The following is a 112,303-nucleotide window of genomic DNA, read 5'->3' as shown; positions in this document are numbered from 1 at the left end:
CGGCGTGAGTAGCGGCGTCGCCATCGATACGGCGAGTGATTCTCCGGACCGCGAAATAAGTGTAGGTGGCCAGATATCAGAATTGGATCGAAAGCGAACGCGGCCGCTGACTGCTCCGTCGTCGCGCTCGCGTTATCAGGAGCGCCGATTGGCGACCGCGGTCCAGGCGCCGATCGCACCCAGGAACAGCGCGGGCACGAACGGCAGGACGAGGTAGGCGTCGCGCCACCCGAGCGGGAGCGATTCGAGGACGGTATCGGCCGCCGGGAGCGCGACGATGGTCACCGGGATCACGATCAGCGTGACGACGAGCGCGAGGACCAGCCCCCACCCCCGGAGGCCGAACTCCTTGTCGGACGGGTCGGGGACGTCGTACCCCGCCGTGTCCGGGTTCGCGGCGCCGTCGGTCTCGTGAGTGTCACTCATCGAGTTCACTGTCGGGGACGACGACGACTTTTCCGAACCCCTCGCGGTCTTCCAGGAGTTCGTGCGCGCGGGCGGTCTCGCTCATCGGGAGTCGGTCGCGGACGCGCACCTCGAAGGTGCCGTCCCACACCTTCGCCAGGACGTCGTCGACCTCCCCGGGGGTCGCCATCGTCGACCCCAGGATCGAGAGCTGGTTCCAGAACACGCGGTTGATGTTCGTCTCCGGCGTGGCGCCCGCTGTCGCGCCGCAGGTCACGAGGCGGCCGCCCTTTGCGAGGCTCTTGAGAGAGTCGTCCCAGGTCTCGCCGCCGACGTGGTCGACGACGACGTCGACGCCGCGGCCGTCTGTCAGCTCGTACAGCTCGGACGCGAAGTCGGTCTCCTCGTAGTTGACGACGTGGTCGGCGCCGATCTCGCGGGCGTACTCGAGCTTCTCGTCGGTGCTCGCGGTGGCGAACACCTCGGCACCCGCGAAGTCGGCGATCTGGACGGCGGCGTGACCCACGCCGCCGGACGCGCCGAGGACGAGGACGGACTCGCCGGCGCGGAGTTCGGCGCGGGTCATCAGCATGCGCCAGGCGGTCTGGAAGACCAGCGGGGCGGCCGCGGCAGTCTCCCAGTCGACGCCCACGGGGACGGCGACGAGGTTGTCCTCCGGGACGGCGGCGTACTCGGCGTGTACGCCGGGGACGTGCTCGCCGATGAGGTGGTAGTTCACGCACTGTGACTCCTCGCCGTCGCGGCAGAACTCGCACTCGCCGCAGCTGACGCCGGCCGTGAGCGCGACGCGGTCGCCCGGTTCGAAGCGCGTGACGCCGTCGCCCACCGACTCGACGACCCCGGCCATGTCGCTCCCGGGAACGTGGGGCATCTCGAGGTCGATTCCCGGAAGCCCGCGCCGCGTCCACACGTCGAGGTGGTTCAGCGCGCCCGCCTTCACGTCGACGAGCACCTCGCCGCGCCCCGCGGAGGGGTCGGGGCGTTGGGCGTACTCGATCACGTCGCGGTCGCCGTGGTCCGCGAACTGGACTGCGTGCATACGCCCATACACTCGCGCAGCGGGCAAAACTGTGGCGACCGGACGCTCGTCGGTTCACCCCTCCCGCTCCGCCCGACGCCGTCCGGGCATGCTGGGCTTTTTGGTCCGCTGTCGGGTATCGATCCCATGGTCGATTTCCAGTCCCGCGACACCAGCAGGGGGTACGGTGACGACGAGGACGACGAAGACGACGAGGCGGAGTCGACGCCGGACGAATCCGCCGGGGAGACCGACGAGCAGGAAGGGGACGCCGCCGGATCACAGGAGTCGACGGCCGACTCGGGGGGCGATTCCGTCTCGGCCGAATCGCCGACGGACCCGGAGTCGGGGGGCTCCGGTTCGGCATCATCGAGTTCGGACCCGCTGGCACCGTCGGGATCGGACGGCGACACGCCAGACGCCGATCCGCTCGCGGAATCCGCGGACAGCGATCCCGAGCCATCGGGCGAAGCCGGCGATCACGCCGAACCGACGAATGCGGAATCCATCGAGACTGGTGACGAGAGCCACGGAGACGGGGGCGCCCAGGGGCAGAACGAACGACAGCGTCCCGACGATGAGCGCGGGCACGACGACCATCGTCACGGCGAAGACCACGGTGACAGTCGCGATCAAGGCGACGGTCGCGATCACGACAGTCACGGCGGAGACAGCGGTCACGACCACGGCGACCACCGCCACGGCGACGGTCACGCACACGCAGGAGGACACGACCACGGACACACGCACGCGGCGGACGTCGACCTGCTCGGCGTCGCGGTGGTGACCGTCTCGTCCACGCGCACGGCCGACGACGACCCGAGCGGCGACGTGATCGCGGAGGTCGTCGAGGCGGCGGACCACGAGGTCGTCACCAGGGAGATCCTCCGGGACGACCTCGACGGCGTCCAGACCTCCCTGCTGCGCCTGACCGGCCGGGACGACGTGGACGTGGTCGTCACGACCGGCGGGACCGGCGTCACGCCCGACGACGTGACCGTCGAGGCCGCCCGGCCGCTGTTCGACCGCGAACTCCCCGGCTTCGGCGAACTGTTTCGGATCCTCTCCTACGAGGAGATCGGAACCCGGGCGATGGCCTCCCGGGCGACGGCGGGGATGGTCGAGGGCGTCGCCGTGTTCTGTCTCCCCGGCAGCGAGGCCGCCGTCAGACTCGGCACCGAGGAACTCGTCGTCAAAGAGATGGGGCACCTCGTCTCGCTCGCGCGCCGCGACGACTGACCGCTGGCGTCGTGCGGTCTCTCGGTCAGAACCGCGCGTACATGATCGACTGCGCGGTGACCGCGACCGCGGTGATCGGCGACAGCAAGACGGCGAGGCCGCCGAAGAGAAACGTCCGTCCGCTCGCGGTCAGCCGGAGCACCTCCGCGGGACCGACGTAGAAGATCGCGCCGACGACCGCGATGCTCGGGCACGCTCGCCAGCGCGCGCCACTGCTACCGTTCACTCTACAGACTGTACTGAGCATCCGCCGAGCGAAGCGAGGCTTCGAATGCGAGCGGGGAACGCAGTGACCCGCGATCGAGCGGAGCGCGCGAGGATACCGGTCCGGAGAAACGTGGTGGGGGAATCATTAAGTCGGTTCTGACTGAACGTTCAGTCAATGACTTCAGACGCTGTGGAACGGCTCGTATCGGATCTCACGCTCGAAGAGAAGGTACAGCTCACGCACGGCGCGGCGGACACCGACGGGACGTCGACTGGCTTCGTGCCCGGGGTCGAGCGGCTCGGGGTCCCCGGCGTCCGATTCACCGACGGACCGCTCGGCGTCCGGACGGACGAACCGGCGACGGCGTTCCCGGCGTCGATGGCCCTCGCCGCGAGCTTCGACCCCGACCTCGCCCGCGAGTTCGGCGAAGCACTGGGTCGCGAGGCGAAAGCCCGCGACCAGGACGTCCTGCTCGGTCCCGGACTCAACCTCGTCCGGGTGCCCCACTGCGGCCGGAACTTCGAGTACTTCTCCGAAGACCCGGTCGTGACCGGGCGGTTCGCGGCGGGCGTCGTCGAGGGGATCGAGTCCGAAGACGTGGTGGCGACGCCGAAGCACTTCGTCGCGAACAACCAGGAGACCGCCCGGGCATCGGTCAGCGCCGAAGTCGACGAGCGCGTGCTGCGGGAGCTGTACCTGCCGGGCTTTCGCGACGCCGTCGACGCGGGGGCGGGCGCGGTGATGTCGTCGTACAATCGCGTCAACGGGACCTACATGAGCGAACACGAGCGCCTCCTGGGAGCGGTGCTCAAAGACGAGTGGGGGTTCGACGGGATGGTCATGTCGGACTGGTTCGGCACCGAGAGCGTGGTGGACGCCGCCAGCGGCGGACTGGACCTGCAGATGCCGGGCATCTCCGCCGAGGACCTGTTCGAGTCGATGGGGATGCCCGCCGACGAGTTCGACCCCGGCGGCTTCGACTACGCCGACGGGATGCCCGACCCCCGGACGGGCGGCCTCTTCCGGGAGCGACTCGCCGACGCCGTCGAGGCCGGCGAGGTGCCCGAATCGCGCCTCGACGACATGGTCGCGCGGTATCTGACGCAACTCGAACGGCACGGCCTGCTCGGCGAGCGCGGTGCCAGCGGAGCCAACGGCGAAGGCGGAGGCGACGGTCGCGAGGGCGCCATCGACACGCCGGAACACCGGGATCTGGCCGAACGTATCGCCGTCCGCGGGACGGTGCTGCTAGAGAACGACGGCGTCCTGCCGCTCGCAGACGACGCGGACGTCGCAGTGATCGGGCCGAACGTCGAGGAGGCGATCCTGGGCGGCGGCGGTTCCTCGGAGACGACGCCGTTCACCGAGACCAGCCCGGTCGAGGGGGTCGAGGCCCGCGCCGGAGGCGACGTCTCGGTCGCTCGCGGTATCCCGCGGATCGAGGACGTGTCGCTGTTCGACGGGTTCGGCCCCGACGACGCGGATGACGAGGACGATTCCCCGGACGTGTCAATCGACGATGCGGTCGCGGCCGCCGAGGACGTGGACGTGGCGGTCGTGTTCGTCCGCGATCAGGCGACGGAAGCGGCCGACCGCGAGACGCTCGCGCTCCCCGGCGAGCAGGACGAACTCGTCGAGGCGGTCGCGGCCGCGAACGACCGGACGGTCGTCGTCCTCAACACGAGCGGCCCGGTCGAGATGCCCTGGCGCGAGGACCTGGCGGCGGTGCTCGCGAGCTGGTACCCCGGGCAGGCCCACGGCGACGCCGCCGCGACGGTCCTCTACGGCGATAGCGACCCCGGTGGGCGACTCCCGGTGACGTTCGCGCCCGAGGGCGAGTACCCCGCGAACACGGAACGGCGGTTCCCCGGCGTCGACGGCGAGGTCCACTACGAGGAAGGGCTGCTCGTCGGCTATCGCCACTTCGACGCGACCGACGCCGATGCCACCTATCCGTTCGGACACGGCCGCTCCTACGCAACGTTCGAGTACAGCGACGCGGAGGCGGTGGACGACGCCACCGTCGAAGTCACCGTCGAGAACACCGGTGACCGGGCAGGCCGGGAAGTCGTCCAGGCCTATGTCGACTCGCCGGACGCGACCGACGAATTGGAGCGACCCCCGCGGGAACTCGGCGGTTTCGTCGCGCTCTCGCTCGACCCAGGTGAGTCCCGCCGCGTCGCCGTCGACCTCGACGAACGGGCGTTCGGCCGATACGACGAGAGTGACGGCTGGACCGTGGACGCCGGCGAGCACGTCGTCTCTCTCGGGCGTTCCGCACGGGACCTGCGGCTCGACGTATCCATCGACCGCTAACGCTCCCCGCGCCACTCGGCCTCGAACCGCTCGACGAACGCCTCGAGGAACGCCGCCCGGTCGGCGGCGAGTTCGCGACCGGCTTCCGTCTCCATCGCGTCGGGCAGGCGCAGCAGTTTCTCACGGGCGTGCTGGATCACGGTGTTGTCCCGGTCGCTCCGGTCGTAGACCTCGCGCACATCGCGGTCCGGATCGTACATCCCCTGGCCGTGGTGGGCGCCGAAGGTGAACGCCCGGCCGATACCGACGGCGCCGAGCGCGTCGAGGTTGTCGGCGTCCCGGAGGACTCGCTCCTCCGCGGTCGGCACGTGGTCGAGGTCGGTCGTCTCGGCGAAGTCGTACTCCTCGTGGTGGGCGACGCAGTGACAGACCGCGTCGCGCCCGTCCGCAGGGAAGTCGGCCGCGGCCAGTATCTCCCGGACCTCGGGGACGGTCTCGCGCGGATGCGTGAACCCGTCGCCGCGCAGCCTGTGCAGGTCGTGGACCAGCGCCGCGGCACCGACGACGTCGAAGTTCGCGTTCTCGTGCTCGGCCAGGCGACGGCCCAGCCGATAGACGCGCCAGGCGTGAGCGATGTCGTGGCCGGTATTGTCGCCGTCGAAGTGCTCGCGGACCACGTCGGCGATTCGCTCGTGGACCGGCGGCACGTCGTCCGCTCGCATGGGAAAGCAGGCACACCCGGCGAGCAAAAACGTGCTGGTGCCCCGGCAGGGGCGATAGTTTGGAGGCGGTGGTTCGGGGACAGCGGTCCGGTGGCAGCGGTTCGATGACCCTGGCCCGGCGACATCGGTCCGGAGACGGTTCGGCCTGTCGGCCGCACGACGCTTTATCACGGCTCCGGGCGAACGAGACGACATGGTGACGCAACTGCGCGACGGCATCTGGTGGATCGGCCTGCGTGGCGTCAACGCCTACCTCGTCGACGACGGCGGCGATCTGACACTGGTCGACGCGGGGATGCCGTGGCAGGGGGGCGACGTGGTCGACGCCATCGTCGAGGCCGGCTTCGTCCTCGGCGATCTAGACAGGGTCCTGATCACCCACTACGACGTCGACCACGTCGGCGGCCTCTCCCGCCTGGACGGTCTCGACATCACGATCTACGCGGGACGGCGCGACGCGCCGCTGGTCACTGGTCGGGGGGCGCCGCCGTTCTCGATCCCGAAGGGCGCCTTTCAGCGGTTACTCGGCCCGCTGTACTCTCCGCCGAACAACGAAGTCGTCCCGCTCGCCGACGGCGACGAGATCGGTTCGTTCACCGTCTACGAGACGCCGGGGCACACACGCGGTCACGTCGCGTACGTGAGCGAGGCCCTGGGCGTCGCGCTCCTTGGCGATCTCGTCCGCGAGTCCGACGGCCACCTCGAATCCATGCCCTGGATCGTGACCGACGATACCGAACAGGTCCGCGAGAGCGTCCGTCGTCTCGCCGTCGACGCGCCCGAGTTCGACGTGGCCGCCGTCGGCCACGGCGTTCCGTTCGAGCAGGGCGGACGGGAACGGTTCGACGAACTCGCGGCACGCTTCGGCTACGACCGCGAACCCGCGCGGATTCACCGCTAACGAGCGCCCGCCGATGGCGACCGAGTGAGGGTCACATATAGTCGCCGTCGATCGAGTCGTCGCTGCCGACGTTGCTCTCGGCGCCGCGGTCGTTGGAGGCGTGGCCCGGCGAGTGCTGGGCGGACCCGCCCGTGAAATCGGCGTCTCCGCCGCCACCGCCCCCGGTGTAGTTCCCGTTCTGGAAGTCCGTTGCGGTGACCGACGACGGGCGGGAATCGCTGCTGCGGGTCACCTCGGGGCGTTCGGGCGGTTCCGAAGCCGCGTACGCCGCCACCAGGTCGCCGTCGGTCACGACCGCCGAGCGGGGGAGCGGTTCGCCGTTCGGCCAGCGTCGCCAGGCGACGCGTTCCCGCTGGAGCGCCGTCCGGACCGCCTCGTCGTCGGCCGCCTCGACCCGCTCGTGCGGGCCCGGGATTCGCCCGTCGAGGGCGCGCTCCACTCCGTCGGTGTCGCCGACGTGGTGGAGCCTGACCGTCGGCTTTCCCGAACGGATGAGGTCGTAACTCCCGGCCCCCAGCAGTCGGTCGAGCCGCCCGTCGCGACGGAAGACGAGGTCGACCTCCTCGTACGCGACTGTCTTCGGGCCGCGGAGGAGGCCGCTGAATCCGCCGGGATCGTACTCCAACCGGTCGCGGAAGACCCGTACCTCGGACCGGACCCCCGGGACGGCCCCGGCGAACCGCTCGCTCGGGATCGGATCGGTCATCGTGACAACTATTCGACGGTCGGGTATACGTTTTCGGGGACGGGTCGGCCGACGGCGACCCGGATTCGGTGTCCCGGGCGTGACCCGCCGGTAACGGCCTCATCTGCGGTTTCCTGCTGGAGCCGTCGGCGTCGCTGGCGTGTTCGTTGCGAGTGAGTCGGTCGAGCGTACGCGGTCGGGGTGGTCGCCGCGGTCAGTCCGGGTGTTAGTCGTCCGCGTCGTGCTCGGTCGTCAGTTCCTCGGCGACGGTCTCGGCGTCGAACAGCGCGGGATCCATCCCGAGGACCTGCTGGCCGCTGACGAACTCCGGGAGGGAGTCGTTCGTGTAGGTGACGACCCGGACGTCGGGGTTGAGGTCTCTGGCGACGACGATGGAGGTCGCCTGGCCGACGTCGGTGAGGACGTATACGTCGGCGTCGACGACGCCTGCCTCTTCGAGCGCCGGCCGGTTGACGACGCCGTCGACGACGGCCACCGTCGCTCCCCGGTCGCGCAACTCGTCGGCCAGGCCTTCCGTGTCGCTCCCTGCGAAAACTGCTTTCATACCGGCACCGATGGCGCCCGGGGGCTTGTGTCTCACGTTTCGGACGGCAGAACGGGGCGGCTCGAAAGCGGGCGCTTCGACTCCGCTATTCGTACTCGATAGTCGCCGGCGGCTTGTGGGTCACGTCGTACAGGACCCGCGCGACGTTCTCGTTCTCGCCGGTGATGCGCGACTGGATGCGCTGGAGGGTGTCCCAGTCGACGTCTTGCGCGCGGGCAGTCATGCCGTCGCGGCTCTCCACGGAGCGGACGGCGACGACCCAGCCGTGGACGCGGTTGTCGCCCTTGACGCCCGTCGCCTTGCCGAGTACGGCCGCGAGCGCCTGCCACGGGTCGTGGTCTTCGAGTTCCTCCTCGACGACGTGGTTGGCCTCGCGGGCGACTTCGAGTTTCTCCTCGGTGACCTCGCCGATGATGCGGACGGCGAGGCCGGGGCCGGGGAACGGCATCCGCTCGGAGATGATCTCCTCCAGGTCGAGTTCGCGGGCGACCTCGCGAACCTCGTCCTTGTAGAGGTCGCGCATCGGTTCGACGATACCCTCGAAGTCGATGCGCTCGGGAAGACCGCCGACGTTGTGGTGGGACTTGATCGTCCCCTCGCTCTCGATGCGGTCGGGGTAGATGGTCCCCTGGACGAGGTAGTCCGCCTCGACTTCGCGGGCGACCTCCTCGAACTCCCGGATGAACTGCTCGCCGATGATGTGCCGTTTCTCCTCGGGGTCCGTCTCGCCTTCGAGCGCGTCGACGAAGCGGTCCTGCGCCTCGACGATGCGGAGCGAGTCCATGTAGTCGAAGGTCTCGCGGATCTGGTCGGTCTCGCCCTTGCGCATGAGGCCGGTGTCGACGTAGACGGCGGTGAGCTGGTCGCCGATCGCCTCGTAGGCCAGCGCGGCCGCCGTCGAGGAGTCGACGCCGCCCGAGAGGCCGATGACGGCGTTGGCGTCGCCCACTTCGTTAGCGATCTCCTCGATCTTCTCGTCGATGAAGGAGTCGACGTCGACCATCAGGCCTCCACCTCCTCGGAGTCGCGGACGTCGTCAGTTGTCTGCTCGCCCTCGCCCACCTGGTCCTGCAGGTCGAGCGCGGCGCCGAGCAGCCCGACGAACGGCGGGCTGGCCCGACCGGGGCGCGACCGGAACTCGGGGTGGAACTGCGTCCCGAAGAAGTAGGGGTGCTCCGGGAGTTCGAGGATCTCCATCCGGCGGCCGGACTTGCCCGAGAAGCGCAGGCCGGCGGCCTCGATGTCGTCGATGTACTCGGGATTCACCTCGTAGCGGTGGCGGTGGCGCTCGGTGCAGGTGTCGTCGCCGTACACCTCGTAAGCGACAGTGCCCTCGTCGATCTCGGTGACGTGCGCCCCGAGGCGCATCGTCCCGCCCATGTCGTCGACGCCTTCCTGTTCGGGGAGGATGTCGATGACCGGATGTGGCGTCTCCTCGTCGAGTTCCGCGGAGTGAGCGCCAGCCAGCCCGAGGACGTTGCGGGCGTACTCGACGACCGCGAGCTGGAAGCCGAGACAGAGGCCGAGGTAGGGCACGCCGTTCTCGCGGGCGTAGCGGATGGCCTCCATCTTGCCCTCGGTGCCCCGGGAGCCGAAGCCGCCGGGGACGACGACCGCGTCCATGCCGTCGAGCTGACCGTCGTGGCCGTCGGCGAGCTTCTCGGCGTGGATCCACTCTGTGTTCACGTTGACGTTGTGGGCGAGCCCGGCGTGTTTCAGCGACTCGTAGATAGAGAGGTAGGCGTCTTCGAGGCCGTACTTGCCCACGAGGGCGACGTCGACGGAGCCGGTCTGTTCCTGCGTGACCAGATCGCGCCACTCGTTGTGACGGTCGCTCTCGGGCAGGGCGCGGTCGGAGAGGTCGAGTCGGTCCATGACGTACTCGTCGAGGCCTTCGTCCTCGACGACGAGCGGGACCTGGTAGATGTCCGCGACGTCCGGGTTCGAGAAGACGGCGTCGGTCGGCACGTCGCAAAACAGCGCGATCTTCTCCTTGGTCTGCGGGTCGAGCGGATCGTCGGCGCGGCCGACGAGAATGTCCGGCTGGAGGCCGATCGAGCGCAGTTCCTTGACGCTGTGCTGGGTCGGTTTGGTCTTCTGCTCGCCGTTTTTCGAGTAGGGGACGAGCGTGACGTGGACGAAGAGGATGTCCTCTTCGTCCTCCTCGTGAGCGAACTGGCGGAGCGCTTCGAGATAGGGCATGCCCTCGATGTCACCCACCGTTCCGCCGACCTCGATGAGGCAGACGTCGCTCCCTTCGGCGACCTCGCGGATGCGCCGCTTGATGTCGTTGGTGACGTGCGGGATGACCTGGACGGTCTTCCCGAGGTAGTCGCCGGCGCGCTCTTTCTCGATGACGGACTGGTAGACCTTGCCCGTGGTCACGTTGTGCTTCGAGGTCATGTCGATGTCGAGGAACCGCTCGTAGTTCCCCAGGTCGAGGTCGACCTCGCCGCCGTCCTTGAGGACGTACACTTCCCCGTGCTGGAAGGGGTTCATCGTGCCCGCGTCGACGTTGAGGTACGGGTCCACCTTGACGGCGGTCACGTCGAACCCGGCGTTCGATAGTAGTCGGCCAGTACTCGCGGCGGTGATGCCCTTGCCCAGGCCGGACATCACGCCCCCTGTGACGAAAACGAACTTGTTCCCCAGAGTTTCGTCGTACTCTGTCTCTGGCTCCGTCGGCATACTGACCGTCGGCGGTGCCCGCCCAAAACCGTTTCGGGAGACACCGCAGATCTGCCCAGTTGTGAACGGTTGACGCCCGCGCCGACGATTCCACAAACTGCTCCCGCGCCCGCGGCGCTCGCACCGACCCTCACAGTTCGTCGGCGAGAAAATCCGCGACGACCGACCCGACCGTTTCGGACTGACCGACGAAGTGGTGGTCCGTGGCCAACTTGGTCACCGCGAAGCCGCGCTCCTCGGCGCGGGCGACGACCGGTCGCGAGTCGACCGTGTCGTCGCGCTCTCCGTAGACGACCTGACAGGGGGAGTCGATCTCCTCGACGGCCGCGGCGGCGTCGATATCCTCGCCGATCCGCGGCGCGGGAGCCAGCGCGGAGACGGCCGCGAGATCCGACTCGGCGGCTGCGGCGACGAGGGCGAGACAGCCGCCGAAGCTGTAGCCGAACAGGCCGACGGCGTGGTATCGCTCGCGGGCCCACTCCAGACTGTTGCGCGCGTCCCGCAACTCGCCGGGCCCCTCGTCCCAGGGGCCGTAGTCGAACCGGAGGCAACCGATCCCGCGCTCGGTCAGCGCGTCGGCGACTGCCGTCAGGCGACGGTCCGAACGCGAGCCGCCCAGTTGTGGATGAGGCGGGCACGCGACGACGCAGGCCTGCGAGTCGGCGCTCGCGGACTCCTGGTCGGGTGCGTCGAGCGACCCGCGCACGTCGCGGGCGCCCGGGATCACGACCGCTTCGCTCATGACCCAACGGAGGCGCGTCACTCCCTCAAAGCTATCGTCGGGCTATCGTCAGACAGTCGCTGGACAATCGTCGAACGATTGCGGGGATGTTCCGGACCGTCGTGCGAACATCCCCGCGATCAGTCGCCGCCGCGGGCTCGCGGTGCGGTTTCGACGCCGGTGATCTCGAAGCGGGCGCCGCCGCTCTCGCTCTCGGTCACGCCGACCTCCCAGCCGTGGGCCTCGACGATCCGTTCGACGATCGCGAGGCCGAACCCGGTGTTGTCCGGTGAAGTCGAGAACCCGGACTCGAACACGCGGTCGGCGACGTCCCCCGAGATGCCGGGGCCGTCGTCGGCGACGTAGAATCCGTCCGCCAGGTCGCCGACGGTGATCGTCACGTCGGCGCCGCCGTGTTCCAGCGCGTTCCGGAACAGGTTCTCCAGCAGTTGCGGGAACCGGTCCCTGTCGGCGACGATGGTCTGCTCGGTCTCGACGGCGAGCCGGTCGCCGCCGCCGGACTCGACGTTCCCCCAGCTCTCGGTCGCGATCCGCCCCAGGTCCACTGGCTCGGGCTCGGAGATCGTCTCACCCTGCCGGGACAGCGCCAGGAGGTCCTCGATCAGGTTCTCCATGCGTTCGACGGACCGGCGACAGCGCTCGAAGTGCTCGCGTTCGCCCGTGTCCTCGGCCATCTCGATCGCGCCGTTCAGGACTGTCAGCGGGTTCCGGAGGTCGTGCGAGACGACGCTGGTGAACTCCTCCAGCCGTTCGTTCTTTCGTTCGAGCGCGTCCCGTTGCTGTCTGAGTTCGGACTCTTGGTCGGCGCGTTCGAACGCCGCGTTCGCCGCGGTCGCCAGGATGCGCCCGAGGAAGACGTCCGTCTCGTCGAACGTGGCGGGCTCGGTCGACCCGGCCGACAGCGTTCCGAACTCACCGATCGGGAATATCAGGAGGCTCTGCAGCGGTGTGTCGGCGTCGATGGCGCTTTCGTACCGGCTGATGTCGTCGAAGACCCGGGGCTCGCCGGACTCGAACACGTCCCAGTTGAAACTCCCCGACTCCGGCGTGAACGTCGGGCGCTCGTCGAACACCTCGTCGACCTGGTCGCTGGACGCGACGGGGACGAGCCCGCGTTCGTCCGCGTCGTACGAGCGCACCATCACGAGCGGGAAGCCGAGGATGTCCTCGGCCTCCTCGACGACGAGGTCGGCGATCGCCTGGCGGCCCTCGGTCTGCATGAGGTCCAGCGTCACGTTCTGGAGTCGTTCGAGGCGCTGTTCGCGCTCCCGGCGGCGCCGCGCCTGCTCCACCCGGTCCAGCGCCGTCTTGAGCGTCGTCGACAGGATCTCCACCAGCGTCTCGTCCGTCTCGGTGATCGCGTCCACCTCGTCCGACGAGACGATGAACACGCCGTGGTCGTCCATCGGGTAGAGGATGACGCTCCGGGCCGGCGTGTCCTCGGACAGTCCTTCGTATTCGGACACGTCGTCGATGCGGAGGGGCTCGCCGCTCTCGAAGACGTCCCAGACGAGGGCGGCTCGCGTCCCCGCAGGCGCGTCCCGCGGATAGGTCGGGATCTCGTCGAACACGTCGCGGACCGAGTCGACGACGGCGGCCGGCCGGAGGTGGTCGCCGGCGTCGTCGACGAGGTGGACGGAGCTCAGTCGGGCGTCGATGACCTCGTCGGCCGCGTCGGTCGCGACGCGGGCGGTCTCCACCTTCGTCCGCGTGTGCATCAGCGCACGCGTCCGCTCCTGGAGGTGATTCAGCTTCAGTTCGCGCGCCTTCTGGGCGGTGACGTCGCGATACACCCAGAGGTGACCGTCGCCGTCAGCGAGTTCGATCGGCCGGTAGCTCCGGGCGACGGTCCGGCCGTCCAGGAGCGACAGCGCCTCGTCCCGGACGCGCTCGCGCTCGGCGACGAGTTCGTTGATACGGTCGACGAACCCGTCCGGGTCCACGAACGACTCGGCGACTGCCTCGGCCAGCCGCTCGCAGTCCGACCCGACGATGTCCGCCGGCGTCCCCGACAGCTCGAACAGCTCGAACAGCTGTGCGTTCGCCGTCAGGACGTTCCGCGACTCGTCTTCGGCGAGGACGCCGACGGGGAGCGTGTCGAACAGCGTCGAGAGCAGCGCGTTCGTGCGTTCGAGTTCCCGCTCGCGCTCCCTGCGCTCGGTCACGTCGAAGGAGATCCCCAGGACGGCGTCCGTCTCGGTGTCTGCGAAGTCATACGGGAGCAGTTGCGGTTCGAAGACGCGCGTCTCACCAGTGGAGTCCGTCATCTGGGCCTCGTGGAGCCGTTTGGGGGCGTCGGATTCGATCACCTCGGCGACGGCCGCATTGAACGGTTCAGCGATGTCGGGGTCCATAATGTCCGCGGCCGTCGCGCCTTCGAGGTCCCCGACGGACGTGTCGTAGAAGGCCGCGAGGGACTCGTTCGCGAGCAGGACGGTTCCGTCCTCGTCGACCACGTAGAGGTGCTCGGGGAGCGAGTCGACGATCTCGCGGAGGCGATTCTCGCTCCGCTCGGCTAGCCGGCGCGTCCGGTAGTGCTCGACGGCGTTTGCGATGCGGTTGGCCAGCACCGTGTACTGGTCCGTTCCGCCCTCCTTCTGGAGGTAGTCCGTCACGCCGGCGGAGATCGCGTCGCTGGCGACCGCCTCCGATCCCTTCCCGGTGAACAGGACGAACGGCAGGTCGGGGTACTCCGCTCGCACCGCTTCGAGGAACTCGATCCCGTTCCGGCCCGGCATGTCGTAGTCCGACACCACGCAGTCGAACGTCCCGGACGCGAGTCTGTCCAGCCCGTCGCTCGCGTCGCTCGCCGTGTCGACGGTGAAGCGGTCGTCCTCGCGTTCGAGGAACGTCGCGGTCAGGTCCGCGACGTCCGGGTCGTCGTCGACGTGGAGAACTCGGATGTCGTCCGTGGCCGCCGAACTCATTGACTCGAATGTTCGGGAGACCGGCAATAACGGTTTGGGCGCGAGTCTCGGTCGTGAGACCGGCGTCGCCGCCACTTCAGTACCCGCCGGCGTTCATGCGGCCGGAACCGCTAGCGTGGTGCCCAGCCGTCGACTTCCGGCGCGTGCAGGCCGGTTGCCGGGCCCGAACGAGGGGCTCGCGGCCGGCGGCTGGGACTCCTCGCGGGCCGGCGTTCGTGCGTCGACGCACCAAATTCGGCCTGAAAAACAATTAAAGGCTCGGGCACAAAGCGGGGGGTATGGGAATACTCTCGCGCGCCTCCTACGTCGTCCGGTCGAAGATCAACGCTATCCTGAACCGGGCGGAGGACCCCTCCGAGACGCTCGATTACTCCTACGAACAGCTCCGCGACCAGCTCCAGGACGTCAAACAGGGCATCGCGGACCTGACGACCCAGAAGAAGCGTCTGGAGATCCAGAAACGGCGCCTCGAGGAGAACGTCGAGAAGCACAACGAGCAGGCCCGCGAGGCGGTCAGACAGGACCGCGACGACCTCGCCCGGAAGGCCCTCGAGAAGAAAAAACAGAAGATGAACCAGATCGAGGGGCTGGAGAGCCAGATCGCCGAACTGCAGGGCCAGCAGGACAAGCTGGTCGAGCAGAAGAACAAGCTCCAGAGCCGCATCGAGGAGTTCCGCACCAAGAAGGAGACGATGAAGGCCCGCTACGAGGCGGCCGAGGCCAGTACCAAGGTCTCTGAGGCCATGACCGGCGCCGGCGACGAGTTCGAGGACGTCGGCCGCGCCATCGAGCGCGCCGAGGAGCGCACCGAGGACATGGAAGCGCGCTCGCAGGCGATGGACGAACTGCAGGAGAGCGGCGCGTTCGACGACGCGCTCTCGGACAAGGACTCGATAGACCGCGAACTCGAACAGCTCAGCACCGACAGCTCCGTCGACGCCGAGCTGAACACGCTGAAAGGCGAGATGGGCAAAGGGACGACGGAGACCGAAAGCGAGAGCGCCGACGCCAGCGGTTCCGGCGGGAGCGACCGCGACGAAGCGGAGACCGAATCGGCCGACGTCGACGCAGCGGACGTGGAGACCCCCGACGTCGACGCCAACGGCGAGGGCGGCGACGAGGTATCGGTCGACGAGTCCGAGGTCGAGGCGGAACTGGAAGAGCTCAAAGAGGACGAGCAGTAGTCGCGCGGTCGGGCGACGGTCGGTCCACGCGGATTCGACTTTTCAGGGCGGCCACAGGGCCGCAATCGACAGCGTCGTGACGACGGTGAGCAGTAGCTGGAGCGGTCCGCCCACGCGGAGGTAGTCGGTGAATCTGTAGCCGCCGGGGCCGTAGACCATGAGGTTCGTCTGGTACCCGATGGGCGTCACGAACGCGTTCGCGGCGGCGAACGTGACCGCGATCAGGAAGGGGAAGCCGTCGAGGCCGAGCTGCTGAGCCGTGCTGACCGCGATCGGGATCATCAGGACGACCGTGGCGACGGGCGTGATGATCGCGGCGACGACGGCGGTGAGGAGGTAGAGCAACCCGAGCAGGACGACCGGAGGGATCGCCTCGCCGGCGCCCACGAGGGCCGTCGCGATCGCGTCGGCGCCCCCGGTCGCCTGCATCGCGACGCCCAGGGGCAGGAGGCCGGCGAGCAGGAAGACGACGCTCCAGTTGATCGCGTCGTAGGCCTGGTTCGCGGTGATCGTCCCGGTGGCGACGAGCGCGAACACGCCGCCCAGCGCGCCGATGGTGATCGGCACGAGGTCGGTCGCGGCCAGTGTGATGACCGTCGCGAGCACGCCGATAGCGACCGGCGCCCGGGGGCCGAGACCCGGCCCCTCCGTTCGCGCGTCCACCAGTTCGGTCTCCTCGGCCGGCCCGTCCGCCGTCTCGTCGCTCGGGGCGCTCGACCCGGTAGCTCCGTCCGGGGGGACGGCGCGTTCGGTGACAACGACGTAGTTCGCCTCCTGGAAGTAGTCGACGGCAGTGGCCGTCGTCTGGAGGAGGAGCGTGTCGCCGAGTTCGAGTTCGACGGCGCCGAGGCCCTCGCGTCGGAGGTCGTCGCCGCGCCGGAGTGCCAGGACCGTCGTGTCGAACCGCTCGCGGAACTGCAGGTCGTCGATGGTCCGTCCGGCGATCCGCGATTCGGGGTGGACGACCGCCTCGACGAGCGTCGCGTCGTGGGGCGCGGAGGCGAGGCGCTCCTCGGTGACGTCTTCGCGGGAGCGCTGGCCGAGTCCGTATCGGTCCGCGAATCCGTTGACCGCCTGGAGACTCCCGCGGACGGTGAGGAGGTCGCCGGCGGCGAGTTCCCGGTCGCTCCCGCTCGCGACGTAGGCCTCGCCGTCGCGTTCGACCTGGAGCACGTCCACGTCGTGGTCTGCGGGGCCGTCCCCGGGGCCGGCGTCGACTCCGTCGACAGCGGCCACGCCGGCCGCGTCGGCCGGCGGATGCCCCGGGTCGGCCGGAGAGCGTGGGGTCGCGGGGGGCGTTTCGTCCGTTTCGGTCATCGCGTCCGGTGGGGCAGTCGCGTCGGCGGTCTCGACGACACCGCCGTCTTCGAGCGCTTCCGCGACGGTGTGGCCGACCAGCGGCGAGTCCTCGCGGACGACCAGCACGCTGAGGTGGCGGTCGAGGTCGAACTCGTCGGTGAAGTCGGCGTCCGCCGGGATGCGCTCGGGGACGAGCCAGCGACCGACGGTCATCAGGTACGCGAGGCCGACCGCGAGGACGACGACGCCGACGGGCGTGATCTCGAACATCGAGATGGGATGGTCGAGCAGGTCCCTGGAGAGGTCGCTGGCGAGGAGCGTCGTCGACGTGCCGATGAGCGTCAGCGTGCCGCCGAGCATCGCCGCGAACGACAGCGGCAGCAGCAGCTTCGACGGCGAGATCCCCGCGCGCTCGGAGAGGCCGGTGATCATCGGGATGAACACCGCGACGACGGGCGTGTTGTTGACGATGCCCGCCGAGAGGCCGGTCACGCCCACTGTCGCGCCGAGCAGGCGCGTCTCGTCGCCCCCGGTCATCGCCTCGAGGACGGCGCCGAGATAGTCGACGACGCCGGTGTACTCGACGCCGGCGCTGAGGACGTACATCGCGAGGATCGTCACCGTCGCGCGGCTGGCGAAGCCCTGGATCGCCTCGCCTGCCGTGACGCCGGTGTAGGGTTCGAGGACGGCCAGGGCGACGAGAACACCGATGGCGGTGATGTCGGGCGGCAACCGCTCGCTGACGAACAGGGCGAGCGCGACGGCGATCAGCGCGAAGACGACGACTGCCCCCGTCGACAGCCCGAATATCATATCGTTGGGACGTTCGCCTGCCGCCATAAAACGATGGGTCCGGCGACGGCTCTCTGTTCGCGGGGCGGACCCGACCTGACGGGGCCGGCGGCACACTTTTCCTCGCGCGTCGACACCTCCGAGTATGCGACTCCTGTTCATCCACTCGGACCACCTGGAGTTCGAGGCGCGCGAACAGGCCGGCCCGGACGACCTCGCCGAGCGGGAGGGCGTCCCGATGGACGGCCGGATGGAGGACTGCGTGACAGCCTTCATCAGCGTCGAGTCCGACGACGAGGCCGACCTCGACGGCGTCGTCGCGAACGCGACGGACGAACTCCGGGACGTGACAGGGCAACTCAACACGAACCGAGTGGTGCTGTACCCCTACGCCCACCTCAGCGAGGACCTGGCGAACCCCGACGCCGCCAAGCAGGTCATGCGGAACCTGGAGTCCGAACTCGAAGCCGACGGGTACGAGGTTCTCCGGGCGCCGTTCGGCTGGTACAAGTCCTTCGAGGTGTCCTGCAAGGGCCACCCGCTCTCGGAGCTCTCGCGCCACGTCTCCGCCCACCGCGACGACCGAGCGGGCGAGGGAGCGGAGGCCGGCGAGCCCGAGCGCGAGCCCAGCGAGTGGCTCGTGATGTGGCCCGACGGCTCGACCGAGTCTGCGGTCGCCGCGAAGGACGAAGTACGCGGGGACATGCGGGCGTTCATCGAGGACGAGGTCGAGGACGTGGTCGCCTCGCCCGGCGAGGAGCCGCCCCACGTCGAACTCATGCAGGAGAAGTCCCTCGTGGGCTACGACGACCTCTCGGACGTGGGGAACCTGCGGTGGTACCCCCGCGGGAAACTCGTCCGCGACTCGCTGATGGAGTACGTGAACGACCTCGTCGTCGACTACGGCGGGATGCCCGTCGAGACGCCGATCATGTACGACCTCGGCGCGCGGCCCATCGACGAACACGCCGGCAAGTTCGGCGAGCGCCAGTACCGCTTCGAGTCGGGCGACCGTCGGATGATGCTCCGCTTCGCCGCCTGTTTCGGCCAGTTCTCCATCATGCGGGACATGCACATCGCCGCCAGCGACCTCCCGCTGCGGATCTACGAGATGTCGACCTACTCGTTCCGCCGCGAGCAGAAGGGCGAGGTCACGGGGCTGAAGCGACTGCGCTCGTTCACGATGCCGGACATGCACACCGCGACGGCGGACATGGCGGGCGCCCGCGAGGAACTGATGCGCCAGGCGAAGCTCTCCCTGCGGACGAGCGACGACCTCGGGCTGGACTACCAGCCCGCCCTGCGGACGACCCGCGAGTTCTACGAGGACAACGGCGAGTGGGTCGCCGAGGTGGTCGCCGAACTCGACAAACCCTCGCTGGTCGAGATCATCCCGGAGCGCCACCACTACTGGTCGGCGAAGATCGACTTCGCCGCCATCGACGGACTCGGTCGCCCCATCGAGAACCCGACCGTCCAGATCGACGTCGAGAGCGCCGAGCGGTTCGACATTACCTACACCGACGCAGAGGGCAGCCATCACCCGCCCATCTTGCACTACTCGCCGTCGGGCGGGATCGAACGCGTGGTGGCGGCGCTGCTGGAGGAGACGGCGACCATGGACACCCCGCGGTTGCCCACCTGGCTCTCGCCGACGCAGGTCCGCTTTGTCCCCGTCGGCGAGGAACACGTCGAGTACTGCGACGACCTCGTCGCGGACCTCGCGACGGCCGACGTGCGCGCGGACGTGGACGAGCGCTCCGAGACGGTGGGGAAGCGCATCGCCCGCGCGGAGACCGACTGGGTGCCGTACTACGCCGTCGTCGGCGACCGCGAGGTCGACAGCGGGACCCTGGACGTCAACGTCCGCGCGGACGACGAGGAGATCGAGATGACGCCCGAGGAACTTCGCGACCGCGTCCTCGCGGAGACCGAGGGGCTCCCGCGGAAGAAACGGTACCTCCCGAAACACGTCAGCGACCACCCCAGTTTCACCGGTCGCTGACGTCGGAAGGAGCGTCGACGGCGGGCCCGCCGGCGTCCGGTCGGCCACCTACCACTATTTACCCGGGTCCCGAACTGTCGCGTATGTACGACGACATCCTGTTGCCGACGGACGGGAGCAAGGGGACGACGGAGACGGTAGAGCACGCGATTTCGATCGCCCGGGACAACGACGCGACGGTGCACGTGCTGTACGTCGTCGACAGCAGGCGCTACCGCGCTGCCGAATCGGACACGAAAGACGAGATCGTCAAATCCCTGGAAGTCGAGGGCGAGCGGGCGATCGAGGATCTCCGTGTCGACCTCGAAGACGCGGGGCTGGTCGTCGAGACCGAGATGCGCGACGGGATCCCCCACCGCGAGATCGTCGACTACGTCGAGGCGGCGGGCATCGACCTGGTGACGATGGGGACCCACGGGCGGACCGGCCGCGACCGCGTCCAGAACCTCGGAAGCGTCACCGACCGCGTCCTCGAGGACGTGAGCGCTCCCGTTCTCGTCGTCGACATCGGGGACTGAGCGGCCGGCGATGCTCGTACGGGACCTGATGTCGACCGACGTGGTGACCGTCGATATCGACGCCACGCTCCACGACGCCGTCGGAAAGATCCTCGCGGAGCGCGTCGGGAGCGTGGTCGTCGTCGACGACGGGACCCCGGTCGGGGTCGTCACCGAGTCCGACGCGCTCGACGCGGCGCACGACCGCGGCCAACGCCTGGGAGCGATCGCGGTCCGCGACCTGGCGCATCCACCGCTCGTGACGACTGACCCCGACCGGACGGTCCAGGGCGTCGCGCGCACGATGGGGGACGAGGGCGTGAAGAAGGTGATCGTCACCGAAGACCTCTCCGTGGTCGGCATCGTGACGCTGACCGACGTCGTCTATCACCTCGCGGACCTCCGCAAGGAGGCCACAGCGGCCGCGACTGACATCGCCGAACGAGACTGGCGGACGGACGACTGAGAGGCGGCGGGACGACCGCTTATTCGCCGTCGTCGGGACCGCGACCGGTCTCCAGGCTCCCCTGGCGACCTTTCGTCTGGCGGTAGTCGGTGCCGAGCAGGTCGGCGAAGTGCTCGACGAACGCTTCGGTCTCCGCGGGCGACTGGTCCGCGGGGTCGAGCATGGGCACGAGTTCGAACCCGCGGCCGCGCATCGTCGTCGCGTGCAGTTCCTCCACGTCGAGTTCGTCCTCGCTCCTGGTGGTGTACTGGAACGCGAGCGCCTCGATGGCCCGCTGGCCGACCGGGACGATGATCTCCGGGTTGATCATCCGAAGCTCGCTGGAGCGGTAGGCCTCGCAGTTGCGGACCTCCTCGTCGGTCGCCGGGCGGTCGGGGTGGCGACACCGCGTGACGTAGGTCAGGTACACCTCGTCGGGAACGGGTTCCTCCGCGCCGGGGTCGCCTTCGACGAGGCCGACGCGGTCGAGAATGTCCCAGACGAGCGACTGGTCGCCCGCGAAGGGGACGCCGGTCTCGTCGGCGGCGGCGCTGGGCTGGTCGCCGATGACGACGAAGTCGGCGCCTACGTCGCCGTAGCCGTGGACGATACGCTCGCGCGTCTCGACCAGCTCCGGGCAGTTCGTACACTCTTCGTCCATCCCGAAGGGGTTGGACAGCTCGTCTTGGCGTGCGTCCATCAGTTTGCACCCCGTATGGTCTGCACGCCCATCAGTCCTCGTCGACCGTCTCGGTCATCGTGTCCGCGTCGTCGGGGTCGTTCTGCGGACTCTCCGGGTGGTAGGCGGTGTCGTACTCGCCGGGGCGGTCGTCGATGCGGTCGGGGTTGATGCGCCCCGAGAGGAGCATGAAGTCCAGGATCGTCACCCGGAGCATCGCTTCGAGGACGGGGACGGCGCGGGGCGGCAGGCTCGGGTCGTGGCGCCCGACGACCTTCGCTTCTTTCTTCTCGCCGGTCTCCCAGTCGACCGTGGTCTGGGTCTTCGGGATGGAGACCGGCGCGTGGAAGGTCACCTCGCCGTAGATCGGCTCGCCGGTGGTGATCCCGCCCTGGAGGCCGCCGTGGTCGTTGCCCACGGGGACGGGGTCGCCCTCCTCGCTGACCACGTCGTCGCGGCTGCCGTCGTCGAACTCCCAGTCCTCGTTGCGGTCGATGCCGCGGGTCTCCCGGGCGTCGCGGCCCTGGCCGTACTCGACGGCGGTCGTCGCGGGCACGGAGAACATCGCCTGCCCCAGGCGGGCGGCGAACGAGTCGAAGCGGGGCGCGCCCAGTCCGCGAGGGACGCCGCGACATTCGAAGTAGACCGCGCCACCGATGGAGTCGCCCTCCTGCTGGTAGCGGTCGATGGCGTCGCGCATCTCCTCGGCCTTCTCGGGGTCGGCACAGCGGACCTCGTTCTCCTCGGTGTGTTCGAGCATGTCCTCCCAGGTCACGTCGTTCGCTTCGATGTCGCCGATCTGGTTGACGTGGGCCTTCACGCGCACGTCGTGGTCGGACTGGCGGAGGACCTGCTTGGCGACGGCGCCCGCCGCCACCCAGTTGACTGTCTCTCGCGCCGAGGAACGGCCGCCACCGCCCCAGTTGCGCGTGCCGAACTTCGCGGAGTAGGTGTAGTCGCCGTGGGAGGGTCGCGGTGCGGTGATGAACGGTTCGTACTTGCCCGAGCGGGCATCCTTGTTCTGGATGACCATCCCGATGGGCGTGCCGGTCGTGTACCCCTCCAGCGTGCCGGACTTGATGGACACCTCGTCGGGCTCGCCGCGGGAGGTGGTGATCATCGACTGGCCGGGCTTGCGGCGGTCGAGCTCTTTCTGGATCTCCTCCTCGGAGATCTCGACCCCCGCCGGACACCCGGACACTGTACAGCCCATCGCCTCCCCGTGACTCTCGCCGAACGTCGTGAACCGGAAGAGACGCCCGAACTCGTTGCCGTTCATTACCACGGGGTCGGTGGGCCGGGCTTATAGTTCTGAAGATGTGGGCGAACGTGGCCGCGCCGCGACGGATCTGCGACGTCGACGATCCACGACACTCGTCGCTCAGCAGCCGAATCGAAACACCCGATGCTCAGCCGCCGACCCGCGAGACCCGATACACAACCGCCGACCCGCACCACCCGCAGGTATTTGTCGACGCCGCGATTCGTTCTGGTGACAGATGTCGACGGACCAGCGGACCGGGACAGGTGAGGGCGGTATGGACGGGTTCACTGTCTTCGCTGCGGGTGCGATGGTTCTGTGGGTCGTCGTCGAAATCGCGTTGCGGTGGGAACTGGTCGCGCTCCTGGCCGGCCCGATCGGGAGTCCGCGGGGCGCCGACATGCTCCTCGTCGGGATCGGGTTTCCGCTCCTGGCCGGTGCCATCGCCTACCTGGGCCGCCGCCGCGGGATCGAACCCGCGGACTGGGACTACGAGGTGTCGCTCCGGTCGATCGCCGCCGGCATCGGCGGCGTCGTCGCGTTCTTCGTCGCACTTCTGGCCGTCGTCCTGGCGATCACCGCGATTCAGGGAATGCCCGACCCCGGTACCGCGACGCCCGTCGTCGAACCGGGCGCGGCGACGTGGGTCCTCGCCGCGCTCTTGATCGTCAACGGGATCGTCGTTCCGCTCGCCGAGGAACTCGCGTGGCGCGGCGTGATCCAGACCGCGCTGATGGATTCGTACGGCGTGCTCGCCGGGAGCGTCGTCGCCGCCACGGGGTTCGTCCTCAAACACGTCGTCGTCGACGGGGGAGCCGACCCGATCAGACTGGCGTCGCTCGTGATCCTCGCGGCGATATTCAGCGCCCTCCGTGTGCGGTGGGGGACCGCCTCTAGCACCGTCGCCCACCTCGGCGCGAACCTGCTCTCGACTGGTATCGCCCTCGCGGCGCTGTGATCGCTGCGTTCCGGTCCCCGCGGACCCTACTGGGCGACGATTCGATACCAGTTCTGCGCGTACTCTCGGTCGTCTTCGCGTAGTAGCACGTTCTCTCTGGCGTACCGCTCGGCCTCCGACCGCGTCAGCTCTTCCGACCAGGACACTCGCTCGTCGGCGTCTACCGCGCCGGGGCCGCCGTTGTCGTATTCGGCGTACGTGACGGTCTCCTCTACGTCCGGGCGCGACCAGTTGTGCCACCCGGCGGGATGGACGTGCTCGCCTAGCTCCGAGCGGAGGAAGGCGACGTGGGCGTGGTCTCGCCACGGTCGACCGAGGTAGACTTCGGACACGTCCGGGTCGGCGGTCAGCGTACAGTCGTCGAACACGTACCCGAACGGCTCTCTCGGCGGCGTCGAGGCCGCCGTGACGTACGAATCGGCCTTCGAGTGGATATCGCAGTCTTCGAAGACGGCGGTGGCACCTCCGAAGACGAAGTCGGTCGTGCCTTCGACGTAGCAGTCGTCGAAGTACTGCCGCGATCCCTCGCCAGCGGCGTAGACCGTGTCCTGATCGCCGAGGAACCGGCAGTTCTCGAACGCGGTGCGGTCGGCCTCGACGTGGAGTGCGACGGCCTGCCCGACGTCCGGGCCGGCGGTGTTCCGCACGGTCAGGTTCCGCGCGGTGAAGTCGTTTCCGCAGACCTTCATCGTATACGTGAAGAACGTGCTGTTGCGTCCCCGGTCGACCCTGTCGAAGTGGTCGTCGTACGTGACGATCGTGTTCTCGACGCTCTCCCCGACCAGATCGACCTCCGTGTTCCAGGCGTGAACCGTCACTTTCTCGTCGTACACGCCGTCCGCCACGAAGATGGAGACCCGATCTCGTGGGAACGATTTCGCCCCGTCGATCGCCGCCTGCAGACTCTCGTAGTCGCCGCTCCCGTCCGCGTCGACGACGTAGTCGTATTCCTCGCGTGCACCCGGAGCCATCGATACCCTACTTCGCTCTCCATCTTCTTGTATACTCTTCGGCTCCGCGTTCTCGGGCAAGAGGAACGACGCGACCTGAATGGGGAGCGCCTTCCGTCCGTCGCTGGGTTCAAACGGCTCGGTCCCTAACTCAGAGCAATGACAGAGACAGCGAACGCGACGCTCGCGGGCGGGTGCTTCTGGTGTATCGAAGCGGCGTTCGAGGAACTCGACGGCGTCGAGGACGTAACATCGGGCTACGCCGGCGGACACAAGGAGAACCCGACCTATCGGCAGGTTTGCTCCGGGTCCACGGGCCACGCCGAGGTCGTCCAGGTCGAGTACGACCCCGACGTCATCGCCTACGAGGACCTGCTGGAAGTGTTCTTCCGGATCCACGACCCGACGACGAAGGACAAGCAGGGCCCCGACGTCGGGTCGCAGTACCGGTCGGCGGTCTACTACCACGACGACGAGCAGAAAGAGACCGTCGAGCGGTTCGTCCACAACCTCCAGCAGGGCGGCGACTTCGACAGCTACGAGAACGACGAGATCGTCACCGAAATCGCGCCGCTCGACACCTTCTGGCGAGCCGAAGAGAAACATCAGAACTACTACGACAAGAACCCGAACGACCGCTACTGCCAGTTCCACGCCGAGCCCAAGGTGAAGAAGGTGCGCGAGCAGTTCGCCGATCGCGCGGCGTCGCAGTAAGCCCGACGCGCTCGCCGATCGCTCGCGAAGATATATCAGTGGACCGAGCGAACCGCCGGATATGGTACGGCTCCCGTCGCTGCGCGGCGTCATCGACCGGCGCATCCTCGTCAACTTCCGGATAGAAGCGGACGCGCTGGACGCCGCCCTCCCGGATCCGTTCGAGCCGCGAACGGTCGACGGGTACGCCATCGGCGGGATCTGTCTGCTCAGGCTGACCGACGTCCGACCGCGTGGCTTCCCCGCGCTCGTCGGGCATCGCTCGGAGAACGCGGCACATCGCATGGGCGTCGAGTGGGACGAGGACGGCGAGCGGCAGGTCGGCGTGTTCGTCCCGCGTCGCGACACGTCCTCGCGGCTCACCGCGGCCGTCGGGAACCGAACGATGGGCCGCTACCACCGCGCCGACTTCGACGTCGACGAGGGGGAGGGCCACTACGCCGTCGCGATGGCGAGCCGCGACGGCGAGACGCGCATGGCGGTGAGCGCCCGGGAAGCCGACGGGGTCCCCGACTCGAGCGTCTTCGACTCGCTCGCCGACGCGTCGGCGTACCACCGGCGCGGCGCAGTCGGCTACTCGCCGGCCGCGGACGGCGACGGGTTCGACGGCGTGAAACTGACGACCGACAGCTGGTCGGTCACGCCGCTGTCGGTCGAGGAGGTGTCGGCGAGCTACTTCGACCACGAGATGCGATTCCCGACCGGTTCCGTCGCGTTCGACAGCGCGCTGTTGATGCGGAACGTCGGCCACGAGACGCGCGACGTCGGACGGCTCTGTCCCGCGACGGAGTCGCCGACCGACGGATCCGGCGGGGCGGCGAACTCGTCGACGGACGAGGTCCCGGTCTCGCCCTGAGCGGCCCAGTGAGGTCCACCGTTCTCTGACCGTTCGACTTCCGTATCGGTCTCCGGCCCCGGAGTCGCGACAGTTCACGGACCGGGACAGTGCGCTCGCGACCGGGCTGTGGGTCACCGCTACCGTCGCACGAAGTCACCGCTACCGCCGCGCGCCCACACCACTTCTAGAATCTTGTTGAACTCATTCGTAACTTATTTCATGAGTCCATCTGACATAGGGACGAAGCCACACGAGAGAGCGTGGCACCGTGCGCCCAGGTGCCAGGGTGGTGGGTTCCGGCCCCTAGCAGGCCGTTTAGCCCGCGATCTGTCCGACGCTCCCTCGTCGAGACGCCAGTCTGTTCTCGGCCGAGGATCTCTTGATGAAAATTTTCCACATCTTTATTAGACAAGGACCTATCACGATTGATCAGCCATGAAGCGGCGGCAGTATCTCGCCGGACTGGCGGGAATCGGTGCGGTGGCAGGTGTATCGGGTGTCGATGGGTACGAGACCGACGTCGAACCGATGGCGTTCTCGGCGCCGGCTGGGGCGGACAGTCACCATCCGGGTCCGCCGCGGATCTGCGCCGTCGGGACGAAGTTCGTCGATCCGATCTTCGTCGACGCCTCCCACGGGATGGACCGGGACAACCTCGCTCCACGGATCCGGGGGACGCTCGAACGGGACCCCGCCAACTACAGCGGGACCGACTTCTCGTGGTCGGTGGCGTCGAAACCGGCCGAGAGTTCGGCCGAGATCCGCTACGCCGCCGAACCGTGGGAGAACAGCGGCGGCGACGACCCCTACGAGGTCGAACCCGGCGAGGACGGGATCCAGCGCTACGACCCGGGCTCTCACAACGTCGCGGAGTTCGTCCCCGACGTCCCCGGGACGTACGTGCTGGCGCTCGACGCGCCCGACGGGACCCACGAACAGACCATCCGGGCGTTCCCGGAACCGCCGAGCGACGCCGGGGGCCCCCCGCGGATCGAACTCGACGCCTCGTACGACGGCGCGGCCGACGAGTTCGTCGTCGAATCGAACCCGGCGCTCGCCCCGAACAGCAACGCGTCGAGCGATGACCTCATCGTCGAGTTCCTGGCGGACGACAGGGACGCGCTGTCGACGGGCGACATCTCCGTCGAGGGGACGACCGCGCGGATCCCGGGCAGTGCGGTCGGCGACGAGACGGCTCGCCTCCACGCGGCGGCATTCGACGGCGAGGTCCACAGCGTCACGGACACAATCACGCTCGACGGCGCGAACGGGGCCGTCGACTACCCCAACCGGCCGCCGGCCTGGATCGAAGACGGCGTGATGTACGAGATATTCACGCGCTCGTTCGAGGGATCCAGGGGCGGGACGACATTCCAGTTCGTGCGGGACAAGGTCTCGTACCTCTCCGAACTGGGGGTCGACGTCGTCTGGCTGACGCCGGTCGTCCCGGCCGAGAGTTCCAACTGGAAGCCGAACAACGGCTACGAGTACGTGGGCGGCGGCCCGCACGGGTACGACGCGCTCTCGTACTTCCACGTCGCGCCCGACCTCAGCACGGAGGGGACCCGCGAGGCCGCGATGCAGGAGTACGAGGCGTTCGTCGACGAGTGCCACGACCAGGGCATCAAGGTCTGTTTCGACTTCGTCATCAACCACGGCGGCCGCCACCACCCGCTGTTCCAGGACACCATCGAGACGACGTCCGACACCGAACCGAGCGGGTGGACCTACGACGCGGTGGACGAGTGGAACACGGATTCGAAGTACTTCGACTGGTTCGACCGGCGCGCCGGGCCGATCACGGACTCCGACGGGAACGTGGTCGACGCCGCGCCGGCCGCGACCGGCTTCTGGGGCCTGCGCGTGATGCCGCAGTGGGACTTCGGCAACCTCGCCTGGCGCGAGCACGTGCTCGCTGCGGCGGCGTTCTGGGCCGAGGTCGGCGTCGACGCGTTCCGGTGTGACATCGCGTGGGGCGTGCCTCACAGCCTCTGGAAGGAGGTCCGCGAGGTCGTCAGGTCCTACGACTCGGAGTTCATGCTGCTCGACGAGGCGATCCCGAACGACCCGTCGTTCGCCGAGAACGAGTTCGACATGCACTTCGACACGGCGGACTTCATGAACACCGCCCACGCCGCCGCGAAGGGCGACGTGAACGGGCAGGCGCTGTACGACGCCGTCGCCAAACGGAAGAAAGAGGGGTGGCCGGACTACTCGCTGCTGGTCAACTCGACCGAGAACCACGACGAGCAGCGCTGTCTGAAACTCGCCAAGCAAGGGAGCCGGTCGAACCCGGAGAAGGCCCAGCGGGCCGCGTGGGCGGCCGGCGTCACGCTCCCGGGCGTCCCCTTCGTCTACTACGGCCAGGAGCGACAGATCACCAACTACGGCGAGAACCGACATCGGGGCGCGTCTGACCCACGCGACGGCGACATCTCGGCCGACGGATACAAGCGGGCGTTCATGAACTGGGACGATTATCCGGCCGACCACCTCCAGTTCTACCGGGACGCCCTGGCGCTGTACCACCAGAACGACGTCCTGAAACCCGACGCCGACCTCACGACGGCGTGGTTCCGCTCGGACGACGACGTGCTCGTGTTCGGCCGCGACGCCAGCGAGACGGACCGCGATTCCGTCAGCGGGCCCGAGAAAGCCGTCGTGATCGTCAACTTCCAGGACGGCCCGGCGACGGTCGACCTCCGACCCGCCGTGAGCTCGACGGATCTGTTCACGGGCGCGGACGTCGCCACCTCTACCGGCGAGGTCATGACGGTCGAGGTCGACGAACTGGCGGTCCTGGAGACGCCGAGGCTCTTCTCGGTCGGCGAGCGGATCGCCAGTTTCGACGACCCGGCCGGCGACGACGACGGCCCCGGGTCGTACACGTACCCGACCGCCGACGCGTTCCTCGACGGCGCGTTCGACTTCACTGGGGTGGAGGTCCGCGAGACGGCCTCGACCTACCAGTTCCGCGCGACTGTCGACGGGCCGCTCACGAACCCGTGGGACCTGCCCGGCGGGTTCTCCGTCCAGCACTTCCAGTATTACCTGCGCGACCCGGAGGCGTCCGGTGGCACGACGACTGCGCGCGAGGGCGTCGGTGCGGACCTCGAACTCCCCTACCAGTACCGCGTCGTCGCGGACGGCGAGAACGGCGTCCGCGTCGAGGCAGCCGACGGCAGTCGACTCGTGAGCGGCACGCTGACCACCAACGAAGCCGACGACGCCGTCGTCGCCGAGTTCCCGAAGACCGCGCTCGACGGCGACCTCTCGTCGATGCTCGTCGCACCGCTCCTGCTCGGGTACGACGGCTACGGGCCCGGCGGCGTCCGAACGGTCGGCAGCGAGGCCGGCGAGTACCAGTTCGGCGGCGCACCCGGTGACGGAACGGGGACGAACGTCATCGACGCCATCCTGCCGGAGAACGCGAGCCAGTCCGACGCGCTGGCCGCGGGCGACGGTGGGGCGACCGTCCCGTACACGAGTATCGGGTCCGGCCTCGTGAGTGGAGAGGAGATCGCCCGCTGGTCCGACGAGATCGGTGACGACGTGGGTCCCGGCTCGTACACCTACCCGACCGCCGACGCGTTCTACGACGGCGCGTTCGACCTCGACGAGTTCGCCGTCTACGACGACGGGGACCGCTACCGCTTCCTCGCGCAACTTTCGACACCGGTCGAGAACCCCTGGAACCTCCCGGACGGCTTCTCTCACCAGTTCTTCCAGGTGTACCTGCGTGATCCCGAAGCTTCCGGCGGGTCGACGACGGCCCGGGCCGGCGTCAACGTCGAGTTCGCCGAACCGTATCACTATCGCGTCGTCGTCAACGGTCAGCACGACAAGCGCGTCGAGACTCCGGACGCTGACGAGCCTGTCACCGAGGACGTGACCGTCTCCGTCGTCCCGTCGCTAAACGCCGTTACCTTCGCTGCACCTAAAGATGCCTTCGACGGAACTATTGAGCGGATGGACCTCGCCCCGCTCATCGTCCCGTTCGACGGCTACGGTGAGGGCAACGTCCGTGCGGTCCAACCGGAGGCGGGCGAGTACGCCGTCGGCGGTGGAACCGATGGCGACGACCCTGCGGTCATGGATCTGATCACGCCCGACGGCGTCACCCAGCACGAAGCGCTCGCGGGCGAGGACGGCGCGAACGTCCCGTATCTCGCCTTCCGTTCGGGCGTGCTCGGTGACCGGCTCCTCTCCCGCGACGACGAGGTCGGCGACGACGACGGACCGGGCTCGTACACGTACCCGACGAACGAGAGCTTCAACGACGGCGCGTTCGACATCGACACGTTCGCCGTCCACGAGACGGACGATAGCTACCAGTTCGCCTATCAGATCGCGGGCGATCTGAGAGTCCTGGACGACTGGGGACCGACCTACGACTTCACGTTCCAGACGCTGCAGGTCTATCTCCGCGACCCGACGGCGTCGGACGGGACGAGTGCTGCCCGCGAGGGCGTCAACGCGACCTTCGAGGCGCCGTACCAGTACCGCGTGGTCGCGGAACCGTTCCAGTCGCCGCGAATCGAAGACGCGACGGGCGGGACGGTGTCCGACGACGTGGGCATCAGCGTCCACTCGCCGTCGCGGACGATCGCCGTCGAAGTGCCGAAAGACGCCGTCGGCGACGTGTCGACCCTCGAGGCAGCACCGCTGCTGTTCGGCTTCGACGGCTACGGCCCGGGTCGGATCCGCCCGGTCACCGACGAGGGCGGAAAGTGGCAGTTCGGCGGCGGCCGCGACGACGACCAGAACCCGAACGTCGTCGACATGGTGACGCCGGTGGACGTGACCCAGTCCGACGCGCTCGACTACTCGGCCGACCGACAGGCCGAGATCCCGTTCGCCAGCCTCACTCGCGCGACGGCCGCCCAGCGCATTGCCGACGTGTGGACGCTGTTCGAGGACGTGCCGTCGGCCGGGTTCGGGAAGAACGAGCGCGGGATGCGCAACAGCGTCGGGAACCAGCTAGACACCGTCGAACGACATCTCGACGGCGGCCGGTACGAACCGGCACACAACGTCCTCTCGTCGGTTCGGAAGAAACTCGCGAAACACCTCGACGCCGACTACCCGCGACACACGCCGGACGAACCGACCAAGGACGACCTACTCGGTGCGGTCGACGACGCGCTCGGGCTGATCGATAGCCTCTGAGCGGTTGCAGGGTCGTCCGGAACCGACCGCATCTACGGGGTCTCAGTCCCCGTCTTTCCTGACGTTCGCACCGAGGTCCGCGAGCGTGTCGAAGAAGCCGGGGAACGACACGTCGACGTCCTCGGCCTCGGTGATCGTCGTCTCGCCGTCGGCGACGAGGCCGGCGACCGCCAGGGACATGATGATGCGGTGGTCGTCGCGGCCGGGGAGGGTCGCGCCGCGCAGGCCCGTCTCGCCGCCCCGGATGGAGAGTCGGTCCTGTTCCTCGACGACGGCGGCGCCCATCTCCGTGAGCGACTCGGCCATCACGCTCACGCGGTCGGTCTCCTTGTAGCGGACGTGCTCGCAGTCGACGATGGAGGTGGTGCCGTCGGCGGCCGCGCCGAGGACGGCGATAGTGGGGAGCAGATCCGGCGTGTTAGCGACGCTCACCTCGACGCCCGTCAGGTCTGACTGGCTGACGGTTATCTCGCCGGCGTCGCGGTCCCACTCGATGTCGGCGCCCATCCGCTCCAGCACGTCGACGATGGCCGAGTCGCCCTGCGCGCTGGGGTAGGCGCCCTCGACGACGAGGCCGTCGGGGGCCGCGAGCGCGCCCGCGGCGAGGAGATAGGACATCGACGAGAAGTCGCCAGGGACGTGGTACTCGCCGCCCTCGGGCGCGTAGGACTGCCCGCCGTCGACGCGGTAGCCCCCGTCGATTTCTTCGGCCTCGACGCCGAACGCCTCCAGCACCTCGATCGTGATGTCGACGTACGGGGCGGACTTGAGCTCCGTTTCGAGGTCGACCGTGATCCCGTCGTCGGAGACGGCGCCGGCCATCAGGAGCGCGGTGACGAACTGCGAGGACACGTCGCCGGGGATCGAGGCCGTGCCGCCGTCGACGGGGCCGCCGACGACCAGCGGCGCCTGGCCGTTGGCACGGGTGCTCTCGGCGCGGCCGCCGAGCTGCTCGATGGCGTCGAGAAGCGGTCCCTGCGGGCGCGATCGAAGCGATCCGTCGCCGGTCAGGACCGTCAGGCCGTCCGCGAGGGCGGCGGTCGCGGTGGTGAGCCGCATCGTCGTCCCGCTGTTGGCGCAGTCGATCACGTCCGCGGGCACGTCGGGGCGGCCGTCGAAGCCCTCGACGGTGAGCGCGCTCCGGTCGTCGGAGAGGTCGGTCTCGCCGCCGTAGGCCTCGACGGCGCGCCGGGTCGCCTGCGTGTCGGCGCTGATCAGCGGGTCGCGGACCGTCGCCTCGCTCCCGTAGCCGGCCGCGAGTATCGCCCGATGCGTGTAACTCTTCGACGGCGGGGCGCGCGCCCGACCCCGTAGCGTCGACCGCTCGATGGTCGCATCCATGTGCGGCCCGACGCGGCGGTCAGGTATGTCAGTACCGGACGCGGCATCCGTGACGGCGTCTCTCCGGTTTCGCCGACACCGAGGGTGTCGTTCGCGGCGTCATCCGGGGTCGTGCTTCGTCGTTCGACATCGTACAGCGGCCGCTCGCCAGCACCTCCCGTCGGTGGTCTCGTTCATTGAATGAACGTTCAATCAAAGCGCTTATGACGTTGAATAAACGTTCAATCAACTATGTCCCCGGGCGACCTCTTCGATCCGGACTCCGACGACACGGAGGACCTGCTGATGGCCGCGACGTATCGGGCTCTCTGCGAACACGGATACACCGACCTCACTATCGAGCGGATCGGCGCGGAGTTCGAGAAGTCGAACTCGCTGCTGTACCACCACTACGACGGGAAGGACGACCTCCTCGTCGGATTCCTCGAATACGTCCTGGAGCGATTCGAGGCCGACGTGCCGTCGGAGCGCACGGGCGATCCGTGGGCGGACATGCTCGGCCTCCTCGACCACGGGCTGGCTCCGGGTATCGAGGCGGAGCGCCGGGAGTTCGTCAGCGCGATGATCGAACTCCGGGCGCAAGCGGCCCACGACCCGGCGTACCGCGAGGCGTTCACCCGCCACGACCGCTTCTTCCGGGAGCGCCTCGCGAGCGACATCCGGGAGGGGGTCGAGTCGGGCGACTTCCGGGACGTCGACGCCGACGGCGTCGCCAGACTGGTCCACACGATGTTCACGGGGGCGATGACCCGGCGCGTCACCGCCGACCCCGACGACGAGGTCAGCCCGCTCGAGGGCGTCCGCGAGGAGTTCGAGGCGATGCTCGCGGCCCGCCTGCTCCCGGAGGACGAGGATGAGTAGCGCAGGCGACCGCGCGGTGAACCTCACGGACGGGAAACTGCTCAAGCCCTTGCTCGTGCTGTCGCTGCCGATCATCGCGACGAACCTGCTGCAGGTCGGCTACAACCTCGCGGACACGTTCTGGGTCGGCCGCCTCGGGCAGGCTGCCGTGACCGCCCTCTCCTTCTCGTGGGCGATCGTCTTCCTGCTCATCAGCTTCTCCGGCGGGTTCGCCGTCGCCGGGAACGTCCTCGTCGCCCAGAACAAGGGCGCGGAGAACGACGACCGGGTCGACCACGTCGCCGGGCAGACCCTGGCGTTCGTCGCCCTGCTCTCGGCGGCGTTCGCCGGCGTCGGCTACCTGCTCGCGCCGCAGTTGCTCGAACTGATCGGCGCCGTCCCCGGGACCGCGGAGCACCGGCTCTCAGTGGAGTACACGCGGACGATGTTCCTCGGCATCCCCTTCGTCTTCGGCTTCTTCATCTTCCAGGGGCTGCTCCAGGGGTGGGGCGACACCCGGACGCCGATGTACCTGATGGCGCTGGGCGTCGCCATGAACGTCGCCATCGACCCGATCTTCATCCTCGGGTTCCAGGACAACGTCCTCTTTGAGGCGCTCGGGCTCGACGGGCTCCAGCGGTCGCTGTACGCCGCGACCGGGTTCTCCGGCTTCGGCGTCCAGGGAGCGGCGCTGGCGACGATCCTCTCGCGCGGGATCGGGACGGTGATCGCGATGGGCTTGCTCCTGAGCGGTCGGGTCGGCATCACCCCCGCGCCACGCGACTTCGTGCCGAAGCGCGAGACGGTCGCGAAGATCGTCCGCATCGGCGCGCCGGCGAGCATCGAGCAGTCCACCCGCGCCGTCGGGGTCACCGTCCTGACCGCGCTCGTCGCGCTGGCCAGCCAGGAGGCCGTCGCCGCGTACGGCATCGGGAATCGGTTGACCTCGCTCGTCTTCCTGCCCGCGATGGGACTGGCCCGCGGGACGGAGACGGTGGTCGGGCAGAACCTCGGGGCCGACCAGGTCGAGCGCGCGAGGCGCGCGGTGGTCGCGTCGGTCGGACTGATAGCCGTCGTCCTCGGCGTCGTGAGCGCGGTCGTCATCACGTTCGCGCGACCGATCACTGCCGTCTTCATCACCGGCGAGAACGCGGACCTGGTGATCTCGATCGGCGCCGACTACCTCCGGATCGTCGGGATCACGTTCCTGTTTCTCGGCGCGTTCCGGGTCGTGCAGGGCGCGTTCCGCGGGAGCGGGAGCACGCGGACGGCGATGGCCTTCTCCGTGCTCGCGCTCGTCGTCTTCCGCGTCCCGCCGGCGTACGCGCTCGTCGAGTGGTTCGACATGGGCGCGACCGGCGTCTGGTACGGCATCGCCTTCTCGAACGTCGCCATCTTCCTGGTCGCCGGCGCGTGGTTCCTCCGGGGAACCTGGACCGACGCCGTCATCGAACACGAACCCGCAGCGCCGGATCTGGGACCGGACGCGGACGGGCCGATCCCCGCCGGCGACGACGTGGTCGCGGAAGACGATTGATGCCCGACTCTCGCCGCGGCCGCCGCGTCCCCGGTGCCCACCGCTTCGGTACCGGCGCGAACCACCGGGCGGCCGCCGAGGGCTATCATATTTAGTCGGGGCGCTTGTGAACGCCAGTATGGATCCGGACCTCTCGGCGCTGGACGCGTTTCTCGACGAACAGGACTTCGACGGCTACCTCGTCCACGCGGACTCGGACGACTCGAACCAGTACTACCTCTCCGGGTTCGACGCGCCGGACCCCTTCGTCACGCTCTACGACGGCGAGGTCCGCCTGCTCTTCCACCGGAGTCTGGAGTTCGGCCGAGCGAAGCGCGAAGCCCGCGCCGCCACCGTCGAACGGTCGATCGATCACGGGTACAGCGAGTACAGCGAGGAGTACGACCCCCACGAGGCCTCTTACCACGTCCTCGCGGACTTCCTCGACGCGTACGGCGTGGACTCGGTCGCCGTGCCGCCGCGATTCCCCCTCCACACCGCCGACGGGCTGCGCGACCTCGGGGTGAGCGTCGCGGCCGACCGCGACGACACCGTCTCGACCATTCGCGCGGTCAAGACCGAGGAGGAGATCGACCACGTCCGCGAGGCCCAGCGGGCCAACGAGGCCGCGATGCACGCGGCCGAGGACCTGATCGCGAACGCGGACGTACGGGACGGGACGCTCTACCACGAGGGCGAACCGCTGACGAGCGAGGCCGTCAAGACGGAGATCGAGGTGACGCTGCTGCGTCACGGCTGCGCGCTCGACGAGACGATCGTCGCCTGCGGCGCGGACGCGGCCGACCCCCACGAGCGCGGGAGCGGCCCGCTCGCCGCGGACGAGCCGATCATCGTCGACATCTTCCCGCAGAACAAGGCCACGAAGTACCACGCGGACATGACTCGCACCTTCTGCAAGGGCGAACCCACGGAGACGGTCCGCGAGTGGTACGACCTGACCGAGGAAGCCTACCGCGCGGCGCTCGAGGCGGTCGAGCCCGGTGCGACCGGCGCCGACGTCCACGACGCCGCCTGCGACGTGTACGAGGGGGCGGGCGAGCCGACGCTCCGCAGCGACGAGAGCACCGAGACGGGCTTCATCCACTCGACCGGCCACGGCGTCGGGCTGGACGTCCACGAGGGGCCGCGGATCGCCCCCGGTGGCGAGGCACTCGAACCCGGTCACGTCATCACCATCGAGCCCGGCCTCTACGACCCCGAGGTTGGCGGCATCCGCATCGAAGACCTCGTCGTCGTCACCGAGGACGGCTACGAGAACCTCACCGACTATCGCGTCGAACTCACGCTCTGAGGCGTGGTCGCCGATTCACGGCGTCCGGCCGGCGAACCGGTGGAACGCGACCCGACTGGCGAGGGCGCCGAAGAGGAGACCCACGACGACTCCGGCCCCCACCGCGACCGTCTCGGTCGCGGCAAACGCGGCCGCGAGCGCGACGACGACAGTTGCGACGACCGCGATGGCGAGCGACAGCGCCAGACCGACCGTCGCGGCGGTCCGGTAGTCGACCTCGATCCGCAGGCCGCGCCAGTACCCGAACGTGGGGCCGACGGCGCTCGCGAACCAGACCGCGTAGAGCGCTCCCGGTTCGACGAGTGCCGCTGCGATAACGCCAGCCGGGAGCGCGACGGCGACCGCGACGAGCGCGACGACCGTGTCGGAGGAGAACAGTTCGTCTTTCCAGCGACGGACGATGTCCGCGCGCAGGCTGGAGTCGTCTCTGGAGGGCATCGATCCGGGATTCACACGGTCGCTGCGTAGGTCTTGTGCCGGTGTCAGGTGCGACCCGTGGCGACCCGATGAGACCGCAGTCACGGGCACTCCGCGACACCGGCAACGCCGCTGTCGCGGGGACTCCGCGCAGTCACAACGACTAACCGCGACCACGCCTATCCCGTGGGTATGACCGACTACACCACCGTCTCGATCCCGAAGGACCTCGCCGACCGCGTCGAGGAGACCATCGAGGGCACGAGCTTCTCGAGCACGAGCGACCTCGTCCGCTTTCTCCTCCGCAGCATCGTCATCCAGCACGAACAGCAGGGCGAACTCACCGAGGCAGAGTTCTCGGAGATCGCCGACCAGCTCGAAGACCTGGGCTACCTGGACTGACGGGCGGCGAGCGGGGCGATCCCGCGGTCGCGCTCACTCGGGGAACTCCTCGGGCGGTTCGACGTCGAGCAGTTCGAGGGGCTGTTCCTCGCCGCGGCGGTCGAAAACGGCGACCGACTCGTCGTCCCAGGGCGGGACGGCGACGAAGATGACCTGGTGGAAGTCGTCGCGCTGGCGGACGCGCAACTCCCCGTTCGGGTGCGAGACGAACCGGCCCTGCGTCTGTCCGGCGGGCGTCCCCAGGTCGACGCCGAAGACGAAGTTGACCGAGCCCGCCGAGTCCGGGTAGTAGAAGTGCGTGAAAACCGGCGTCTCCGGCGGCAGGTCCACCTCGGGCAGATCCGCGGCCGGCGTCACCGAGAGCGAGATCGTCACCGTGTCGGGGTCGGACTCGCTGGCGAAGCGCAGGCACGACTCGACCAGTCCGCGCGTCGCGTACACCACACCGTCTCCTTTCGAGGGAATCGGCAAAACTCCGTCGCTCGTCGGGCCCTCGCGACCTACCGGACGAACTCGCGAACGGCCTCGGCGTAGAGCCGAGGCGTGCGCCAGCGCGAACTGTCGAGCGCCTCCGCCAGCGCACCGGCCGCGTCCTCGGTCACGCCGTGGCCGTGGCCGACGAGGATCCGTTCGGGCGCGAACCGGCCGAGCGACCGCGGCGGCGTCAGGCGCAGCGCTGGATGGACGCCCAGCCGTTCGCGACCCGCCCGGAAGTACGAGGTCGTCCCGACCGCTTCGGCGACGACGAGTGTCTTCGAGTCCTCGTCGTAGAGGAACCCCTCCTTCCAGAGCGGGTTGTCGACCAGTTTGTGCAGGTCGTAATTCGAGTCGGGGAGGCCCCGCCTGATCGGTTCCACGGGCGCGTCGATGTCCGCGGGCACGTCGTCCATCCACTCGGGGACGAAGACGGGGACGTCGTGACGGCGCGCGATGGCCGCCGAGTCGCGCTTGTGTCGGTCCAGGAGAACGACGGCGCCGCGGACCGTTCCGAGCTCGGACAGCCGCTCGTCTAGGCCGTCGACGTCGACCGGGTCGACGAGCCACACGTCGTCGCCGTCGACGAGCGCGTGACTGGCCCGCTGCATCGTCTCGTCGGGATACGCGATCCAGCTCGTCCCGCCCTCCCACTCGTCGATCTCTCGCCACGACGACGCCCTCCCGGAGGCTTTCATCGGCATGGACGAGTGTTGGTGCGCCGGCCTCATAAGCGGCCAGACTGGCAGCGTCGTGGACGCGCGGCTCGTTCACTGCGGTGGTCGTTTCAACCTCGCTCAATCGAGGCGGCTAGTGTCAGTCGAGGCGGCTAGCGTCAGTCGAGGCGGCTGGTGTCGATGCTGACGCCGGGCGGCGTCACGACGAGAAAGCCCCGGAAGTGCATGAGTTCGCCGTCGGCGTCGCGGACGTCGCGGGCGAAGCCGGCGGCGAGTTCGTTCACGTCCCCCTCGACCGAGAGGACGAGCGTCTGGCCGTCTTCGATCGCCGCGAGCCACTCCTCTTCGGGCGTCGACCCGTCGAGTACACCGAGGACCACTCGGCCGCTCGCGTCGTCGCCACCGTCTCCGTCTCCCTCGTCGGTCAGTTCCTCCTCGACCGTCTGGAGGTCGAGGTCGATCTCGCTCATACCCCCATCTCACCGTCGACCGAGAAAAAGGTGTGCGCCCGAGCGGGGGAGTGCTCAGTTCGTGTGCGTCTTCGGCACGAAGTCTCGCTCAGATCGCGAAGGGAGTGGCCGCTCGGATCAGGCCCAAGACGTATCGCTCCGATCGAATCACTCACCCGTCTTCGGCGCCGTTCTCACCCACTCGACCGCTTCCGTAGTGTCCTTCAGCGCAACCCCGATCTGCTCTATCTCTCTCAATCCTCGCTCGTAGACGCCGGACGTCGCGTCGGGAACGAGGACGACTCGATAATCGCGTTCGCTCGCCTCGTAGACGGTCGTCCGCGGGCAGTTCGGAAAGTTACAGCCACAGACGACGACGGTGTCTATCGTCCGAGCGTCGAGAAATTCGCTCAAATCCGTCCGGTAGAACGCGCCCCACCGTGGTTTGTACATCACCCACTCTCGCGGGCCGATATCCTGGAACTCGCCGCGTACCAATCGCGCTGCGTCGAGGTGTACGTCCGGCGCCGGTTTCAGTTCCTCGACCAACTCGGCGCCGTCCGTTCCGGGTCGAACGATTTCCGCCCCCGATTCGATCGACGCTCTTCGACATCGGTCGACGTTCGAACCGTCTGCCTTGTACAACCGAACGACGTGGACGATCGGCGCGTCCGCGGAACGAAACGCCTCGACCAGACGCTGCATCTGCGGGACCGCGTCCGCCGTCCCGTCGATTTCGGCGGGGGAACCGGGCACTGTGAAGTCGTTTTGCGTGTCGATCGTGAGTAACACCGCCCGATCCGGGTTGGGGCGAACGTACTCGCTCATGGGCTCTCGTCGTCTCGTCTGCTAATGAATCATCGGTGCGCTCGGTGAGCGTCCGCACTGAGCAGTTGCCGTACGGATATCGGCGGGAAAGTAACGGCGCCCGATCGCTGCATCCGTCCGCTACGTCGGTCACAGTTTCCGGACAACCGCCGGACTCAAACCACCGCGGAAGCAATCCATGCCTATGAGCGACACCGACGACTGGGCCGAGCGGCTCCGGGCCAACAGGACAGAGAAAGACGAGTTCTTCGCCGAGCATCCCCAGTCGCCGATTCCACCGGAGGAGCGCGACGGCTTCGACGGGCTGGACTACTTCGAGCCCGACCCCGACTACCGCGTCGACGCGACCGCGACCGTCCACGACGAACCCGACCCCGTCGAGATGGAGACGAGCGACGGCCGGACCGTCCGCTACGAGCGCATCGTCACCTTCGCGTTCGACCTCGACGGCGAGTCGTACGAACTCCACGGGTATCGGCAGGGCCCCGGGGACGACACCATCTTCGTCCCGTTCCGCGACAAGACGACCGGCCAGCAGACCTACGAGGGCGGCCGGTACATGGAACTCGAACCCGAGGGCGAACTCGCCGACGGCGACGAGGTGACGGTCGACTTCAACCTCGCGTACTCGCCGTTCTGCGCGTTCAGCGAGACGTTCGCCTGTCCCTACCCGCCCGAGGAGAACTGGCTTGAGACGGTCGTTCCCGCCGGCGAACGGACCGAGTGACTGCGTTCGCTCGGGGGCGCTGACTGCCGGCGGTCGCCCCCGCAGTCGCTACCACGCTTTTCCCCGCTCGGTCCGTAGCTCCGCCAGTGCTCTCGGACGTACTCGGCGTGCATCACGTCTCGGTGGTCGCGGGCGGCCCGGTCGCGAACCGCCGGTTCTACGAGGACATCCTCGGTCTCCGGTTCGTCCTCCGCACGGTGAACTTCGAGGAACCGTTCGTCTATCACCTCTACTACGGCGACGAGCGCGGGACGCCGGGATCCGTGCTGACCTTCTTCACCTACCCGCGGGAGGAGCCGGGCCGGATCGGCAAACCGGACATCACGACCGCCGCGTTCCGGGTGCCCGCGGACTCGCTCCCCTACTGGCGAGACCGCCTCACCGACGAGGGGGTCGACTGCGGCCCGGTCGAGGAGCGGTTCGGCGACCGGGTTCTCCCGTTCCGGGACCCCGACGGGACGCCGCTCGAACTCGTGGACGTGGCCGACACCGACGCGCCGTCGAGCGGGCTCGACGCGGGCGAGGCTCGACCGTGGACCGGCGGGGACGTTCCCGCGGAGTACGCGATCAGGGGAATCCGCGGCGTGTCGATGCGGTCGGCGGACCCCTACGTGACGGCCGGCCTCTTCGACACCTTCGGGTTCGAACTCGTGGCCGAGCGGGAGGACGCGGTCCGCTACCGCCTGCCCGGCGGCCGCGAGTCAGTCGTCGACCTGCGGACCGACGACGCGCCATACGGCCGGGAGGGCCGGGGCTCGATCCACCACGTCGCGCTCGGCGTCGAGAGCGGGGCGCAACTCCGCGAGTGGCGCGAGCTCTTCGTCGAGCGCGACCTCGACCCCTCGCGGGTGAAGGACCGGCACTTCTTCGAGTCGCTGTACGTCCGCGACGGCGCGGGTATCCTGTTCGAACTTGCGACCGAACGGCCGGGGCTGGGCGTCGGCGACCGCGAACCCGACCCCGCTGGCTCGCTCGTGTTACCGCCGTGGCTCGAAGCCGACCGCGAGATGATCGAGGGACAGCTTCCGCCGTTCGACGGCTGAACCGCGGTAGCACGACATGTTCACTGCGAGCGGGGCGCGACGGTCAGTTCCGGGAGATTGGCCTCGATCTCCTCGCGGCGGTCTTCGAGCCACTCGGGAAGGACGAGGTGCTCCCCGAGTTCGTCGACGTCCTCGTCGGCGGTGTATCCGGGGCCCTTCGTGGCGAACTCGAAGAGGACGCCCCCGTCGGTGCGGGCGTAGATGGACTTGAACCACTTCCGGTCGATGATCTGGGTCGGCCGCAGGCCGCGGTCGACGAGCGCGTCGTGCCACTGGGCCTGTTCGGCGTCCGATACCTGGAACGCGACGTGGTGGACGGTTCCCGCGCCGGGTTCGCCGCGGGGCGCTTCCGGGTCTTCGAGCAGGTCGACGACGTACCCCAGTTCGCCGTTCGCCTCGAATCGCTGTCTGCGGCGCTCGCTCCGCGTGGGCTGAAAGCCCATCGTCTTGAGCAGGCTGGCAGTCTGGCTGCACGTCGCGAGCGAGAGCGTGACGCCGAAGAAGCCCCGGATCGCGTACTCCTGAGGAACGGGCCCCTCCGGAGGGTCACCGGCGGGCGCGTCGGCGCTCGCGACGAGTTCGAGGGGGAGCCCGTCGGGGTCGTGGAACCGGATCACGGTGTCGCCGTAGCGGTCGTGCGGTTCCTCCACGTCGACGCCTTCCGATTCGAGCCTGTCGAGCCAGAAGTCGACGGCCGCCCCCGGGACGAGGAACTGGACGGCCGCGACCTGCCCGGTCCCGACGCGGCCGGAGGTGGCGTCGGTGTAGGGGAAGAAGGTCATGCTCGTGCCCGGCGAGCCGTCTCGGTCGCCGTAGAAGAGGTGATAGACGGACACGTCGTCCTGGTTGACGCTCCGCTTGACCAGTCGTAACCCGAGCGTCTCCGTGTAGAACTCGTAGTTGCGCCCCGGGTCGCTCGCGATCGCCGTCACGTGGTGGATTCCGGGAATGTCGGCTGGCATGGCTTCCCGATAGGACTTCGACGCCGATAACCCCTTTGTCGACGCACTCAAACCCTCGATATCGACCGTTTCTGCCCGTCTCAGAGACGGCCGTTCACTCCCGCGAATCGCCGGCGGAGCGACCGTCTCCGTCGCCGACGAGTTCGGCGGCGAGTTGACCCACTGCGGCGAGTTCTGCGTCGGTGATCCCGTGGCCCGTACCCTCGTGGATCCGTTCGGTCACGTCGCCGTCGAGCGCGGCGAACACCGCCGCGGTCTCGCGGACGCGCTCGACCGGGACCCGGTCGTCGTCCTCGTGGCCGCCGACGAGCACCGGCGTCGCGTCGAGCGTTCCGTCGTACTCGTCCACGGTCGGTCCCATCAGACCGCCGCTCGACAGGGTGACGCCGCCGTAGCGCCGCGGCGCGCGGGCGACGAACTCGCTCAGGACGCAGGCCCCCTGCGAGATACCGAGGAGGAGCGTCCGGTCGACCGGGACGCCGGCCGCGGTGACCGTCTCGACGGCGGCGCCGATCGCGTCGAGCGCCGACGAAACGTCCGGTTCGTTCGATTCGGTCGGCGCGCGGAACGACCCGGGGTACCAGCGATTGCGGTGGGCCTGCGGCGCGACCAGCGCGAGGCCGTGGCGGTAGAACTCGTCGGCGAGCGCGACGATGCCCTCGGCGGTCCCGCCGCGGCCGTGGACGAGCACCGCGGCGGCGTCGGCGACCGACAGCGGGGCGCCCGCGGTGACCAGCGGCTGGTTCTGGTGGGGACCGGTCATCTGGTGTCGGCCCTCGGTCTCGGTCGGAGTTCGGTATCGGCGCTCGACGGGTGCATCCGGTTCGACGGTGTGGGCCCGGCGACTTGTACGTCCGTCGACCGCTCGGAGGCTGTCCGCGGTCCGAAGCGACGGGCCCCGATCCGGACGCCGTACGCCGCACCTGCCGGCCGGCGGCTTTTCCGTGTGAATCGCTTACGTGGCCCACTCGTGCCAGACAGCTACGCAATCGACGCCGATTGGACGGCGTTGTACGTCGACGGCGAGTGGACGGAGGCCGCGGGCGGAGAGACGATCCCGGTGGAAGACCCCTCGACGCGCGAGACGGTCGCGGAGGTGCCCGCGGGGACCGAGGAAGACGTCGATGCCGCGTACGAGGCCGCCGCCGCGGCCCAGGAGGAGTGGGCGGACGAGCCGCCCGCTCGACGCGAAGGCGTCGTCCAGGACGCGCTCCAGGCGCTCCAGGAACACCGCGAGGAGATCATCGACCTGCTCGCCTACGAGGCCGGTGGAGGGCAGATCATGGGCGAGACGTCGGTCCAGATCGCCAGCGACCAGCTGGCAGAGGCGGCGACCATGCCCCGTCGGATGAAAGGCGAGTTCGCGGACTCCAACGTCGGGGGCAAGGAGAACATCGTCAGGCGGGTCCCCCGCGGCGTCGTGACTGCCATCTCGCCGTGGAACTTCCCGCTGAACCTCTCGATGCGGGCGGTCGCGCCGGCGATCGCGACGGGTAACGCCGTCGTGCTCAAGCCCGCGACGAACGCGCCGATCACCGGCGGGCTGGTCTTCGCGAAGATCTTCGAGGACGCCGGGATCCCAGACGGGCTGCTCAACGTGGTCACCGGCAGCGGGTCGGATATCGGCGACGCCGTCGTCGGCCATCCCGAGAGCGACATGGTCGCGTTCACGGGTTCGACGCCGGTCGGGCGGCAGGTCGCCGCGACGGCCGCCGAGAACCTCGCCGCGCAGGCGATGGAACTCGGCGGGAACAACGCCCACGTCGTGACTGGCGACGCCGACCTGGAGCAGGCCATCGACAGCGCCACGTTCGGCTCGTTCGTCCACCAGGGCCAGGTCTGCATCTCCATCAACCGCCACGTCGTCCACGAGTCGATCTACGACGACTACGTCGCGGCGCTGACCGACCGGGCCGAGTCGCTCCCCGTCGGGAGCGCCCACGAGGAGGAGACGATCGTCGGCCCGATCATCGACGAGTCACAGCGCGACCAGATGCTGGAGTACGTCCAGGAGACCGTCGACGCCGGCGCGACGCTGGAGACCGGCGGCGAGACCGCCGAGATAGAGGGTGTCGACGACTCGCTCGTGGTGAAGCCGACGGTGCTGTCGGACGTGACCAACGACATGTCCGCGGCGTGTTTCGAGCACTTCGGGCCCATCGCGCCGGTGATCCCCTTCTCGGACGTCGACGAGGCCGTCGCGATCGCCAACGACACCGAGTACGGGCTGTCGGGGTCGGTCCACGCCGGCGACCTCGGGACCGGCCTGGACATCGCGGATCGGATGAAGACCGGCCACGTCCACGTGAACGACCAGCCGATCAACGACGAGGCCCACGTCACGTTCAGCGGGACCCGCGCGTCGGGGATGGGCGGGTACAACGACGGGACGATCCTGGACGAGGTGACCGAGACGAAGTGGATCTCGCTCCAGCGGGAACCGCGGGAGTACCCGTTCTAGCGAGTTCCGGGGACCGCGTTCTCCTCGGGTCCGTCGACCAATCTGTCGCCTGCGAGCCGTCGCTCAGTCGGCCGCCTGGCCGCCGTCGACCGGGATCGTGGCGCCCGTGATGTACGAGGCGTCGGTCGAGCAGAGGAAGGCGACGGCGCCGGCCATCTCCTCCGGGTCGGCGATCCGCCCCATCGGCACGTCCCGCATCGCCGACGTGTCGAAATCGGCCCGGGACGTCCGGATCATCATCCGAATCAGACGGACCGCCGACCGGATCCGGTCGAGTATCGACGACGACTCGCCGGTCTCGCCCAGCATCCCGGACTGGATGTTCGTCTTCGTCGGCCCGGGTGCGATCGCGTTGACCCGGACGCCGCGCCCGGCGTACTCCAGCGCGACCGACTTCGTCAGGCCGACCACGCCGTGTTTGCTGGCCGAGTAACTGGAGAGTCCGCCCATCCCGACGAGGCCGGCCTCCGAGGCGGTGTTGACGATCGCGCCGCCTCCCTGGCGCTCCATGACCGGGAGTTCGGCTTTCATGCACGCCCAGATCCCCTTCATGTTGATGTCGACGATCCGGTCCCAGTTATCCTCCGAGATCCCGGTCGTCTCCACGAAGTCGGTGAGGATGCCCGCGTTGTTGTGGGCGAAATCGAGGCCCCCGTAGGCCTCGACCGCGACCTCGACCATTCGCTCGATCGACTCGGTGTCGGACACGTCGACCTCCACGAAGGTCGCGTCCCCGCCGGCGTCCTCGATCAGGTCGACCGTCTCACGGCCCGACCCGACGGCGACGTCGGCGACGACGACGTTCGCTCCCTCTGCTGCGAATCGCTATGCGGACGCGCGGCCGATACCCGACCCGGCTCTCGTCACGAGCGCCGTCTTTCCGGCTACTCCGTTCATATCCCTATTCTCCGTCGAGCAGCCACTCAAATGTACCCCAGGCAGTGATCGAAACGGAGCCGAGCCCGATCTGCTCCGGTGTATCGAACCCCCTGCCGTTCCTGTCGTTCTCGCACAGACTGTGCGTAGCGTAATCGCTCGATATAGGAGAACTACGAAGCAACCGGTCCTGCAAGAGAGGTCAATACTGACTGTCCAGCAGTAATATTAAATCTACACGATAATCAATCACTATACATGGAGGTTCAGCGACGATCTGTTCTGCGTCTGGGTATCTGTCTCGTGGGTTTGGGATGTGCTGGGTGCTCAAACCGTGATGCTTGTAACGCAGAAATCGCTTGTTTTTCATTCGATCACGACGGCTACGACGACAATCCAGACATACTGACGATTGAGCATACTGGTGGGGACGATCTCCCTGCAAGCGAAGTGTACATTACAAACGTGGCTGTCGACTACCGAGAAGATCAGATTGAGACGGTTCGATGGCACGAGTACGACGATGGATCTGACCGGGACGATGGTATCGCCGGGAAGTCGGTACAAGTTCCGATAGCATTTCCTGACGTTGTGAGGGTACTCTGGCGTCACGATGATGATGAGAAGGTGATCGGTGAAACGCGAGCGTTCCGGTGACTGATTGTAGATTGAACGCGACGCGTACGAGTTGTCACCTTGTCTTCGTACTGAGACACACCAAAATACCGGGTATCTACGCAGGCTGCAGTGAACGGAGATCCCGTCACGTAGCTGGCTGAAATTGGGGTCCGGTTCCTCAGAGTCAGCCAGTCCCAAACGCAAAGGACGGTGAATCTGGAGACGACGATGCGGAGACAGATCGAGTGCGATTCGTACAGACGGTCCTGTTCGCGAACTGGCCGCGAGAACCGCAGCCGGCCGGCTACGACGGCTGTCACAACTGCGGGGGGCCGGATGATCGTGTCTCGCTCGGACGACCGTGTCTCGCTCGGGACGGTCACATACGTCGGTTCTCGGCCGCGATATGGGCACCGCCCCTCGACGAGGTCCGTGCCACGCGTTACCGCGGGACCGCACCGAGCGGTGACTTTATATATGACGAAGGAACAGGTTACAGGTACAATGTCCAACACTGAGGGCACGTCGGCTTCGCCGGCGGATCGAGTTCTTCCGGGGTACTCTAAATAGTACCTCTGAAGTAGACGAGGCACGCATTTTCGACACGACGCTCCGCGACGGAGAACAGTCACCACGCACGTCGTTCTCGTACGAAGACAAACGCGAGATAGCGGCTGTGCTGGACGACATGGGCACCCACGTCATCGAGGCGGGGTTCCCGGTCAACTCCGACGCGGAATTCGAGGCCGTCCGCGACATCGCGGAAGCGACCTCGACGACGACCTGCGGGCTGGCCCGGGTCGTCGAGAAAGACGTCGAAGCGGCACTGGACTCGGGCGTCGAACTGGTCCACGTGTTCGTCTCGACGAGCGACGTACAGCTGGAAGACTCCATGCACGCGACCCGCGAGCAGGCCGTCGAGCGCGCCGTCCAGTCGGTCGAGCGCGTCAAGGACGCGGGCGTCGAGTGCATGTTCTCCCCGATGGACGCCACCCGGACGGACGAGGCGTTCCTGATGGATGTCGTCGACGCCGTCAGCGAGGCGGGCACCGACTGGATCAACATCCCCGACACCTGCGGGGTCGCGACGCCCGGCCGCTTCCGCGACATGATCGCGAAAGTGGTCGACCGCACGGACGCCCAGATCGACGTGCACACGCACGACGACTTCGGGCTGGCGGCCGCCAACGCGCTGTCGGGCTACGAGGCGGGCGCCGCGCAGGCGCAGGTGTCGGTCAACGGCATCGGCGAGCGGGCGGGCAACGCGGCCTACGAGGAGGTCGTGATGGCCCTGGAGTCGCTGTACGACGTCGACACCGGGATCGACACGACGCGGATCACCGAGATCTCCCGGACCATCGAGGGCAAGAGCGACATTCCGGTGCCGGCGAACAAGCCGGTCGTCGGCCGCAACGCCTTCTCCCACGAGAGCGGGATCCACGCGGCCGGCGTCATCGAGAACTCCGACACGTTCGAGCCGGGGGTCATGACCCCGGAGATGGTCGGGGCCGAGCGCGAACTCGTCCTGGGCAAGCACACCGGCCAGCACTCGGTACGAGAGCGGCTGGTCGACGCGGGCTACGCGCCCACCGACGAGGAAGTGCGCGCGGTCACCCGGCGCGTCAAGGAGTACGGCGCGGAGAAGAACCGCGTCACCATGCAGGTCCTGGAGGAGTTCGCCCAGGACGTCGGCGTCGACCGCGAGGTCGAGGAAGAGGAGGTCCGGGCGTAGGACGATGCCCGCCTCCACGGTCGCCGAGTACACCCAGCGAGAGCCAGATCCAGCCCCGGCAGCCGTGCGGCCGTCGGCTGGTCGGACTCGGAAAATTTATTGCCGCCGGTGTGCAGAGAGTCGTAGTGATGACAGAATCCGCTGGGACCGGCGAGGCGGCAGTCGCCCTCAGCGGTGCTATTCGCGTTCGTATTGTAGGGGCGCCCTAGCCCCACCAGTCGCACATCCATTCTCGGCGGACGCATCGATTCGACGCGGAGCGGATTCGACGACCAGACCCACCCAGACATGAGTGAACAAACACCGGTGTCGCCACCCGACGGCGAGACCACAGACGCGGACGAACAGGCGACGGAGACAGCGCAGGAACCGGAGACGGCGCGGGCGACCGACGAGGGGAGCCCGACGACGAACGACACCGTGACGACGGGCGCGGAGTCGGTCGTCGCGGCGCTCGAACAGGCCGGCGCGGAGACGCTGTTCGGCGTCCAGGGCGGGGCGATCATGCCCGTCTACGACGCGCTGTACGACTCCGAGGAGCTGACCCACATCACGATGGCCCACGAGCAGGGGGCCTCGCACGCCGCCGACGCCTACGGCATCGTCTCCGGGAAGCCGGGCGTCTGCCTGGCGACCTCGGGCCCCGGCGCGACCAACCTCGTGACGGGTATCGCCGACGCGTCGATGGACTCGGACCCGATGATCGCGCTGACGGGGCAGGTCCCGACGAACTTCGTCGGCAACGACGCCTTCCAGGAGACCGACACCGTCGGCGTGACCCAGCCGGTCACCAAGCACAGCTACTTCGCCGACGACGCCGACACCGTCGGGACGGACGTCGGCGAGGCGTTCGCGCTCGCCGACGAGGGTCGACAGGGGCCGACGCTGGTCGACCTGCCCAAGGACGTCACCCAGGGCGAGACCGACCGGTTCCCCGGCCAGCCCGAGACGCCAGACACGTACAACCCGCCGACGACGGCCGACGAGAGCGCCGTCGACTCGGCGGCCGCCGCGCTGGCAGAAGCCGAGCGACCGGTCATCCTCGCGGGCGGTGGCGTCATCAAGGCCGAGGCCAGCGACGAGCTCCGGCAGTTCGCCAGAGAGTACGAGATCCCGGTCATCACGACGATGCCGGGCATCGGCTCGTTCCCGGAAGACCACGAGCTGTCGCTGGAGTGGGCCGGGATGCACGGCACCGGCTACGCCAACATGGCGATCACGAACACCGACTGCATGCTCGCCATCGGGACGCGCTTCGACGACCGCCTGACCGGCGGCGTCGAGACGTTCGCGCCGGACGCCGAGCTCATCCACGTCGACATCGACCCCGCGGAGATCAGCAAGAACGTCGAGGCCGACCACCCGCTGATCGGCGACGCGAGGCAAGTCCTGCGCCAGCTGGACGACGCGATGCCCGTCGCCTACGAGGCGATGGACACCTCGCCCGAGGCTTACGCCGAGTGGCGCGAGCAGTGCCAGACCTGGAAAGACGAGTACGCGATGACCTACGACATGCCGGAGGACGAGCCGCTCAAGCCACAGTACGTGGTCGAGCGGTTCTCCGAGCTGGCCGACGACGACGCCATCGTCACGACCGGCGTCGGGCAGCACCAGATGTGGGCCAGCCAGTTCTGGACGTTCACGGAGCCCCGGACGTGGGTCTCCAGTCACGGCCTGGGGACGATGGGCTACGGCGTCCCGTCGGCCATCGGCGCGAAGATCGCCGCACCGGACAAGGAGGTCGTCTGCTTCGACGGCGACGGATCCTTCCTGATGACGGTGCAGGAACTCTCCGTCGCAGTCCGGGAGGACCTGGACATCACGTACGTCGTCCTGAACAACGAGGCGGTCGGGATGGTCCGCCAGTGGCAGGACGGCTTCTACGAGGGCCGGCGGATGGCCTCGGAGTACCCGTGGATCCCGCAGTTCGACATGCTCGCCGAGGCCTTCGGCGCCCGGGGCTTCCGCCTGGAGGACTACGAGTCGGTCGACGAGGTCATCGAGGCCGCGCGCGAGTACGACGGCCCGGCGGTCGTCGACGCGATCATCGACCCGGCGGAGAACGTCTACCCGATGGTCCCCAGCGGCGGGGACAACGGGCTGTTCGCACTGAACGGCGACCAACTGGGAGACATCTGAGATGGCGACAACGGAGGACCACCAATGACACAAGGAATGGACGGCCCGCACCCGGACGAGCGGATGCGGCCGGAGGGCCGACGGAACTCGCAGGGGATTCGCATCGACCCGGAAGCCGAAGCCACGCACCTGCCGCGCAAGGCGGTGCTGTCGACGCTGGTGAAACACGAGCCGGGCGTGCTCGCCGAGGTTTCCGGCCTCTTCAGCCGCCGGCAGTTCAACATCGAGAGCCTGACCGTCGGCGCCACCGACGACGACGAGGTCGCGCGGATGACCATCGTCATCGAGGAGCCCGAACCGGGCGTCGACCAGGCGAAGAAGCAACTGAAGAAGCTCGTGCCGGTCATCTCGGTCGAGGAACTCCAGCCCGAGGCGGTCCAGCGCGAGCTGATCCTCGTAAAGGTCAGCGGCGAGGAGCCCGACGACGTGAACGCGGTCGCGGACATGTACGACGGGAACGTCGTCGACGCCTCGCCGGAGGCCATCACGGTGGAGATCACCGGCAGCCAGCAGAAGATCGAGGCGGCCGTCGCGGCGTTCGACCAGTTCGACGTGCAGGAAGTCGTCCGCACGGGCGCGGCGGCGGTCGAGCGCGGTGCGGACGTGCTGGAGGACGAGCGACGGAAAACGACGAAGGTATCAGACACCCCCGAGACTGCGGAGACAGCTACAGATGACTGACGAATTCACCACGCCCGTCTACGACGACGGCGACGCCGACGAATCGTACATCGAAGACAAGACCGTGGCCGTGCTGGGATACGGCAGCCAGGGCCACGCGCAGGCCCAGAACCTCGCCGACAGCGGCGTCGACGTGGTCGTCGGCCTCCGCGAGGATTCGAGTTCGCGCCAGGAAGCCGAGGCCGACGGCATTCGCGTCGCGGTGCCCGACGAGGCCGTCGCCGAGGCGGACATCACCGTGATGCTCGTCCCGGACACCGTCCAGCCGGCCGTCTTCGAGGCCGTCAAGGACGGCCTCGACGAGGGCGACACGCTGCAGTTCGCACACGGGTTCAACATCCACTACGGCCAGATCGAGCCCCCGGAGGGCGTCGACGTGACGATGGTCGCGCCGAAGAGCCCCGGGCACCTCGTCCGCCGCACGTACAAGCGCGGCGAGGGGACGCCGGGCCTCATCGCCATCGAGCAGGACGCGACCGGCGCCGCCAGGGAGGAGGCGCTGGCCTACGCGCAGGCCATCGGTTGCGCCCGTGCGGGCGTCATCGAGACGAACTTCCAGGAAGAGGTCGAGACCGACCTGTTCGGCGAGCAGGCCGTCCTCTGCGGCGGCGTCACCGAGATGGTCAAGGCCGGCTTCGAGACGCTGGTCGACGCGGGCTACGCCCCCGAGATGGCTTACTTCGAGTGTCTGAACGAGCTGAAGCTCATTGTCGACCTCATGTACGAGGGCGGCCACATGGGCATGTGGAACTCCGTCTCGGACACCGCGGAGTACGGCGGGCTCACGCGCGGCGAGGAGATCATCGACCGCGACGGGTTCGACGAGATCCTGGAGGGCGTCCAGACCGGCGAGTTCGCCCGCGAGTGGATCAACGAGAACCAGGCGCACCGACCGGCGTACAAGCAGTACCGCGACGCCGAAGCGAACCACCAGATCGAGGAAGTCGGCGAGCGCCTGCGCGGCCTGTTCGCGTGGGACGAAGCCGACGAGTGACAGGAACGACCGGATCAGACAGATGACAGACGACACGACACACGCGACAGAGACCACGACCGAGACCGTTGGCGACGCGGCCCCGAAGGCGACGATGGGCGAGTTCAGCCACACCAACCCCCACACCGGGAAGGCGTTCGGCGACGACTTCGCCTTCCAGCGCGGGCCAGCGGTGGCGGCCGACGGAGGTCGCGCGGGCGCGGAGGACGAAGAGACGATGAAAGACGTCGACCACGAACACCCCGAGGCGGAAGCGGAAGACGCCAATCGCGTCTTCCAGCGGGGTAACGAGGAGCCAGTAGATTCAGAATGAGCGAGGGAACTCTCTACGACAAGGTCTGGGATCGACACAAGGTAACGACGCTCCCGAACGGGCAGGATCAGCTGTTCGTCGGACTGCACCTCATCCACGAGGTCACCAGCCCGCAGGCGTTCGGGATGCTCCAGGAGCGCGGCCTCGAGGTCGCGCGCCCGGACCTCACCCACGCGACGGTCGACCACATCGTCCCGACGGCGAACCAGGACCGGCCGTACGCCGACGACGCGGCCGAGCGGATGATGGCCGAACTGGAGGAGAACGTCCGCGACGCGGGCATCCAGTTCTCGGACCCGACGACGGGCGACCAGGGCATCGTCCACGTCATCGGCCCGGAGCAGGGGATCACCCAGCCCGGCAAGACCATCGTCTGCGGCGACTCCCACACCTCCACGCACGGCGCGTTCGGCGCGCTCGCGTTCGGGATCGGGACCAGCCAGATCCGCGACGTGCTGGCCACCCAGACCATCGCGATGGAGAAACAGAAGGTCCGCAAGATCCAGGTCGACGGCGAACTCGGTGAGGGTGTCGAGGCGAAAGACATAATCCTGGAGATCATCCGCCGACTGGGGACCGAGGGCGGCGTCGGCTACGTCTACGAGTACGCCGGCGAGGCCATCGAGAACCTCGACATGGAGGGGCGGATGTCCATCTGCAACATGTCCATCGAGGGCGGCGCTCGCGCGGGGTACGTCAACCCCGACGAGACCACCTACGAGTGGCTGGAGCAGACCGATTACTTCCAGGAACACCCCGAGAAGTTCGACGAGCTGAAACCCTACTGGGAGTCCATCCGCAGCGACGAGGACGCCGAGTACGACGACGTGGTCCGCATCGACGCGAGCGAGCTGGACCCGGTCGTCACGTGGGGGACCACGCCCGGGCAGGGCATCGGTATCCACGACCCGATCCCCGCCCCCGAGGACCTGGCCGAGGACAAGCAGGACACGGCCCGGCGCGCCCAGGACCACATGCGCGTCGAGCCGGGTGAGACCATGGAGGGCTACGACATCGACGTCGCCTTCCTGGGCTCGTGTACGAACGCGCGCCTGCCCGACCTGCGCCGCGCGGCCCGCATCGTGAAGGGCCGCGAGGTCGACGACGACGTCCGCGCGATGGTGGTTCCCGGCAGTCAGCGCGTCCAGCGCCAGGCCGAGGAAGAGGGCCTCAAGGACGTCTTCGAGGAGGCCGGCTTCGACTGGCGCAACGCCGGCTGCTCGATGTGCCTCGGGATGAACGAGGACCAGCTGGAGGGCGACGAGGCCTGTGCGTCCTCGTCGAACCGGAACTTCGTCGGCCGGCAGGGGAGCAAGGACGGCCGCACCGTCCTGATGAACCCGCGAATGGTCGCCGCCGCTGCCATCACCGGCGAGGTCTCTGACGTGCGCGACCTGGAGGAGGTGCAAGTCGCATGACCGACGCCACCGAGGACATCCCGTCGGTCGACTACGTGGAGGGCACGGGCATCCCGATCCGCGGTAACGACATCGACACCGACCAGATCATCCCGGCGCGGTTCATGAAGGTCGTCACCTTCGACGGCCTGGGCGAGTTCGCCTTCTTCGACCTGCGCTTCGACGACGAGGACGAACAGAAAGAGCACCCGTTCAACGAGGAGCGCTTCCAGGACGCGAACGTCATGGTCGTCAACGCCAACTTCGGCTGCGGCTCCTCGCGCGAACACGCCCCCCAGGCGCTCATGCGCTGGGGCATCGACGCGATCATCGGCGAGTCCTTCGCCGAGATCTTCGCGGGCAACTGCCTCGCACTCGGTATCCCGACGGTGACCGCCGACCACGAGACGATCAACGCGCTCCAGCAGTGGGTCGACGACAACCCCGACGGCGAGATCGAGGTCGACGTGCGGGAGGAGACGGTGACCTACGGAGGCAACGAGATCAACGTCAGCGTCGACCGCGCCCAGCGCGAGGCCCTCGTCGAGGGCAACTGGGACACGACTGCGCTGATGAAGGCCAACAAGAACGCGATCGACGAGACCGCCGCGTCGCTGCCGTACGTCGAGTCCGCGGACTGACCACCGATCCGTCGCCTCGGATCCGCTTCGCCGTCACTGTCCCTTCTTCGAACTCCGTACGAACGACCCGTTCAGTCGTCGACTGCAACAGGATCGCGTGCGGCCTCGGAGGTCTGGTCCGAGGAGCCGGCCAGTAGCGCGTCGGCGTCTCCGTCGATGGCGGGCGGGAGTTCGCCGTCGGTCGCGTATCGGTACAGCGCCGTCTTGACGACGCCGTCGACGGTGAACTGCACGGAGAGGGCAACGACCAGCCCGACGACCGGCAGGACGACCGAGAGGGTGTATCCGCCGAGCGGCGGGATCTCGACGGCGAACACGCCAAGCGCCGCCGCTATCGCCAGAGCGATCGACGAGATCATCGTCGACCAGAAGACGACGACGCCGATTGCGCTGGTCCCGACCGTCGCGACGAGCGCCGACCCCCACTGGCGTTCGGCCGTCGTCTGGATCTCGGCGACGGTCTCCCGGAGCGACCCGTCCGTGGTCGCGATCGCGGGGAACGCGAACACGCTCGCGACCCTGATTCCCCATCTCGACGTGGCGCCGATCCACTCGCCGAACGGCACGGAGTCGAACCCGGACTCGGCGAGCATCCCTACGACGCTGATGGCGACGCCACCGAGCAGAACTATCCTGGCCCGTCCGAACGCCCTGCGGAGGCCGGATCCCGGGGCCGGTGACCGGCCGGAGAACAGCGCGTCCAGTTCGTAGCAGTAGGCGACCATCAGGGCGGCGTAGACGGCGCCGAAACCGACGATGTACCCCGGAGCGGCGAGCCACACGAGTCGGATGTCGATCAGGAACAAGGTGCCGCCGAGAACGAACGGCATCACGAGCCCGATCAGGGCCGCGACGACCGGGTACGCGAGCACCTGCGGCGCCGAGAGTACGACCCGGGCCGCGCGGAGCGCGACCGGTCCCTGCGTCCGGAGTTCGCTCAGACGTTCCATCGCGGACCTCCCCTGACGACCATTTCGCGGACGACACCCTGGGCGAACGGGTGATCGGAAGCAGCGACCCCGGCGTCGGTGCGATCGAACTGTCGCGTGTGCATCACGGCGGGCGTGCCGCCCGATGCCTTTTGAATCTTCGTCTGCTCGTACTCGGCCACCGGATCCACTGGAATCGGGGCGGGACGGCCGGGCGACGGGATTATGCCGTCCGCGGGGAAAGCCAGCGGTGTGCAACCGCTCGACCTCTCGCATCCGCTGGCGACCGGGATGCCGGTCTACCCGGGGACGGAACCCGTCGCCGTCGAACCGCGAGCCACCAGGGAGTCCGACGGCTACCGAACGACCCGTCTCGACCTGGATTCGCACGCCGGCACGCACGTCGACGCGCCGGCCCACCTCACAGACGGTCCGTCACTCGACGAGTTCTCGCCCGAGCGGTTCCGGTTCTCGGCCGCCCGTGTCGACCTCCGGCCGCTCGACCCGAGAGAGTCGGTCGGCGTCGACGCGCTCCGCGGGGGACTCGCTGTCGACCCCGCCGCGGTGGATCTGGTCGTGGCCGTCACAGGCTGGGATCGGCACTGGGGCGACGAACGGTACTTCGACCACCCGTATCTCACCGCGGAGGCGGCGACCTGGCTGGCAGAGCGCGAGTGCGACCTCGGCGTCGATACGATCAATCCCGACCTGACGCCGACCGAGAACGCCGATGCCGACGAACCCGAGGGGTTCCCGGTCCACGAGACGCTGCTCGGTGCCGACCGACTGATAGTCGAGAACCTCCGCCGCCTCGACAGGCTCCCCGACCGCTTCGAACTCCACGCCTATCCCCTCCGGTTCGAGGGGGCCGACGCCTCGCCGGTGCGGGCGGTAGCGTACGCGGGCGACGAACGGCGATAGGTTGCGGGCTGCCGTCGCGTCGGCCTGCCGCACATCGACACCCTCTTTTCGGCACCGGCGGGAGATACCGTCATGACTCACGAGATCGCCGTAATCCCCGGCGACGGGATCGGACAGGAAGTGACGCCGGCCGCGGTGGACGTGCTCGAGGCCATCGACGTCGACTTCGACTTCGTCGAGGGCGAGGCGGGCGACGCCGTGAAAGAGGAGACGGGCGAGGCACTGCCCGCGGAGACGCGCGACCTCGCCGCCGACGCCGACGCGACGCTGTTCGGCGCCGCGGGCGAGACTGCCGCCGACGTGATCCTCCCGCTCCGCGACGTCGTCGGCTCGTTCGCCAACGTCCGCCCCGCCCGCTCGTACCCCGGACTGGACGCCGTCCAGCCGGACACGGACCTCGTCTTCGTCCGGGAGAACACCGAGGGCGTCTACTCCGGGATCGAGGCCGAGATCGACGACGGCGTCCGGACGTTGACCCGCGTGATCACCGAGGACGCCTCCCGGGAGATCGCGGAGTTCGGCTTCCGCTACGCGAAGCAGAACGGCTTCGACGACGTGACCATCGCGCACAAGGCCAACGTCATGCGACAGACCGACGGACTGTTCCTCGAAACCGCGCAGGAAGTCGGGGACTCCTTCGACGTGGACTACGACACGGCGCTGATGGACGCGCTCGCGATGCACCTCGTCATGCACCCCGAGGACTACGGTGTCGTCATCTGTCCCAATCTCGCGGGCGACATGCTCTCTGACCTGGCCGCCGGTCTCGTCGGCGGGCTGGGGCTGCTCCCGAGCGCGAACGTCGGCGAGGAGAACGCCCTGTTCGAGCCGGTCCACGGCTCCGCGCCCGACATCGCCGGCGAGGGTATCGCCAACCCCTCCGCGATGATCCTCTCGGCCGCGATGCTGCTGGACCACCTGGGCTACGGTGACGAGGCGACTGCCGTCCGCGAGGCCGTCGAGGACGTCCTCGACTCCGGGCCGCGGACGCCAGACCTCGGCGGCGACGCCTCGACGGACGAGGTTACCGAGGCCGTCGTCGACCGCCTCTGAATCGCCGGCGCCCACCGCTGGTCGAACGCGGAGACCACCGGGACCCGTTCCGTCCCGGAAACGTATGTTTCTCAGCCGTCTCGGTGCCGACCGTATGCCGTCAGTCGAACTCGACGAGGAGACGAGCGGCTGGACGCGCTCAGGGTCGACGCCGAGTCCTACGACGAGGTCGTCACCGAGCTCATCAACATCTACGAGGCGGAAGGACTGACGCTGTACACGAACGAATGATACGACCGGAGGTCGTCGCCGACTGCGGGCCGCCCAGACGGCGGTCCACGGCCCGCGTTACTCCTGGGCGAGGACGCAGACTTCTTCCCACTTGCCCCGCGACTCCAGTTTCTCCTGCAGGTCGCCGGCGTACATCTGGGCCATCTCCTCGGCGGCCGCCAGTTGCTCCCTGTCCACGCCGCCGCTGTCGCCGCCCAGCCCGAGCGCGTCCTTGACGCCGTCGAGCAGGCCGCCACCGGAGTCGTCGGCCGGTCGACCGCCGCCCGCGGCCATCCCGCCCGCGCGGTCGACTCGTTCGAGTTCGGGGACGATGCTCTCGACCTTGCTCGTGTTCGCCACGAGGCGTGCCGTCTCCGGGTCCTCCGGGTCTTCGATCTCGAACTCGACGGCGGTCATGATGAGACCCCACTGCTGGCGGGAGAAGTTCGAGGCCGCGACCTTCTCGGAGAACTCCTGGTCGACCTGCATCCGTTCGCCGACGATCCGGTCGCTCCAGTCGCGTTCGCTCATGCGTGGGAGTTCGACCCTCTCCTGTATGTATCTCCCGCTCGCATGACGGTCGCTTCGAGAAAACGGACCGCGAGCCGTCTCAACTGCCGTTGCTCTCGCCGCTGGACTCGACGCCCAGCGCGTCGAAGAGCTTCTTCCGGACGGCCTCTTCGGTGAGCTGGAGGAGCGTCTCGCGGTTGTCTTCGTTGGTCTCGATGCCGGTGAAGATGCCGAGCGGGATCTCGACGGCGGCGTCGGTGGAGTGGCCCTTCGCTTCGCCCATCTCGCCGAAGGCGTCGTCTAAGACCTTGCCGATGTTCATCCGGATGTCCTTCGAGCGCGCGGCGAGATAGATGGTGTCGTCGGCGATGGCGAAGACGGCGGTGGTCGTGATCCCTTCCAGGTTGAGGAGGTGCTGGGCGGCCTGGGCGAGCGCGTCGCGGTCGCGGATGAACCCCGCGTTCGAGACGAGGTGGCTCCCGCTGACCTCGCGGTTGCGGATGGCCTCGGCGAGCACGTCCAGCGTTTCGGGGGACATCGACGGCGACTCGACCTGTTCGAGCGTGTCGTGGTCGGCGAAGGGGTAGAGGTACGCGGCGGCCGTCAGGTCGGCCGGCGTCGTGTCGCGCTTGAAGTCCAGCGTCTCGGCGCGGATGCCGTAGAGGAGCGCGGTGGCGACCTCCTGACTGAGATTGAGGTCGAGTTCCTGGATGTACTTGGTGAGGATGGTCGAGGTTGCCGAGACGTTCGAGCGGACGTCCTCGAAGCGGGCGTCGAGGTCCTCGTTCTCGTGTTCGTAGTGGTCGACGAGTATGTCGATGCCCTCGGCCGCTGGCGCGCCGCCCTTGGCGTAATCGACGAGGGCGACGGTGTCGTACTCGTCCATGTCGACGTCGTCGCGCGAGACGAGGTCGATGCCGAGCAGGTTGACGAACGCCCGGTTCTCCTGGTGGCCGACCTCGCCCTCGTAGATGATGTCGGCCTCCACGTCGCGGCTGGCGGCGATGTCCCGCAGCGCGGCCGCGCTCGCGATGGAGTCGGGGTCGGGGCTGCGGTGGACGAGGATCGCCATCCGGCCGTCGGTGTCGTCGATGACCTCGGCGAGGTTGCGGGCCTTGTACTCGAGTTCGCCGGTCTCCAGCGCCCGCAGGGCGGAGTCGGCGATGACGGCCGAGGGGTTGATCACCACGTCAGCGCCGAGTTCGGTGAGTTCGTCGGCGGAGACCGGGTCGGAGGCGCGAGCGACGATAAAGTGGTCGCCGCCGCGGCCGCGGATGTTCGCGACCGCGGCGGAGTTGGCCTCGACGTCGGAGGACATGATCAGGACGACGTCGCAGTCGGCGACTTCGTCGGCGACCGACTCGTCGCGGATGTCCGCGACGTTGGCGTCGAGGTCCTGGTCGCGGAGCGCTTCCACGCGGCCCTCGTCGCGGTCGATGATCTCGACCTCCTTGCCCTCGCTGACGAGTTCCTCGGCGACGGCGTGACCCACGCTTCCACACCCGAGGATGGCGTAGCGAGACATGGACGCCATCGTGATGCCGGTGCTCATCGTGTCACCGTACATGGCCACGAGACATATAATTCCCCACATTTCGCCGCGTCCTCGTCCCCGAACAGTAACGTATATCAATCAACCTCCGTAAGTCGAATTCGAGGGCCGGTAGCTCAGTCCGGCAGAGCGTCTGACTCTTAATCAGACGGTCGAGGGTTCAAATCCCTTCCGGCCCGCTTCATCTGGCGCTCGCAACTCGCGAGCGCCTGCTGTGCGTCACGGAGGGATTTGAATTAGGAAAGTCGCAGTCGCCGACCGAAGCGAGGCGGACCGTCTTTCCGTGGTTCAAATCCCTTCCGGCCCGCTTCATCTGGCGCTCGCAAACCGCGAGCGCCTGCTGTGCGTCACGGAGGGATTTGAACGAGACGAGTCACAGCCCGGGAAGCGAGCGGAGCGAGCGACCCGGAATGTCTCGGTGTGGTTCAAATCCCGGGAGACGCATCGCGTCTCCCGACCGTCGCGAAACCGGCGGTTTCGCTCAGTCCCTTCCGGCCCGTTTCTGACGTGAACTACCCGCGAGCACCGCGTAGCGTGTGCTCGCAATCCGTGAACGTCGAACGGGGGTCGAAGGATTTGAAGTAGACCAGACGCGCGCAGCGTAGCGGGCACGTCTCGGTGTGGTTCAAATCCCGGGAGACGCATAGCGTCTCCCGACCGTCGCGAAACCGGCGGTTTCGCTCAGTCCCTTCCGGCCCGTTTCTGCCGTGAACTACCCGCGAGTAACGCGTAACGTATGCCCACGGCTCGAAAATCGGAGGAGTGTGCGCAGGACACGGTCGTCATGGGAGAGAAACAGTCCGTGAACGTCGTGTCGGCACCGTCTGCGGTCGTTATCGCCACTCGTCGAGGTGGTACGCCTTGGACGCGGAGGCCGATACCCACGCCTCGTCCCGGGCGATGTCGGCGACGACGAACCGGGGGCTCCCGTCCGCCTCGTCGACCGTCGCGACGATCTCGGGCCCGTCCGCCGCCCAGCTGCAGGACCGCGCATCGGTGCTCATAGACGGATACCCTCAGCGGGATGTCTTGAATATTTTGGTTCTGGACTCTATAGTGTCCCGTATATCCATCATCTCGCCGGTTAACTAATCCAGTGTCTGTAAATACGGGTAAATTGTGTACGCCACCGATCAATAATGTAGTATAGCGGCCGATGACGAAACGACTGTCCGATTCGTCGAGATGTGCCCGGAAATTCCACACTACGCGCAGTCGAACTGGCGAAACGGGGCGAACGGTGTGCTTTACTGATTGATGCCGTAGACGTCGCCTGACCAGTCGCGGGCGGGGTGGTCGTAGACGGGGTGGTCGCGGTCGCGGTCGTCCAGCGCCGCGAGGTCCTCGTCGTCGATCGACCAGTCGAAGAGATCGAAGTTCGACCGGATGTGCTCGGGCGAGGAGGACTTCGGGAGCGCGACGATGTCGCGTTCGATCGCCCACTTGAGCGCGATCTGCGCGGGGTTCTTGTCGTACTGGTCGGCCAGGTCCTGGACGACGTCGTCCTCGAAGACCTCCGTCCTGCCGAGCGGTGCCGCCGCCTCGACGACGGTGTCGGTCTCGCGGCAGTACTCCACGAGGTCGGGGCGCTGGAACCAGGGGTGGAACTCGATCTGGTTGACGGCGATCGGGACGTCGGAAATATGGTGTGCGCAACTCAGCTGGTAGGCGCTGAAGTTCGAGACCCCGACGTTCTTGACGAGGCCCTCGTCGTGGAGCGTCGCCATCGCGTCCAGCGACTCCCGGAGCGAGACGGCGGGGTTGGGCCAGTGGATGAGGTACAGGTCGAGGTAGTCGGTGCCGAGCCGTTCGAGGGAGTCCCGACAGGACTCGATCAGCGAATCGTAGTTCAGGTTCTTCGAGAGGACCTTCGACGTGAGGAATATCTCGTCGCGGTCGTACTCCGCGAGCACGTCGCCGATCTCCGCTTCGTTCTTGTACCCCTCCGCCGTGTCGACGTGCGTGTATCCGGCGTCGAGGGCCGTGCGGACCCCCTCTTTGACCGTCTCGCCGCCGATGTCCCACGTGCCGAAACCGAGCCGGGGGAGTTCGTCGCCGCTCGGGAGCGTCTTCGTCGGTACGTCCGTCATAGAACTATCACCGACTCGCCGTTGGACGGGTACCGGGTTCAAATTACTGGTACCCCGCGTTCTCTCCGGATAGTTCTCGGTGACGTCGATACGACGCCGGTCACTGGTACTCGTCCGGCCCGATCGGTCACGGTTCGCGTCCGCGCTCTGCGATGACCGTATCCCAACGATTATGGGCGATGATCGGTCTCTCTGTGAGGTATGGACGATCGGGTGTCGCGACGCGAGGCGTTAGTGGGTCTATCGGCCGTGTCTGCCGGGCTGTGCGGATGCTCCGTCCTGGGGAACTCCGAGGACGACTCGATCCGGGACAGCGACGGCGACGGCGTCGTCGACAGCGAGGACTACGCTCCCGACGACGCCTCGGTCCAGGAGAAGTCCGATCTCACCGGTGGGACGGCGAGACCCGGGGTCACTCCGGCCCGGAGCTCCGACGCGGACGACGGATCTGCGGGCACCGCGACGTCCGAGGACTCGTCGGAGTCACCGACGCCGACGCGTTCGCCGACGCCAACTCCCTCGCCGACACCGAGCCCGACTCGGTCTCCGACGCCCACGGCCTCCCCGACGCCGACGCCGACCGACCCGTCGTCGGATCCGACCTACTCTTTCGCCGTCACCGACGACTACTGGGATGGTATCTCGTCGATCACCGCCTACGGCGTCGACGAGGTCTCCGCCGAGGTCTACGAGTCCGACGTCGACGTCGAATACACCGGGGCCAGACTCCGGGTTACGGTCTCGGAGTTTCCCCGCAATCGGACCGTCGCCCAGAACACCAGCACCGGGTTCACGCTGGCCGAGGAGGGGACGGACGTTACGGTCTCGCTCGACCGGGACGACCTCCCGACTGAGACACGGCTGGAAGTCTCCGCTTTCGTGGTCCCGGACAGGCCGGACGAGGAGACATCCATCGACGAGGTGGCCTATCTCATGTCCACCGACCCGTTCGAGCTCCGGGAACCCGACCGGGGGATGGTGCGATCGCCACACCCCGACGGGCTCGACGCCGACTCCGGAGACGCTTTCGAGCGCACCCTCGTCGAAGGTGCCTACGAACTCGAACTATCGGGGCGGACGAACGGCACCGACTGGACCTCCGGGCTGATCATCTGGAAGGCCGCCTACGCCGACGCCGTCGAACGCTCGCGCGGCAGGTCTCGGCCGGAGTACGTCGACTACGAACTCACGGAGGGGATCGGCAGTGAGCTGGCGACGATCCTCGACTCCGACGCCGAGGACATCGGATTCACGGGGAGCCGGGAGAAGGTGGACTTCGTCGTCGACTTCGTCCAGCGCCTCCCGTACGTCACCGACGACGTGAGCAAGGGCTTCGACGACTACACGAAGTTCGTCGTCGAGACGGTCTCCGAAGCGGAGGGCGACTGTGAAGACACGGCGATCATGCTCGCGGCCGTCCTCGAAGCGGACCCGTTCAACTACGACACGATCCTCATCCAGCCGCCGGGCCACATGGCCTGCGGCATCTACCAGGAGGAGCCCGAGGGCTGGTACTGGGAACTCGACGGACGGACGTACTCGTACGTCGAACCGACCGGCGAAGGGTGGGACATCGGCGACTGCCCAGAGGAGTACCAGGGCGTCGACGCAGTGCTCCACCAGGTGTAGGTCGACCGTCGGGCGCTGTCGGCGAACGGCGGCCGCTCACACCGCCGAGGGGGAGAAGTCCGGGTAGACCAGCAGCACGATTCCCGGGAGGAGGATCACGAGCGGGTCGTACGGCACTGCCAGCGGGCCTTCGACCATCGTCGAGAGACCGACGAGTGTGAGCGGAAGGCCGACAGCGGTCGTCGCTCGCCGCTCCCACACCGGGACTAACTGGTCGTGCGCCTCGTCGGGATCAGCGAGAAGCTGTCCGCTCGCACGACCGACGAAGCCCACGACGACGACCACCGCGAACAGGTGGAGAATCGCGTTCACGAGCGTCACACAGGCACAGATCTGCCTGACCGCGTGAATTTTTCGCAGGGGCGGCCGTCCGATTCCGGTTCTCGTCGACGTCTGGAACCCCAGAACACGTCGCCGAGAACCGGGTGGGGACTGGGTTCGACGACTCGGCGAGGCTCGTTCCAGTTTGACCTGCCGACCGTCGGGGGAATGCCTGCTCGACGGTCAGTCGGATCCCCAGTCGGAAATCCCCAGCACCGAGTCGCAGTCGGGACAGGTCCACACCTTCGGCGTGTTCGCTGCCGGGGCCTTCTCGAGCCGGTTCGCCCAGTCCGAAATGTCTGAATCGCAGTGCGGGCAGATGGCCATGACAGATGATAGCACGAAACCGCACTTATGATTTTGGCTTGAAAAGACGCCGGAGTGTCGCTGCCGGGGATCTGACCTGCTGTGCCGGTCCGTCCCGAACTTGCGCGGGTTCGACTCCGACTCCCCGAGAGAGAACACCCGCTCGATCCTAACCATCCACTGGTTCGGAGCCGATGGAAATCGTCGCTCGGTCTCCCTCAACGGGGGCTCTGCGTTACTTCTCCTCGAGCATCTCCGTCGTCCCGGGTTCAACGGGAATCCCGATCTGCCGACCGACCCCGAACGCCGCATCCTGATACAGTCCACGGACGTGCTCGCCGGGGTCGTACAGGAACGTGAAGATCAGACTTCCTCCGTAGCAAGCGGTGTTGGAGAACGCGAGATCGCCGTAGACGTGTTGCTCTCTGTCGTCGGGGTGCTCCGGCAGGTCGACCATCACGGCGATGGTTTCGAGCACGTCCTTCTCCAGGGCTTCGTAGTCCTCGCCCAGCGCCCCGAGCGTCGAGAGTGGGTTCCCCTGCGCGTGGTGGACGCAATCGACTACGTCGTCGGTCACCAGCGTCACCTCGTCCGGATGCTCCACGAATAGTTCGAACCCGAGCGTGCCGTCGACGTAGTAGGTGATGTTGAACTGCGTCACTGCGAACGGGAGTCCGTCGGTGATCTCTACGAGCTCGCCGTCCGCGTCCTTGGTGGCCAACAGCATCCGGAGTGCCCCCTGTATCTGCTGCTGGGTATCTTCCGACAGTACTCGGTCTCCCGACCACGATTCTCCCAGTTCTACCTGTCTGTTGGTCGCCATCGCTATCGAAGCCACGACGGGGTACTGAAAAGAGGCCAGCCTAGTGCGGAGTGGAAGTGAAAGTGGAATATTCCGTTCTCGGTTGCGAACACGATGTCTGAATTCTCTCCCTTGGGTCATCGAGACGGCTTTCAATCGAAGAGATCTGCTAACCTCATCGCCAATCGCGCCAGAGATGCTCGTTCCGAGGCCAAATCTCAGCTGAGTATGCCCGAAGGCGGATCTCGCTCGTGTGCATATCGCGGCGAGCGTTCCTCTCGACGTGCGACCACACGCACGAACGTCAAAGAGGTCCACCTAGCGAGATCATCGGACAATTCACGGCGATGTCGGAGCAGTAATACCTAGCTGGGTGCGATTGAACCAGAAGAGACGTCCGAAAGCGGACTGAGAACCGGACACTACTTTCAGCCCCCGACAGAACGAATTTTCCGTTCACTGCAGCCTGCGTATCTTGCAACGTATTCCGTCCTGGATATTCGGTTGGTGGTAAAACCGCTATTAATTTCACCTGTAGTGAACTTAGATAACGGTCATGATGCGAGTAGATCGTCCGATAGATGAGACTGAACGCCTCGTCACAGATGCGATGCGTGCCGCCGGTATCCCGGATCGGAAGATCGGACGCGACGCCCGCGGGCGGATTGAGGGCGTAAAGACGGCGATCTCGGCGACTGGAACCGTCCTGGCTGACATTGCGACATTGCCCGAACGGAACGACAGTTGCTACGTCTGCATCGTTGGTCGGTACAATTCGCGGTCACAGATCCCCTCCCTGCTGGGACGGCAGTCACCGAAGGTAACCCAGGAAGTGAGATCTATCCTACGCGGGAAAGCCGGGGATGATCTTACAGTTCTGTAGTGGTGGAGCTGTCATACTATCTGCCGCTCCCTCGAGGCCTCTTAGATACTGTCGTTGCTAGAACTGCCTGTGCGAGATGTACCCTCTGTACTGGGCAGATCTGATTCTAGGGGAAGAACCGGACACTACTTTCAGCGGACTACCTGCTGAATTTCCTGTTCAGTCCGTCTGTGAATTGACCGGTGAACTATCCCAAGGAGTGCTGAAAGTAGCTACTCAGGAGCATCATCAGTCCAAAGCCTCCGAAGCTCATAATCGCGAGAAACGCTTGTCCGCCGCCCATAGCTCTCGGCGACGTACCGCTCGGCAAACGCGCCCTGGCGCTCGTTCGGGTAGCGGCGGGTAGTCATCGCTTCACTCCGTCACCGTCCGTCGCGGCGTCGGTCGCCCGGATCTCCGCGGGCGCGACACCCAGCCGCTTGGCGAGCCACGCCACGAACACCCGCGAGACCGCAACGGCGTCCGTCGCGGCCAGCCCGACCGCGGCGACGACCACCTCGAATCCACCGGAACAATATGCGACAGCCGGACTCCTCACTACGCCCGTCGTCTCGCCGTCGCAAAATGGGTTCGGGCGGATTGTGAACCGAAGGAAGACGTGCTCACTCCGTTGCGCGCGCCTTCCAGGGTTCAAATCGCCCTCACGAACGGTCCTGTCGCTCACGGATTGTTCGCGACAGGTCAGTGGGTTCGGGCGGATTTGAACCACCGATCTCGGCCTTGTAAAGGCCGCGTCATAACCAACTAGACCACGAACCCTCGCCCGAACGTTTCCACCGCCTCGGAATAACGCTTTCTCTCTCGGTCGAACCCGTACGCTTACGCCGGGGCCGTTCCTGGCCTACTGCATGGTCGACAGCCGCATCGTCTGGGGGTTCGCGGTCTTTCTGCTCTTCTTCCTCGGGGGCGTCTACGTCAGCCAGTCGGGGCTGATCTATCAGATAAACCCGCCAGATCCCGACGGCTACGAGCGAGTCACCGTCACCGCGTACGACGAGAACGGGACGGAACTCGCGACGGTCGAGGTGCGCGTCGCCGACACGCGGGCGAAGCGCTATCTCGGGCTCAGCAACACCTCGGCGCTCGCGATGGACGAGGGGATGCTGTTCGTCCACGCGGAGGAGGGCACCCACGGCTACGTCATGCGGGACATGGCGTTCCCGCTGGACATCGTCTTCGTCGGCGCGGACGAGCGGGTGAACGAGATACATCACGCGGGCGTGCCCGAGGAGAGTCCGGAGACGGCCTACCGGGGGGAAGCCCGGTGGGTGCTGGAAGTCCCGCGCGGGTGGGCGAACGAGACGGGCGTCGACGCTGGCGACCGGATCGCGATTCCGCCCGCGGCGCACAACGTCAGCGGCTGATCGCGATCGGGAATGGTCCTCCGCGCAGGCGAGCTTCAGGTTTCGGTACGGGAACGTTTCGCAGGGCTTCGGTGCCCTTTTGCGGGTCGACACCTTGAGCGTAGTCGATGAGTGTAGACCTCGACGAGGAGGAGGTCTTCGAGGACGTCCGCGAGCGCGTGGACGACCCGATGCGTCGCCTGTTCGCCGAATACGGTCGCGAGAACGCGTTTCAGTTCGTGGTCGGATTCATCAGCAGTATCGGCGCACGTGTCTTAGACCTGGTCCCTCCGCTGCTTCTGAGCATCGCCGTCGACGCGATCTTTCTCGACAACAAGCCGTACAGCCTGTGGCTGGTCCCCGACGCGTGGCTCCCGTCGGATCGGGGGGCCCAGTTGTGGTTGACAGTGGGCATCATCGCAGGGGCCTTCATCGTCGGCGCCGCCTTCCACTGGACGCGCAACTGGGGCTGGAATTCGTTCGCCCAGAACATCCAGCACGACGTCCGAACCGACACGTACGACAAGATGCAGCGGCTGAACATGGAGTTCTTCGCCGACAAGCAGACTGGAGAACTGATGTCCATCCTGTCGAACGACGTCAACCGGCTGGAGCGGTTCCTCAACGACGGGATGAACTCCTTCTTCCGGCTGTCGATCATGGTGATCGCGATCGCGGTCATCCTCCTGTACACGAACTGGCAGCTGGCGCTGGTGGCGCTGGGCGTCGTACCGCTGATCGCCATCTTCACGAAGAAGTTCATCGACGTGATCCAGCCGAAGTACGCCGAGGTCCGCTCGTCGGTCGGCCAGCTCAACTCCCGGTTGGAGAACAATCTCGGCGGCATCCAGGTGATCAAGGCGGCCAACACGGAGAGCTTCGAGTCCGACCGCGTCGACGACGTGAGCGAGGACTACTTCGACGCCAACTGGGACGCCATCGACACGCGGATCAAGTTCTTCCCCGGCCTGCGCCTGCTCTCGGGAATCGGTTTCGTCGTCACGTTCGTCATCGGCGGCCTCTGGGTGATCGGCGAACCGCTCGGGCCGCTCTCCGGCGAACTCGAGGCGGGTGAGTTCGTCCTGTTCATCCTGCTGACCCAGCGGTTCATCTGGCCCATGGCGCAATTCGGACAGATCATCAACATGTATCAGCGCGCCCACGCGTCCAGCGAGCGCATCTTCGGGCTGATGGACACGCCGAGTCGCATCCGCGAGGAGCCCGACGCGGACCCGCTCGTCGTCGGCGAGGGCAACGTCGAGTTCGACGACGTCTCCTTCGGCTACGACGACAGCGAGAACATCGTCGAGGACATCACCTTCGACGTGGACGGCGGCGACACCGTCGCGCTCGTGGGGCCGACCGGCGCCGGCAAGTCGACGGTGATGAAGCTCCTGCTCCGGATGTACGACGTCGACGAGGGCGCCATCCGCATCGACGGCACGGACCTGCGCGAGGCGACCATTCCGAGCCTGCGACAGGCGCTGGGCTACGTCAGCCAGGAGACGTTCCTCTTCTACGGGACGGTCCAGGAGAACATCGAGTACGGGACCTTCGGGGCCGAGACAGCCGATGTCGTCGAGGCGGCGAAGATGGCCGAAGCCCACCAGTTCATCCAGAACCTCCCCGAGGGCTACGACACGAAGGTCGGCGAGCGCGGCGTGAAACTCTCCGGGGGGCAGCGCCAGCGCATCGCGCTCGCGCGGGCCATCCTCAAGGACCCGGACATCCTCGTCCTCGACGAGGCGACCTCGGACGTCGACACGGAGACGGAGATGCTGATCCAGCGCTCGCTTGACAAACTGACCGCGGACCGGACGACGTTCGCTATCGCCCACCGCCTCTCGACCATCAAGGACGCCGACAAGATCGTCGTCCTCGAAGACGGGAAGATTGTCGAGCGCGGGTCGCACGATGACCTCCTGGAGGCGGACGGCCTGTACGCCAAACTCTGGGCCGTACAGGCCGGGGAGATCGACGAACTCCCCGAGGAGTTCGTCGAGCGAGCGGCGCGACGCCGAGCGCAGACCGAAGCGACCGACGACGACTGACCGGGCCCGTTCGGTGCGAGCGGGCAAGCCCGGGCGGGATCCGCCGACAGTGGGGTCGGGTACCACGCCACGCTCTGCGGTGCAGGCGGGAAGCTTTTTGCGTCCGGGCGTGAGACCCTCGGACATGAAAGTCCTCCTGGGCATGGGCGGGAGCCCGGACGGGTTCGACGCGCTGGAGGAGACGCTGGCTCGCGCCAGCGAGGCCGGAGACGACCTCACGGTCGCCGTGCTCGACACGTCCGAAGACTACGACGTCGACGACGTCGAATCGCGCATCCGCGACCGTATCGCCGACGCCGGCGTCGACGCCGACGTCCACCAGCTCTCGGGCCATCCCGGGAGCGAACTCTCGGAGTTGGCCGCGCGGGAGGGGTTCGACCGCATCGTCATCGGGGGCGGCCAGCGCAGCCCCATGGGAAAGATCGAACTCGGTGAAGTCGCCGAGTTCGTCCTCTTGAACGCCGACAGAACGGTGACTCTCGTTCGATGACCGGACGCACGTACCCCGACGAGCCGGTCGACTCGTTCCCGGAGCCGCCGCTCTCGTTCACGGACGGCGACGGACGGGAGATCCGGATCGAGGGCAGCGGGATCGACGACTTCGAGGCGCTCGTTGAGATGTACGACGCGTTCGATCCCGCCGACCGCGCACAGGGGATCCCGCCCGTCAAGGAGGAGGCCATCCGTGACTGGCTGGACACGCTGCTCTCCGAGGAGTCGCTGAACGTCGTCGCCGTCCACGACGGCGCGCCGATCGGCCACGCTATCCTCGTTCCCGACCGCGAGGACTCGTTCGAACTCGCCGTGTTCGTCCTCGGCGACTACCAGAGCGCGGGCATCGGGACGAAGCTCCTGGAGTCGCTGCTGGGTCACGGCCAGGCCGAGGGCGTCGAGCAGGTGTGGCTCACCGTCGAGCGCTGGAACGAGCCGGCCATCGCGCTCTACGAGAAACTCGGTTTCGAGACGAGCAACGCCGAGAGCTTCGAGCTAGAGATGTCGATCCGCCTGGGCTGAGCGGGCGGTCGCCGGCACGGTCCGACCGTTCCGCCATTTTGACGCCGACCGATTCCGAACGGTGGTCTCTCAGACGGAGAGGACCGGTTGGCTGGCGTATTCGACGACGTACTGTGCCGATTTGCCGAGCGTCTCGTCCGGTTCGGTCCCGTGCTCGCGAGGGACGACGATGAAGTCGACGGCCAACTCCTCGGCCACGTCGAGGATGGCGCTGCCGGGGTGCTGGCGGAGTCGCGAGCGGGAGAACCCGACGACCGTCGAGTGGGTGATAGACACGTCGTCGGCGAGTTCGTTCGTCTCGTCGGCGAAGGTCACCTGCTCGTCCGCGACCGTCTCGGCGTCGACGTCGCCGGTCTCTATCCCGCGTTTGACCGGTTCGTCGATCACGTGCAGGACGTGGACAGCGGCGTCGTACCGCTCGGCGATCGCGAGCCCGTAGTCGACGGCCCGCTCGGCCTGGTCGGTGGCGTCGACGGGCACGAGGACCTGCTCGATGTCGAGACTCATTGTCAACAGGTCTGTCAGGCGAGGGCAAAAAGTCACCGAGGTTCGCCTGCCCGGTCGGCCGCCCCGGAAAGCCGCTCTCCGCCCACGGCCCGCTCCGGAAAGCCGCTCTCCGCCCACGGCACGCCCCGGAAAGCAGGTAACGGCGCGCTGGCGGACGACGGGACGGTGCCGTCTCGCGTGGTTTATAGGCCTGGGCCGGGATATGCCGACCATGTTCGACACGGTGGTCATCGCGACGGACGGCTCCGAGAGCGCGTCGCGCGCCGTCGACGTCGCGCTGGACGTCGCAACGAAGTTCGACGCGGACGTCCACGCGCTCTACGTGGTCGACCGGGGAGACGTGGCGGCCTCGCCCGACGAGTTGCGGAAGGACCTGGTCGACGCGCTCGAATCGGCCGCCGAGGACGCGCTCGAGGACGTGAGCGAGCGCTCGGGCCGGTCGGTCACCACCGCCGTCCGGAACGGTCGCCCCGGCGCCGAGATCACCCAGTACGTCACGGAGGTCGACGCCGACGTCGTCGCGCTCGGGACGCGCGGGCGCCACGGCGACCACGGGTTCGTGCTCGGAAGCGTGGCCGAGGCCGTCGTCCGCCGCTGCGACCGTCCCGTGCTGACCGTCCGCCAGCTCGACGCGGCAGAGACCGAAGCACAGTCCGTCTGAACGGGACCGGTCGATCAGCCGTCGCCCCGTCGCGCTTCGGAGTCCCCCTCGCTGATTCTCGCGTAACCGGGGCCTTCATTGCCTCGCGGGCGCTCCGCCCCGTATGGACGACTGGATCATCGACGGCGACCGACTCCCGCTCGAACGGAAGTCGGTGCTGCCGGGCGAGGGATTCTTCTACCCGGATTCGCTGCAGGAGACCAAAAAGGAAAGTGAGGCGGTCGACGCGCTGTCGGGCGCGGAGACGGTCGTCGTCGCCGACACCGACGCGGACGGACTGGGCTGTGTCGCCCTGGTCCGCGAGGTCCACGGCGACGACGCGGCCATGGTCCCCTCGGGCCCGCACGAACTCCGCCAGAGCATCGAGTGGGCCGTCGAGTACGCCGCCGACGACGCGACGGTCTTCATCTGCGACCTCTGTCCCGACAGCCCCGACGACGTCGAGGGCCTCGACGCGCTGGCCGAGCGGACGACCGTCCGCTGGTTCGACCACCACCAGTGGGACGACGACCTCGCCGCGGCCGTCGAGGAGGCGGGCGTCGACCTCACCGTCGGCGACTCCGAGGAGGTCTGCACGACCGACGTGGCTCTCGCCGAACTCGACGCCGACTTCCCGGCGAAGTTCGAGGACCTCGCGAGGGTCACGCGCGACCACGACCTGTGGATCAAAGAAGACGAGCGCAGCGACGACCTGGCCGACTACGCGATGTGGGCCGAACCGGAGGAGTACGTCCGGGTGATCCGCCGCTACGGCGTCGACTTCCCGCCGGAGGTCGAGGAGTACCTCGCCGACGAGCGCGTCGAGAAAGAGGCCCTCATCGAGAAGGCCGTCGAGCGCGCGGAACTGCGCGAGGTCGGCGAGTGGACAGTCGGCGTCACGTACGGTCGCTGTTCGCAGAACGAGGTCGCAGAGGCGCTCCGCCAGCAGGGCGCCGACGCCTCGGTCATCGTCAAACCCGCCGGCAGTGCCTCGATCCGGGGCTCCGAGGGCTTCGAGCGCGCCCACGAGGTCGCCGAGCAGGTCAGCGGCGGCGGCCACCCCCGCGCCGCGGGCTGCAAGCCCCACATCTACGACGACATGCTCGACTACGCCCACCACTGGACGACCCGCGGCGCCGTCGCGAAACAGGCCATCCTCGACGCGTTCCGCGCGCTCCCGCCGGAAGAGCCCGAGGAAGGCGTCGACACCGAGCGATAGCGGGGCGACCCGGGCGCGGTCGAGCCGGTCACAGCAGCGCTTCGACGTTCTCGCGCAGTTGCGCGGCTCGCGCTTCCTTGGTCGACTCGTCCGCGCCGGCCCACCAGTACCCGAACCACTGCAACTCGCAGATCCAGGTGACCGACTGGTAGAACCGCTGTCGGCGCTCGAAGGCCTCGTCGCGGTCGAAGGCGACGCCGCCCTCGCGCTCGTAGGCGTCGAAGAGCGTCTCGCGGACCCGTTCACGGACCGGCGAGTCGAGCGGCGCCTGTTTCGAAAACTCGCGGACGACCCACGCGAGTTCGTAGCGCCGGTCGCCCGCCTGCGAGGCACCCCAGTCGAGGATCGCCGTCACCTCGCCGGTGTCGGGGTCCGCGAGCAGGTTTCCGGGGCGGTAGTCACCGTGTAGTAGGACGGGTTCGGCGTCGAAGGTGAGATTATCCAGACGATCGTCGACGTACACCCGCAAATCCCCTTCGAGGTCCGCGAATCGCGTCCCGTCGAGGTCGTCGAGCGCGAACGCGACGATGTCCCGGAGTCGGTCGACCCAGTCGTCGCGTCCTCCCTGGACCACCGGCTCGTCCGGCCCAGGGCCGTCGTTGGGGTCGGCAGAACCGGTTACGAGGTCTCCGAACTCCTCGAACGTCCGCAGGTCGTGGATTCTGGCGAGATATCGTCCCGACTCGCGGACGAGTCGGTCCACGACTGCCTGATTGTCGCCGACGGGGACGCCGGAGACCGACTCGCCGGGCAGGCGCTCCATCAGGAAGGCGGGCGCCGGGAGTTCGTCGTGGGATTCGCAGACGCCGTACACTTCGGGGACGGGGAGGTCGGTCTCGCGCCCGGCGAGTTCGAGGAGGTCGACCTCGACGAGAAACCGCTCGTGGGTCCGGAAGGAGAGCGCGTCGGACGTGCGGAAGCACTTGAGCACGGCCTCGCGTTCGGACTGGGTAGATTCTCCGCTGCCGGTCGCCACCGTGACGCCGTAGACGATGTCGCTCCCCTCGGGCATGGGCTCGGCGTCGAGCAGTCGCCAGTCGGGCCGAACCGCCGAGACGATGGCCGCGAGCGTGTCGCGCGACAGCGGGTCGTCGGGCCCGAAACTCGGATAGCTCATCGTCGGCCGCCCGTCGTTACCGCTCGCCGGCGAGCCACTTCTGGGAGTACGGGGTCCCGCAGGCGCACTGGACGTAGGCGTGGATCACGTCGCCCTCGGCGTAGATGCCGTCGACCTCCTCGTTCTGTTCCTCGGCGAAGGCGAAGACGAACCGGGCGACGTGGGGGCCCTCGGTCTCGTCGGTGTCGGGGCACGTGCCGCCCGTGCAGTCGGGGTCGACGGTACCCTCGTTGGCCATCGCCTGCTTCGCGAACGCCATCGGGTCGGTGTCGGTGGCGCGCTGGAAGGCACTGCGGCCGCTGTCGCCCTCGACGACGAGGACGACGCCGTCGTCGACCCGTTCGCCGTGGCCGGCCAGCGCGTCGATACCGGACACCGCGTGGTCGGCGAAGTACATGAACACGTCTTCCGGCCGGTCACCGGCCAGGAACTCCTCGCGGTCGCTCATGCCCACAGAGAGTCGGTCCCCGGTGAAAAAGGGCACGTCATCTGTTTCGCCGTGTCGCGTGCCGGCCCCACCAGAACCTGCCTCGTCGGTTCGTGACGCCGCCACCCGGCGGGACGCGCTCAAACAGGGCGGTGTGCTAATAAATGCCATGATATCGCAGGGGGAATCGTGACACGACTCCGCCGTGAACTCCACGTAAAGGGATGCAGAGAGCGTCCACAGAAGACCGTTCGCTCGAAGACTACGAGTCGTATATCGACGACCAGCAACGCCGGGCGATCCACGAGCACGCCGATTCGCTCTCGGACCTGCGGGTGGCCCACGTCAACTCGACGGCGAGTGGTGGTGGGGTTGCGGAGATCCTCCGTGCACTCGTGCCGCTCTCGAACGACGTCGGGGTCGACACCGACTGGCTCGTCATGGACGCCCCGGACGAGTTCTTCGACGTCACGAAAGCCGTCCACAACGGCCTCCAGGGCGACGAGATCGAGTTCACGGACGCCATGCGCGACACGTATCGGCGTGTGACGGAGAAAAACGTCGCCGCCCTCGACGGCAGCTACGACGGTATCGTGCTTCACGACCCCCAGTCGCTTGGGATGGCCAGTACACTGGCCACGCGATCTCCCGAGACGACGCTCGTCTGGCGCTGTCACATCGATCTGACAGCGGCGAACCCGGCGTTTCTCGCGTTCGTCCGGTCGAATCTCGACCCGATCGATCGCGTGATATTCAGTCGTACGGCGTACGGCCGGGAGATAACGGGCATCGAGAAGGGCGTCATTCACCCGGCTATCGACCCACTGACCCCGAAGAACCGCCCGCTCAGTGCGCTCTCCGACGGGGGAACCGAGGCCTCCGACCTCGAAGAGTATCCGTTCGACCCGAATCGGCCGCTTCTCGTGCAGGTCTCGCGGTTCGACCCCTGGAAGGACCCGTTGGGAGTGGTCGAGGCGTATCGGGCGGTCGAGCGGTCGATCCCGGGCGTCCAACTCGTGCTCGCGGGTGCGATGCCCGACGACGACCCAGAAGGGATCGAGATATATCGAGAGGTCGCGGCCGAAACGGCCGACGATCCGGACATCCACCTCTTGACGGACCTCCCCGACGCGGGCATCAACGCTATTCAGCGAGGCGCCGACGTCGTCCTCCAGAAGTCGTTACGCGAGGGATTCGCGCTCACCGTCTCGGAAGCGCTCTGGAAAGAGACGCCCGTCGTCGGAACTGACGTCGGGGGTATCCCGCTCCAGGTCGAGGACGGGGCGAACGGATACCTCGTCGAGCCGAGAGATCTGACCACAGTGGCAGACCGCCTGGCGTTGCTGCTCGAGAACGACGAACAGAGACGCCGGTTCGGTGAACGTGGCCGCGAGACGGTGCGAGAGCGATTTCTGATTCCTCGATTGGTTCGCGATCATCTGACGTTGCTTTCAGACGTCGGGACAGAGTTCCCACGGCGAGAGTAGCGTCGCACGGCTCACCTCGCACCTACTCGCTGAGGCCGACCAGTGACGACCCGCCGAGCAGATTGAGAACGACGAGCGCGCCCGAGGCCACAGCGACGAGGACCACGGCGACCGGGACGGCCGCGTCGAGGCCGCGACCCTGGAAGGTCGCCCAGATCTGGACCGGGAGCGTCCGGGGGTAGTACGCGAGCATGAGCGTCGCGCCGAACTCGCCGGCCGCGCGGGCGAACGCCAGCGTCGCGCCGGCGAGGACCCCCCGTCTGGCGAGCGGGAGCGTTACCCGGCGGACGGTCCGCCAGCGCGAGACGCCCTCGGTCCAGGCGACCTCTTCGAGGCGGCGGTCGACGCGCTCGAACGCGCTCCGTGCCGAGAGGACGACGAACGGCGAGGCGACGAACGTCTGCGCGAGGACGACGCCGGCGAGCGTCCCGTCGACCGAGAGGCCGACGCCGCCGAGTCCGTTCGACCCGAACACGCTCAACAGCACCATCCCGCTGACGACCGGCGGCAGGACCAGCGGGAAGGCGACGACGGCGGTCACGAGCGTCTGCCCGCGGAACTCGGTACGGGCGAGCCAGTACGCGAGCGGGAGACCGAACCCGAGCGCGAGCGCCGTGCTCGCGCTCGCCGAGACGAGCGTGTTCCGCGCCGCGTCGACGACGAACGGCTCGCTCAGGGAGTCGAGGACGCTCGCCGGCGGTCGGGCGACGAGCAGCCACGCGATGGGGAGCGCGTAGAGGGCGAGGAGCGCCGCGCCGACCAGCGGGGCGGCCGTCTCCCAGCCGGGGCGGTCACGGGCGGAGGCCACGCGGGACATCACCACTGTACTCGGGGTAGTTCTCGGGGCTGGCGAAGCCGTGGTCGGTGAGGTAGTCGCCGGCGACGAGGGCGTCGAACGCCTCCGTCACGCGGTCGTCGTCGCGCCGGGCGACCGCGCCGTACTCGACCGGTGCGCCGCGGACCGTCTCGCCGCTCGGCAGGTCGTATCGCACAGCCCCGTACTCGTCGGCGCGGTCGGGGTCGCCGAGGTCGACGGCGTCGGGGAGGTCGACGTAGTCGTAGCCGCGGTCGACGGCCATGCTCCGGTAGACGACCGCCGCGTCGAGGTCGCCGGTCTCGAACCTGGAGAGCAGGGATGTCTCGGGGTAGACCTGTCGCGGTTCGACGAGTGCCTCGCGCAAGTCGGGGCGGTCGTAGTACTCGCCCGCCAGGTCGAGCGCGAACAGCGTCCGGTAGCCCAGCGGGTCCAGATCCGGATCGGTCCGCCCGAGCGACGCCTCGCCGGCGAGGACCGGGTCGAACCAGCGGTCGGCCGCGCCGACGCGGCGGCCCGCGGCGGACTCGCCGTCGTAGGCCACCACGAGCGCGTTGGTCGCGAAGGTGGCGTGCCAGTCAGTCGCGAGCGGTCCGTCGAACAGCGCCGTATCGGCCAGGGCGACGATGTCGGGGTCGCGCCGCCCCTCGGCGACCAGTCGCGCGGCCGTGACCGACCCGTGGGCCTCGACCTGTATCGGCTCGTCGACCGACGTGCGGAGCCCCTCCGAGAACGCCAGCTGGAGGCTCCCCGCGGCGAGGACGGAGACCGGGTCACCGGACCCGTCGCCCGCGCCGGCGACGCTCCCGACGCTCCCGACGCATCCGCTGAGAGCGGCCGAGACGCCCGTCGCCCCCGTGGCACCGACCGCGCCCGCGCCACCGACGGCCCGGAGGAATCCACGTCGGGAGATCCCCGAGTCTCCGACGCCGGCGTGGAGCCGGTCGTTCTCCGGCCGTCCGTCCGGCCGTCGGCTCCCGGACCGTTGTGTCGGCATAGACATATCGACGTTGTGTCGGTCGAGACATAACGATTTTGGTCGCGCCGGTCGACGCTCGCGTATGGACGCGGGGTTCGAGGCGCACTTGCGGGTCGGCGAGGAGACCTTCGACAGGCGCGACGCGGCGCTGTTGCGCGCCGTCGCCGAGCACGGGTCGCTCAACGCGGCGGCGTCGGCGCTCGGCCGGTCGTACTCCCGCGCTCACGCTCGCATCGGCGACCTCGAAGACGCGGCAGGCCCGCTCGTCGAACGCGAGCGCGGTGGGAGCGAGGGCGGCGGGAGTCGACTAACCGACGACGCCCGGGAGTTGCTCGCCCAGTTCGAGCGGCTCCAGGCCGCGCTGGAGGGGACCGCAACCACCGAGCGGCTCGTGCTCGACGGCCGCGTCACCGAGCGCGACGGCGACCTGGCGACCGTCGAGACCGCGGCCGGGACCGTCCGGGCGCTCGCGCTGACCGACGCCGACAGCGTGCAGGTCTCCTTCCGCTCGGACGCGGTGACGCTCCACGATCCCGAGAGCGCGCCCGAAGGAGCGGAGACGAGCGCTCGCAACCGGTTCGTCGGCGAGGTCGTCGGCGTCGAGGACGGCGACGGGACCGCGCTCGTTCGCATCGACGTCGGCGCGTCCGACCCGCTCGCGGTCCGCGTGACGGAGACGAGTCTGGACGCACTGGGTTTGAAGCCCGGAAAACCGGTCGTCGCGTCGTTCAAGGCGACCGCGACGCGCGCGACGGCCGCGCCGGGCGTCGCCGACGAGGAGTAACGCTATCCCGGCGGTTCGATCAGAGCACTTTCTCCATCTCGACGTGGTCGATGCCGGCCTCCTCGAACACGTCGCTGGTCGTCTCGTAGTCGAGATTCCGGTAGAACGCCTTGACGTGGGTCTGGGCGTGCATGACGAGTCGGTCGATACCCTGATCCGCGGCCGTGGATTCGAGCGTCGCCATGAGTTCGCGGCCGATGCCCTCGCCGCGCCTGTCGGCGACGACGGCGACGCGCTCGACCTTGCCGACCCCCGGTTCGACCTCGCGGAGTCGGGCCGCCCCGACCGGTTCGTCGTCGTCGGTCGCGACGAAGTGGACAGCGTCGTCGTCCTCGCCGTCCATCTCGACGTCCTCGGGGACGCCCTGTTCCTCGATGAAGACCTCGCGCCGGACCGCGAGCGCGTTCTCGCGGTCCGCCGCGGACTCGGCGACGCGCACGTCGACACTCATGGCCGTACCGTCGTGCTCGGACGCCCCTGAGGATTTCGGTCCGCTCGGTGGCGTTTACGAGCCGTCGGGGCTGTAGTTGGGTGCCTCGTCCGTGATGACGACGTCGTGGGGGTGGCCCTCCTGCTGGCCCGCCTGCGAGACCTTCACGAACTCCGCGCGCTCTTTGAACTCGGGGATGGTCTCGGCGCCGACGTAGCCCATGCCCGACTTCATGCCACCGACGAGCTGGTGGAGTTCGCTCGCGAGCGTCCCCTTGTATGGGGTCGCCGCCTCGACGCCCTCGGGGATCATCTCGTCTTCCTCGTCCTCGTCGACGTCCTTGAGGTAGCGGTCGCCGCCACCCGACTGCATCGCGCCGACCGAGCCCATGCCGCGGTACTGCTTGTACTTCTTGCCGTTCATCGTGACGACGCGGCCGGGCGCCTCGTCGGTGCCGGCGAAGTACGAGCCGAGCATGACCGCGTCCGCGCCGGCCGCGATGGCCTTGATTGCGTCGCCGGAGTAGCGGATGCCGCCGTCGGCGATGACGGGCACGTCGTGCTGGCTCGCCACGTCGGCGACCTGGGCGACGGCGGTGATCTGGGGCATCCCGGCGCCGGTGACGACGCGAGTCGTACAGATGGAGCCGGGGCCGATGCCGACCTTGATGCCGTCGGCGAAGTCGACGACCTCCTCGGCGGCCTCCCGCGTGCCGACGTTGCCGACGACGACGTCGGCGTCGACAGACTCCTTGATCTCGCGGGCGCCCTCGATGACGTTGAGATTGTGCGCGTGAGCCGTGTCGATAAACAGGACGTCGGCGCCGGCCTCGTCGGCGGCCTCGGCGCGCTCGGCCTCGAACGGGCTGACGGCGACGCCCGCCCGGAGGGCACCGTCCTCGTCACGGGCGGCCGCGTCGTACTCGCGCCGCTGGAGGATGCCTTGCATCGTGATGAGCCCGATGAGACGGTCGCCGTCGTCGACGATGGGGACGCGCTCGATCTTGTGCTCGTACATGAGTTCGAGCGCTTCCCGGGGGGTGACGTCCTCGGGGGCGGTGATGACCTCGTCGGTCATCGCCTCGCGCACCTCGTCGGACTCGCCGACTTCGAGGTACGGGCGGATGTCGGTGCCCGAGATGATGCCCAGGACCTCGTCGTCGTCGCTGACGACGGGCGCGCCGGAGACGCCGGCGCGGGCCATCATCTCGTCGACCTCGCGCACCGTCTGGTCCGGCTCGGCCGTCACGACGTCGCGGATGATGAGCTCGTCGGCGCGCTTGACGCGCTCGATCTCGACGACCATCTCGTCGACGTCCATGTTCCGGTGCATGACGCCCAGGCCGCCCTCACGGGCCATCGCGATCGCCATCTCGCTCTCGGTGACGGTGTCCATCGCCGCCGTGAGCACCGGCACCTGCAACTGCACGTTCTTCGACACGTGTGTCGCCGTGTCCGCGTCGTCCGGTTCGACCCGACTCTCCTTGGGGCGGAGGAGCACGTCGTCGAACGTCAGCGCCTCCGGCACGCGGAGTTTCTCCGAGAAAGGTTCGGGATCGTTCGCCATGTAAACCGTCGCCGCCGACCGCCCAAAAACGTTGCGAGACCGTCGCTCCGTGCCAGCCCCTCCCGAGATCGCGAATCGGTGGTCACGCCGCCTTCTGGCCCCTCCGCGGCGCATGTGGCCGTCTCTCACGCAATTCTTATACTCGATAGGATAATAATGATAGATATGCACTCCGCCAGTCCCGCCGCTGCTGGCATCGGTCAGAAGACTGCCCGCGACGCCGCGAGCGTCGCGTTTACACCTTCTGCCGACTTCTTCAAACGGGACTTCGCGGAGAAACCGGCCTCGAATTTCGGCGCGAACCGGCGGCAGGACGCCGCCCGCCGGAGACCGCATCGAGGATCGGGACACCCCCTGGCCACGGGAGACGGCCACTGCTGAGTGCATGAGTAGCTCCCAGCACCCGGTCGCACTCACCGTCGAGCGGCAGGTCGGCGGTGCGACGACGCTCCTCGCGACCATCATGTGTCTCCCGCTGGTCGACGGCATCTTCCCCGCGCTCGTCCTCGCGGGCGCGCTCGACGACCCTATCGGCATCCTCGAAGTCGGTCTGCTCATCTTCGGCGGTAGCGCGACCGTCGCCGTCATCCTCGCCGAGATGGACGGCACCCGCCGCGAACAGGCGACGGCTATCCTCGCCGTCGGCGCGGTGTTGCTCCCCGTCGCCGCCGTCGAGGCTGCGCTCGCGCCGACCATCCGCGACATGCTCTCGATGGTCGTCTTCGAGCGCTTCGCCGGCCTCGTCATCCTCGCGGTCGCCGCCAAGACCGCGAGCGCCCGCATCGGCGAGTACCTCCCCCGGCCAGCGGTCATCATCGGCCTCGGACTCGTGGCGAGTTTCGAGCCCAGCGGCGTCGCGCTGACGGTGACGACCGACCTCGAACTGGTCGCGCGCGCCGTCGCCGCGGCCGGCGTCGGCGTCGCCTTCGCGCTCGCCGTCGCCCTGCTCGGCCCGCAGCTGCGAGCGGTAGTGGACATCGACCGCTTCCGCTTCGGCAGTGCGGTCGCCCTCGGCGTGCTCCCGCTGTCCATCTTCGGGTTGGTTCCGGGGGACGCTCCCCTGGCGCTCGCTGTGTTAGGTGTGACCGCGCTGTTCGCCTTCGACCCGTCCGGCGACCGCGAGTACGACGTCGTCCCGGACGAGGCATCCGGCGATGCCGCGGTCGCCGACGGTGGTGACCCCGAGCGCGTCGAAGACGATGATGAAGACAGCGAGGACGACGGCGACGAGTCCGTGCCCGGCCGCGTCTCCAACTACGTCACCGCCGACAACGAACGCGCGCCCTGGCTCTGAGTGTTCGAGTCCGGTTGCTATTTTGTTGGAATTATGGCTGCCGGTGAGAGCGAGGTGAGAGATTCACACAGAGATTGAGTCAACGGCATCGCGAACAGGTGAAAGCCCTCGCTCTCTCCGGTCGAGGGGCTCGCTGCGCGCTTCGGTCGCTTCGCTCCCTGCAGTGCTTACGTCGCCCGTCTTCCCGGAGAGAGCGACCCCTTTCATTCCCGCCCGATCCGGCTTGTCGATCCGTCTGTGTGGGTGGGAATGAAAGGGGCGCCCGATTCGACGAAGCACGGGGACGCAAGCACCGTGGTTCGAGAGAGCGAAGCTCTCTCGTCATCACGAAAGAGCGCTGCGCGCTCTTTCGAACGACAGGAAAGCGAGGAGCGCAGCGACCCGCGCGAGTCGAATCGGCCGGGGCTTTCACCCTGTTCGCGGTGCTGTGAGACTCGCTCTCTGGTGCAGTGCAGTCGCTGTCCGCGATGCTGTGCGCGTCCGCTCTCGTGGCGAACCAGAATCCGACACCAGCAACTCCTAGCAGCGAGTGGAAGGGCTTACGGACAGGCGCGGCTATGCAACGGTATGGCAGACAATCGCGTCGTGCAGGGGCGGATGGTCACGCCCAAGCGCCTGGCGGAACTCATCGAGGGCGAATCGGTCATGGACGCCGAGGCCATCGAGGACGCCGATCGAGAGTGCCCCGACTGCGGCGGCAACGTCCTGTCGGTCGGCTACATGCCCGGCGTCACGTCGTTCGTGACCGGGTACAAGTGCCAGGACTGCGACTGGGCGGAGATCGACGACGAGGACTGATCGGGGGAGACCGAAACCCCTTTAGTGGGATTGGGCATACCGAATGATGCAGGCGGGGTCGTGGCCAAGTCCGGCATGGCGACTGACTCCAGAGGCAACGGCGCCCGGGACGACACTCCAGCTGATATACTGAACGGGTCGGCTGATCACTGACCCTGTGATGACCCTCTGGAGTTCCGAGGCGCTACCGGAGATATCAGTCGATCGGGGGTTCAAATCCCTCCGACCCCATACTAACCTTTAATTTTTCTTTAGCTCAGGTTAGTGAGCGGCGCGTTTTCGGCGTTTCTGAAACGCCCCAAAATCATGCTCAAGAAGTTGATAACTCGGGGTGGTGGCCGTGATATTCGGCCCCCGAATCGAGTTCGATCCAGACCACTATCCGCGCATCCGAGTCTGGGATTCTGCGGCCGGTCACGACCGCTACCTCTACCTCCACCGGCTGACCGCGTACGCGCACGGCGAGATCGACGACCTCTGGACTGATCTGGAGGTCCACCACGAGGATCACGATCGTTGGAACAACCGGCCTGAAAACCTCGAAGCCCGCGAACCGGAGCCACACGCGGACTACCACCTGAACGGGGGTGCGCTCCCGTGACGGGAGATCGTCGAGGCGCACCTTCCCGTGAGGACTGGCCGTTCCCTCCCGACGAGTTCGTCCGGGCTTCGCGTCTCCTCCTGGAAGAGGCGACGGACGACGATGTTCGTCGAGCTGTCCAGCGCGTCGAGGACGGTGGTCAGTCGTGACCGACTGGGAAGCCTACCGGCAGTACCAGTGCCATCTCTGCAAGGACAACTGCATCAACCGGATCGGCGACCCGGTGACAGAGGCCAGAGAGTGCCGCACCTGTTATCAGGTAACTGCACCCGACGACCCTCCCGCCACAAGCGAGGACCCACAGCGGATGGCCCCCTCCCATGGGGGCCGAAGCGAGGACCCGCAGCGCACCGCGCGCCGTAGGCGCGCGAATCTTGATGCGGTGCGGTCGCGGGGCGGTCTCGACGACGACTGGCTCACTGTCGATTCTGACTCCCTGTAGATGGCGACTGAGGAACCAACCGACACCGGCGGCTCTCGGCAAACCAACTCGAAAGACTCTGTAACCCCGGCTCAACCCGGTAACCCGCCCGATTCTGAACGCGAGTTACCGACGACTGCTGAAAGGGTCTCAGAGTCCTACGCCAAGTACCCCGATCGGACCCAGTTGCCGCTGACCGAGCGCGACGGCGTTTCACTCCGCCGCGACTACACTCGCGAACACTACGAACCGTATCACAGCGAGGCGATTCGGGAGATCGACGATGACGTGACCGGCCAGCAACTGGTAGCCCGAACTCCCTACGACTGGGGCGAAGCCGTCGAAAAGATGCTCGAAGATCACGAGGACACCCGCCGGACGACGATTAATCTCGAAAAAGGACGCCCCAGCGACCCGGAATATGCTGAGTTCTCTATCGAGGCCGTCACTCGCTGGTTCGCCTCCTATCAGATGAAGTACTACGCTCAGATGGAAGGCTGGCTCCGTGAACTAACCGGCGGTGATCGTCCGTCTGGTGGTACGTCCACAGCTAACTTTGATGATCCGCATATCTGTCTCCTCACCCTGAGCGCGTCCTCGATGCCGGACGGCGAGCGAGTCGCGCCGGTCGATCACATCTCCGTCCGTCGGAGTAGCTGGAACAGTTGTTACGATACACTTCGGAATACAATGCGTTCTCTCGGATATGATTGGCAGTATGAACGCCGTTCAGAGCCGCATACGGGAAAACGCGGCGAGTACGGGATTAACCGCTGTTACGGCCACGACCACGTTGTCCTGGTCGTCGACGGCCCGGTCACGCCGAACGACCTTCGCCCGGTGATCGAGAAACACGTCGAAGAGTGTGAGTGGGCTGGTGCGGACGCCCACGATCTCGACATTCAGGATTGGGACGCGAACGCCGACGATGTGGGAACGGTCGAAATCAAGGAACCCGAGGAATTAGAGAGTACCGCCCAGTATATCGCAGATTACGCTTCCATCGACCCGCTCGACCTTCACGAACGCTCGGAAGAATACATCATGTGGGCCGCCGCAGTGACCGCGGCGAACGCGAAGACTCAGAGCCGGTCGGACGCTGCCGGTTGGGCGTCGACCGCCGACGCCTGCAAACAGCGGTACGAGTCCGACCAGTCTGACCAGTCCGTCGACCACGGCGAGAGCGTCGTTCGATCGTCGACTCGCGGTGTCGACCTCGAATGCGCGAAGTGCGGGAGTCCCCACGGGATCGACCAGGACCAGACGCTGACCGCTGCCCGAGTCGGCGACCAGTCGACCGCAACTGCCGACGGCGGCCTCGACCGCGAGGGTGAGCTGCGCGACCGGTGGCCGTCCGCTCGTGCTGCTGCAACCGTCGGACAGACTCCGTCGGAGAAACGCCAGCGGGAACAGATCGAGCAATACTTAGAACGCTACCCGGACGCGACACCGACCCAAATTATGGGTGCGCTCGGGTTACCGCCCGATGCTCGACGGCTGATCGAAGAGGTCGACTACGGTGTCGACCCATCCGAACCCGTCACGTTCGACCGCCCACCCGAGTGGCAGGTCAAGAGTGTCACCGTAGGCGAAGAGGAATATCCTGCATCAGCCGGTACAGGCGTTGAGATGGTAGAAACTATCGATCACATCGATAGACTGCTTCAAAATACGAAACTTGGGCACGAAGATTCTGACTCGATCTACTGGCGCTGCGACCGGACTGGTACGGCGATATGGGGTGGAGAATCGATGGCAGGGTATCTCTTGAAACTTGGCATTAAACACCCTGAAGTAGCTGATTCCGTGATTACTGCTGAACGGGTCCCAATACCAGACGGCAATGGTACTGTTTTTTCGGATTCAGTGTAGGTATAATTTTGAACTAGTTCGATATCCCAACCAGTAAGGTCTGCAGGATGTCGTACTGGTTTTACAACTAATTTGTTGACAACTATTGAAGTGCCTCAGGCGGTTTTGGAGATCGTTGGTATTCGTCAATAGTACCATTCACAATTGTACCCATTTCAAATATATCCTTTATTTCTTTAACATCTTTAATATTGAAATCAATTGTACACAAGTGGATTATCTGATCTGATCCATTGATATCGTCATAGATTAGAGTAAACCAAATTCGATGCATGGAAATATAAGTATCATCCACTACTTCTAAGAATTCTTTGAATGTGCCATTCTTATGCATTCCATCCATATCTGCACTTGGGTGTACAAAACTAAGTGTAACATCGGTGTAATATCTAGTATTCTCGCTGATTCCTGGTCCAATCATTGAGCGACCATCACTATTTACTAGAGGAGATCTAGGGGTTGACCTTAACCGTGGCACCCACATTGGATCATCCTCGTCCCATTCTTTGGGAGAGATACAAATCATTGTATTCAGATTCTTTATAGGACTGCCTCCAATATTCGCCATATCAAAATAGAGTCTGTTATCTTCTGTAGCACCCCACTCCCCAACTTCTAGCCAAGGTTTCTTATCCGCTTCATCCCATCTTATTTGCTGATTCATTAGTCTATTTTGCTCTCTCTGGATGTCAGTTTGGCGAGAGAGGACTGATTGCTGTTTGGAATATAGGTAAAGGAGTCCGGCAGTCATTATGACTGATATTACACTTCCTGCACTAGTGATCCACGGATATAGCCAGGATAGCGCGACAAGCAGCACTTCAACAATTAATGGAATGATGAGATAACTTATTAGAGCACCCCCTGTTGCAATTAAGAGTATCTTTACAATTTCCCTACTATTCCCTCTCTTTTCAATAATAGAATCATCCTGTATGTAGAAATATATTATTGCAGTTACTAATATAATGGGCGATATTCTCTTTACTAACGGAACCCACTTAGATAGCCATTGGATAGTAGATAGTAGGTGTCCTGATATTAAATTTGCGACAGTGTACCCGACAAGAGCTACTACTATTGCGATAAGCAGCCTAATAATCCTTCTCGGATTTTTTATATCCATTATTATGTTATTGACTTATGGAATCCGATCGTGGATTAAGCTTTATAAATGTTTGGCAGCGTTTGGGAGCGAATTATTCAACAAATGCCTTTAATCGATTAAGTCAATATATTTCTGTTTCCGTGCCTCAGCTGGTGAATTCTACTTTCACAAGGGTGGGGAGCCGCTTTTACTAGTAGAACTAGATGTTCCGAGTGTAGCATGGCTACCAACAACGAAACATCGTCGTTCGAGGACTTCCCTGAGCCGGAGACCTCGGACGACGATGGTGGTTCCGATTGGATCGACCTCGAACCCGGCGACGAAGTGACTGGCCGCATCACGGGCTTCAGCCCGAACGCCGGCCGGAACGGTGTCGTGGAGATCGACGGCCGACCCACGTACATCACCGCAAGCATCCGCCGTCAACTTATCGCCGAGCTGGTCGAGGGCTCGCAGATGGCCCTCCGCGTCTCGGAGGAAGAGGAATCCTTCGAGGACGACGACGGCGAGGAGGTGACCTACAACCCGAAGGAAGCGAGGTTCAAGCGATGAGCCACCGGCGGAAAGGCAGTGCGCTCGAAGCGTACAAGCAGCTGAACATCGGCACCGCGCTGGCGCTGATGCTGTTCGCTGTCGTCGGTCTGATCCAGACCGGCCTGATGCTCGACATCGTGGAGCTGCTGACCAAGTACAAGTTCCTGCCTCTCGCGGCGTCGTACGCTGCGTATGCCGTCGTGTTCGCATCCAGCGGGACGCGTAACCCGGCGAACTATCATCCTGTCGAGTGGGTGATAGTGACGCTGACCGCTGTCATCATGACGGCGAACGCGTTCATGGTCGAGGTACAGAGTGCTGTGCAGAGCCTCAACCCGTGGGCCAGTGTCATCATCATGGCGCTGATGGTGGTCACTGGTGCAATCTTCGGGAAGTGACAATGCGACGAGTTACTCAACGGATCGTCGCTGTCGCTGCTGTCCTGATGCTGGTGTCTGCCGCCTACGGTGCGGCGGTCCACACCGGCGCCATAGAGGAGGACGGACCCGTCGGAGAGGCCGAAGCGATCGCCTGCGGCGGCCTGTGCCTGGTCGGTGCCGGTACTGCTGTCGGCATAGCTGCCGGCGCCGGTATCGGTTACATGACGAGTGAATACTTCCACGACAGCGAAGTTAACAAGACGAAAATCGAGAGCTTGGCGAGCGAGGACAAGGAGATTAGTATCTACGAATCCGCTTCCTCTGAGCGTCAGAACGACGCGATTTACGCGGATTCGCTCGATAACTATCTCCAAGATACTCGCTCCATCGCGACGATGGAAGCCAAGAACACCTACATCAGGGAACTGAACAATCAGTCGTCCGAGGCTGTCGCTCGCTCTGAGGCGAAACAGACGGCTTCGGACTACTACGCCAAGAAACAGGCGCAACTGATTGCGCAGTGGAACACGTCTGCGATCCGATGGATGTCGTACAAAGAGACCATCATGAACGACTCGAACATCAACGCACACTTCGTTGAGTTCGAGTATGCGTCCGCTTCGGGTAGCATGGACGTTAGCATGACCAAGACGGTCGTCCGAACCGTGACGCTTGCGAACGGGACGGACATGAACGTGCTCGCGTTCCGTAACACTGCGGCAACCAGTAGCCCGGAGTTCGGTATCACTGAGAACGATGTGAACTACGACACTAGCAGTTACGAAATCAACTACGCGACTGTTAGTGCTCCTAACAGCAACTACGACAAAGCTGAGTTCATGAACGTCTCGCAGTACAACGAGCTTTGGGCTGAAATCGGTAACCAGAACAGCCAGATCCAGACCCGTGTTGATACATTCGTGGACAACACGTACTCGTCGTATCAGCGAGGGTCGATCACTACGGACGACCTGATTGATCCGTACCTCGCTGCTCGGGAGTATTCGCCCGAAGGCGAATACGGATCGTACACCCTGCGGTCGTTCGTCTCGATGGGCAAACAGCCGCCTGCGAACATGTCGGGCGTCGGGACGATGAAGATCGTCAACGAGGACACCGACGAGACGTACAACGGCCTGCTGATGTCCGACGGTCTCCCAGCTGGTGGAGAGTTCACTATCGGGACGCAGACGTACGATGCTGCTGACCTGGAAGGTCGGCAGTTCGTCGTCAACACGACCGACGGGACCACGACCACGCTGAACGGTAACTTCACGGTACAGAACGTGACGAAGCCGTCCGGCGAAAACCTGAATCAAACGTCAATCAAGTATCGCGAAATCAACTACACCCACACCAGTACCGACGAGTACCAGCAGACGATGGAAGACCTCCGAAAGACCACCGCTGAGTTAGAAGCTCGGCAGCAAAAGCTGCTCGACCAGGGCGGCGGCGTCGGCTTCCTCCCCGGTGGCTTCGGTGGTAGCACTGCGATAGCCGTGATCGCTACCGTGCTGCTGGCAGTGCTTCTCATCCCCGTGGTGTACCGCACGTAAACCTACCCCGTACCTCACCAAATTTATCGAAACCATGAAACGAATAGCTGTAACTGTAGCGTTCCTCGCGCTGCTGACGCTGGTGCCTACTGGCGTGGTCGCACAGGCCGAGAACGGGACGCAGAGCGGTCCCGGTGTCGAGATGCCCAAGGAGTCGGGAACGCAGATTCAGGACGGTCTCGTCATCGTCTCCTCGTCGTACACCGCCGTGGATGAGATGCGAGGCTTCGAGACTGGAGAGGCGACAATCGTCCTCCGGTCCGATTCCCCGGTCGCTGTGACGTTGGCTGACGCTGGCGCGTTCTTCACGGACCAAGACCGAGAGATCAACCGACGGACGACCGTCGTCGACGGGCGCGCCGAGCTGAAGTTTGCCGTCACCGAGCGGAATGGTCGTGTCGGTGTCTCCATCTCAACGGACGAGACGCTGTACGGTCACACGATACGGAAAGGCGGTAGTACGGACTTCGTGCCCGGCGGTCCGTCACCCGAGGACACCTGGCTTGCTGGCGCGACCGTCTTCAGCCTCTTCGCCATGGCGCTGCCCGGAGCGTTCTACGCCAATCGCAAACTGCGAGGGAAAGAGCATGACCAACACTGAGCCACCGAATCCGCAGGCTCCCCCGGCCCCGTCGAACAAGCGGCTGATGCTGGAAGTGCTGAAAGCGACCGGCATCCCGTTGATGTTCGGCCTGCTGTGCCTCGTCGGGCTGGCGCTCATCTGGTGGTACGGTCTCCCGGCCCGGCCGATCTCCATCGTCGCGCTGTCCGCACTGATTGCCGGGCCGTTCATCGTCTCGTACGCGTTCCTGTTCGCATACATCTACCAGAAGCGCCTCGACGTTCCCATCGTCCTGAACGACCCCGACGGCCAGGAGTGGGGTCTGAAATACCTCCATCCAAAGGAGTTCGGAGAGGCCGAAATCGAAGGCGACAGGCTCGCCACTCGGCACGCCCGATCCACTGGTGAGACGGTCTACTTCGCGGAAGGTCAGAAGATCGAGCAGCGCGAAGAGGTCAATCCTGAGACTGGCGAAACGGAGATCGTCCCGCGGCGAGTCCTGGTGTCGACGTGGGAAGGCGAAGTATCTCATCAAGAGTTCATGGAGTCGAAAGCGGCGCTGAGCAAGCAGCGCGAGAAGTTGGTTCCGCTGGCGTTCTCGGGCCTTCAGGCCCGCGCTGGCGCGGACATGAAGGTCCTCGAAAACACGGACCGACTCGGTCACGCGCTGCTGCTCGGAGCTGAAGAAGGGAACTTCCTCGCCGATGGGGACAACCCGATGAACTTCGACCTCGACGTCGACCTCGACGAAACGCTCGGCGGTCTCCTTCCCCACCGGGAAGAGGCCGACGACCAGGAAGAGCGCGCGGCCGCCGATCGTCCCGGCTCGGCGGACATCCAGGAGTCCGACGACTCGCTCGAAGAGCGTGCTGCCAGTCGAGAAGCGAAGTCGAACGGCGATACCGGAGCTGTGCGAGGGTCGATCGATGAGTGACTTCAGCGGGAACTCCCTCGGGATCGGCGCTGCCGAGTTCCGAGAGGTCGCCGAAGGCCGGTTGACCGAGAACAACCGCGTTTACCCCCTCGCTCCGTTCCTCGAAGGCCGTCCCCTCGCCGAGTACGTCCACCACAAGCGGCGATACAGTCGGTATCTGGAGATTGACGAGCAGGTCGATAGCGAGACGGACCTTCCGCCGACGTTCGAACAGACCCAGAAGTGCCGGGACCTGATAGCCGCTCACGGCTCCCCAATAGCGGCCCGTGCTGTCCAGAACGGGAACCTCGCGTTGCTCTCCTGGCTTTCCGGCCTCACTCGGCGTGAGTCGGACTTTTCGAGCGCACAGGTATTCTCTCACCTCGTCCGTGACCTCCGTCGTGCGGGCTATCTCGGCGTGTTCCTCGGCATGACTGACGGCGGAAAGACGAACTCCGCGCTCGTCGGTGCCGGGCTGCATCTCCGAGACCAGCCCGACGCCATCCTAGCCACGAACGTAACGACGCTCGAATGGGAAGAGCCTGGTCTGAACGACCGGACGTACACCGTCGAGACGAGAACCGAACTCGAGGAGCTGTGTCACGAGTTCCCAGACGTGGTCGCCGTCCTCGACGAGATGAGTACGCAGGCAAACGCGCAGACCCACAGCCACGAGGTCAACAGCGAGTTCTACCCGCTAGTGACGTTCAAGAGCAAGCTGGGCCTGCGGCTGTTCGTCATCGGTCACCGCGAAGACGGGTACGACATCGCCCCACCGATTCGAGAACACGCAGACCACATCATCGTCCAGAATGCCGAAGAGCTAGATCTGGACGACACCAGGTACTCCGCCGAGTTCTACCGGGATCTCGTCGACGGCGAGCCCGACGACCAGGCGTACACGCTTGACCCGGTGCCGCCGATCGCCGGCTCGTACGAACCCGACGAACAAGCAGAATTCGACATTTCTTCGTAGCGAGCGAGCCAGCGAGCGCCCCCCTTAATGGGGGGCCGAGCGGGATTTAATTTTCAATATTCGGTTCTTGCTGATAACTATCTATCTGCATATCTACCGTCTTGGATTTTTCCCCATAATCATGTGAAACAGTTACGTCAATCTCCCTGAATAATTTCTCAGCGTGCTCAAGATTGTGCCTAAATTCTATATCCCAAATCGACTGACGGTCTGGAATTATCTCTGCACTTTCCGAGATCTCATCTCTATTTTCAGATCTTTCCCCCGCTTCTCTCCAAAGAACGGATTCCGGAAGATTGCTTTCTAAGTTGACTGAAATCGTCTCCTCCGAATGATTTCTGACGGTGATAGATAGAGGTCGTGAATCTTCAAATGTAGAACGTACATAGACTTCATCAGGCACAATAGAAATATCAATATTGTTTGAGACAGTCATGTTCTTTCTAATTTTCCCCCAGTAGTACCCAAATGCTATCGCAGGGAGAATTGCTGTTAAAATCAGTTGGATTCCTGTGTGCACGTGGTCCGAATTGTTTGTAATTACCTGAGCTGTATGATTTATGGCTCGACTAACCTCGTCACCAATAATAGCACTTAGGATTGAATTTACAAATAGGTTCGACACGAACACGATCGCGCCAAACGTCGTTACCCACAGTGTGGCAGTACTAGCTCGCTCTACAATTGTTATACTGGAAATACTGTAATCTGTACCCCTCTTAGTCGAATAAACTACGGTTAATAAGACAATGTGGGATATTGCCACGAAAACTATAGAATACGTCACCCAGGTATTTATAAAGGGTTTGAATGTTGAAAGTGCTGAAGCTCCTCCGACCGCGGCTATGACGCCTATGAGGAACTCCATCTCGAATTCGTAATTACGTTCCATCAGTCAGACATCGATGAAATGCTTCTCGAATATTTCTTCAATGAATTCGAATGCATCTTCCCGAATACCTACGTCACCTGTTCTGCGGCCCTGCTTTCTCACGGACAAGTGGCCCATATCAACCGCCGATTCCCTTGCGTAACTTAAACTGAAATCAAATAGTACCTCATCGTACCTAAACTCTCCCTCGATCTTCTGAATTTTCCCATCTCTTTCTTCGACATATCTTTCTACTTCAGGGTGATTGAAAATATCTGTCCTTCCATTTACACTAATGCCTTCGATATCACCACCTCTGAGAAGGATTTTGACGGAGTCAATTACAAGGTGTGCATCACTCATTATTTACTTCCTCCAGTTTTTCTTCCATTTCATCAACAAACGATTCAACTTGTTCCTTCGCAGACTCTGGAGTAAGAGTCTTGTGACCAACTTCCTCTAATTCAAATCCCTCGTCTTTCAGGAAACCTCTAATCGATTTCGCCTTGAGATAATTTTTCGTATTCATGTACACTCGCCCCTCCTCGGCGTCAATTCTCACACTAGTCATCGAAATATCAGTATAGTACCTTGGTGTGCCCGTAATTCGGTTGAATTCGCTCTTTTCCTGAACTTTCCAGTTTCGGTAAGTAAGCTCCTTCTCAGAGACCTCATCGATATCATATCCCGATTCCACTGGTTCTCCATCATCATTAAACTCAGCTGGATTGCGAGTTTCAAGTGAATCAGCAAATTCCTCGAGATCGGGCCCGTCACTTATCTCGCAGATGTAGAAACCCATTGGTTCATTCTCTTCTAAGACCCTATTTAACCGACCAACGAGGTTTTGTAATCCCTCGTTCGTCCAAGAATCTCTCTTGATTGATTCAATGTAATCTTCTACTTTCGTGCTATCTACTTCGATGTCTCGTTCGGACGCGATTTTTTTCAATTCTTGTCGAGGAAACTCAGTGAGAATTACTTCAAGGTCATCCCGGTTAACAGACATACAGGCCTAATTGATCTTGATTCGTATAATAATTGCTACTGCTAATTAATGAGATGGTTGCCATCTTAGATTTCAGCGGTGAGATCAGGTTCAGTTATCTACACCTCCGCAAATTCCAGTACTGAGGGTTCATAACTATACGTTGAAATCCCATTTTCGTCGCAGTGATCTCTTAGATTTGCTGGCTCAACTTTGCTTCCCACCTGCCGCTTGAAAATAACGGTCACCTCTTCCCCGGTTTCAACTACGACTGCGATGTCTGGGTCGTCATGCGATGGTTTGACCACGTAATCTCCCGGTGTAAACGGGTTTTCTGCAAATTTCAGATTCTTGTGTTTGTAGGTATATAGACTCACATCCTGATCGTCACAGTAGGAGGAGAGAAGTGCCGAATTGTATTCTCGCCAGTTTCCAGCGCCTTCGTCGAGAGAACTAGGGAACGCGACTCGCACGCCTTCTCCGTTTAATTCCTGCCCGTATAATTCGATCTGCGTTTCTGGTGGCAGTACCTCGACGACAACCCCGACAGATGGGTCCTTTTCGCCTCTCTTCACTACTCGGTCGCCGGGCTGGAACGGGTTCTCGGGTTTTTGGTTCATGTTCGCCATGTTCGGTCCAAGGTCCTGGAGATCGTTCATCGGCCTCGACGCTAGATGTTTCAGTTTCTCCGGCTCGTCCCCGGAGAATTCCTCTTGCGTCTGAACCTTCGACTGCAGCGTCTGGACATGTTCCCACCCGAGCAGAATCAGAGAGTCCTCGTTGTCTCTGTGCCACGCCATCACGATAATATCGTCCTCTGAGTCATTCTCGACCATCTTCTTCGGCAGAAATGCAGACACGTCCCGAGACGTTTTCACGTCCACCTCGTATCCGAAGACCTCGAAATCGTGCCCTGAGAAACTCTCGGGATTACAGCGTCGGATCGCGTCCTCGTTTTCCCATTCCCACATCTCCGCAGGCAGATACTCACGACAGAACTGCTCGAAGGCCAGCTCCCCTAAGTTTCCAACTCGCTTCGCATCTTTGTCCTCTGCTCCCTGCTTCTCTGCTTGATAGTCTGCCCGTACTTTGTCGATCTCATCCGGAATATATTGATACACATCACTTTGACAAGCGGCGTTTGAGTTATACTTTCACTTTCACTCTACTGTAGGCTGGCTATCTTTTACTTCCCCTCCGTATTGGTCACGGTGCATGATGTTGGACGAGTGGATCAGTTGCCCTGATGGGTGTGAAGCCCCGGTTCGGAAAGTGACCCTCCCAGAGAGTAGAATTGGACTTCAGTGCGTGGCGTGCGGCAGGAAGATCGAGGAGCCCGTCGAGAGAGTCTCACCCGAGTACAGGCCCGTCTAAAATTAGGTCACTGCTCTTCAAGCGCAGATCGAACTGCTTCGAAAACGAATTCTCGGCGTTCTTCCTCTGTCATTTCCACTTCATTTTCCTCCATCTCCTCAAGAATTCCCAGCTTCAGCTTGATCGCGTCCCTCACCCATTCAGACCGGGAATCACCGTAGCTGAGTGTACTATCGAGTTCGTCTAACAACTCCTGTTCCATACTGAAGCTGGGCTGTGCCATCTTGCTAAATTGGTTACCTGCCAGCCAGTTAATTCCTGAGTTGCTTCGTTGCTAACAAGCTAATATGCTAAAGATTTATTAGCACCAAGCTAAATTAGCAACACTGTATGGCAAGTACCCCGCAAGGCTCGGTCTCAAGATGGCCAGATGAACAGTCAAAACTCCGCTGTCCCGACTGCGGACACACGGAGAACTGCAACAGTTACACCGCAGCGGCGTCCCTCCAGACCTCGAAGCCCTGCCCGAACTGTAACCGGATGATGGCGCTGTCGGAGGGATCGATGTGACTCCGGAGACCGCGCCCGCGCCGGGTTCCCCAGCGGACCTCTCCGTGTGGGAAGCCCGCGATCGCTTCCTGGACGAATGCCGGATGGACTCGACCGACGCAACGGTCCGCAGCTACGCAAACCGACTCGCTCGATTCTGCGAGTGGTGCGACGAGCGCGGCATCGAGCGCGTCGGTGACCTCTCCGGCTGGCTCCTGGACGAGTACCGCCGGAGCCTCACCGAGGACGCGCCGGTCACAGTGAAGGGCAAGATGATGTCGGTGAAGCAGCTGCTCGGCTACCTCGAACGGATCGGTGCGGTCGACGACGATCTCGAAGACAAGGTTCCCATCCCGGAACTCTCCGAGGCAGACGAACAGAGCGAAAAGAAACTCGCCCCCGAGGACGGCACTCGACTGATCGACTTCTACCGCGATTCGATGGAGTTCCGGGCCAGCCCGCAGCACGCGCTCCTGGAAGTCCTCTGGTTCACCGGCTGTCGGATGAGCGGTGCGCTCGCGCTCGACCTTGACGACTACGAGAGCGACACCGGGACGCTCCGGTTCGTTAACCGCCCCGACTCCGGTACCCGGCTGAAGAACGGGAACAACGGTGAGCGTCCGGTCGGCATCCCGGCGGCGGTTAGTGTCGTCCTCGACGAGTACATTGCCCGCGAACGGGTCGACAAGCGCGACGACCACGGTCGGAAACCGCTGTTCTCCTGTCGGCAGGGCCGTCCGTCCGATACGACCATCCGGGCGTGGTCGTACCTCGGGACACAGCCCTGCCTGTATCAGAGGTGCCCGCACGACCGCAACCGCGAGACGTGCAAATACCGCCGCCGGAACTACGCGAGTCAGTGCCCTTCGTCGCGGTCGCCTCACCAGATACGCACCGGCTCGATCACGTGGCAGCTGAACTGCGGCATCCCTATTGAGGAAGTGGCCGAGCGGGTGAACTCCTCCCCCGACGTGATCCGCCGCCACTACGACGTGGCGACGGGTGACCAGCGACTCGAAGAACGCCGCCGGAAGTACCTCGGAAACCTTTCACTTTCTACTGGGGGTAACGATGAAAACTGATGCCTCACGCCCTACCGTATGGCGAAATCGCCGGAAGACTGGTCCCTCCGACCCCATCTTTCTGCGCCGAACCACGACGGCGAGCACCTCGTGTGCTCGTCACTCGTGAGGCGTGACGGACGTCTCGGCGGGATTCGAACCAGGGAAGGCACAGCGCGAGCGAAGCGAGCGACCGGATCAAATCGGGTGCACATCACCACCGTCTCCAGATCACCGCTACATCGTTCCCGGAGTTACGTCCGTGTTTCGTCGGCGCACGTCCCGCTCAGCCGGTAAACTCTTCGAGAACCGTTCTGATCGACTGGTCTACCTCAGAGAATTCGTCGAGTTTGAGCGGATCCGTCGTCACGAACACGCCGAGGTCGCCGACGATCGTCCTCGTGATCGTTCCCCACTCGAAGACGCGGATGTTGAACTTGTACTCGCCGAGTTCCGTCTCCTCGTAGGTCTGTTGAGAGGTGAACCCCAGTCGTTCGTTGGCGACGAACGGTTCCAGGTTCGCGTCCTGTTCGAGGTCGCTCCGGAGATAGAGCTGTTCGTAGTCGTCGACGGTGAAGTACGTGATGCTACGGATGTCGTCGCCGATCGCGGTCCGGCAGACGCTGACGAGTTCGGATTCGAGTTCGGTCAACTCTTCGGACGAGAGCATGGCCGACGGTACGGAACATGGCTGTAAATCATCACTTGCCAGTGGCTTCCCAGTCGCATACGTGACGTGTCCGGGTCGGCGAGACTCGAGATCCCCGGCACCGGTTCGACACGTCGTCTACTGCGGCGCTGGAACACGAGAGATTATGTGCGTAGACCAGAGTGGCATAGCAAGTAGATGGCCAGTAACTCGTGGCGGCGGTTCCGGCGGAACTTCTTCAGCGTGCTGTGGATAGTCCTCGTCCTCACTCTCACGCGTGTGAAGAACGTCCTCACCGTGGTCGGACTCGGAGTCGCCGCGTTCTCTCTCTGGCAGTTCGCGGGTGTCCTCGTCCAGTGGAACCTCGTTTCGGCCGGTTCGCATCTCGCCATCACGGCCGGGGCGCTGCTCGGCAGTGCGCTCAGTTTTCTCGGGAGTCCCGGTCGCGGAGTCGTCGCGTTCGTGCTCGTCGTCGCGGCTGTCGGCGGCGCTGGCGCCGTTCTCGAATCCGGTGACACTCTCCCCACGCACGTCGAGAATCCGCTCGGAACCGAGACGGCCGAGGCCCCTCCGGAGCCCACGGAGACGGGCCGTTCCGAGCCGTCCGGCGGGTCGTCCGAATACAGCGGTGACTACGACTGCGACGACTTCTCGTCGCAGCGGGCCGCACAGGAGGTCCACGAGGAGTCGAACGGGGCACACGGGCTGGACGGTGACGGCGACGGCGTCGCCTGCGAACACCTCCCGTAACCGACCGACGGATTCGACAGTCTGGCGTCACGCTCACCCCAGCCACACGCTCGCGAACGAGTCGAAATACTCGTCGCCGGTATCGACGAGCACGTGGTCGGCCCCTAACGACGTCACCCGATTTTTCACTTCGTCGACGTGGGCGTCCAGGCGAGACTGATACGACTCGACCAGCGACTGACTGAAGTACGACCGCCGGGTCGTGTCGGTCTCCGGGTCCGCAAACAGCGCGTCCCCGACGACGTCGGGATCGCGCTCGTCCGGGGCCACGACCCGGACCACCAGCACGTCCACGTCGTTTCGCGCCAGCGCCGAAACTCCCGATTCGATCGCCTCGGGGTCGGCCAGGCAGTCCGTGACGACCACCACGAGCGACCGCGACCGGATCTGGTCGGCGTAGGTCGACAGCACCGTCTCGAAGTCGACCTCTCCCTCTAGATCCAGCTCGTTGATCTGGTCGATGAGCGCCAGCACCTCGCCGCGGTTGGACCGCCCGGTGTCCAGGCGGTCGGCGCGCTCGCCTATCGTGGAAAACCGGAAGTCGTTGTGCTCTTCGGCGGTGAGGTAGCAGAATCCCAGGCCGATCTTGGCGGCGTACTCGAACTTGTGGGCCGGCCCCTCGCCGTAGTCCATCGACGCGCTGGCGTCGAGCAGGACGTGGACGGTGAGGTTGCGCTCCTCCTCGAACTGCTTGATGTAGTACTCCTCGGTGCGGGCGAAGAGCTTCCAGTCGACGAGGCGTGTGTCGTCGCCGGGGGAGTACCGGCGGTAGTCGCTGAAGGTCAGCCCCTCGCCGACGCGCGGCGACTCCTGCTCGCCCTGGCGGAGCGCGGCGGTCTCGCGGTCCAGCGCCGCGTCGAAGCGGTCGAGTTCGTCGAGGAAGTCGGGATCTATCGTCACGGCTCACTCCAGCAGCGACTCGATGACGTCGTCGGGCGTCTGGCCGTCGCGCTCGGCGCGGAAGTCGAGGATGATGCGGTGGCGCAACACCGGCGCGGCGAGCGCCTCGATGTCTTCGGCGGAGACGTGGTTGCGCCCGTGGAGGAACGCACGGGCCTTCGACGCGACGACCAGCGCCATGCTCGCCCGCGGGCTCGCGCCGAACTCCACCTCCTCGGTCTCGCGGGTCGCGCGGACGAGTTCGATGGCCCGGTCGCGCAGGTCCTCGGCGATGGGGATCTCCCGGACGAGGTCCTGGACCTCGCGGATCTCCGCGCGGGTGAGCACCTGCTCGACGGGCACCTGCCGGCTCCCGCTGGTGTAGAGGTCGACGATGTCGCGCTCCTCGTCCCCTTCGGGGTAGTCGACGAGGAGTTTCAGCATGAAGCGGTCGGTCTGGGCTTCGGGGAGGGCGTAGGTCCCCCCCTGGTCGATTGGGTTCTGCGTGGCGAGGACGAAGAAGGGCTCGGGCAGCGAGTAGGTCTCGCCGCCAGCGGTGACCTGGCGCTCCTGCATCGCTTCCAGCAAGGCGGCCTGGGTCTTCGGCGTCGCGCGGTTGATCTCGTCGGCGAGGACGACGTTCGCGAAGATCGGTCCCTTCTCGAAGACGAACTCGCGGCCGTCCTCGGTCTCGCGGATGATCTCCGTGCCGGTGATGTCCGAGGGCATGAGATCGGGGGTGTTCTGGACGCGCGAGAACGAGAGGTCGGTCACCTCCGCGACGGTCCGGACCATGGTGGTCTTGCCGAGTCCGGGGTTCGATTCCAGCAGCGCGTTGCCGTCGGCGAGGATGCACACGAACAGCTGTTCGAGCACCTCGCGCTGGCCGACGATGCGCTTGCCGACCTCCTCGCGGGCGGTCGCCACTTTGTCCTGTAGAGCCTCCACGCCGTCGTCGTCGATTGTGGGTTCGTCTTGCATAGGTATCGAAGGGGTCGCTCGTCTCGCAGCGTCAGCCCGATTCCCCGCCGCTCGCCTCGTCGTTCGATTCGTCGTCGTTCGATTCGCCGCCGCTCGACGCCTCGCGGTCCGCGTCCCGGATCTGGCGGTTGTACTCGCGGACGAGTTCGGCGTCCTCGACCTGGTCGGGGGCCGCGAACTCCGCCTGCTGGCTGTCGACGCCGTCGGAGCCGCCACTGCTCCCCCCGCTTCGCTCGCGGTCCGGGAACGTGCGCTCCTCGTCGACGTCACGACCTCCCCCGGTCGACTCGATCTCGGCGGTCTGGTTCTGGTCGCCGGCCGAGACCTCCTCGCGGTCGCCGAGGACCCGCTCGCCGTCCAGTAGCCCGGTGTAGTTCTGCGCCTCGTCGGTGTTGTCCTCGGTGGTCGGTTCCGGCCGGTCCAGCAGCGCGACGTCGACGACCGCCACCTGCACCGTCGCCAGACTCAGCGCGGCGATGACGACGGCGACCGCGCCGAGTCGCCCGACGTTCACCAGCCCGAGGGAGGAACTCGCCCGCAGGTCCGCGAGCACCTCCGCGTAGAGCCGGCGGGCCATCCGCGAGTCGGCGTCCGCCTCCGCGGCGTCGCGGGCCGTTCTGAGTTTCTCCGAGACCGCGGGGTTGACCGCCTCGAACTGCTCGACCAGCGGCTTCCGGACGCGCAGCCAGACGACCAGGGCGAACGCGGCCAGGCCCAGGTTCGCCGCCACCGTCGCCGAGCCCGGGACGGCCAGTCCCGCCAGATCCCGCCCGAGGGCGTCGCCGACGGGGTCGGTCACGCTCGCGGGCAGCGCGAACCGCTCGGGGAGCGCCGCGGGTTCGAGGACGGCGAGCAGCAGGTTCGCGGCCAGGAAGACCGCCGTCGCGTCGACGAAGCCGGTCACGACCGCCGCTTTCCAGCCCTCACGGCGGATCTCGGCGATCGCCGCGGCCATCCGATCGCGGGTGTCGTCCGCGTCACCATCGGCCGACTGGTCCGGTTCCTCGCTCATCAGTAGCCCTCACAGGTCGTCTTGTTCCGGTTCTCCGACTGTGAGCAGAGCTTGTTCAGGTCGGATTGCAGCGTCTCGATCGTACTCTCACGCTCGGCGAGCTGGGACTCCAGCCGGTCGACTTCATCTTCGAGCTCACCGACCCGCGAGTCCTTCTGGTCGAGCTCGTCCTGCAGACTCGTGACGTTCGCCTCGAGCTGGTCGATGCGGACGTCGCGCTCGGCGACGCGCGTCTCGAGCTCGTCGATCCGGGCCTGCGCGTCAGACAGGTCGGATTCGAGTTCGTCGACCTCGGACCGCAGGTTCGAGACGGTGGTCTCGAGGTCGTCCCGCCGGTTCCGGAGGTCGGACACCTGCGTCTGGAGTTCGTCGCGCTGCTGTTCGAGGTCCTCGACCCGGTTTTCGAGCCTGGTGACGTTCTCGCGCGAGTTGCGGAGCATCGCCCGGGTACGGGTCAGCTCCGTCTGCGTGCTGTTCAGTTGCCGCTCGGTGCGGTTGAGTTCCTCTGCGACCTGGTCGACGTCCCGGGTCCGGGTGTTCAGCCGGGTTCGCGTCTCGTTGAGTCGCTCGCGGGTCTGAACCAGCTGGGTTCGCGTCTGGTTGAGCTGTTCGGAGAGCTGGGCGTTCTCGCTCTGGAGGGCGTCGTTCTGGTTCCTGAGTTGCTGGGCCGAGTCCTGGTAGAACACCGTCGCTCCCGCTGCGCCGGCGACCGTCAGGACGAGGAGGGCGACCAGCCCCAGGCTGATGTTACGCCCGAGTGCGCTCATGGGAGACCACTCGTGAGTGACGTGCGGCCGCGGTACACTTGAACTCGCCGGACGATCACTTCGGTTGAGAAGACGACGAACGCGCCCAGCAGCGCGAGCCACCCCCACGCGTCGCGCACGCTACGGACGCGCGTGGACTGCTCCCTGGCGAGCCTGGCGATCTCGGCGCCCTCGTCGGGCCCGAACTCGCGCCCGCCGGTCACGTCGACCAGCCGCTCCAGTCGCGGCTCGACGCCCAGCCGGGCGTATTCGAGCGGGTAGTTCACGGCGTAGGCCGCGTCGAGGACGCTCCGGTAGCCCGCCTCGTGCGGCGTGAACTCCCCGCGGTAGGTCCCCTCGCCGATCTGGCGGAAGCTGACGTTCTCGACGGCGGGGCGCTCGTCGCCGCGGTAGGTGAGCGTCGCCCGGCTGCCGACGCGGGCGTCGCTCACGTCGGTCACCCCCTCCCTGGTCCGACCGGGGTCGCCGATGGCGTAGTTGACGGACTTCGTCACGACGAGCGAGTCCGGGCGGTCGAGCAGGCCGTCCAGGCTCCCGTCCTCGCCGTAGGCGGTGATCGAGACGACGCGACCGAGACCGAACCGCCAGGAGGCGATGGCGGGCGTCCCGTCGGAGGTCGCGACCTGGTAGTCCGCGCCGGCCTTGACGGCAACCTCGTTCGCCTTCGAGGGGTTGGCCGTCAGCGTGACGCCGGAGGTGATGAACGTGTTCTGTTTCACGATCGTGAGGTTCTGGCCGCGGAACTGTCGGGAGGCGCCGCCGAACAGCAGCCGGAGCCGGCTCGTCTCGTTGGCGCCGAAGTACGACCCCCCGGACTCCTGGGCGATCCGCCGGAGGGTGTTCTCGTCGACGCGGTCGCCCGCGCCGACGGTGATCACGCGGACGCCCTCGCGAGCGAGCTGGTTCGCGACGGCCGCCGGTCGGTCGACGTCGTCGGCCCCGTCGCTCAGGAGGATGACCGTCCCGGGGTTGTTCCCGAGCAAGTCGCTCGCGCCGAGCAGGCCGTTGGCGATGTCGGTGCCACCGCGCGTCGTCTGGAGGCGGCGGATCCGCTCGCCGATCGCCTCGCGCGCGTCGCCGAGCTGCTGGCGGTCGGCGATCCGGTAGGCCTCGCCGCCGAACGCGACGACGCCCACCTGGTTGCGGTCGCCGAGCTGGTCCAGCACATCGAGCGCGATGCCCTTCTGGGTCGACAGCCCCTCCTCGGCGCTGCCGGAGATGTCGACGAGCAGCACGATGTTCGTCCGGCCGCCGGTGGCGTTGCCCATCCGAACCGGGAGCATGGAGGCGATCGCCGACTCCTCGTAGCCGCCCTGCTGGTAGGCGTTGTCGCCGCCGACGGTCACCAGCCCGCCGCCGTCGATGACGTGCTCCTGGAGCGCGCTGACGTTCCCCAGTCGCGAGGCGGGCGTGTCCTGGACGACCACGGCCGCGTAGTCGTCCAGATCCGGTGGCACCGCGGTCGCGTTCGTCACGTTGTACAGCGACCCCAGGTAGCTCCGGAGCGGGTACTCGCCGCCGGAGACGTACAGCAGGTTCGGCTTCTCCACCACGCGCACGTCGTGGTAGAAGACGTCGTTTCGCTCATAGACGTCCTCGCCCTCGACCGTCGCCGTCACCCGGTGGTCGCCCACCGAGTCGAAGGTGTGCTCGACGGCGATCGACTCGCCGGCCGCCAGCTCCGCTTCGCGGGCCGGCTCGCCGTCGATCTCGACCGTGACCGTCGCGGCGTCGTCGGCTTCGACGCCGGACAGCGAGACGACGAACTCGGTCGAGAGGCCGACGCTGGCGGTGGAGGGCCCCGCGACCGAGACGGCGCGCTCAGTCCGCTCGGGCAAGAGCTCGACCGCGCTCACGGTCGCGTTGAGCCGCTGGGCGTCCTCGGCCGCGGCCGCGAGGCTCCGTCCGTCGGTGACCTGGCCGTCGGAGACGACGACCACCGTCCCGTTCTCCCGGAGGTTGGCGGCGATGCCGTCGCCGATCCGCGAGTCGCTCCCGCTGGCGACGGTCGCCGTCGTGACGGGGACGCCGGCGCCCTCGATCCCGTCGACGAGGTCGTCGGTCGCGTTCGGGAACACGCCCACGCTCGCCGACTCGTCGGTCAGCAGCGTCACGCGGGGCTCGCCCGGCGTCTCGCGCGTCTGGACCGTGTACGGCCCCATCGCGCCGACGACGAGGAGGACGACGACGAGGACGCGGCTCGCGAACAGGAGCCGGCGGCTCCGCGGCGACGCCGAGCGGGTGCCCGCCTCGCCGCGGAAGATCAGGTACGCCAGCAGCGCCACTGCCACGGGCGCCACCGCAGCGGGCCAGAGCTGTTCGACCCCCACCGTCAGGCCGTCGAGCGAGTACGAGACCTCCATCAGAGCTCACCCCGGCGGCGGAGGTAGCCGATCTCGGCGAGCGCCACGAGCAGGGCCGCGAGGGCGGCGTACTCGGTGACGCGCTGCGGGACGGTCCGGGTCTCCTGGCGCGTGATATTGCCCGTCGGCCCGGTCCGCGCGCTCAGCGGTTCGACGTCGACGGCCGACTCGCGCTCGTCCAGCAGCGCCGCGCCCCGGACGCGACCGTCGGTGCTGTAGACGCCCACCTCCCGGAGCGTGACGGCCGGGCCGGCGAGCCGGCCGGAGGGCCCCTGGACCCTGTCGGCGCCGAACTGCACCGTGTCGCCCGTCTCGCGGTTGAGCGCCGCGAGGGGTTCGCGCCCGGCGAGGTGGAAGACGGCGCGCTTCCAGAACACCGGGTACTGGTAGTTGTACTTGAAACTCGACCGCTCCTCGATGTAGCCGTAGTAGAGGAGGCGGCCGGCGTCGCGCCGGTCGGTCGCGAGCAACGGCGTGCCGTCGCGTAGCTCCACGAGCGTCTCCCCCGAGCGCAGCGACCCCGTGAGGTACTCGTCGGGCGGCTGGAAGTCGATGCCCTCGGTCAGGTCCGTCTCGGTCGTCGCGCGGATGGTCGGCGACGTGTCCGTCCCGTCGGGTTCGAGCAGGAGGAGGTCGCCCAGTCGGTCGGGCATCTCCTCCTGGGCCTGAACCGCGACGCCCCCGCCCTCGGCGAGGACCGTCCGTCCCGCCTCGACGTTGCCGGGGAGCAGCGAGTCGGCGTCGACGTTGCTGTAGACGATCACGTCGTACTCGTCCTCGACGGTGGTCGGCGGGTTCTCGACGGTGAGGTCGACCTGGTCGAGCAGGGACAGCGCCGTCGTCAGGTAGCGGTTCCGGTCGTTCGTCAGGACGAGGACGTCGACGGTCGGGTCCTCGGGCGCGGCGACCGGGACGACGTCGTCGGTCGCGAAGTCGTCGCCCGGCGAGAGCCGCGCCTCGGAGGTGCCGGCGGGGACGGGGAACGTCACCGTTCCGACGTCGCCCGCGGCGAGGTCGACCTCCTCGGTCCGGTCGCCGAGCCGGACCGTCCGCGTGACCGACTCGTCGCCGAAGTTCTTCACCGAGAGGGTCACCTCGGACTGGCTGAACCGGCGGTCGACGAAGCCGACGTTGGCGTCACCGCCGCCGTCGAACTGCCGGAGCGTGACGCTGAGCCCGCGGGCGCGGAGCCCGGTGACCGCGTCGCGCCACTCCTCGCCGGCGAAGTCGCTGAGGACGACGACGCGCACGCCCTCGTCCGCGAGCGCTCGCGCCTGGGCGATGGCGCCGCGCAGGTCCCCCGGCGCGTCCGTCGCCTCCAGTCCCTGCAGCGTCTCGCGGGCGGCGCTCGGCGGCCCACGCCGGAGGGCGACCTGGCCGCTGCCGTCCGTGGTGACGACCGAGGTCCGCGTCGTCACCTCCTCGTCGGCGGCGGCCAGGGCGCGGTCGAGTCGGGTTCGCCCGTCGTCGGTCGTCGCCATGCTCGCGCTCGTGTCGACGACCAGCACCGTCTCCTCGACGACGGCGCGCTCCTCGACGGGGACGTACGGCGCGGCCAGCGACCCCGCGAGCAACAGGACCGCGAGGATCTGGATCAACAGGAGGAGGCTCCGTGCGATCCGTTCGAACAGCGGGGTCGTCGCCCGCTGGCGCTGTTCGTCCGCGAGAAAGCGGAGCGTGGGGAGTTCCACCCGGTCGGGGTCTGGCCGGATGAGGTACAGGACGACGATCGGGATCGCGACCAGGGCGGCCGCTAATCCGAGCGGCGTGAGAAACACGTCGGAGAGGGCCATTCGTATGCCGGGTCTCCCGGAAGCACTATTGGTCTTGTGCTGGCAGGTCTCGCGACTCGAAGCGAGTCGGCGACGGCGCCGCGCTCCACCGCCCCTCTAGACTCATAGCCCCTCGATCGGGCCGACGCTTTACATCGAGGTAGAAGCGATTAGGGGGAATACGGCGTTCGTAGCAGTAGATGAAGCAGTCACCCATCGAGACGGAAGCCACATATCGGATCGACGACGACCAGTCAGCCACCGAAGCGGTTCTCGACGCAGTCGCGGAACGAGCCGGCGTCGGCGTCCTCGACCTCTCGGTCCCGCTCTACGAGGCCGTCGATCCGGACGCCCTGAACGCGTTCTATCGTGCCTGCGAGGGATCCGCCAGCGTCTCGTTCTCCTACTACGGGTACGACGTCGAGGTATCCGGCAGCGGCGAACTGGTACTCACGGAGTAGATGGCGTCGTCCGCCGACCGCGACGTGTTCGAGGTCTGTGGTCGCTGCGGCGAGCGGCTGGCGGGCACCGACTGGTATCCTGCGACGACTCGCGTACGTGCCGACGGCACGAGACTGGTTCGCTCTTTTTGCGACGGGGACTGTCTGGCTGCCTGGGACGGCCCGGAGTAGCCTGGCAGCGTGGGACGATCTGGAGTAGCCCGGCAGCGTGGGACGACCTGGAGAAGCCTGGCAGCGTGGGACGACCTGGAGAAGCCGGGCTGTTCGGCCTCTCGCCGGTCGAGAACTCGCACGTTACGTCGTCCGCTGAGAATTCGCTCGTCGCACCGTCCACTGAAAACGAGGTCGTGGGTTCGGACGCGACCGCTCAGTCGTCGGCCATGTCAGCCTCGAAGAGCTGGCGACAGAGTTTGCGCTGGGCGGCGCGCACGTGGGTGTTGAACGTCGGCTGGGAGATGTCCATCGACGCGGCGACTTCGCTGCCGGTCTGGCCGCGGGGTTTGTCGAAGTACCCGCCGAAGTAGGCCGTCTGCAGCACTTCCAGCTGGCGGTCCGTCAGATCCTCCGTGAGCGTGGCGCGGAACTCGGTCGGCGTCTGCCGCGGGCGCTGGGCGACCAGTTCGGAGTCGGGGTAGTTGCCGACGAACATATCCACGAACGCCCTGATGTCGGCGTCGGCCGCGACCTCGACCACGACCGTCGCGGCGCCGTCCTCGACGGTCACGGTCCGGGGGCGGCCGCCGTGTCGCCGGATTGTCTCGCAGAGGCTCTCCTCGGACAGCGCGGCCTCGAACAGACAGATCGGGACGTCCCCGTCGTCGTACTCCGAGACGAGCGACACCTCGGTCGTCGCCATGTCGGGCGCGAACGCGAGGAGGTCCTCGGCGGACGCGCCGCGCGTCGACATGAACACGCGGAGCTGTCCGTCGGTCGACGGGACGACGCCCTCGAGAGAGAGGTCACAGCCGCTCTCGCGCGCGAGCTCGACGATCTCCAGGCGCTCGTCCTCGACGCGGAACTCCAGTTCCGTCACCTCGTCGCTGACGAGCGCCTTCTTGCTCTCGACGGCGTTGATGGCGTACGCGATGGTGTCGCCCAGCTCCGCGAGCACCGAGCGTTCCAGCTCGTCGAACACGCCCGGCTGGTTGGCGTAGACGTTGAGAACGCCGTAGAGCACGTCGTCGTAGACGAGCGGCAGGGCGATCGAGGCGTGGTAGCCGCGATTGAGCGCCGCCTCGCGCCACGGTTCGAAGGTCGGATCGTCGATGACGTTGTTCACGACCTGCGGCTCGTGGGTCTCGACGGCCATCCCGGAGGGGCCGCGGCCGGTGACGCTCTCGTCGGCAGTGACGGTCGCCGCGTCGAGATAGCCCTTCTCGGCGCCGGCCCACTCCCGCGGCGTGATCTCGCCGGCGACCGTGTCGTGCTCGCCGATCCACGCCAGTTCGTAGGGGCCCACGTCGGCGAGCTGGTCGCAGACGACCGTCTCGATCTCCTCGCGCGAGGACGCCTGTACGAGCGCCTGGCCGATGTTCCGGATGGTGTCGTTGATGCGGTTGAGCCGCGAGAGCGACTCGTTTTGCTCCTCCAGGGTCTCCTCGCGCTCCTGGAGCAACTGTTCGCGTTCGGCGCGACCGCACGCCGTCTCGACGGTCGCGGCCGTCGTCTGGGCGAACTCGTACTCGGCGTCGCAAAAGCCCCCGGGCGACTCCGTCGCGGTGACGAACAGGCCGTGCGAACCGAGCGGTATCGCCACGAGTTCGGTGACCTCGTCTCCGGCACCGGAGATGGACGCGACGTCGTCGACGATCCGTTCCTCGCCGGCGGTGAACGCCTCCCAGAGCGGGCCAGACGGGGTCGAACTCAGCGCCGTCGTGGGGAGTTCGTCCGCCGCGCGCTCGGTCCGGCCGACCGTCGAGAGCTGTCCGGTCTCCCTGTCGTACTGGACGAGTGCGGTCAGCGGGAGTCCGAGCGTCTCCTCGGCGTGTTCGACGGTCGAGCGAGCGATCTCCGCGTGGGTCTCGGCGTCCATCAGGTCGCGACTCATCTCGTTGAGCGCGCTCAACTGCGCCTGTCGCTGCTCGCGCTCGAGCTCGTAACTCACCCACTGCCCGGTCAGTTCGAGGAACGTGCGCTCGGCCTTCGAGAAGGGCCGGGCGCGCGCCTCGCGGGAGGCGAAACAGAGCGTCCCGTACTGTTCGCCCCCCACGACGACGGGCGCGCCGATGTAGCTATCGAGCCCGTAGGTCTCGTAGGCGTCGCGCTCCGCCCACCCCTGTTCGCTGGCGTTCGTGACGTCGACCAGCCCTTCGGTTTCGATCACCTGCCGACAGTACGTCTCCGAGAGATCGGTCGTCTCGCCCGGCTGGATCAACTCGTGGGAGCCGACCGCGTCGACGATCTCGAAGCGTTCGCCGGTGACGTGCGCGAGGAAGCCGATGTCGAGGTCGAAGTGCTCGCGACCGAGGTCGAGAAACCGCCGGAGCTTCTCCTCGAAGGAGATGTCCGCCCGGGAGCTGATCTCGTGTTGGGTTCGGAGCGACTCGTTCTGGTCCTCCAGCGACGCCTTCGCCCGCGCTCGCTCGCGCAGCGTCCCCAGCATCCGATCGAGCTCGCGATCTGGCCGATTCGGGCCGGAGAACTCCTCGGGCGGCGTGTAGTAGAAGTTGTTGCAGACGGTCGTGTCGGAGATGAGGTGGGGGTGGACGCGCACGATGTCGATGAGCGCCTCCGGCGGGAACGCCTCGCGGTCGTACTGGCACAGGGCGATGGCTGCCTCGTCGTCGAAGACGTCGTTCATCCTGCTCTCGTAGGCCATGAACTCCTCGATAGACACGCCGCCCTCGACGATCCAGTTCGTCTCCGCGACCACTCGCAGCGCCTCGTGGTCCGCGGTGGCCGCCTCGATGGCGTCCTCGTAGATCGCAATCATCGACTCGGCGTCGAACGAGCCGTCCTGGAGATACGTATTCTCGACGCTCTGGAAGACCAGTGCGCCCGACGCGACCGCGGCGTCGACGTCCACTCCGCGCTCGCGCATCGCCGCCTCGACGGTTTCGAGCGAGCGCTCGTCGCCGACGTACATGCACTTCTCCCCCCGGTCGAGTCCCTGGCGCAGGAACGGGACGGCGGCCGCGTACCGCTCGTCGTCGCCCTCGTAGACGAGCGCGAAGTGGTCGTTCGCGTGGTCGTGGCCGTCCATCGGTTCGATCGGACCGCGGAACTCCGGGCTCTGGCGCAGCGCCTCGACCCCGCTCTCCAGGTCGATCGCCGGACGCCCCTCGCTCTCGGTGTGCGGCTCCAGACTCATGGGAGGTTGCTCACCCCGCACACGCTCGGGCCGTCGCATCGCGCGTCGCAGCGCTCGGTTCCGGACCGATCCACTCGAAGATGTGTGACTGATATCATGGTGTTATAGAGCGTCTCGGGGCCGCGATCCCGGTTCTGTCGTTGCCGCTAGGAGACCCTTACCCCGTATAAGGGAAACGATTATCAGTTGACAATACGTGCCGCCTCCGGCCCAGCTACACCGAACGTGGTTAAGCGGTACCCGCGGATGCGACCGACGTTGTTGCCAGTTGCTCCTCTCCCGCTTTCCGGGCCGTGAAATCGGATCGGGGAACCGGAGTACGTCGGCGTCGTCGGGCGATCGTCGCTCCCGTTCACTCGGGGAACAGTTCCCGCTCGCGGTCGATGGCGTCGATGCGTTCGACGTTCGCGGGATCGAGGGTCAGTCGCCGCGCCGCGTAGTTGGCTTCGAGGTGCGCCGGCGAGGAGGCCTTCGGGATCGTCACGACGTTGTCGTGCGAAAGCACCCACGCGATGCTCACCGCCGCCGGCGAGGTGTCGTGTTTCTCCGCCACCTCCGTCAGCACCGGGTCGTCGAAGGCGTCGCCGCCGATCAGGGGCGAGTAGGCCACCAGCGGATAGTCGTGGGCCTGCGCGTCGGCGAGCAACTCGCGGTCGCCGTAGTAGGGGTGGAACTCGACCTGATGGGCCGCGATCGGCGAATCGAGCACCTCGCGCGCCCGGTTGAGCTGGTCCGGCTCGAAGTTCGAGAGGCCGACGTTCCGGGCCAGCCCCGCCTCGCGCACCTCGTCGAGCGCCGGCAGCGTCGTCTCCGGGTCGTAGCCGCCGCGAGGGCGGTGGACGTACAGCAGGTCGACCGCGTCGAGTCCCAGTCTGTCGAGGCTCGCTTCGGTGCCGGGTCGCACGTCGTCGCCGGCCAGCGAGTCGACCCAGAGCTTCGTCGCGACGGTCAGTTCCTCCCGCGCGACGTCGCTCGCGGCGACGCCCTCGCCGACGACCGCTTCGTTGTCGTAGATCTGCGCCGTGTCGAGGTGGCGATAGCCGATCTCGATGGCCCGCTCGATCGTTCCGGCGTCGGTGATACCCATCGTCCCGAGGCCGACCGGTGGGAGATCCATAGTCGACAGTCCGTCGCCAGTCAGTTGGGGCTGCCGGTCGTCAGCGGGCTGATCTTTCGGTGATTGCAGGCGGCTGGACCCTCAGCCGTAGGCGTATCGCAGGACGGTCTCGCCGTCGCGCTCGACCGCCACGGCGTCGCCGCCGTTGTTCCAGACGGCCGAGTCGCTGCCCCAGTAGAGCGTGCCGTCGGCGTCTTCGCCAGCGCCGGTCCGGAGGACGACCGTCTCGCCTGGCCCGAGCGCGAAGTCGCCGGGGAACGCGTAGCTGTGCCCGCCCTCGTCGCGGACGACCCAGCCGCCCAGCGGGAGGGGCGCGTCGGCCGCGTTGCCGAAGACGACGTACTCGTCGTTCAGGTTCTCGTGGTCGTTGCCGTCCGCGTCCGCGTGGACCCGCTCGACGGTGAGTCCGCTGTCGGACGTCGCGAGCGCTCCGGCGGCGTCACCGGAGTCCGTCCCGTCCGTGCCGTCCACACCGTCTGCGTCGTCCGTCCCGTCCGCGCCTGGCGTCCGACAGCGCCAGAGGCCGCGCTCGGCGTCCTGGGCCTCCGACTCGGCCGCGTAGTACCCGTCCGAGCGCGCGAACGTGCTGTCGTAGACGCGAGCGTGACCCGTCGCCACCAGTCGCTGGTTGAAGTCGATCCCCTCGCCCGTCTCGTTCGCGGGCGTCCCGTCGTCTGCGGGGTCGTCGACGTGGACGTACGCGAGCAGTCGGTCGTAGCGGTCGCGCCGGTCGGCGGTCGGGTCGACGACGAGCGTCACCCGCTCGCCGGCCAGCCGCTCGCGGGCGAACGCGCTGGCGTCTTCGCCCGCGGATTCGAGACACGCAGCCCCCGACTCGTCGTCCGGCACGCCCTCGTACTCCGCCGGATCGTTGTCGGCGTGGACCTCCGGGGTGTCGACCCCGAGCAGTCGCACGGTGTCGGTCGACCCGTTGCGATAGCGCACGTCGATGGTGTCGCCGTCGACTACCTCGACGACGGTCGCGGTCGTGCCGTTGGCCACGTCAGGCGCCGACGCGGTCGGTCCTCCGGCGCGCTCGCCGACGTTCACGCCGAAGCCGGCGCAGCCGCTCAGGACCGCGAGCACCGCGACCGCGACGACCGCCTCGGACCGCCGCTCGTTCATACCCGTCGTCTCGTCGCCAGTCGCATGAGCGTTGGCCTCTCGCGAGCGGCCGTCCCCCCGCGGTCGGGCCCGTCGATTGCCCGCGCCGGTAGGACTATGTGTCGGTGTCTCATGGGGTGCTGTGTATCGCTATGCAACCGTGCCAAAACTGTCAGGCGGTAATCGACGAGTACACTCTGGACAAACAACTCGAACCCCTGCGCGACCTCACAGTCGACGACTTCAACCTCTGCGTCGACTGTACGACGATCGTCGACGACGCGTGCGTGGAGTGCGGCGGCGCGGTATACGTCCCGCGGAGCGAATCCGTCGAACCCGACTACTGCCCGGCGTGTCGAGCCGACCGCATCGACCGCACGGGACGCGACCCCGGCTGGCATCTCACGGCCCCGTCCACCTGACCGACGCGTGCGCCCGCTGTCACGGTTCCGTTCTTCCGTTTTCTCGCGGTCGTCGTTGTCTGCACCGACCGACGATTCTACCCGAACACCGTCGTCGGCGTGCGCGGGCACGTCGATGACCACGTCGAACGACAGCGACTCCCCGGCGTCCACCGTGAACCCGTCGGTCAGTGTTAACTCGGCGGTGGTCGTCGTGCACGGCCCCGCCTCGGTTCGGTAGGCGGTGCGGAGGGCGCCGTCGATCTCGTCGACGGTCTGCCCGTCGCTCCCGCCGTCGACCTCCACCGTCCCGGTGAGCCGTTCGCCCGCGACGACGCGCTCGGCGTCGAGCGCGAGGTCGACCGTCGCCGATCCGATGTCGCCGATCCGATCCCGATGCTGGAGGGGAGACCGATGGTCGACTCCCAGTGCTCACGGGCGCGTTGTGGTTCTGTATCGCCACGACCGGCGAGTGATACGTCGTCGGGAGGATCCCTCCCGAGAGAACCTCTGCCCTACCGAGACCCCCTCAGCTCTGTCGAGAGAACCTCAGTCTTGCCACGACCGCTCCGTCACCAGCGGTGGTGGACGTGTTCGGCGATCTGGGCCTCGTAGACGTCGCGGACGGCGCCGCGGGTCTGGTGGGAGAGCGGGTCGAGGTCGGCCGCTGCGGCGTTCTGCTCGACGTGTTCGGGCGACGTCGACCCCGGGATCACGGTGGAGACGGCGTCGTGGTCGAGGATCCAGCGGAGCGCGAACTGCGCCAGCGTCGCGCCCTCGGGGACGTGCGGACGCAGGTCGTCGACGGCGTCCAGCCCGGTCTCGAAGGGAAGTCCGGCGAACGTCTCGCCGCGGTCGAACGCCTCGCCCTCGCGGTTGTAGTTGCGGTGGTCGTTCTCGGGGAACTCGTCGTCCCGGGAGAGCTGCCCGGTCAGCAGCCCCGAGGCCAGCGGGACGCGGACGATGACGCCGATATCGCGGCGCTTCGCCTCGCGGAAGAACAGCTCCGCCGGGCGCTGGCGGAACGGGTTGAAGATGATCTGCACCGTCTCGACGACGTCGTACTCGATCGCCTTCAGGGCCTCCTCCACCTTCTCGACGCTGACGCCGGCGTGGGCGATCTTGCCGTCCGCCTTCAGCCGTTCCAGCGCCTCGAACGTCTCGGGCTGGTAGTACGCTTCGGTGGGCGGGCAGTGCAACTGCACGAGGTCGAGCGTCTCGACGTCCAGGTTCTCGCGACTGCGGTCGACGAACGCATCGAGGTGTTCGTGGTCGTAGTCCGCGGCGACGTGGGGGTCCAGCCGTCGGCCGGCCTTCGTCGCGACGACGACCTGGTCCGGGTCGTAC

The 112,303-nt window shown here is 66.4% G+C and carries 108 protein-coding genes, 3 tRNA genes and 3 pseudogenes (2 of these 114 running past the window's edge); 56 read left to right on the top strand and 58 right to left on the bottom strand.

The genetic code is table 11. The features are described from left to right. The 3 genes from ACMGFE_RS09135 to ACMGFE_RS09125 all read right to left on the bottom strand — a co-directional run. Positions 1-24, bottom strand: partial view of a sensor histidine kinase gene (locus ACMGFE_RS09135; protein ID WP_436924842.1) — the 5' end (the start) only. The gene continues 1,758 nt to the left of window position 1, outside the view; 24 of the gene's 1,782 nt are visible here — the first part of the coding sequence; its start codon is at positions 22-24; its stop codon lies beyond the left edge, outside the window. 111 nt (positions 25-135) lie between these two features. After that, a complete protein-coding gene (locus ACMGFE_RS09130) occupies positions 136-426 on the bottom strand; it encodes a DUF7977 family protein (protein WP_436924841.1) in 291 nt (96 codons plus the stop codon). After that, complete coding sequence (locus tag ACMGFE_RS09125) at positions 419-1,465, bottom strand: zinc-binding dehydrogenase (RefSeq protein ID WP_436924840.1); 1,047 nt, start codon at positions 1,463-1,465, stop codon at positions 419-421. Before ACMGFE_RS09125 ends, ACMGFE_RS09130 begins: the two co-directional genes overlap by 8 nt. Before the next feature lie 486 nt (positions 1,466-1,951). Here ACMGFE_RS09125 and ACMGFE_RS09120 point away from each other — a divergent pair, with 486 nt between their 5' ends. Continuing rightward, positions 1,952-2,683: a MogA/MoaB family molybdenum cofactor biosynthesis protein gene (locus ACMGFE_RS09120; RefSeq protein WP_436925168.1), complete on the top strand. Its 732-nt coding sequence runs from the start codon at positions 1,952-1,954 to the stop codon at positions 2,681-2,683. A gap of 25 nt (positions 2,684-2,708) precedes the next feature. Here the strand turns inward: ACMGFE_RS09120 and ACMGFE_RS09115 are convergent, their stop codons facing one another. After that, the gene (locus tag ACMGFE_RS09115; protein ID WP_436924839.1) at positions 2,709-2,909 is read right to left on the bottom strand and encodes a hypothetical protein; all 201 of its coding nucleotides are present in this window, start codon (positions 2,907-2,909) and stop codon (positions 2,709-2,711) included. A gap of 156 nt (positions 2,910-3,065) precedes the next feature. Between ACMGFE_RS09115 and ACMGFE_RS09110 the strand changes: the two genes are divergently transcribed. Continuing rightward, positions 3,066-5,207, top strand: a complete 2,142-nt coding sequence (locus ACMGFE_RS09110) for a beta-glucosidase (RefSeq protein WP_436924838.1) — start codon at positions 3,066-3,068, stop codon at positions 5,205-5,207. Here the strand turns inward: ACMGFE_RS09110 and ACMGFE_RS09105 are convergent. Then, positions 5,204-5,869, bottom strand: a complete 666-nt coding sequence (locus ACMGFE_RS09105; protein ID WP_436924837.1) for an HD domain-containing protein — start codon at positions 5,867-5,869, stop codon at positions 5,204-5,206. The genes ACMGFE_RS09110 and ACMGFE_RS09105 overlap by 4 nt on opposite strands. A gap of 193 nt (positions 5,870-6,062) precedes the next feature. On the opposite strand from ACMGFE_RS09105, the gene ACMGFE_RS09100 reads away from it, so the two are divergent. Further along, positions 6,063-6,770, top strand: coding sequence for an MBL fold metallo-hydrolase (locus ACMGFE_RS09100; protein ID WP_436924836.1), 708 nt, complete (start codon positions 6,063-6,065; stop codon positions 6,768-6,770). Positions 6,771-6,801: 31 nt separating this feature from the next. On the opposite strand, the gene ACMGFE_RS09095 is transcribed toward ACMGFE_RS09100, so the two are convergent. The 6 genes from ACMGFE_RS09095 to ACMGFE_RS09070 all read right to left on the bottom strand — a co-directional run bounded on the left by ACMGFE_RS09095 (position 6,802) and on the right by ACMGFE_RS09070 (position 14,377). Next, positions 6,802-7,476: a hypothetical protein gene (locus ACMGFE_RS09095; RefSeq protein WP_436924835.1), complete on the bottom strand. Its 675-nt coding sequence runs from the start codon at positions 7,474-7,476 to the stop codon at positions 6,802-6,804. Between the two features lie 205 nt (positions 7,477-7,681). Next, positions 7,682-8,020: a DUF7126 family protein gene (locus ACMGFE_RS09090; RefSeq protein ID WP_436924834.1), complete on the bottom strand. Its 339-nt coding sequence runs from the start codon at positions 8,018-8,020 to the stop codon at positions 7,682-7,684. Positions 8,021-8,105: 85 nt separating this feature from the next. After that, positions 8,106-9,023 (bottom strand): glutamine-hydrolyzing GMP synthase, encoded by a 918-nt coding sequence (gene guaA, locus ACMGFE_RS09085; RefSeq protein WP_436924833.1) that lies wholly within the window; start codon positions 9,021-9,023, stop codon positions 8,106-8,108. Then, positions 9,023-10,708 carry a CTP synthase gene (gene pyrG / locus ACMGFE_RS09080; protein ID WP_436924832.1) on the bottom strand — a complete coding sequence of 562 codons (1,686 nt, stop codon included), beginning with the start codon at positions 10,706-10,708 and terminating at the stop codon, positions 9,023-9,025. Before pyrG ends, guaA begins: the two co-directional genes overlap by 1 nt. Before the next feature lie 130 nt (positions 10,709-10,838). Beyond that, positions 10,839-11,450, bottom strand: a complete 612-nt coding sequence (locus ACMGFE_RS09075) for a dienelactone hydrolase family protein (protein ID WP_436924831.1) — start codon at positions 11,448-11,450, stop codon at positions 10,839-10,841. A 119-nt stretch (positions 11,451-11,569) separates the two neighbouring features. Continuing rightward, positions 11,570-14,377: a hybrid sensor histidine kinase/response regulator gene (locus ACMGFE_RS09070; RefSeq protein ID WP_436924830.1), complete on the bottom strand. Its 2,808-nt coding sequence runs from the start codon at positions 14,375-14,377 to the stop codon at positions 11,570-11,572. A 278-nt stretch (positions 14,378-14,655) separates the two neighbouring features. Here ACMGFE_RS09070 and ACMGFE_RS09065 point away from each other — a divergent pair, with 278 nt between their 5' ends. Next, a complete protein-coding gene (locus ACMGFE_RS09065; protein ID WP_436924829.1) occupies positions 14,656-15,561 on the top strand; it encodes a PspA/IM30 family protein in 906 nt (301 codons plus the stop codon). 42 nt (positions 15,562-15,603) lie between these two features. Here ACMGFE_RS09065 and ACMGFE_RS09060 read toward each other — a convergent pair whose 3' ends face one another. After that, positions 15,604-17,673 (bottom strand): SLC13 family permease, encoded by a 2,070-nt coding sequence (locus ACMGFE_RS09060; protein ID WP_436924828.1) that lies wholly within the window; start codon positions 17,671-17,673, stop codon positions 15,604-15,606. 124 nt (positions 17,674-17,797) lie between these two features. Between ACMGFE_RS09060 and ACMGFE_RS09055 the strand changes: the two genes are divergently transcribed. The 3 genes from ACMGFE_RS09055 to ACMGFE_RS09045 all read left to right on the top strand — a co-directional run bounded on the left by ACMGFE_RS09055 (position 17,798) and on the right by ACMGFE_RS09045 (position 20,620). After that, positions 17,798-19,657 carry a threonine--tRNA ligase gene (locus ACMGFE_RS09055; RefSeq protein ID WP_436924827.1) on the top strand — a complete coding sequence of 620 codons (1,860 nt, stop codon included), beginning with the start codon at positions 17,798-17,800 and terminating at the stop codon, positions 19,655-19,657. Positions 19,658-19,740: 83 nt separating this feature from the next. Then, complete coding sequence (locus ACMGFE_RS09050) at positions 19,741-20,175, top strand: universal stress protein (protein WP_436924826.1); 435 nt, start codon at positions 19,741-19,743, stop codon at positions 20,173-20,175. A 10-nt stretch (positions 20,176-20,185) separates the two neighbouring features. Continuing rightward, positions 20,186-20,620: a CBS domain-containing protein gene (locus tag ACMGFE_RS09045; protein WP_436924825.1), complete on the top strand. Its 435-nt coding sequence runs from the start codon at positions 20,186-20,188 to the stop codon at positions 20,618-20,620. A 19-nt stretch (positions 20,621-20,639) separates the two neighbouring features. Here the strand turns inward: ACMGFE_RS09045 and ACMGFE_RS09040 are convergent, their stop codons facing one another. Both ACMGFE_RS09040 and aroC read right to left on the bottom strand, forming a co-directional pair. Further along, entirely contained in the window at positions 20,640-21,299 is a 660-nt protein-coding gene (locus ACMGFE_RS09040; protein WP_436924824.1) for a uracil-DNA glycosylase, read from the bottom strand. A 31-nt stretch (positions 21,300-21,330) separates the two neighbouring features. Continuing rightward, positions 21,331-22,557, bottom strand: a complete 1,227-nt coding sequence (gene aroC, locus ACMGFE_RS09035) for a chorismate synthase (protein WP_436924823.1) — start codon at positions 22,555-22,557, stop codon at positions 21,331-21,333. Positions 22,558-22,777: 220 nt separating this feature from the next. Between aroC and ACMGFE_RS09030 the strand changes: the two genes are divergently transcribed. After that, positions 22,778-23,497, top strand: a complete 720-nt coding sequence (locus tag ACMGFE_RS09030) for a CPBP family intramembrane glutamic endopeptidase (protein ID WP_436924822.1) — start codon at positions 22,778-22,780, stop codon at positions 23,495-23,497. 26 nt (positions 23,498-23,523) lie between these two features. Here the strand turns inward: ACMGFE_RS09030 and ACMGFE_RS09025 are convergent, their stop codons facing one another. Continuing rightward, positions 23,524-24,468, bottom strand: a complete 945-nt coding sequence (locus ACMGFE_RS09025; RefSeq protein ID WP_436924821.1) for a pectinesterase family protein — start codon at positions 24,466-24,468, stop codon at positions 23,524-23,526. Between the two features lie 138 nt (positions 24,469-24,606). On the opposite strand from ACMGFE_RS09025, the gene msrA reads away from it, so the two are divergent. The 3 genes from msrA (at position 24,607) to ACMGFE_RS09010 (ending at position 31,168) form a co-directional block, all read left to right on the top strand. After that, entirely contained in the window at positions 24,607-25,161 is a 555-nt protein-coding gene (gene msrA, locus ACMGFE_RS09020) for a peptide-methionine (S)-S-oxide reductase MsrA (protein WP_436924820.1), read from the top strand. 61 nt (positions 25,162-25,222) lie between these two features. Continuing rightward, a complete protein-coding gene (locus tag ACMGFE_RS09015) occupies positions 25,223-26,017 on the top strand; it encodes a DUF2071 domain-containing protein (protein ID WP_436924819.1) in 795 nt (264 codons plus the stop codon). A gap of 417 nt (positions 26,018-26,434) precedes the next feature. After that, a complete protein-coding gene (locus tag ACMGFE_RS09010) occupies positions 26,435-31,168 on the top strand; it encodes a glucodextranase DOMON-like domain-containing protein (protein WP_436924818.1) in 4,734 nt (1,577 codons plus the stop codon). 42 nt (positions 31,169-31,210) lie between these two features. Here the strand turns inward: ACMGFE_RS09010 and aroA are convergent, their stop codons facing one another. Further along, a complete protein-coding gene (gene aroA / locus ACMGFE_RS09005) occupies positions 31,211-32,509 on the bottom strand; it encodes a 3-phosphoshikimate 1-carboxyvinyltransferase (RefSeq protein ID WP_436924817.1) in 1,299 nt (432 codons plus the stop codon). A 231-nt stretch (positions 32,510-32,740) separates the two neighbouring features. Between aroA and ACMGFE_RS09000 the strand changes: the two genes are divergently transcribed. The 3 genes from ACMGFE_RS09000 (at position 32,741) to ACMGFE_RS08990 (ending at position 36,177) form a co-directional block, all read left to right on the top strand. Next, the gene (locus ACMGFE_RS09000) at positions 32,741-33,370 is read left to right on the top strand and encodes a TetR/AcrR family transcriptional regulator (protein ID WP_436924816.1); all 630 of its coding nucleotides are present in this window, start codon (positions 32,741-32,743) and stop codon (positions 33,368-33,370) included. After that, entirely contained in the window at positions 33,363-34,886 is a 1,524-nt protein-coding gene (locus ACMGFE_RS08995) for an MATE family efflux transporter (RefSeq protein ID WP_436924815.1), read from the top strand. The genes ACMGFE_RS09000 and ACMGFE_RS08995 overlap by 8 nt, the downstream gene beginning before the upstream one ends. A 118-nt stretch (positions 34,887-35,004) precedes the next feature. Then, a complete protein-coding gene (locus tag ACMGFE_RS08990; RefSeq protein WP_436924814.1) occupies positions 35,005-36,177 on the top strand; it encodes a M24 family metallopeptidase in 1,173 nt (390 codons plus the stop codon). A gap of 15 nt (positions 36,178-36,192) precedes the next feature. On the opposite strand, the gene ACMGFE_RS08985 is transcribed toward ACMGFE_RS08990, so the two are convergent. Next, a complete protein-coding gene (locus ACMGFE_RS08985; protein WP_436924813.1) occupies positions 36,193-36,615 on the bottom strand; it encodes a hypothetical protein in 423 nt (140 codons plus the stop codon). A gap of 171 nt (positions 36,616-36,786) precedes the next feature. Between ACMGFE_RS08985 and ACMGFE_RS08980 the strand changes: the two genes are divergently transcribed. Beyond that, positions 36,787-36,996, top strand: coding sequence for a ribbon-helix-helix domain-containing protein (locus tag ACMGFE_RS08980; RefSeq protein ID WP_123533831.1), 210 nt, complete (start codon positions 36,787-36,789; stop codon positions 36,994-36,996). A gap of 33 nt (positions 36,997-37,029) precedes the next feature. Here ACMGFE_RS08980 and ACMGFE_RS08975 read toward each other — a convergent pair whose 3' ends face one another. The 4 genes from ACMGFE_RS08975 to ACMGFE_RS08960 all read right to left on the bottom strand — a co-directional run bounded on the left by ACMGFE_RS08975 (position 37,030) and on the right by ACMGFE_RS08960 (position 39,424). After that, positions 37,030-37,440, bottom strand: a complete 411-nt coding sequence (locus ACMGFE_RS08975; protein ID WP_436924812.1) for a JAB/MPN domain protein-containing protein — start codon at positions 37,438-37,440, stop codon at positions 37,030-37,032. Between the two features lie 56 nt (positions 37,441-37,496). Continuing rightward, positions 37,497-38,174: a hypothetical protein gene (locus ACMGFE_RS08970; protein WP_436924811.1), complete on the bottom strand. Its 678-nt coding sequence runs from the start codon at positions 38,172-38,174 to the stop codon at positions 37,497-37,499. Between the two features lie 131 nt (positions 38,175-38,305). Next, positions 38,306-38,617 carry a DUF5779 family protein gene (locus ACMGFE_RS08965; protein ID WP_436924810.1) on the bottom strand — a complete coding sequence of 104 codons (312 nt, stop codon included), beginning with the start codon at positions 38,615-38,617 and terminating at the stop codon, positions 38,306-38,308. A 147-nt stretch (positions 38,618-38,764) separates the two neighbouring features. Continuing rightward, entirely contained in the window at positions 38,765-39,424 is a 660-nt protein-coding gene (locus ACMGFE_RS08960) for a cysteine hydrolase family protein (RefSeq protein WP_436924809.1), read from the bottom strand. Between the two features lie 184 nt (positions 39,425-39,608). Between ACMGFE_RS08960 and ACMGFE_RS08955 the strand changes: the two genes are divergently transcribed. Then, a complete protein-coding gene (locus ACMGFE_RS08955; protein WP_436924808.1) occupies positions 39,609-40,151 on the top strand; it encodes a DUF1684 domain-containing protein in 543 nt (180 codons plus the stop codon). Positions 40,152-40,237: 86 nt separating this feature from the next. Next, positions 40,238-41,194: a VOC family protein gene (locus tag ACMGFE_RS08950; RefSeq protein ID WP_436924807.1), complete on the top strand. Its 957-nt coding sequence runs from the start codon at positions 40,238-40,240 to the stop codon at positions 41,192-41,194. A gap of 20 nt (positions 41,195-41,214) precedes the next feature. Here the strand turns inward: ACMGFE_RS08950 and ACMGFE_RS08945 are convergent, their stop codons facing one another. Both ACMGFE_RS08945 and ACMGFE_RS08940 read right to left on the bottom strand, forming a co-directional pair. Further along, positions 41,215-42,156, bottom strand: a complete 942-nt coding sequence (locus tag ACMGFE_RS08945; RefSeq protein WP_436924806.1) for a VOC family protein — start codon at positions 42,154-42,156, stop codon at positions 41,215-41,217. A 94-nt stretch (positions 42,157-42,250) separates the two neighbouring features. Further along, positions 42,251-42,919 (bottom strand): alpha/beta hydrolase, encoded by a 669-nt coding sequence (locus ACMGFE_RS08940; protein WP_436924805.1) that lies wholly within the window; start codon positions 42,917-42,919, stop codon positions 42,251-42,253. A gap of 207 nt (positions 42,920-43,126) precedes the next feature. On the opposite strand from ACMGFE_RS08940, the gene ACMGFE_RS08935 reads away from it, so the two are divergent. Continuing rightward, entirely contained in the window at positions 43,127-44,617 is a 1,491-nt protein-coding gene (locus ACMGFE_RS08935) for an aldehyde dehydrogenase family protein (protein WP_436924804.1), read from the top strand. A 63-nt stretch (positions 44,618-44,680) separates the two neighbouring features. On the opposite strand, the pseudogene ACMGFE_RS08930 reads toward ACMGFE_RS08935, so the two are convergent. Next, positions 44,681-45,514: pseudogene (locus tag ACMGFE_RS08930) on the bottom strand (SDR family NAD(P)-dependent oxidoreductase). Between the two features lie 237 nt (positions 45,515-45,751). On the opposite strand from ACMGFE_RS08930, the gene ACMGFE_RS08925 reads away from it, so the two are divergent. From ACMGFE_RS08925 to leuD, 8 genes are all read left to right on the top strand, one after another. After that, entirely contained in the window at positions 45,752-46,150 is a 399-nt protein-coding gene (locus tag ACMGFE_RS08925) for a hypothetical protein (RefSeq protein ID WP_436924803.1), read from the top strand. A gap of 475 nt (positions 46,151-46,625) precedes the next feature. Further along, complete coding sequence (locus ACMGFE_RS08920; RefSeq protein WP_436925167.1) at positions 46,626-47,843, top strand: LeuA family protein; 1,218 nt, start codon at positions 46,626-46,628, stop codon at positions 47,841-47,843. A 288-nt stretch (positions 47,844-48,131) separates the two neighbouring features. Beyond that, complete coding sequence (gene ilvB, locus ACMGFE_RS08915) at positions 48,132-49,982, top strand: biosynthetic-type acetolactate synthase large subunit (RefSeq protein ID WP_436924802.1); 1,851 nt, start codon at positions 48,132-48,134, stop codon at positions 49,980-49,982. Positions 49,983-50,006: 24 nt separating this feature from the next. Then, a complete protein-coding gene (gene ilvN, locus ACMGFE_RS08910; protein ID WP_436924801.1) occupies positions 50,007-50,663 on the top strand; it encodes an acetolactate synthase small subunit in 657 nt (218 codons plus the stop codon). Beyond that, positions 50,656-51,657 carry a ketol-acid reductoisomerase gene (gene ilvC / locus ACMGFE_RS08905; protein ID WP_436924800.1) on the top strand — a complete coding sequence of 334 codons (1,002 nt, stop codon included), beginning with the start codon at positions 50,656-50,658 and terminating at the stop codon, positions 51,655-51,657. The genes ilvN and ilvC overlap by 8 nt, the downstream gene beginning before the upstream one ends. 22 nt (positions 51,658-51,679) lie before the next feature. After that, entirely contained in the window at positions 51,680-51,970 is a 291-nt protein-coding gene (locus ACMGFE_RS08900) for a DUF7989 family protein (protein WP_436924799.1), read from the top strand. Beyond that, the gene (gene leuC / locus ACMGFE_RS08895) at positions 51,967-53,388 is read left to right on the top strand and encodes a 3-isopropylmalate dehydratase large subunit (protein ID WP_436924798.1); all 1,422 of its coding nucleotides are present in this window, start codon (positions 51,967-51,969) and stop codon (positions 53,386-53,388) included. Before ACMGFE_RS08900 ends, leuC begins: the two co-directional genes overlap by 4 nt. Beyond that, entirely contained in the window at positions 53,385-54,008 is a 624-nt protein-coding gene (gene leuD / locus ACMGFE_RS08890; RefSeq protein WP_436924797.1) for a 3-isopropylmalate dehydratase small subunit, read from the top strand. The genes leuC and leuD overlap by 4 nt, the downstream gene beginning before the upstream one ends. A 71-nt stretch (positions 54,009-54,079) precedes the next feature. Here leuD and ACMGFE_RS08885 read toward each other — a convergent pair whose 3' ends face one another. Beyond that, entirely contained in the window at positions 54,080-54,958 is an 879-nt protein-coding gene (locus tag ACMGFE_RS08885) for a hypothetical protein (protein WP_436924796.1), read from the bottom strand. Positions 54,959-55,189: 231 nt separating this feature from the next. On the opposite strand from ACMGFE_RS08885, the gene ACMGFE_RS08880 reads away from it, so the two are divergent. From ACMGFE_RS08880 to ACMGFE_RS08870, 3 genes and pseudogenes are all read left to right on the top strand, one after another. Then, positions 55,190-55,858, top strand: coding sequence for a cyclase family protein (locus ACMGFE_RS08880; protein ID WP_436924795.1), 669 nt, complete (start codon positions 55,190-55,192; stop codon positions 55,856-55,858). Positions 55,859-55,930: 72 nt separating this feature from the next. Then, entirely contained in the window at positions 55,931-56,911 is a 981-nt protein-coding gene (locus ACMGFE_RS08875) for an isocitrate/isopropylmalate dehydrogenase family protein (protein WP_436924793.1), read from the top strand. Between the two features lie 94 nt (positions 56,912-57,005). After that, a pseudogene (locus tag ACMGFE_RS08870) lies at positions 57,006-57,142 on the top strand (DUF7557 family protein). A 57-nt stretch (positions 57,143-57,199) separates the two neighbouring features. Here ACMGFE_RS08870 and ACMGFE_RS08865 read toward each other — a convergent pair. Continuing rightward, positions 57,200-57,652, bottom strand: a complete 453-nt coding sequence (locus tag ACMGFE_RS08865) for a DUF5799 family protein (protein ID WP_436924792.1) — start codon at positions 57,650-57,652, stop codon at positions 57,200-57,202. A 79-nt stretch (positions 57,653-57,731) separates the two neighbouring features. After that, positions 57,732-59,183 carry a DHH family phosphoesterase gene (locus ACMGFE_RS08860; RefSeq protein WP_436924790.1) on the bottom strand — a complete coding sequence of 484 codons (1,452 nt, stop codon included), beginning with the start codon at positions 59,181-59,183 and terminating at the stop codon, positions 57,732-57,734. Between the two features lie 105 nt (positions 59,184-59,288). Between ACMGFE_RS08860 and ACMGFE_RS08855 the strand changes: the two genes are divergently transcribed. Next, positions 59,289-59,362, top strand: a tRNA-Lys gene (locus ACMGFE_RS08855). Between the two features lie 654 nt (positions 59,363-60,016). Here ACMGFE_RS08855 and ACMGFE_RS08850 read toward each other — a convergent pair. Continuing rightward, positions 60,017-60,187, bottom strand: a complete 171-nt coding sequence (locus tag ACMGFE_RS08850; protein WP_436924788.1) for a DUF7556 family protein — start codon at positions 60,185-60,187, stop codon at positions 60,017-60,019. Between the two features lie 243 nt (positions 60,188-60,430). Next, on the bottom strand, positions 60,431-61,273 hold the full coding sequence (locus tag ACMGFE_RS08845; RefSeq protein WP_436924787.1) for an aldo/keto reductase: 843 nt from the start codon (positions 61,271-61,273) through the stop codon (positions 60,431-60,433). Between the two features lie 201 nt (positions 61,274-61,474). On the opposite strand from ACMGFE_RS08845, the gene ACMGFE_RS08840 reads away from it, so the two are divergent. Continuing rightward, positions 61,475-62,902 carry a hypothetical protein gene (locus tag ACMGFE_RS08840; protein WP_436924785.1) on the top strand — a complete coding sequence of 476 codons (1,428 nt, stop codon included), beginning with the start codon at positions 61,475-61,477 and terminating at the stop codon, positions 62,900-62,902. A 36-nt stretch (positions 62,903-62,938) separates the two neighbouring features. Here the strand turns inward: ACMGFE_RS08840 and ACMGFE_RS08835 are convergent, their stop codons facing one another. From ACMGFE_RS08835 to ACMGFE_RS08820, 4 genes are all read right to left on the bottom strand, one after another. After that, positions 62,939-63,223 carry a hypothetical protein gene (locus ACMGFE_RS08835; RefSeq protein WP_436924783.1) on the bottom strand — a complete coding sequence of 95 codons (285 nt, stop codon included), beginning with the start codon at positions 63,221-63,223 and terminating at the stop codon, positions 62,939-62,941. Between the two features lie 541 nt (positions 63,224-63,764). After that, positions 63,765-64,352, bottom strand: coding sequence for a hypothetical protein (locus ACMGFE_RS08830; protein ID WP_436924781.1), 588 nt, complete (start codon positions 64,350-64,352; stop codon positions 63,765-63,767). Positions 64,353-65,560: 1,208 nt separating this feature from the next. Continuing rightward, positions 65,561-65,752: a hypothetical protein gene (locus ACMGFE_RS08825; protein WP_436924779.1), complete on the bottom strand. Its 192-nt coding sequence runs from the start codon at positions 65,750-65,752 to the stop codon at positions 65,561-65,563. 147 nt (positions 65,753-65,899) lie between these two features. Beyond that, a tRNA-Val gene (locus ACMGFE_RS08820) sits at positions 65,900-65,973 on the bottom strand. Between the two features lie 89 nt (positions 65,974-66,062). Between ACMGFE_RS08820 and ACMGFE_RS08815 the strand changes: the two genes are divergently transcribed. The 4 genes from ACMGFE_RS08815 (at position 66,063) to ACMGFE_RS08800 (ending at position 69,622) form a co-directional block, all read left to right on the top strand. Then, the gene (locus tag ACMGFE_RS08815) at positions 66,063-66,578 is read left to right on the top strand and encodes a DUF192 domain-containing protein (RefSeq protein ID WP_436924778.1); all 516 of its coding nucleotides are present in this window, start codon (positions 66,063-66,065) and stop codon (positions 66,576-66,578) included. A 107-nt stretch (positions 66,579-66,685) separates the two neighbouring features. After that, the gene (locus ACMGFE_RS08810) at positions 66,686-68,608 is read left to right on the top strand and encodes an ABC transporter ATP-binding protein (RefSeq protein ID WP_436924777.1); all 1,923 of its coding nucleotides are present in this window, start codon (positions 66,686-66,688) and stop codon (positions 68,606-68,608) included. A 124-nt stretch (positions 68,609-68,732) separates the two neighbouring features. After that, positions 68,733-69,098 (top strand): universal stress protein, encoded by a 366-nt coding sequence (locus tag ACMGFE_RS08805; protein ID WP_436924775.1) that lies wholly within the window; start codon positions 68,733-68,735, stop codon positions 69,096-69,098. Further along, positions 69,095-69,622 carry a GNAT family N-acetyltransferase gene (locus ACMGFE_RS08800; protein ID WP_436924773.1) on the top strand — a complete coding sequence of 176 codons (528 nt, stop codon included), beginning with the start codon at positions 69,095-69,097 and terminating at the stop codon, positions 69,620-69,622. Before ACMGFE_RS08805 ends, ACMGFE_RS08800 begins: the two co-directional genes overlap by 4 nt. A 69-nt stretch (positions 69,623-69,691) precedes the next feature. Here the strand turns inward: ACMGFE_RS08800 and ACMGFE_RS08795 are convergent, their stop codons facing one another. Continuing rightward, positions 69,692-70,129, bottom strand: coding sequence for a universal stress protein (locus ACMGFE_RS08795; RefSeq protein ID WP_436924771.1), 438 nt, complete (start codon positions 70,127-70,129; stop codon positions 69,692-69,694). Positions 70,130-70,340: 211 nt separating this feature from the next. Here ACMGFE_RS08795 and ACMGFE_RS08790 point away from each other — a divergent pair, with 211 nt between their 5' ends. Both ACMGFE_RS08790 and ACMGFE_RS08785 read left to right on the top strand, forming a co-directional pair. Further along, positions 70,341-70,790 carry a universal stress protein gene (locus ACMGFE_RS08790; protein ID WP_436924770.1) on the top strand — a complete coding sequence of 150 codons (450 nt, stop codon included), beginning with the start codon at positions 70,341-70,343 and terminating at the stop codon, positions 70,788-70,790. A 103-nt stretch (positions 70,791-70,893) separates the two neighbouring features. After that, positions 70,894-71,988 carry a DHH family phosphoesterase gene (locus ACMGFE_RS08785; protein ID WP_436924768.1) on the top strand — a complete coding sequence of 365 codons (1,095 nt, stop codon included), beginning with the start codon at positions 70,894-70,896 and terminating at the stop codon, positions 71,986-71,988. 28 nt (positions 71,989-72,016) lie between these two features. Here the strand turns inward: ACMGFE_RS08785 and ACMGFE_RS08780 are convergent, their stop codons facing one another. Then, entirely contained in the window at positions 72,017-73,105 is a 1,089-nt protein-coding gene (locus ACMGFE_RS08780; RefSeq protein ID WP_436924767.1) for a phosphotransferase family protein, read from the bottom strand. Positions 73,106-73,121: 16 nt separating this feature from the next. Beyond that, the gene (locus ACMGFE_RS08775; protein WP_436924765.1) at positions 73,122-73,553 is read right to left on the bottom strand and encodes a DUF5807 family protein; all 432 of its coding nucleotides are present in this window, start codon (positions 73,551-73,553) and stop codon (positions 73,122-73,124) included. Positions 73,554-73,756: 203 nt separating this feature from the next. On the opposite strand from ACMGFE_RS08775, the gene ACMGFE_RS08770 reads away from it, so the two are divergent. Beyond that, positions 73,757-75,019: a glycosyltransferase gene (locus tag ACMGFE_RS08770; RefSeq protein WP_436924763.1), complete on the top strand. Its 1,263-nt coding sequence runs from the start codon at positions 73,757-73,759 to the stop codon at positions 75,017-75,019. A gap of 22 nt (positions 75,020-75,041) precedes the next feature. Here the strand turns inward: ACMGFE_RS08770 and ACMGFE_RS08765 are convergent, their stop codons facing one another. Both ACMGFE_RS08765 and ACMGFE_RS08760 read right to left on the bottom strand, forming a co-directional pair. Beyond that, on the bottom strand, positions 75,042-75,836 hold the full coding sequence (locus ACMGFE_RS08765) for a molybdate ABC transporter permease subunit (RefSeq protein WP_436924761.1): 795 nt from the start codon (positions 75,834-75,836) through the stop codon (positions 75,042-75,044). Continuing rightward, positions 75,811-76,830, bottom strand: coding sequence for an extracellular solute-binding protein (locus ACMGFE_RS08760; protein WP_436924760.1), 1,020 nt, complete (start codon positions 76,828-76,830; stop codon positions 75,811-75,813). The genes ACMGFE_RS08765 and ACMGFE_RS08760 overlap by 26 nt, the downstream gene beginning before the upstream one ends. Before the next feature lie 64 nt (positions 76,831-76,894). On the opposite strand from ACMGFE_RS08760, the gene ACMGFE_RS08755 reads away from it, so the two are divergent. Continuing rightward, the gene (locus ACMGFE_RS08755) at positions 76,895-77,596 is read left to right on the top strand and encodes a molybdenum-dependent transcriptional regulator (protein WP_436924759.1); all 702 of its coding nucleotides are present in this window, start codon (positions 76,895-76,897) and stop codon (positions 77,594-77,596) included. Positions 77,597-77,615: 19 nt separating this feature from the next. Here the strand turns inward: ACMGFE_RS08755 and ACMGFE_RS08750 are convergent, their stop codons facing one another. Together ACMGFE_RS08750 and guaB are read right to left on the bottom strand one after the other, a co-directional pair. Next, on the bottom strand, positions 77,616-78,047 hold the full coding sequence (locus tag ACMGFE_RS08750; RefSeq protein ID WP_436924757.1) for a GNAT family N-acetyltransferase: 432 nt from the start codon (positions 78,045-78,047) through the stop codon (positions 77,616-77,618). Between the two features lie 54 nt (positions 78,048-78,101). Further along, on the bottom strand, positions 78,102-79,592 hold the full coding sequence (gene guaB / locus ACMGFE_RS08745) for an IMP dehydrogenase (protein ID WP_436924755.1): 1,491 nt from the start codon (positions 79,590-79,592) through the stop codon (positions 78,102-78,104). 385 nt (positions 79,593-79,977) lie between these two features. Between guaB and ACMGFE_RS08740 the strand changes: the two genes are divergently transcribed. The 6 genes from ACMGFE_RS08740 to ACMGFE_RS08715 all read left to right on the top strand — a co-directional run bounded on the left by ACMGFE_RS08740 (position 79,978) and on the right by ACMGFE_RS08715 (position 84,578). Further along, positions 79,978-80,886, top strand: a complete 909-nt coding sequence (locus tag ACMGFE_RS08740; RefSeq protein WP_436924753.1) for a DUF5794 domain-containing protein — start codon at positions 79,978-79,980, stop codon at positions 80,884-80,886. A 567-nt stretch (positions 80,887-81,453) separates the two neighbouring features. Further along, positions 81,454-81,684 (top strand): DUF5795 family protein, encoded by a 231-nt coding sequence (locus tag ACMGFE_RS08735; RefSeq protein WP_436924752.1) that lies wholly within the window; start codon positions 81,454-81,456, stop codon positions 81,682-81,684. Between the two features lie 54 nt (positions 81,685-81,738). Further along, positions 81,739-81,915, top strand: a tRNA-Trp gene (locus tag ACMGFE_RS08730). Positions 81,916-82,024: 109 nt separating this feature from the next. After that, positions 82,025-82,285 (top strand): HNH endonuclease, encoded by a 261-nt coding sequence (locus ACMGFE_RS08725; RefSeq protein ID WP_436924751.1) that lies wholly within the window; start codon positions 82,025-82,027, stop codon positions 82,283-82,285. Between the two features lie 145 nt (positions 82,286-82,430). Next, entirely contained in the window at positions 82,431-82,727 is a 297-nt protein-coding gene (locus ACMGFE_RS08720) for a hypothetical protein (protein ID WP_436924750.1), read from the top strand. Further along, positions 82,728-84,578 (top strand): hypothetical protein, encoded by a 1,851-nt coding sequence (locus ACMGFE_RS08715; protein WP_436924749.1) that lies wholly within the window; start codon positions 82,728-82,730, stop codon positions 84,576-84,578. It abuts the gene before it with no gap. 82 nt (positions 84,579-84,660) lie between these two features. On the opposite strand, the gene ACMGFE_RS08710 is transcribed toward ACMGFE_RS08715, so the two are convergent. After that, positions 84,661-85,704, bottom strand: a complete 1,044-nt coding sequence (locus ACMGFE_RS08710; protein WP_436924748.1) for a hypothetical protein — start codon at positions 85,702-85,704, stop codon at positions 84,661-84,663. Positions 85,705-85,905: 201 nt separating this feature from the next. Between ACMGFE_RS08710 and ACMGFE_RS08705 the strand changes: the two genes are divergently transcribed. The 6 genes from ACMGFE_RS08705 to ACMGFE_RS08680 are packed head-to-tail and all read left to right on the top strand — an operon-like array spanning position 85,906 to position 90,607. Next, a complete protein-coding gene (locus ACMGFE_RS08705; protein ID WP_436924747.1) occupies positions 85,906-86,238 on the top strand; it encodes a hypothetical protein in 333 nt (110 codons plus the stop codon). Then, positions 86,235-86,618 (top strand): DUF8023 family protein, encoded by a 384-nt coding sequence (locus ACMGFE_RS08700; protein ID WP_436924746.1) that lies wholly within the window; start codon positions 86,235-86,237, stop codon positions 86,616-86,618. The genes ACMGFE_RS08705 and ACMGFE_RS08700 overlap by 4 nt, the downstream gene beginning before the upstream one ends. Positions 86,619-86,620: 2 nt before the next feature. Beyond that, positions 86,621-88,156, top strand: a complete 1,536-nt coding sequence (locus ACMGFE_RS08695) for an Env/VP5 family phage fusion protein (RefSeq protein WP_436924744.1) — start codon at positions 86,621-86,623, stop codon at positions 88,154-88,156. Positions 88,157-88,190: 34 nt separating this feature from the next. Next, complete coding sequence (locus tag ACMGFE_RS08690; protein ID WP_495849298.1) at positions 88,191-88,757, top strand: DUF8063 family protein; 567 nt, start codon at positions 88,191-88,193, stop codon at positions 88,755-88,757. Continuing rightward, on the top strand, positions 88,744-89,652 hold the full coding sequence (locus ACMGFE_RS08685; protein WP_436924742.1) for a hypothetical protein: 909 nt from the start codon (positions 88,744-88,746) through the stop codon (positions 89,650-89,652). The genes ACMGFE_RS08690 and ACMGFE_RS08685 overlap by 14 nt, the downstream gene beginning before the upstream one ends. Beyond that, a complete protein-coding gene (locus ACMGFE_RS08680; protein WP_436924741.1) occupies positions 89,645-90,607 on the top strand; it encodes a hypothetical protein in 963 nt (320 codons plus the stop codon). Before ACMGFE_RS08685 ends, ACMGFE_RS08680 begins: the two co-directional genes overlap by 8 nt. Positions 90,608-90,653: 46 nt before the next feature. On the opposite strand, the gene ACMGFE_RS08675 is transcribed toward ACMGFE_RS08680, so the two are convergent. The 5 genes from ACMGFE_RS08675 to ACMGFE_RS08655 form a co-directional block, all read right to left on the bottom strand. After that, positions 90,654-91,499: a hypothetical protein gene (locus ACMGFE_RS08675; protein ID WP_436924740.1), complete on the bottom strand. Its 846-nt coding sequence runs from the start codon at positions 91,497-91,499 to the stop codon at positions 90,654-90,656. A gap of 3 nt (positions 91,500-91,502) precedes the next feature. Beyond that, positions 91,503-91,841: a hypothetical protein gene (locus ACMGFE_RS08670; RefSeq protein ID WP_436924739.1), complete on the bottom strand. Its 339-nt coding sequence runs from the start codon at positions 91,839-91,841 to the stop codon at positions 91,503-91,505. Next, positions 91,834-92,487, bottom strand: coding sequence for a hypothetical protein (locus ACMGFE_RS08665; protein WP_436924738.1), 654 nt, complete (start codon positions 92,485-92,487; stop codon positions 91,834-91,836). The genes ACMGFE_RS08670 and ACMGFE_RS08665 overlap by 8 nt, the downstream gene beginning before the upstream one ends. 98 nt (positions 92,488-92,585) lie before the next feature. Further along, positions 92,586-93,587: a DUF7961 domain-containing protein gene (locus ACMGFE_RS08660; protein WP_436924737.1), complete on the bottom strand. Its 1,002-nt coding sequence runs from the start codon at positions 93,585-93,587 to the stop codon at positions 92,586-92,588. A 260-nt stretch (positions 93,588-93,847) separates the two neighbouring features. Continuing rightward, a complete protein-coding gene (locus ACMGFE_RS08655; protein ID WP_436924736.1) occupies positions 93,848-94,042 on the bottom strand; it encodes a hypothetical protein in 195 nt (64 codons plus the stop codon). A 304-nt stretch (positions 94,043-94,346) separates the two neighbouring features. Between ACMGFE_RS08655 and ACMGFE_RS08650 the strand changes: the two genes are divergently transcribed. Continuing rightward, complete coding sequence (locus ACMGFE_RS08650) at positions 94,347-95,411, top strand: tyrosine-type recombinase/integrase (RefSeq protein ID WP_436924735.1); 1,065 nt, start codon at positions 94,347-94,349, stop codon at positions 95,409-95,411. A gap of 265 nt (positions 95,412-95,676) precedes the next feature. Here ACMGFE_RS08650 and ACMGFE_RS08645 read toward each other — a convergent pair whose 3' ends face one another. Further along, the gene (locus ACMGFE_RS08645) at positions 95,677-96,060 is read right to left on the bottom strand and encodes a DUF7522 family protein (protein WP_436924734.1); all 384 of its coding nucleotides are present in this window, start codon (positions 96,058-96,060) and stop codon (positions 95,677-95,679) included. Between the two features lie 177 nt (positions 96,061-96,237). Between ACMGFE_RS08645 and ACMGFE_RS08640 the strand changes: the two genes are divergently transcribed. Beyond that, positions 96,238-96,789 (top strand): excalibur calcium-binding domain-containing protein, encoded by a 552-nt coding sequence (locus ACMGFE_RS08640; protein ID WP_436924733.1) that lies wholly within the window; start codon positions 96,238-96,240, stop codon positions 96,787-96,789. A 33-nt stretch (positions 96,790-96,822) separates the two neighbouring features. On the opposite strand, the gene ACMGFE_RS08635 is transcribed toward ACMGFE_RS08640, so the two are convergent. The 6 genes from ACMGFE_RS08635 to ACMGFE_RS08610 are packed head-to-tail and all read right to left on the bottom strand — an operon-like array spanning position 96,823 to position 104,584. After that, entirely contained in the window at positions 96,823-97,689 is an 867-nt protein-coding gene (locus tag ACMGFE_RS08635; RefSeq protein WP_436924732.1) for a DUF58 domain-containing protein, read from the bottom strand. A 3-nt stretch (positions 97,690-97,692) separates the two neighbouring features. Beyond that, the gene (locus tag ACMGFE_RS08630) at positions 97,693-98,649 is read right to left on the bottom strand and encodes an AAA family ATPase (protein WP_436924730.1); all 957 of its coding nucleotides are present in this window, start codon (positions 98,647-98,649) and stop codon (positions 97,693-97,695) included. 31 nt (positions 98,650-98,680) lie between these two features. Further along, positions 98,681-99,661: a DUF7502 family protein gene (locus tag ACMGFE_RS08625; protein ID WP_436924729.1), complete on the bottom strand. Its 981-nt coding sequence runs from the start codon at positions 99,659-99,661 to the stop codon at positions 98,681-98,683. After that, a complete protein-coding gene (locus ACMGFE_RS08620; RefSeq protein WP_436924728.1) occupies positions 99,661-100,428 on the bottom strand; it encodes a chromosome partitioning protein in 768 nt (255 codons plus the stop codon). The genes ACMGFE_RS08625 and ACMGFE_RS08620 overlap by 1 nt, the downstream gene beginning before the upstream one ends. Further along, positions 100,425-102,791 (bottom strand): VWA domain-containing protein, encoded by a 2,367-nt coding sequence (locus ACMGFE_RS08615; RefSeq protein WP_436924727.1) that lies wholly within the window; start codon positions 102,789-102,791, stop codon positions 100,425-100,427. The genes ACMGFE_RS08620 and ACMGFE_RS08615 overlap by 4 nt, the downstream gene beginning before the upstream one ends. Beyond that, a complete protein-coding gene (locus ACMGFE_RS08610) occupies positions 102,791-104,584 on the bottom strand; it encodes a DUF7408 domain-containing protein (RefSeq protein ID WP_436924725.1) in 1,794 nt (597 codons plus the stop codon). Before ACMGFE_RS08610 ends, ACMGFE_RS08615 begins: the two co-directional genes overlap by 1 nt. Positions 104,585-104,763: 179 nt before the next feature. On the opposite strand from ACMGFE_RS08610, the gene ACMGFE_RS08605 reads away from it, so the two are divergent. Together ACMGFE_RS08605 and ACMGFE_RS08600 are read left to right on the top strand one after the other, a co-directional pair. Continuing rightward, entirely contained in the window at positions 104,764-105,024 is a 261-nt protein-coding gene (locus ACMGFE_RS08605) for a HalOD1 output domain-containing protein (protein WP_436924724.1), read from the top strand. Beyond that, positions 105,025-105,195, top strand: coding sequence for a DUF7576 family protein (locus ACMGFE_RS08600; RefSeq protein ID WP_436924723.1), 171 nt, complete (start codon positions 105,025-105,027; stop codon positions 105,193-105,195). 196 nt (positions 105,196-105,391) lie between these two features. Here ACMGFE_RS08600 and ACMGFE_RS08595 read toward each other — a convergent pair whose 3' ends face one another. The 3 genes from ACMGFE_RS08595 to ACMGFE_RS08585 all read right to left on the bottom strand — a co-directional run bounded on the left by ACMGFE_RS08595 (position 105,392) and on the right by ACMGFE_RS08585 (position 110,576). Continuing rightward, a complete protein-coding gene (locus ACMGFE_RS08595) occupies positions 105,392-108,334 on the bottom strand; it encodes an MEDS domain-containing protein (protein WP_436924722.1) in 2,943 nt (980 codons plus the stop codon). 352 nt (positions 108,335-108,686) lie between these two features. After that, positions 108,687-109,451, bottom strand: a complete 765-nt coding sequence (locus tag ACMGFE_RS08590; protein ID WP_436924721.1) for an aldo/keto reductase — start codon at positions 109,449-109,451, stop codon at positions 108,687-108,689. 81 nt (positions 109,452-109,532) lie between these two features. Next, entirely contained in the window at positions 109,533-110,576 is a 1,044-nt protein-coding gene (locus ACMGFE_RS08585; RefSeq protein ID WP_436924719.1) for a lamin tail domain-containing protein, read from the bottom strand. Positions 110,577-110,707: 131 nt separating this feature from the next. On the opposite strand from ACMGFE_RS08585, the gene ACMGFE_RS08580 reads away from it, so the two are divergent. Continuing rightward, entirely contained in the window at positions 110,708-110,977 is a 270-nt protein-coding gene (locus ACMGFE_RS08580) for a DUF7571 family protein (protein WP_436924718.1), read from the top strand. Positions 110,978-111,088: 111 nt separating this feature from the next. On the opposite strand, the pseudogene ACMGFE_RS08575 reads toward ACMGFE_RS08580, so the two are convergent. Continuing rightward, a pseudogene (locus tag ACMGFE_RS08575) lies at positions 111,089-111,334 on the bottom strand (sporulation protein); the annotation flags it as partial. 194 nt (positions 111,335-111,528) lie between these two features. Further along, positions 111,529-112,303, bottom strand: the 3' portion of a protein-coding gene (locus ACMGFE_RS08570) for an aldo/keto reductase (RefSeq protein WP_436924717.1). The gene runs 218 nt beyond the window's last position; only the last 775 of its 993 coding nucleotides appear in the window; its start codon lies off the right edge, out of view; its stop codon occupies positions 111,529-111,531.

This window comes from Halosimplex amylolyticum (assembly GCF_051414035.1).
Taxonomy (GTDB): domain Archaea; phylum Halobacteriota; class Halobacteria; order Halobacteriales; family Haloarculaceae; genus Halosimplex; species Halosimplex amylolyticum.
The sequence above is the reverse complement of the archived record's forward strand: the minus strand, read 5'-3'. Positions and strand labels throughout refer to the sequence as shown.

Coding starts and splice junctions, on each gene's coding strand:
- ACMGFE_RS09130 (WP_436924841.1), bottom strand. CDS start 426: ATGAGTGACACTCACGAGACCGACGGCGCCGCGAACCCGGACACGGCG.
- ACMGFE_RS09125 (WP_436924840.1), bottom strand. CDS start 1,465: ATGCACGCAGTCCAGTTCGCGGACCACGGCGACCGCGACGTGATCGAG.
- ACMGFE_RS09110 (WP_436924838.1), top strand. CDS start 3,066: ATGACTTCAGACGCTGTGGAACGGCTCGTATCGGATCTCACGCTCGAA.
- ACMGFE_RS09105 (WP_436924837.1), bottom strand. CDS start 5,869: ATGCGAGCGGACGACGTGCCGCCGGTCCACGAGCGAATCGCCGACGTG.
- ACMGFE_RS09100 (WP_436924836.1), top strand. CDS start 6,063: ATGGTGACGCAACTGCGCGACGGCATCTGGTGGATCGGCCTGCGTGGC.
- ACMGFE_RS09095 (WP_436924835.1), bottom strand. CDS start 7,476: ATGACCGATCCGATCCCGAGCGAGCGGTTCGCCGGGGCCGTCCCGGGG.
- ACMGFE_RS09090 (WP_436924834.1), bottom strand. CDS start 8,020: ATGAAAGCAGTTTTCGCAGGGAGCGACACGGAAGGCCTGGCCGACGAG.
- guaA (WP_436924833.1), bottom strand. CDS start 9,023: ATGGTCGACGTCGACTCCTTCATCGACGAGAAGATCGAGGAGATCGCT.
- pyrG (WP_436924832.1), bottom strand. CDS start 10,708: ATGCCGACGGAGCCAGAGACAGAGTACGACGAAACTCTGGGGAACAAG.
- ACMGFE_RS09075 (WP_436924831.1), bottom strand. CDS start 11,450: ATGAGCGAAGCGGTCGTGATCCCGGGCGCCCGCGACGTGCGCGGGTCG.
- ACMGFE_RS09070 (WP_436924830.1), bottom strand. CDS start 14,377: ATGAGTTCGGCGGCCACGGACGACATCCGAGTTCTCCACGTCGACGAC.
- ACMGFE_RS09065 (WP_436924829.1), top strand. CDS start 14,656: ATGGGAATACTCTCGCGCGCCTCCTACGTCGTCCGGTCGAAGATCAAC.
- ACMGFE_RS09060 (WP_436924828.1), bottom strand. CDS start 17,673: ATGATATTCGGGCTGTCGACGGGGGCAGTCGTCGTCTTCGCGCTGATC.
- ACMGFE_RS09055 (WP_436924827.1), top strand. CDS start 17,798: ATGCGACTCCTGTTCATCCACTCGGACCACCTGGAGTTCGAGGCGCGC.
- ACMGFE_RS09050 (WP_436924826.1), top strand. CDS start 19,741: ATGTACGACGACATCCTGTTGCCGACGGACGGGAGCAAGGGGACGACG.
- ACMGFE_RS09045 (WP_436924825.1), top strand. CDS start 20,186: ATGCTCGTACGGGACCTGATGTCGACCGACGTGGTGACCGTCGATATC.
- ACMGFE_RS09040 (WP_436924824.1), bottom strand. CDS start 21,299: ATGGACGCACGCCAAGACGAGCTGTCCAACCCCTTCGGGATGGACGAA.
- aroC (WP_436924823.1), bottom strand. CDS start 22,557: ATGAACGGCAACGAGTTCGGGCGTCTCTTCCGGTTCACGACGTTCGGC.
- ACMGFE_RS09030 (WP_436924822.1), top strand. CDS start 22,778: ATGTCGACGGACCAGCGGACCGGGACAGGTGAGGGCGGTATGGACGGG.
- ACMGFE_RS09025 (WP_436924821.1), bottom strand. CDS start 24,468: ATGGCTCCGGGTGCACGCGAGGAATACGACTACGTCGTCGACGCGGAC.
- msrA (WP_436924820.1), top strand. CDS start 24,607: ATGACAGAGACAGCGAACGCGACGCTCGCGGGCGGGTGCTTCTGGTGT.
- ACMGFE_RS09015 (WP_436924819.1), top strand. CDS start 25,223: ATGGTACGGCTCCCGTCGCTGCGCGGCGTCATCGACCGGCGCATCCTC.
- ACMGFE_RS09010 (WP_436924818.1), top strand. CDS start 26,435: ATGAAGCGGCGGCAGTATCTCGCCGGACTGGCGGGAATCGGTGCGGTG.
- aroA (WP_436924817.1), bottom strand. CDS start 32,509: ATGGATGCGACCATCGAGCGGTCGACGCTACGGGGTCGGGCGCGCGCC.
- ACMGFE_RS09000 (WP_436924816.1), top strand. CDS start 32,741: ATGTCCCCGGGCGACCTCTTCGATCCGGACTCCGACGACACGGAGGAC.
- ACMGFE_RS08995 (WP_436924815.1), top strand. CDS start 33,363: ATGAGTAGCGCAGGCGACCGCGCGGTGAACCTCACGGACGGGAAACTG.
- ACMGFE_RS08990 (WP_436924814.1), top strand. CDS start 35,005: ATGGATCCGGACCTCTCGGCGCTGGACGCGTTTCTCGACGAACAGGAC.
- ACMGFE_RS08985 (WP_436924813.1), bottom strand. CDS start 36,615: ATGCCCTCCAGAGACGACTCCAGCCTGCGCGCGGACATCGTCCGTCGC.
- ACMGFE_RS08980 (WP_123533831.1), top strand. CDS start 36,787: ATGACCGACTACACCACCGTCTCGATCCCGAAGGACCTCGCCGACCGC.
- ACMGFE_RS08970 (WP_436924811.1), bottom strand. CDS start 38,174: ATGCCGATGAAAGCCTCCGGGAGGGCGTCGTCGTGGCGAGAGATCGAC.
- ACMGFE_RS08965 (WP_436924810.1), bottom strand. CDS start 38,617: ATGAGCGAGATCGACCTCGACCTCCAGACGGTCGAGGAGGAACTGACC.
- ACMGFE_RS08960 (WP_436924809.1), bottom strand. CDS start 39,424: ATGAGCGAGTACGTTCGCCCCAACCCGGATCGGGCGGTGTTACTCACG.
- ACMGFE_RS08955 (WP_436924808.1), top strand. CDS start 39,609: ATGAGCGACACCGACGACTGGGCCGAGCGGCTCCGGGCCAACAGGACA.
- ACMGFE_RS08945 (WP_436924806.1), bottom strand. CDS start 42,156: ATGCCAGCCGACATTCCCGGAATCCACCACGTGACGGCGATCGCGAGC.
- ACMGFE_RS08940 (WP_436924805.1), bottom strand. CDS start 42,919: ATGACCGGTCCCCACCAGAACCAGCCGCTGGTCACCGCGGGCGCCCCG.
- ACMGFE_RS08925 (WP_436924803.1), top strand. CDS start 45,752: ATGGAGGTTCAGCGACGATCTGTTCTGCGTCTGGGTATCTGTCTCGTG.
- ilvB (WP_436924802.1), top strand. CDS start 48,132: ATGAGTGAACAAACACCGGTGTCGCCACCCGACGGCGAGACCACAGAC.
- ilvN (WP_436924801.1), top strand. CDS start 50,007: ATGACACAAGGAATGGACGGCCCGCACCCGGACGAGCGGATGCGGCCG.
- ilvC (WP_436924800.1), top strand. CDS start 50,656: ATGACTGACGAATTCACCACGCCCGTCTACGACGACGGCGACGCCGAC.
- ACMGFE_RS08900 (WP_436924799.1), top strand. CDS start 51,680: ATGACAGACGACACGACACACGCGACAGAGACCACGACCGAGACCGTT.
- leuC (WP_436924798.1), top strand. CDS start 51,967: ATGAGCGAGGGAACTCTCTACGACAAGGTCTGGGATCGACACAAGGTA.
- leuD (WP_436924797.1), top strand. CDS start 53,385: ATGACCGACGCCACCGAGGACATCCCGTCGGTCGACTACGTGGAGGGC.
- ACMGFE_RS08885 (WP_436924796.1), bottom strand. CDS start 54,958: ATGGAACGTCTGAGCGAACTCCGGACGCAGGGACCGGTCGCGCTCCGC.
- ACMGFE_RS08875 (WP_436924793.1), top strand. CDS start 55,931: ATGACTCACGAGATCGCCGTAATCCCCGGCGACGGGATCGGACAGGAA.
- ACMGFE_RS08865 (WP_436924792.1), bottom strand. CDS start 57,652: ATGAGCGAACGCGACTGGAGCGACCGGATCGTCGGCGAACGGATGCAG.
- ACMGFE_RS08860 (WP_436924790.1), bottom strand. CDS start 59,183: ATGAGCACCGGCATCACGATGGCGTCCATGTCTCGCTACGCCATCCTC.
- ACMGFE_RS08850 (WP_436924788.1), bottom strand. CDS start 60,187: ATGAGCACCGATGCGCGGTCCTGCAGCTGGGCGGCGGACGGGCCCGAG.
- ACMGFE_RS08845 (WP_436924787.1), bottom strand. CDS start 61,273: ATGACGGACGTACCGACGAAGACGCTCCCGAGCGGCGACGAACTCCCC.
- ACMGFE_RS08840 (WP_436924785.1), top strand. CDS start 61,475: ATGGACGATCGGGTGTCGCGACGCGAGGCGTTAGTGGGTCTATCGGCC.
- ACMGFE_RS08830 (WP_436924781.1), bottom strand. CDS start 64,352: ATGGCGACCAACAGACAGGTAGAACTGGGAGAATCGTGGTCGGGAGAC.
- ACMGFE_RS08815 (WP_436924778.1), top strand. CDS start 66,063: ATGGTCGACAGCCGCATCGTCTGGGGGTTCGCGGTCTTTCTGCTCTTC.
- ACMGFE_RS08810 (WP_436924777.1), top strand. CDS start 66,686: ATGAGTGTAGACCTCGACGAGGAGGAGGTCTTCGAGGACGTCCGCGAG.
- ACMGFE_RS08805 (WP_436924775.1), top strand. CDS start 68,733: ATGAAAGTCCTCCTGGGCATGGGCGGGAGCCCGGACGGGTTCGACGCG.
- ACMGFE_RS08800 (WP_436924773.1), top strand. CDS start 69,095: ATGACCGGACGCACGTACCCCGACGAGCCGGTCGACTCGTTCCCGGAG.
- ACMGFE_RS08795 (WP_436924771.1), bottom strand. CDS start 70,129: ATGAGTCTCGACATCGAGCAGGTCCTCGTGCCCGTCGACGCCACCGAC.
- ACMGFE_RS08790 (WP_436924770.1), top strand. CDS start 70,341: ATGTTCGACACGGTGGTCATCGCGACGGACGGCTCCGAGAGCGCGTCG.
- ACMGFE_RS08785 (WP_436924768.1), top strand. CDS start 70,894: ATGGACGACTGGATCATCGACGGCGACCGACTCCCGCTCGAACGGAAG.
- ACMGFE_RS08780 (WP_436924767.1), bottom strand. CDS start 73,105: ATGAGCTATCCGAGTTTCGGGCCCGACGACCCGCTGTCGCGCGACACG.
- ACMGFE_RS08775 (WP_436924765.1), bottom strand. CDS start 73,553: ATGAGCGACCGCGAGGAGTTCCTGGCCGGTGACCGGCCGGAAGACGTG.
- ACMGFE_RS08770 (WP_436924763.1), top strand. CDS start 73,757: ATGCAGAGAGCGTCCACAGAAGACCGTTCGCTCGAAGACTACGAGTCG.
- ACMGFE_RS08765 (WP_436924761.1), bottom strand. CDS start 75,836: ATGTCCCGCGTGGCCTCCGCCCGTGACCGCCCCGGCTGGGAGACGGCC.
- ACMGFE_RS08760 (WP_436924760.1), bottom strand. CDS start 76,830: ATGCCGACACAACGGTCCGGGAGCCGACGGCCGGACGGACGGCCGGAG.
- ACMGFE_RS08755 (WP_436924759.1), top strand. CDS start 76,895: ATGGACGCGGGGTTCGAGGCGCACTTGCGGGTCGGCGAGGAGACCTTC.
- ACMGFE_RS08750 (WP_436924757.1), bottom strand. CDS start 78,047: ATGAGTGTCGACGTGCGCGTCGCCGAGTCCGCGGCGGACCGCGAGAAC.
- guaB (WP_436924755.1), bottom strand. CDS start 79,592: ATGGCGAACGATCCCGAACCTTTCTCGGAGAAACTCCGCGTGCCGGAG.
- ACMGFE_RS08740 (WP_436924753.1), top strand. CDS start 79,978: ATGAGTAGCTCCCAGCACCCGGTCGCACTCACCGTCGAGCGGCAGGTC.
- ACMGFE_RS08735 (WP_436924752.1), top strand. CDS start 81,454: ATGGCAGACAATCGCGTCGTGCAGGGGCGGATGGTCACGCCCAAGCGC.
- ACMGFE_RS08715 (WP_436924749.1), top strand. CDS start 82,728: ATGGCGACTGAGGAACCAACCGACACCGGCGGCTCTCGGCAAACCAAC.
- ACMGFE_RS08710 (WP_436924748.1), bottom strand. CDS start 85,704: ATGGATATAAAAAATCCGAGAAGGATTATTAGGCTGCTTATCGCAATA.
- ACMGFE_RS08705 (WP_436924747.1), top strand. CDS start 85,906: ATGGCTACCAACAACGAAACATCGTCGTTCGAGGACTTCCCTGAGCCG.
- ACMGFE_RS08700 (WP_436924746.1), top strand. CDS start 86,235: ATGAGCCACCGGCGGAAAGGCAGTGCGCTCGAAGCGTACAAGCAGCTG.
- ACMGFE_RS08695 (WP_436924744.1), top strand. CDS start 86,621: ATGCGACGAGTTACTCAACGGATCGTCGCTGTCGCTGCTGTCCTGATG.
- ACMGFE_RS08690 (WP_495849298.1), top strand. CDS start 88,191: ATGAAACGAATAGCTGTAACTGTAGCGTTCCTCGCGCTGCTGACGCTG.
- ACMGFE_RS08685 (WP_436924742.1), top strand. CDS start 88,744: ATGACCAACACTGAGCCACCGAATCCGCAGGCTCCCCCGGCCCCGTCG.
- ACMGFE_RS08680 (WP_436924741.1), top strand. CDS start 89,645: ATGAGTGACTTCAGCGGGAACTCCCTCGGGATCGGCGCTGCCGAGTTC.
- ACMGFE_RS08675 (WP_436924740.1), bottom strand. CDS start 91,499: ATGGAACGTAATTACGAATTCGAGATGGAGTTCCTCATAGGCGTCATA.
- ACMGFE_RS08670 (WP_436924739.1), bottom strand. CDS start 91,841: ATGAGTGATGCACACCTTGTAATTGACTCCGTCAAAATCCTTCTCAGA.
- ACMGFE_RS08665 (WP_436924738.1), bottom strand. CDS start 92,487: ATGTCTGTTAACCGGGATGACCTTGAAGTAATTCTCACTGAGTTTCCT.
- ACMGFE_RS08655 (WP_436924736.1), bottom strand. CDS start 94,042: ATGGAACAGGAGTTGTTAGACGAACTCGATAGTACACTCAGCTACGGT.
- ACMGFE_RS08645 (WP_436924734.1), bottom strand. CDS start 96,060: ATGCTCTCGTCCGAAGAGTTGACCGAACTCGAATCCGAACTCGTCAGC.
- ACMGFE_RS08640 (WP_436924733.1), top strand. CDS start 96,238: ATGGCCAGTAACTCGTGGCGGCGGTTCCGGCGGAACTTCTTCAGCGTG.
- ACMGFE_RS08630 (WP_436924730.1), bottom strand. CDS start 98,649: ATGCAAGACGAACCCACAATCGACGACGACGGCGTGGAGGCTCTACAG.
- ACMGFE_RS08625 (WP_436924729.1), bottom strand. CDS start 99,661: ATGAGCGAGGAACCGGACCAGTCGGCCGATGGTGACGCGGACGACACC.
- ACMGFE_RS08620 (WP_436924728.1), bottom strand. CDS start 100,428: ATGAGCGCACTCGGGCGTAACATCAGCCTGGGGCTGGTCGCCCTCCTC.
- ACMGFE_RS08615 (WP_436924727.1), bottom strand. CDS start 102,791: ATGGAGGTCTCGTACTCGCTCGACGGCCTGACGGTGGGGGTCGAACAG.
- ACMGFE_RS08610 (WP_436924725.1), bottom strand. CDS start 104,584: ATGGCCCTCTCCGACGTGTTTCTCACGCCGCTCGGATTAGCGGCCGCC.
- ACMGFE_RS08605 (WP_436924724.1), top strand. CDS start 104,764: ATGAAGCAGTCACCCATCGAGACGGAAGCCACATATCGGATCGACGAC.
- ACMGFE_RS08600 (WP_436924723.1), top strand. CDS start 105,025: ATGGCGTCGTCCGCCGACCGCGACGTGTTCGAGGTCTGTGGTCGCTGC.
- ACMGFE_RS08595 (WP_436924722.1), bottom strand. CDS start 108,334: ATGAGTCTGGAGCCGCACACCGAGAGCGAGGGGCGTCCGGCGATCGAC.
- ACMGFE_RS08590 (WP_436924721.1), bottom strand. CDS start 109,451: ATGGATCTCCCACCGGTCGGCCTCGGGACGATGGGTATCACCGACGCC.
- ACMGFE_RS08585 (WP_436924719.1), bottom strand. CDS start 110,576: ATGAACGAGCGGCGGTCCGAGGCGGTCGTCGCGGTCGCGGTGCTCGCG.
- ACMGFE_RS08580 (WP_436924718.1), top strand. CDS start 110,708: ATGCAACCGTGCCAAAACTGTCAGGCGGTAATCGACGAGTACACTCTG.